This is a genomic window from Neorhizobium tomejilense (assembly GCF_964254135.1).
Taxonomy (GTDB): Bacteria; Pseudomonadota; Alphaproteobacteria; order Rhizobiales; family Rhizobiaceae; genus Neorhizobium; species Neorhizobium tomejilense.
The window spans coordinates 2,608,091-2,716,675 of the sequence record NZ_CAXUSO020000001.1 but is presented as its reverse complement, the minus strand read 5'-3'; the positions used below and the strand labels follow the sequence as shown (position 1 = coordinate 2,716,675).

General features: G+C 62.2%; 114 protein-coding genes (2 of these 114 only partly in view). 64 read left to right on the top strand and 50 right to left on the bottom strand.

All coding sequences use genetic code 11. The annotated features are described in order from the left end of the window. Together ACSQ3G_RS13885 and ACSQ3G_RS13880 are read right to left on the bottom strand one after the other, a co-directional pair. Nucleotides 1-49, bottom strand: partial view of a mandelate racemase/muconate lactonizing enzyme family protein gene (locus ACSQ3G_RS13885; protein WP_436110446.1) — the 5' end (the start) only. Its footprint begins 1,148 nt before the window's first position; the window shows 49 of its 1,197 coding nt (coding positions 1-49); its start codon is at nt 47-49; its stop codon lies off the left edge, out of view. A gap of 30 nt (nt 50-79) precedes the next feature. After that, nucleotides 80-862 (bottom strand): IclR family transcriptional regulator, encoded by a 783-nt coding sequence (locus tag ACSQ3G_RS13880; protein WP_436110445.1) that lies wholly within the window; start codon nt 860-862, stop codon nt 80-82. A gap of 146 nt (nt 863-1,008) precedes the next feature. On the opposite strand from ACSQ3G_RS13880, the gene ACSQ3G_RS13875 reads away from it, so the two are divergent. From ACSQ3G_RS13875 to ACSQ3G_RS13835, 9 genes are all read left to right on the top strand, one after another. Further along, on the top strand, nt 1,009-1,704 hold the full coding sequence (locus ACSQ3G_RS13875; RefSeq protein ID WP_436110444.1) for an RraA family protein: 696 nt from the start codon (nt 1,009-1,011) through the stop codon (nt 1,702-1,704). Nucleotides 1,705-1,718: 14 nt separating this feature from the next. Then, nucleotides 1,719-2,156: a VOC family protein gene (locus tag ACSQ3G_RS13870; RefSeq protein ID WP_436110443.1), complete on the top strand. Its 438-nt coding sequence runs from the start codon at nt 1,719-1,721 to the stop codon at nt 2,154-2,156. Between the two features lie 52 nt (nt 2,157-2,208). Then, on the top strand, nt 2,209-3,387 hold the full coding sequence (locus ACSQ3G_RS13865; protein WP_436110442.1) for a mandelate racemase/muconate lactonizing enzyme family protein: 1,179 nt from the start codon (nt 2,209-2,211) through the stop codon (nt 3,385-3,387). Between the two features lie 112 nt (nt 3,388-3,499). After that, the gene (locus ACSQ3G_RS13860; RefSeq protein ID WP_436110441.1) at nt 3,500-4,633 is read left to right on the top strand and encodes a mannonate dehydratase; all 1,134 of its coding nucleotides are present in this window, start codon (nt 3,500-3,502) and stop codon (nt 4,631-4,633) included. 59 nt (nt 4,634-4,692) lie between these two features. Further along, nucleotides 4,693-5,910, top strand: coding sequence for an ABC transporter substrate-binding protein (locus ACSQ3G_RS13855; RefSeq protein ID WP_436110440.1), 1,218 nt, complete (start codon nt 4,693-4,695; stop codon nt 5,908-5,910). An 83-nt stretch (nt 5,911-5,993) separates the two neighbouring features. Continuing rightward, nucleotides 5,994-6,854, top strand: a complete 861-nt coding sequence (locus ACSQ3G_RS13850) for a carbohydrate ABC transporter permease (protein WP_105400272.1) — start codon at nt 5,994-5,996, stop codon at nt 6,852-6,854. Then, complete coding sequence (locus ACSQ3G_RS13845) at nt 6,851-7,699, top strand: carbohydrate ABC transporter permease (protein WP_436110439.1); 849 nt, start codon at nt 6,851-6,853, stop codon at nt 7,697-7,699. Before ACSQ3G_RS13850 ends, ACSQ3G_RS13845 begins: the two co-directional genes overlap by 4 nt. 2 nt (nt 7,700-7,701) lie before the next feature. Further along, complete coding sequence (locus ACSQ3G_RS13840; RefSeq protein ID WP_436110438.1) at nt 7,702-8,514, top strand: aldo/keto reductase; 813 nt, start codon at nt 7,702-7,704, stop codon at nt 8,512-8,514. A gap of 21 nt (nt 8,515-8,535) precedes the next feature. Next, nucleotides 8,536-9,591, top strand: coding sequence for an ABC transporter ATP-binding protein (locus ACSQ3G_RS13835; RefSeq protein ID WP_436110437.1), 1,056 nt, complete (start codon nt 8,536-8,538; stop codon nt 9,589-9,591). 41 nt (nt 9,592-9,632) lie between these two features. On the opposite strand, the gene ACSQ3G_RS13830 is transcribed toward ACSQ3G_RS13835, so the two are convergent. The 3 genes from ACSQ3G_RS13830 to ACSQ3G_RS13820 form a co-directional block, all read right to left on the bottom strand. Next, nucleotides 9,633-10,703 carry an LLM class flavin-dependent oxidoreductase gene (locus tag ACSQ3G_RS13830; protein ID WP_436110436.1) on the bottom strand — a complete coding sequence of 357 codons (1,071 nt, stop codon included), beginning with the start codon at nt 10,701-10,703 and terminating at the stop codon, nt 9,633-9,635. An 87-nt stretch (nt 10,704-10,790) separates the two neighbouring features. Next, on the bottom strand, nt 10,791-11,567 hold the full coding sequence (locus ACSQ3G_RS13825) for an SDR family NAD(P)-dependent oxidoreductase (protein WP_436110435.1): 777 nt from the start codon (nt 11,565-11,567) through the stop codon (nt 10,791-10,793). Nucleotides 11,568-11,772: 205 nt separating this feature from the next. After that, the gene (locus tag ACSQ3G_RS13820; protein ID WP_436110434.1) at nt 11,773-13,134 is read right to left on the bottom strand and encodes an amidase; all 1,362 of its coding nucleotides are present in this window, start codon (nt 13,132-13,134) and stop codon (nt 11,773-11,775) included. 164 nt (nt 13,135-13,298) lie between these two features. Between ACSQ3G_RS13820 and ACSQ3G_RS13815 the strand changes: the two genes are divergently transcribed. After that, a complete protein-coding gene (locus tag ACSQ3G_RS13815; protein ID WP_436110433.1) occupies nt 13,299-13,601 on the top strand; it encodes a hypothetical protein in 303 nt (100 codons plus the stop codon). A 6-nt stretch (nt 13,602-13,607) separates the two neighbouring features. Here the strand turns inward: ACSQ3G_RS13815 and ACSQ3G_RS13810 are convergent, their stop codons facing one another. Further along, nucleotides 13,608-14,462: a glycerophosphodiester phosphodiesterase gene (locus tag ACSQ3G_RS13810; protein ID WP_436110432.1), complete on the bottom strand. Its 855-nt coding sequence runs from the start codon at nt 14,460-14,462 to the stop codon at nt 13,608-13,610. Between the two features lie 205 nt (nt 14,463-14,667). On the opposite strand from ACSQ3G_RS13810, the gene ACSQ3G_RS13805 reads away from it, so the two are divergent. From ACSQ3G_RS13805 to ACSQ3G_RS13795, 3 genes are all read left to right on the top strand, one after another. Further along, nucleotides 14,668-15,081, top strand: a complete 414-nt coding sequence (locus ACSQ3G_RS13805; RefSeq protein WP_105427168.1) for a DUF983 domain-containing protein — start codon at nt 14,668-14,670, stop codon at nt 15,079-15,081. 87 nt (nt 15,082-15,168) lie between these two features. Next, nucleotides 15,169-15,417 (top strand): hypothetical protein, encoded by a 249-nt coding sequence (locus ACSQ3G_RS13800; protein ID WP_038589101.1) that lies wholly within the window; start codon nt 15,169-15,171, stop codon nt 15,415-15,417. A 121-nt stretch (nt 15,418-15,538) separates the two neighbouring features. Next, the gene (locus tag ACSQ3G_RS13795) at nt 15,539-16,396 is read left to right on the top strand and encodes an SDR family oxidoreductase (protein ID WP_105414688.1); all 858 of its coding nucleotides are present in this window, start codon (nt 15,539-15,541) and stop codon (nt 16,394-16,396) included. A 74-nt stretch (nt 16,397-16,470) separates the two neighbouring features. Here the strand turns inward: ACSQ3G_RS13795 and ACSQ3G_RS13790 are convergent, their stop codons facing one another. From ACSQ3G_RS13790 to treZ, 5 genes are all read right to left on the bottom strand, one after another. After that, nucleotides 16,471-16,755, bottom strand: coding sequence for a hypothetical protein (locus tag ACSQ3G_RS13790; RefSeq protein WP_105427169.1), 285 nt, complete (start codon nt 16,753-16,755; stop codon nt 16,471-16,473). Beyond that, entirely contained in the window at nt 16,752-18,080 is a 1,329-nt protein-coding gene (locus ACSQ3G_RS13785; protein ID WP_436110431.1) for an NAD(P)/FAD-dependent oxidoreductase, read from the bottom strand. Before ACSQ3G_RS13785 ends, ACSQ3G_RS13790 begins: the two co-directional genes overlap by 4 nt. 116 nt (nt 18,081-18,196) lie before the next feature. Next, the gene (locus ACSQ3G_RS13780; RefSeq protein ID WP_172724267.1) at nt 18,197-18,370 is read right to left on the bottom strand and encodes a hypothetical protein; all 174 of its coding nucleotides are present in this window, start codon (nt 18,368-18,370) and stop codon (nt 18,197-18,199) included. Between the two features lie 156 nt (nt 18,371-18,526). Further along, complete coding sequence (gene treY / locus ACSQ3G_RS13775) at nt 18,527-21,070, bottom strand: malto-oligosyltrehalose synthase (protein WP_436110430.1); 2,544 nt, start codon at nt 21,068-21,070, stop codon at nt 18,527-18,529. Further along, nucleotides 21,067-22,878 (bottom strand): malto-oligosyltrehalose trehalohydrolase, encoded by a 1,812-nt coding sequence (gene treZ, locus ACSQ3G_RS13770; RefSeq protein WP_436110429.1) that lies wholly within the window; start codon nt 22,876-22,878, stop codon nt 21,067-21,069. Before treZ ends, treY begins: the two co-directional genes overlap by 4 nt. A gap of 186 nt (nt 22,879-23,064) precedes the next feature. Here treZ and ACSQ3G_RS13765 point away from each other — a divergent pair, with 186 nt between their 5' ends. The 6 genes from ACSQ3G_RS13765 (at nt 23,065) to lpdA (ending at nt 30,188) form a co-directional block, all read left to right on the top strand. After that, nucleotides 23,065-24,195, top strand: a complete 1,131-nt coding sequence (locus tag ACSQ3G_RS13765; RefSeq protein WP_105414694.1) for an acyl-CoA dehydrogenase family protein — start codon at nt 23,065-23,067, stop codon at nt 24,193-24,195. Between the two features lie 10 nt (nt 24,196-24,205). Continuing rightward, nucleotides 24,206-24,973 carry an SDR family NAD(P)-dependent oxidoreductase gene (locus ACSQ3G_RS13760; protein WP_436110428.1) on the top strand — a complete coding sequence of 256 codons (768 nt, stop codon included), beginning with the start codon at nt 24,206-24,208 and terminating at the stop codon, nt 24,971-24,973. 38 nt (nt 24,974-25,011) lie between these two features. Next, nucleotides 25,012-26,244 carry a 3-methyl-2-oxobutanoate dehydrogenase (2-methylpropanoyl-transferring) subunit alpha gene (locus tag ACSQ3G_RS13755; RefSeq protein WP_436110427.1) on the top strand — a complete coding sequence of 411 codons (1,233 nt, stop codon included), beginning with the start codon at nt 25,012-25,014 and terminating at the stop codon, nt 26,242-26,244. Nucleotides 26,245-26,453: 209 nt separating this feature from the next. Beyond that, entirely contained in the window at nt 26,454-27,467 is a 1,014-nt protein-coding gene (locus ACSQ3G_RS13750; RefSeq protein WP_046635010.1) for an alpha-ketoacid dehydrogenase subunit beta, read from the top strand. 3 nt (nt 27,468-27,470) lie between these two features. Then, nucleotides 27,471-28,775, top strand: a complete 1,305-nt coding sequence (locus ACSQ3G_RS13745; RefSeq protein WP_436110426.1) for a dihydrolipoamide acetyltransferase family protein — start codon at nt 27,471-27,473, stop codon at nt 28,773-28,775. Between the two features lie 15 nt (nt 28,776-28,790). Further along, nucleotides 28,791-30,188 (top strand): dihydrolipoyl dehydrogenase, encoded by a 1,398-nt coding sequence (gene lpdA / locus ACSQ3G_RS13740; protein WP_436110425.1) that lies wholly within the window; start codon nt 28,791-28,793, stop codon nt 30,186-30,188. A gap of 200 nt (nt 30,189-30,388) precedes the next feature. On the opposite strand, the gene ACSQ3G_RS13735 is transcribed toward lpdA, so the two are convergent. After that, the gene (locus tag ACSQ3G_RS13735; RefSeq protein WP_105400896.1) at nt 30,389-31,075 is read right to left on the bottom strand and encodes a metallophosphoesterase family protein; all 687 of its coding nucleotides are present in this window, start codon (nt 31,073-31,075) and stop codon (nt 30,389-30,391) included. A 107-nt stretch (nt 31,076-31,182) separates the two neighbouring features. Beyond that, a complete protein-coding gene (locus tag ACSQ3G_RS13730) occupies nt 31,183-31,977 on the bottom strand; it encodes a nucleotidyltransferase family protein (protein ID WP_105400897.1) in 795 nt (264 codons plus the stop codon). 241 nt (nt 31,978-32,218) lie between these two features. On the opposite strand from ACSQ3G_RS13730, the gene ACSQ3G_RS13725 reads away from it, so the two are divergent. Both ACSQ3G_RS13725 and ACSQ3G_RS13720 read left to right on the top strand, forming a co-directional pair. Continuing rightward, complete coding sequence (locus tag ACSQ3G_RS13725) at nt 32,219-32,407, top strand: DUF3008 family protein (protein WP_105400291.1); 189 nt, start codon at nt 32,219-32,221, stop codon at nt 32,405-32,407. Nucleotides 32,408-32,518: 111 nt separating this feature from the next. Then, on the top strand, nt 32,519-32,749 hold the full coding sequence (locus ACSQ3G_RS13720; RefSeq protein WP_037076914.1) for a hypothetical protein: 231 nt from the start codon (nt 32,519-32,521) through the stop codon (nt 32,747-32,749). Between the two features lie 290 nt (nt 32,750-33,039). On the opposite strand, the gene hutX is transcribed toward ACSQ3G_RS13720, so the two are convergent. Next, nucleotides 33,040-33,558 (bottom strand): heme utilization cystosolic carrier protein HutX, encoded by a 519-nt coding sequence (hutX, locus tag ACSQ3G_RS13715; protein WP_436110424.1) that lies wholly within the window; start codon nt 33,556-33,558, stop codon nt 33,040-33,042. Nucleotides 33,559-33,566: 8 nt separating this feature from the next. After that, on the bottom strand, nt 33,567-33,914 hold the full coding sequence (hmuQ, locus tag ACSQ3G_RS13710) for a heme-degrading protein HmuQ (RefSeq protein WP_105437936.1): 348 nt from the start codon (nt 33,912-33,914) through the stop codon (nt 33,567-33,569). 164 nt (nt 33,915-34,078) lie between these two features. Between hmuQ and ACSQ3G_RS13705 the strand changes: the two genes are divergently transcribed. The 3 genes from ACSQ3G_RS13705 to ACSQ3G_RS13695 are packed head-to-tail and all read left to right on the top strand — an operon-like array spanning nt 34,079 to nt 36,830. Continuing rightward, entirely contained in the window at nt 34,079-34,963 is an 885-nt protein-coding gene (locus ACSQ3G_RS13705) for a heme/hemin ABC transporter substrate-binding protein (RefSeq protein ID WP_105437935.1), read from the top strand. Then, nucleotides 34,963-36,051 (top strand): FecCD family ABC transporter permease, encoded by a 1,089-nt coding sequence (locus ACSQ3G_RS13700; protein ID WP_436110423.1) that lies wholly within the window; start codon nt 34,963-34,965, stop codon nt 36,049-36,051. Before ACSQ3G_RS13705 ends, ACSQ3G_RS13700 begins: the two co-directional genes overlap by 1 nt. Next, entirely contained in the window at nt 36,048-36,830 is a 783-nt protein-coding gene (locus ACSQ3G_RS13695) for a heme ABC transporter ATP-binding protein (RefSeq protein ID WP_436110422.1), read from the top strand. Before ACSQ3G_RS13700 ends, ACSQ3G_RS13695 begins: the two co-directional genes overlap by 4 nt. A gap of 11 nt (nt 36,831-36,841) precedes the next feature. Here the strand turns inward: ACSQ3G_RS13695 and ACSQ3G_RS13690 are convergent, their stop codons facing one another. From ACSQ3G_RS13690 to ACSQ3G_RS13680, 3 genes are read right to left on the bottom strand one after another with little or no spacing between them, the layout of a single operon-like run. Continuing rightward, a complete protein-coding gene (locus ACSQ3G_RS13690; protein WP_105414712.1) occupies nt 36,842-37,198 on the bottom strand; it encodes a YbaN family protein in 357 nt (118 codons plus the stop codon). Nucleotides 37,199-37,218: 20 nt separating this feature from the next. Next, nucleotides 37,219-37,542: a helix-turn-helix domain-containing protein gene (locus tag ACSQ3G_RS13685; protein ID WP_436110421.1), complete on the bottom strand. Its 324-nt coding sequence runs from the start codon at nt 37,540-37,542 to the stop codon at nt 37,219-37,221. Beyond that, nucleotides 37,532-37,891 (bottom strand): type II toxin-antitoxin system RelE/ParE family toxin, encoded by a 360-nt coding sequence (locus ACSQ3G_RS13680; RefSeq protein ID WP_436110420.1) that lies wholly within the window; start codon nt 37,889-37,891, stop codon nt 37,532-37,534. The genes ACSQ3G_RS13685 and ACSQ3G_RS13680 overlap by 11 nt, the downstream gene beginning before the upstream one ends. 106 nt (nt 37,892-37,997) lie before the next feature. Between ACSQ3G_RS13680 and galE the strand changes: the two genes are divergently transcribed. The 4 genes from galE (at nt 37,998) to ACSQ3G_RS13660 (ending at nt 41,407) form a co-directional block, all read left to right on the top strand. Continuing rightward, nucleotides 37,998-38,987: a UDP-glucose 4-epimerase GalE gene (gene galE, locus ACSQ3G_RS13675; protein ID WP_105400297.1), complete on the top strand. Its 990-nt coding sequence runs from the start codon at nt 37,998-38,000 to the stop codon at nt 38,985-38,987. A gap of 11 nt (nt 38,988-38,998) precedes the next feature. Continuing rightward, entirely contained in the window at nt 38,999-39,691 is a 693-nt protein-coding gene (gene ung / locus ACSQ3G_RS13670) for a uracil-DNA glycosylase (protein WP_436110419.1), read from the top strand. Nucleotides 39,692-39,833: 142 nt separating this feature from the next. Continuing rightward, entirely contained in the window at nt 39,834-40,766 is a 933-nt protein-coding gene (locus ACSQ3G_RS13665; RefSeq protein ID WP_436110418.1) for a VOC family protein, read from the top strand. A gap of 26 nt (nt 40,767-40,792) precedes the next feature. Then, entirely contained in the window at nt 40,793-41,407 is a 615-nt protein-coding gene (locus ACSQ3G_RS13660) for an alpha/beta hydrolase (protein ID WP_436110417.1), read from the top strand. A gap of 70 nt (nt 41,408-41,477) precedes the next feature. Here the strand turns inward: ACSQ3G_RS13660 and ACSQ3G_RS13655 are convergent, their stop codons facing one another. Then, entirely contained in the window at nt 41,478-42,395 is a 918-nt protein-coding gene (locus ACSQ3G_RS13655) for a DUF4344 domain-containing metallopeptidase (protein WP_436110416.1), read from the bottom strand. A gap of 352 nt (nt 42,396-42,747) precedes the next feature. On the opposite strand from ACSQ3G_RS13655, the gene ACSQ3G_RS13650 reads away from it, so the two are divergent. The 3 genes from ACSQ3G_RS13650 (at nt 42,748) to ACSQ3G_RS13640 (ending at nt 45,192) form a co-directional block, all read left to right on the top strand. Further along, entirely contained in the window at nt 42,748-44,175 is a 1,428-nt protein-coding gene (locus tag ACSQ3G_RS13650; RefSeq protein ID WP_436110415.1) for an aldehyde dehydrogenase family protein, read from the top strand. Then, on the top strand, nt 44,165-44,557 hold the full coding sequence (locus ACSQ3G_RS13645) for a RidA family protein (RefSeq protein WP_436110414.1): 393 nt from the start codon (nt 44,165-44,167) through the stop codon (nt 44,555-44,557). The genes ACSQ3G_RS13650 and ACSQ3G_RS13645 overlap by 11 nt, the downstream gene beginning before the upstream one ends. 206 nt (nt 44,558-44,763) lie before the next feature. Beyond that, nucleotides 44,764-45,192: a L,D-transpeptidase gene (locus ACSQ3G_RS13640; protein WP_046635044.1), complete on the top strand. Its 429-nt coding sequence runs from the start codon at nt 44,764-44,766 to the stop codon at nt 45,190-45,192. 8 nt (nt 45,193-45,200) lie between these two features. Here the strand turns inward: ACSQ3G_RS13640 and ACSQ3G_RS13635 are convergent, their stop codons facing one another. Both ACSQ3G_RS13635 and ACSQ3G_RS13630 read right to left on the bottom strand, forming a co-directional pair. Further along, on the bottom strand, nt 45,201-45,776 hold the full coding sequence (locus tag ACSQ3G_RS13635) for a transglycosylase SLT domain-containing protein (RefSeq protein ID WP_436110413.1): 576 nt from the start codon (nt 45,774-45,776) through the stop codon (nt 45,201-45,203). Between the two features lie 54 nt (nt 45,777-45,830). Then, nucleotides 45,831-47,033, bottom strand: a complete 1,203-nt coding sequence (locus tag ACSQ3G_RS13630) for a low temperature requirement protein A (RefSeq protein WP_436110412.1) — start codon at nt 47,031-47,033, stop codon at nt 45,831-45,833. Between the two features lie 106 nt (nt 47,034-47,139). On the opposite strand from ACSQ3G_RS13630, the gene ACSQ3G_RS13625 reads away from it, so the two are divergent. Further along, the gene (locus ACSQ3G_RS13625; RefSeq protein ID WP_436110411.1) at nt 47,140-47,811 is read left to right on the top strand and encodes a GNAT family N-acetyltransferase; all 672 of its coding nucleotides are present in this window, start codon (nt 47,140-47,142) and stop codon (nt 47,809-47,811) included. 52 nt (nt 47,812-47,863) lie between these two features. Next, nucleotides 47,864-48,433, top strand: a complete 570-nt coding sequence (locus tag ACSQ3G_RS13620; protein ID WP_436110410.1) for a dihydrofolate reductase family protein — start codon at nt 47,864-47,866, stop codon at nt 48,431-48,433. Here the strand turns inward: ACSQ3G_RS13620 and ACSQ3G_RS13615 are convergent. From ACSQ3G_RS13615 to ACSQ3G_RS13590, 6 genes are all read right to left on the bottom strand, one after another. Continuing rightward, a complete protein-coding gene (locus tag ACSQ3G_RS13615) occupies nt 48,430-49,008 on the bottom strand; it encodes an NAD(P)H-dependent oxidoreductase (RefSeq protein WP_436110409.1) in 579 nt (192 codons plus the stop codon). The genes ACSQ3G_RS13620 and ACSQ3G_RS13615 overlap by 4 nt on opposite strands. Next, nucleotides 49,008-50,414 (bottom strand): FAD-binding oxidoreductase, encoded by a 1,407-nt coding sequence (locus ACSQ3G_RS13610; RefSeq protein WP_436110408.1) that lies wholly within the window; start codon nt 50,412-50,414, stop codon nt 49,008-49,010. Before ACSQ3G_RS13610 ends, ACSQ3G_RS13615 begins: the two co-directional genes overlap by 1 nt. A 2-nt stretch (nt 50,415-50,416) precedes the next feature. Next, entirely contained in the window at nt 50,417-51,727 is a 1,311-nt protein-coding gene (locus ACSQ3G_RS13605; RefSeq protein WP_436110407.1) for a cytosine deaminase, read from the bottom strand. Continuing rightward, nucleotides 51,727-52,566, bottom strand: a complete 840-nt coding sequence (locus ACSQ3G_RS13600; RefSeq protein WP_436110406.1) for an ABC transporter permease — start codon at nt 52,564-52,566, stop codon at nt 51,727-51,729. Before ACSQ3G_RS13600 ends, ACSQ3G_RS13605 begins: the two co-directional genes overlap by 1 nt. Next, the gene (locus ACSQ3G_RS13595) at nt 52,566-53,390 is read right to left on the bottom strand and encodes an ABC transporter ATP-binding protein (protein ID WP_436110405.1); all 825 of its coding nucleotides are present in this window, start codon (nt 53,388-53,390) and stop codon (nt 52,566-52,568) included. Before ACSQ3G_RS13595 ends, ACSQ3G_RS13600 begins: the two co-directional genes overlap by 1 nt. Before the next feature lie 95 nt (nt 53,391-53,485). Beyond that, nucleotides 53,486-54,502, bottom strand: a complete 1,017-nt coding sequence (locus ACSQ3G_RS13590) for an ABC transporter substrate-binding protein (RefSeq protein WP_436110404.1) — start codon at nt 54,500-54,502, stop codon at nt 53,486-53,488. Between the two features lie 191 nt (nt 54,503-54,693). Here ACSQ3G_RS13590 and ACSQ3G_RS13585 point away from each other — a divergent pair, with 191 nt between their 5' ends. Next, nucleotides 54,694-55,665, top strand: a complete 972-nt coding sequence (locus tag ACSQ3G_RS13585; protein ID WP_046635069.1) for a LysR family transcriptional regulator — start codon at nt 54,694-54,696, stop codon at nt 55,663-55,665. Here the strand turns inward: ACSQ3G_RS13585 and ACSQ3G_RS13580 are convergent. Then, nucleotides 55,662-56,450 (bottom strand): creatininase family protein, encoded by a 789-nt coding sequence (locus ACSQ3G_RS13580; protein WP_436110403.1) that lies wholly within the window; start codon nt 56,448-56,450, stop codon nt 55,662-55,664. The two genes, ACSQ3G_RS13585 and ACSQ3G_RS13580, sit on opposite strands and share 4 nt — an antisense overlap. A gap of 248 nt (nt 56,451-56,698) precedes the next feature. Here ACSQ3G_RS13580 and ACSQ3G_RS13575 point away from each other — a divergent pair, with 248 nt between their 5' ends. Both ACSQ3G_RS13575 and ACSQ3G_RS13570 read left to right on the top strand, forming a co-directional pair. Further along, nucleotides 56,699-56,914, top strand: a complete 216-nt coding sequence (locus ACSQ3G_RS13575) for a hypothetical protein (RefSeq protein ID WP_436110402.1) — start codon at nt 56,699-56,701, stop codon at nt 56,912-56,914. Between the two features lie 255 nt (nt 56,915-57,169). Beyond that, a complete protein-coding gene (locus tag ACSQ3G_RS13570) occupies nt 57,170-59,428 on the top strand; it encodes a methyl-accepting chemotaxis protein (RefSeq protein ID WP_436110401.1) in 2,259 nt (752 codons plus the stop codon). Between the two features lie 116 nt (nt 59,429-59,544). Here the strand turns inward: ACSQ3G_RS13570 and ACSQ3G_RS13565 are convergent, their stop codons facing one another. After that, nucleotides 59,545-60,435, bottom strand: a complete 891-nt coding sequence (locus ACSQ3G_RS13565; RefSeq protein ID WP_436110400.1) for a DMT family transporter — start codon at nt 60,433-60,435, stop codon at nt 59,545-59,547. 289 nt (nt 60,436-60,724) lie between these two features. On the opposite strand from ACSQ3G_RS13565, the gene ACSQ3G_RS13560 reads away from it, so the two are divergent. From ACSQ3G_RS13560 to ACSQ3G_RS13545, 4 genes are all read left to right on the top strand, one after another. Continuing rightward, nucleotides 60,725-62,023 carry an adenylosuccinate synthase gene (locus ACSQ3G_RS13560; protein ID WP_105400314.1) on the top strand — a complete coding sequence of 433 codons (1,299 nt, stop codon included), beginning with the start codon at nt 60,725-60,727 and terminating at the stop codon, nt 62,021-62,023. A 59-nt stretch (nt 62,024-62,082) separates the two neighbouring features. Further along, nucleotides 62,083-64,704, top strand: coding sequence for a hypothetical protein (locus ACSQ3G_RS13555; protein ID WP_436110399.1), 2,622 nt, complete (start codon nt 62,083-62,085; stop codon nt 64,702-64,704). A 65-nt stretch (nt 64,705-64,769) separates the two neighbouring features. Beyond that, nucleotides 64,770-65,048: a type II toxin-antitoxin system RelE/ParE family toxin gene (locus ACSQ3G_RS13550; RefSeq protein ID WP_436110398.1), complete on the top strand. Its 279-nt coding sequence runs from the start codon at nt 64,770-64,772 to the stop codon at nt 65,046-65,048. Nucleotides 65,049-65,061: 13 nt separating this feature from the next. Then, on the top strand, nt 65,062-65,346 hold the full coding sequence (locus ACSQ3G_RS13545) for a HigA family addiction module antitoxin (protein WP_436110397.1): 285 nt from the start codon (nt 65,062-65,064) through the stop codon (nt 65,344-65,346). A 27-nt stretch (nt 65,347-65,373) separates the two neighbouring features. On the opposite strand, the gene ACSQ3G_RS13540 is transcribed toward ACSQ3G_RS13545, so the two are convergent. The 6 genes from ACSQ3G_RS13540 to ACSQ3G_RS13515 form a co-directional block, all read right to left on the bottom strand. Then, nucleotides 65,374-65,757: an ACT domain-containing protein gene (locus tag ACSQ3G_RS13540; protein ID WP_436110396.1), complete on the bottom strand. Its 384-nt coding sequence runs from the start codon at nt 65,755-65,757 to the stop codon at nt 65,374-65,376. Between the two features lie 91 nt (nt 65,758-65,848). Beyond that, on the bottom strand, nt 65,849-66,751 hold the full coding sequence (gene rpoH, locus ACSQ3G_RS13535) for an RNA polymerase sigma factor RpoH (protein WP_046666717.1): 903 nt from the start codon (nt 66,749-66,751) through the stop codon (nt 65,849-65,851). Between the two features lie 271 nt (nt 66,752-67,022). Further along, nucleotides 67,023-67,328, bottom strand: coding sequence for a YjiS-like domain-containing protein (locus ACSQ3G_RS13530; RefSeq protein WP_436110395.1), 306 nt, complete (start codon nt 67,326-67,328; stop codon nt 67,023-67,025). 99 nt (nt 67,329-67,427) lie between these two features. Beyond that, a complete protein-coding gene (locus tag ACSQ3G_RS13525; RefSeq protein WP_172716939.1) occupies nt 67,428-67,589 on the bottom strand; it encodes a hypothetical protein in 162 nt (53 codons plus the stop codon). 92 nt (nt 67,590-67,681) lie between these two features. Further along, nucleotides 67,682-68,515: a helix-turn-helix domain-containing protein gene (locus ACSQ3G_RS13520; RefSeq protein WP_436110394.1), complete on the bottom strand. Its 834-nt coding sequence runs from the start codon at nt 68,513-68,515 to the stop codon at nt 67,682-67,684. A gap of 70 nt (nt 68,516-68,585) precedes the next feature. Continuing rightward, nucleotides 68,586-69,608, bottom strand: a complete 1,023-nt coding sequence (locus tag ACSQ3G_RS13515; protein ID WP_436110393.1) for an RluA family pseudouridine synthase — start codon at nt 69,606-69,608, stop codon at nt 68,586-68,588. A gap of 45 nt (nt 69,609-69,653) precedes the next feature. Between ACSQ3G_RS13515 and ACSQ3G_RS13510 the strand changes: the two genes are divergently transcribed. Beyond that, the gene (locus ACSQ3G_RS13510; RefSeq protein ID WP_037076826.1) at nt 69,654-70,040 is read left to right on the top strand and encodes a hypothetical protein; all 387 of its coding nucleotides are present in this window, start codon (nt 69,654-69,656) and stop codon (nt 70,038-70,040) included. After that, a complete protein-coding gene (locus ACSQ3G_RS13505; RefSeq protein WP_436110392.1) occupies nt 70,040-70,876 on the top strand; it encodes a TrmH family RNA methyltransferase in 837 nt (278 codons plus the stop codon). Before ACSQ3G_RS13510 ends, ACSQ3G_RS13505 begins: the two co-directional genes overlap by 1 nt. Before the next feature lie 5 nt (nt 70,877-70,881). Here the strand turns inward: ACSQ3G_RS13505 and ACSQ3G_RS13500 are convergent, their stop codons facing one another. Next, nucleotides 70,882-72,087, bottom strand: a complete 1,206-nt coding sequence (locus ACSQ3G_RS13500) for a coiled-coil domain-containing protein (protein WP_436110391.1) — start codon at nt 72,085-72,087, stop codon at nt 70,882-70,884. Nucleotides 72,088-72,246: 159 nt separating this feature from the next. Further along, a complete protein-coding gene (locus tag ACSQ3G_RS13495; protein ID WP_371412573.1) occupies nt 72,247-72,849 on the bottom strand; it encodes a DUF1134 domain-containing protein in 603 nt (200 codons plus the stop codon). A gap of 184 nt (nt 72,850-73,033) precedes the next feature. Between ACSQ3G_RS13495 and chpT the strand changes: the two genes are divergently transcribed. Continuing rightward, nucleotides 73,034-73,681 (top strand): histidine phosphotransferase ChpT, encoded by a 648-nt coding sequence (chpT, locus tag ACSQ3G_RS13490; RefSeq protein ID WP_046603646.1) that lies wholly within the window; start codon nt 73,034-73,036, stop codon nt 73,679-73,681. A gap of 104 nt (nt 73,682-73,785) precedes the next feature. After that, nucleotides 73,786-74,148, top strand: coding sequence for a response regulator (locus ACSQ3G_RS13485; protein ID WP_436110390.1), 363 nt, complete (start codon nt 73,786-73,788; stop codon nt 74,146-74,148). Nucleotides 74,149-74,293: 145 nt separating this feature from the next. Here ACSQ3G_RS13485 and ctrA read toward each other — a convergent pair whose 3' ends face one another. Continuing rightward, nucleotides 74,294-74,992, bottom strand: a complete 699-nt coding sequence (ctrA, locus tag ACSQ3G_RS13480; protein WP_007769464.1) for a response regulator transcription factor CtrA — start codon at nt 74,990-74,992, stop codon at nt 74,294-74,296. A 423-nt stretch (nt 74,993-75,415) separates the two neighbouring features. Here ctrA and ACSQ3G_RS13475 point away from each other — a divergent pair, with 423 nt between their 5' ends. Then, entirely contained in the window at nt 75,416-75,766 is a 351-nt protein-coding gene (locus ACSQ3G_RS13475; RefSeq protein ID WP_046603647.1) for a hypothetical protein, read from the top strand. Nucleotides 75,767-75,886: 120 nt separating this feature from the next. On the opposite strand, the gene ACSQ3G_RS13470 is transcribed toward ACSQ3G_RS13475, so the two are convergent. Next, the gene (locus ACSQ3G_RS13470; protein WP_436110389.1) at nt 75,887-76,165 is read right to left on the bottom strand and encodes a GNAT family N-acetyltransferase; all 279 of its coding nucleotides are present in this window, start codon (nt 76,163-76,165) and stop codon (nt 75,887-75,889) included. A gap of 107 nt (nt 76,166-76,272) precedes the next feature. On the opposite strand from ACSQ3G_RS13470, the gene ACSQ3G_RS13465 reads away from it, so the two are divergent. Then, nucleotides 76,273-76,725: a paraquat-inducible protein A gene (locus tag ACSQ3G_RS13465; protein ID WP_105437905.1), complete on the top strand. Its 453-nt coding sequence runs from the start codon at nt 76,273-76,275 to the stop codon at nt 76,723-76,725. Between the two features lie 91 nt (nt 76,726-76,816). Here the strand turns inward: ACSQ3G_RS13465 and sciP are convergent, their stop codons facing one another. From sciP to ACSQ3G_RS13450, 3 genes are all read right to left on the bottom strand, one after another. After that, nucleotides 76,817-77,092, bottom strand: coding sequence for a CtrA inhibitor SciP (sciP, locus tag ACSQ3G_RS13460; RefSeq protein ID WP_018327815.1), 276 nt, complete (start codon nt 77,090-77,092; stop codon nt 76,817-76,819). Between the two features lie 195 nt (nt 77,093-77,287). After that, complete coding sequence (locus tag ACSQ3G_RS13455; protein ID WP_436110388.1) at nt 77,288-78,010, bottom strand: sugar transferase; 723 nt, start codon at nt 78,008-78,010, stop codon at nt 77,288-77,290. Nucleotides 78,011-78,137: 127 nt separating this feature from the next. Beyond that, nucleotides 78,138-79,169, bottom strand: a complete 1,032-nt coding sequence (locus ACSQ3G_RS13450) for a DUF2793 domain-containing protein (protein ID WP_436110387.1) — start codon at nt 79,167-79,169, stop codon at nt 78,138-78,140. A 237-nt stretch (nt 79,170-79,406) separates the two neighbouring features. Between ACSQ3G_RS13450 and ACSQ3G_RS13445 the strand changes: the two genes are divergently transcribed. The 11 genes from ACSQ3G_RS13445 to ACSQ3G_RS13395 all read left to right on the top strand — a co-directional run bounded on the left by ACSQ3G_RS13445 (nt 79,407) and on the right by ACSQ3G_RS13395 (nt 90,944). Next, nucleotides 79,407-80,657 carry a sarcosine oxidase subunit beta family protein gene (locus ACSQ3G_RS13445; RefSeq protein ID WP_105429154.1) on the top strand — a complete coding sequence of 417 codons (1,251 nt, stop codon included), beginning with the start codon at nt 79,407-79,409 and terminating at the stop codon, nt 80,655-80,657. Nucleotides 80,658-80,669: 12 nt separating this feature from the next. Beyond that, entirely contained in the window at nt 80,670-80,951 is a 282-nt protein-coding gene (locus ACSQ3G_RS13440; protein ID WP_436110386.1) for a sarcosine oxidase subunit delta, read from the top strand. After that, nucleotides 80,948-83,905: a sarcosine oxidase subunit alpha family protein gene (locus ACSQ3G_RS13435; protein ID WP_436110385.1), complete on the top strand. Its 2,958-nt coding sequence runs from the start codon at nt 80,948-80,950 to the stop codon at nt 83,903-83,905. Before ACSQ3G_RS13440 ends, ACSQ3G_RS13435 begins: the two co-directional genes overlap by 4 nt. A gap of 10 nt (nt 83,906-83,915) precedes the next feature. Further along, nucleotides 83,916-84,464: a sarcosine oxidase subunit gamma gene (locus ACSQ3G_RS13430; protein WP_436110384.1), complete on the top strand. Its 549-nt coding sequence runs from the start codon at nt 83,916-83,918 to the stop codon at nt 84,462-84,464. A 297-nt stretch (nt 84,465-84,761) separates the two neighbouring features. Then, entirely contained in the window at nt 84,762-85,664 is a 903-nt protein-coding gene (locus tag ACSQ3G_RS13425) for a branched-chain amino acid ABC transporter permease (protein WP_038544603.1), read from the top strand. Between the two features lies 1 nt (nt 85,665). Beyond that, on the top strand, nt 85,666-87,054 hold the full coding sequence (livM, locus tag ACSQ3G_RS13420) for a high-affinity branched-chain amino acid ABC transporter permease LivM (RefSeq protein WP_105414779.1): 1,389 nt from the start codon (nt 85,666-85,668) through the stop codon (nt 87,052-87,054). Next, nucleotides 87,054-87,920, top strand: coding sequence for an ABC transporter ATP-binding protein (locus tag ACSQ3G_RS13415; RefSeq protein WP_046625208.1), 867 nt, complete (start codon nt 87,054-87,056; stop codon nt 87,918-87,920). Before livM ends, ACSQ3G_RS13415 begins: the two co-directional genes overlap by 1 nt. Then, nucleotides 87,920-88,648: an ABC transporter ATP-binding protein gene (locus tag ACSQ3G_RS13410; protein ID WP_105414781.1), complete on the top strand. Its 729-nt coding sequence runs from the start codon at nt 87,920-87,922 to the stop codon at nt 88,646-88,648. The genes ACSQ3G_RS13415 and ACSQ3G_RS13410 overlap by 1 nt, the downstream gene beginning before the upstream one ends. A 39-nt stretch (nt 88,649-88,687) precedes the next feature. Then, a complete protein-coding gene (locus ACSQ3G_RS13405) occupies nt 88,688-89,041 on the top strand; it encodes a DUF6867 family protein (protein WP_105437898.1) in 354 nt (117 codons plus the stop codon). A 139-nt stretch (nt 89,042-89,180) separates the two neighbouring features. Beyond that, nucleotides 89,181-90,305: a branched-chain amino acid ABC transporter substrate-binding protein gene (locus tag ACSQ3G_RS13400; protein ID WP_105437897.1), complete on the top strand. Its 1,125-nt coding sequence runs from the start codon at nt 89,181-89,183 to the stop codon at nt 90,303-90,305. 345 nt (nt 90,306-90,650) lie between these two features. Continuing rightward, on the top strand, nt 90,651-90,944 hold the full coding sequence (locus ACSQ3G_RS13395) for a hypothetical protein (RefSeq protein WP_436110383.1): 294 nt from the start codon (nt 90,651-90,653) through the stop codon (nt 90,942-90,944). Between the two features lie 89 nt (nt 90,945-91,033). Here the strand turns inward: ACSQ3G_RS13395 and ACSQ3G_RS13390 are convergent, their stop codons facing one another. From ACSQ3G_RS13390 to ACSQ3G_RS13370, 5 genes are all read right to left on the bottom strand, one after another. Then, nucleotides 91,034-91,957, bottom strand: coding sequence for a response regulator (locus ACSQ3G_RS13390; RefSeq protein ID WP_436110382.1), 924 nt, complete (start codon nt 91,955-91,957; stop codon nt 91,034-91,036). After that, entirely contained in the window at nt 91,950-95,336 is a 3,387-nt protein-coding gene (locus ACSQ3G_RS13385) for a hybrid sensor histidine kinase/response regulator (RefSeq protein WP_436110381.1), read from the bottom strand. Before ACSQ3G_RS13385 ends, ACSQ3G_RS13390 begins: the two co-directional genes overlap by 8 nt. A gap of 121 nt (nt 95,337-95,457) precedes the next feature. Next, nucleotides 95,458-96,189, bottom strand: a complete 732-nt coding sequence (locus ACSQ3G_RS13380; protein ID WP_436110380.1) for an SDR family oxidoreductase — start codon at nt 96,187-96,189, stop codon at nt 95,458-95,460. Nucleotides 96,190-96,320: 131 nt separating this feature from the next. Beyond that, complete coding sequence (locus ACSQ3G_RS13375; protein WP_436110379.1) at nt 96,321-96,917, bottom strand: LysE family translocator; 597 nt, start codon at nt 96,915-96,917, stop codon at nt 96,321-96,323. Between the two features lie 87 nt (nt 96,918-97,004). Then, complete coding sequence (locus ACSQ3G_RS13370; RefSeq protein WP_436110378.1) at nt 97,005-97,448, bottom strand: DUF488 domain-containing protein; 444 nt, start codon at nt 97,446-97,448, stop codon at nt 97,005-97,007. A 114-nt stretch (nt 97,449-97,562) separates the two neighbouring features. On the opposite strand from ACSQ3G_RS13370, the gene ACSQ3G_RS13365 reads away from it, so the two are divergent. Beyond that, nucleotides 97,563-98,525 carry a GlxA family transcriptional regulator gene (locus ACSQ3G_RS13365; RefSeq protein WP_436110377.1) on the top strand — a complete coding sequence of 321 codons (963 nt, stop codon included), beginning with the start codon at nt 97,563-97,565 and terminating at the stop codon, nt 98,523-98,525. A 1-nt stretch (nt 98,526) separates the two neighbouring features. On the opposite strand, the gene ACSQ3G_RS13360 is transcribed toward ACSQ3G_RS13365, so the two are convergent. The 3 genes from ACSQ3G_RS13360 to ACSQ3G_RS13350 all read right to left on the bottom strand — a co-directional run bounded on the left by ACSQ3G_RS13360 (nt 98,527) and on the right by ACSQ3G_RS13350 (nt 102,021). Next, a complete protein-coding gene (locus tag ACSQ3G_RS13360; protein WP_436110376.1) occupies nt 98,527-100,188 on the bottom strand; it encodes an alpha-amylase family protein in 1,662 nt (553 codons plus the stop codon). A gap of 92 nt (nt 100,189-100,280) precedes the next feature. Beyond that, complete coding sequence (locus tag ACSQ3G_RS13355; RefSeq protein WP_436110375.1) at nt 100,281-100,589, bottom strand: putative quinol monooxygenase; 309 nt, start codon at nt 100,587-100,589, stop codon at nt 100,281-100,283. Nucleotides 100,590-100,713: 124 nt separating this feature from the next. After that, on the bottom strand, nt 100,714-102,021 hold the full coding sequence (locus tag ACSQ3G_RS13350) for a flagellin N-terminal helical domain-containing protein (protein WP_436110374.1): 1,308 nt from the start codon (nt 102,019-102,021) through the stop codon (nt 100,714-100,716). Nucleotides 102,022-102,303: 282 nt separating this feature from the next. Between ACSQ3G_RS13350 and urtA the strand changes: the two genes are divergently transcribed. The 6 genes from urtA to ACSQ3G_RS13320 form a co-directional block, all read left to right on the top strand. Further along, nucleotides 102,304-103,593 (top strand): urea ABC transporter substrate-binding protein, encoded by a 1,290-nt coding sequence (urtA, locus tag ACSQ3G_RS13345; protein WP_436110373.1) that lies wholly within the window; start codon nt 102,304-102,306, stop codon nt 103,591-103,593. A gap of 132 nt (nt 103,594-103,725) precedes the next feature. Continuing rightward, the gene (gene urtB, locus ACSQ3G_RS13340) at nt 103,726-105,300 is read left to right on the top strand and encodes an urea ABC transporter permease subunit UrtB (RefSeq protein ID WP_436111715.1); all 1,575 of its coding nucleotides are present in this window, start codon (nt 103,726-103,728) and stop codon (nt 105,298-105,300) included. Beyond that, a complete protein-coding gene (gene urtC, locus ACSQ3G_RS13335) occupies nt 105,297-106,466 on the top strand; it encodes an urea ABC transporter permease subunit UrtC (protein ID WP_105400342.1) in 1,170 nt (389 codons plus the stop codon). The genes urtB and urtC overlap by 4 nt, the downstream gene beginning before the upstream one ends. Before the next feature lie 18 nt (nt 106,467-106,484). Beyond that, on the top strand, nt 106,485-107,246 hold the full coding sequence (gene urtD / locus ACSQ3G_RS13330; RefSeq protein WP_436110372.1) for an urea ABC transporter ATP-binding protein UrtD: 762 nt from the start codon (nt 106,485-106,487) through the stop codon (nt 107,244-107,246). 1 nt (nt 107,247) lies between these two features. Beyond that, nucleotides 107,248-107,943 carry an urea ABC transporter ATP-binding subunit UrtE gene (gene urtE, locus ACSQ3G_RS13325; RefSeq protein WP_105414805.1) on the top strand — a complete coding sequence of 232 codons (696 nt, stop codon included), beginning with the start codon at nt 107,248-107,250 and terminating at the stop codon, nt 107,941-107,943. Nucleotides 107,944-108,163: 220 nt separating this feature from the next. Beyond that, nucleotides 108,164-108,585: the start of a CE1 family esterase gene (locus ACSQ3G_RS13320; protein WP_436110371.1), read on the top strand. 736 nt of this gene lie beyond the right edge of the window; only the first 422 of its 1,158 coding nucleotides appear in the window; the start codon lies at nt 108,164-108,166; its stop codon lies beyond the right edge, outside the window.

Here is a 108,585-nt window from a genome sequence, read left to right as displayed (position 1 = left end):
CGATCGGGCTTTTGCCGATGACCGCGCATTTGAGATCGACGATCTTCATCTTTCCTCCCAACCGACATTCCAGCCCTGATCAGGCCGGCATCGCTTCGCTTATCGCCCGCGCGGCATCGATGGCGGCAAGCCGGATCTCCTCCATGCGGCTCGCCTCCGCCCCGGCGAGATAGGGAATGCTGAGCGCCGCGACCACCCGTCCGGTCCTGTCCCGCACCGGCGCGGCAAAGGCCTGGATGCTCGGAGCGTTTTCGCCCCTGTCCTGCGCCCAGCCCAACCGCTTGATGCGGGTCAGTTCCGTCATCAGCCGCTTCGGATCGGTCAACGATTTGGGCGTATAGGCAATCAGCGGCTTTGCGAGCCAGGCAGCCATCTCCTCGGGCGGCAGATGCGCCAGCAGCAGCTTGCTGGCGGCGCCGGCGTGGATGGGCATGCGCTGGCCGGGCGCTACCGTCAAAGCATATTGCCGGCGGCCCTGCGCCGCTGCCAGAACGAGAATGCCGTCCTGGTCGATGACCGACAATTTGCTGCCTTCGCCGATTTCCGCCGACAGCTTGTCGAGGAAAGGTTGTGCCAGTGCCGCGAGGTCGACCTCGCTGACGCCGGCGACCACATGCGAGGCAAGCGACAGCAGGCGCCGCCCCAGATGATAGGCGCCGGTATCGTCCCGCCGAACCATGTCGTGGCCCTGCAACGTGTTGACGATGCGGTAGATGGTGGTGCGGGGCAGCGACAGGAGGGCCGTCAGTTCGCGGATCGTGGCGCCGTTCGGCCGTCGCTCCAGCTGCTCGAGGACATCCATCATCCGGTCGATGACCGGGATCGTGTACTTCGATGCGCCGGCGTCACTGATTTGATCCATGGAATAGGTTCGCCGTTGACAATCGGTTCGGCATCTTCCTATCATGCATTATTGAACTTCGGAAGTTCAAATATGAATTTGTCCGCATTATTTTTCCGAGCGACGGGCAGGTTCGCATCAGGTTTCTGCTGGAGGAGGCGGGCCATATGGAGAGAGATTCCGCAGCGATCGCGGCGAAAGCCGCGCGCTTCAACAAGCTGTACACCGCCGCCGTCTACGACATTCTCGACGAGATGGGGCTTCCGCATCAATGCATGGATCTCGATATCCGGGCGCTGGACCGCGGCATGCGGATCGCCGGGCCGGCCTTCACCGTCGCTTGTGCCGCGGACATGCGCACGGATGACGAATACGACAATGAGGAGGTGAAGACCTTCACCTTCTTCCGGCGGATGTATTCCGGCTGCGTCGTGCTGGTTTCGGCGGCGGGGGAGCGCAAGGCCGGCCACTGGGGCGAGTTGATGAGCACCGGCGCGAAGAGCAAGGGTGCGGTCGGCGTCGTCGTCGATGGCGGCATCCGCGACGGCAACATCCTGATGGGCATGGAAAACTGGCCGGTCTTCACACGTTATCTTTCGCCGATCGAATCCCGCCAGCGGACCCGGATCAGCGGCATCGAGGTGCCGATCGCGGTCACCGGAACCTTGACCACGCAGATCAGGGTCGATCCGGGCGACTGGATCTTCGGAGACATGGATGGCGTGATCGTCATCCCCGTCGACAAGGTGGATGCGGTGCTGGATCGTGCCGAAGAGATCATGGGCATCGAGAACCGCTCGCGCAACGAAATCCGCGCAGGTGCCGACGTCGCCGACGTCTACGCCAAATACGGCCGCCTCTAACCGGAGAAACTCCCATGCTGACCGTTTCGTCGATCGCCCATGTGGCCATTCGCGTCAAGGATATCGATCGTACCCTCGACTTCTACGTCAACAAGCTCGGCTTTTCGGAAATGATGCGCCTCGACCGCGAAGGCCGGCTCTGGCTGGTCTATCTGCGCATTACCGACGACCAGTATCTCGAAATCTTCCCGGAAGGCGAGGGCGACAAGGCGGCCGAACGCGAGGCGGTCGGCTACAATCATGTTTGCCTCGCCGTGCCGGATATCCAGAAAACCGTGGCTGAACTTGACGCGCTCGGCATCGAACGCATCCGCCCGACAATCAAGGCCGCCGACAACAACTGGCAGACCTGGATCGAGGATCCGGACGGGCATCGCATCGAGCTGATGCAGATGGCCGACGACAGCCTGCAGTTCGAAGCGATCAAGCGGCTGAAGGCGCAGGCCAAATAGTCACACGGTGGCAATAACGAGGGGCGGGCGACAACCCGCCGGGAGGAACCTGATGAGGATCGTGCAGCAGAAGATCTTTGTTGCGAATGTGTCCCGTACCAACTTCGTCTTCGTCAAACTCTATACCGATGAAGGCTACGAGGGCGTCGGCGAGGCGACGCTGGAGTGGAAAACGAAGACCATCGTCTCTGCGCTCGAGGAATTGGAGCGCGTGCTGATCGGCCGCAATCCGTTCGAGGTCGATGCGATCATCGAGCAGTTGCACCGGGATTCCTATTGGCGGACGGGTGCCGTGTTCCGTACGGCACTCGGCGCCATCGAGGCCGCACTTCTCGACATCAAGGGCAAAGCGCTCGGCGTGCCCGTCTTCGAACTGCTCGGCGGCAAATACCGGGATCGCGTCGAATGCTACGCCAACCATTGGTTCTTCGGCGCGGTGACGCCGGACCAATATGCCGAGAATGCGCGCAAGGCCGTCGCCATGGGTTATCGCGCCCTCAAATGGGACCCGTTCGACGTCGCCGACCTGGAGATGAGCCGCAAGCAGCGCCGCCAGACGATCGATATCGTCGCCGCCGTGCGAGACGCGGTTGGTCCGGACGTCGACCTGATGCTCGACGTTCACGGCCGGCTCAACGTGCCGACGGCGATCGCCATGTGCCGGGAACTGGCGCCTTATAACCTGCGATGGATCGAGGAGCCGACTCCGCCCGAGAGCATCGATGCCCTGGTGGACGTGCGGGAGAAAAGCCCGGTGCCGATCGCGGCCGGCGAGCGCTGGTACGAGCCCGGCAAGTTCCTTGAGGCGCTCAGCAAGAAGGCAGTCGATATCCTGCAGCCGGACGTCTCGCATGCCGGCGGGCTCGGCGAGACGAAGCGCATTTCGCACATGGCGCATCACCACCTGATCCCGGTCGCGCCGCACAATCCGGTCGGCCCGGTGATGAACGCGATGACGCTGCATATGTCGGTCGCCATTCCGAATTTCTCGATCTTCGAGACGGTTTCGGTGGATGTGCCGTGGCGCAAGGAGCTGGTGCGCGAAACGCTGCAGTTCGAGGACGGGGCGATCCTGGCGCCGACCGCGCCGGGACTCGGGGTGGAACTCGTCGAGGAAGCCTGCAGCCGCTACCCCTATGCGCCCTATAACGTGCCTTTGTTCGACGGCAGCATGAACACCAGCGGCGTTGCCACCGGCGCAGCCACGTTGGAGGACGGCAGGCGCTCATGACGACGGAACAATTGACAATCGGGCCTTCTGGGCGCAAGTTATATTGCGAATTGATGACATTCAAATATGAACTAGCCGGCGGCAAAGCCGGGCGTCAATCGGGGAGGGTAACGTGCGGGTAGGTCTGACCCTGTTCGGCGATCATCTGTCGGAGGATGGCGCGCGTTATGCGAGCCAGCTCGGCGTCGGCGATGTCGTCGTTCACCTGACCCAATATGCCCGCAACGCCGATAACAGCGCCTATCGCAACGGCGGTGTCGGCCCCATCAACGGCGAATGCATCGACATGCCGCTATGGACCTACGAGCATATGGCCGACACGGTCGCGATGCTCGCAAGGCACGGGCTCAAGGTCGCGGCGATGGAGAACCTGTCGCCGAATTTCTGGTCGGACATCCTGCTGGATGGGCCGAAGAAACACGAACAGATGGATGGGCTTAAGCAGCTCGTCCGCGACGCCGGACGCGCAGGCATCCCGGTGATCGGCTACAATTTTTCGATCGCCGGTGTCTGGGGCTGGCAGCGCAAGCGCGTCGCACGCGGCGGGGCGATGACAGCGGTGTTCTTCGGCGACGAATTCGATACCGGCGACCCGATCCCGGACGGAATGCTCTGGAACATGCGATACCGCCATCCTGTCGCCGGGGCTGCGCCGATCAGCGTCAGCGAGCGGGATCTTTGGTCGCGTCTCGAATGGTTCCTCAAGGAACTTGTGCCGGTGGCGGAAAAGGCGAATGTCCGGCTGGCGGCCCATCCCGACGATCCGCCGGTGGAGCGCCTGCGCGGCAATGCTCGTCTCGTCAACGCGCACGCAAAATATCAGCGGCTGCTGGATATCGCACCCAGTCCGGCCAATGCCCTGGAATTCTGCATAGGTTCGCTGCAGGAAATGGTCGATGGCGACGTCTACGAAACGACCCGCCATTTCGCGCGGCTGGGCGCGATTGCCTACGTTCATTTCCGCAACGTCCGCGGCAAGGTCCCCCATTATGTCGAGACCTTCGTCGACGATGGCGATGTCGAGATGGCGGAAATCGTTCGCGTCCTGCGGGACGAGGGCTTCGATGGGGTGATGGTTCCCGATCATGTGCCGGATCTCGATTGCCCGGCCCCGTGGCACGCCGGCAATGCCTATACGATCGGCTTCATGAAGGCTCTGACGATGAATGCCGATGCGCTGGGACCGGCGCGTTCGCAGAATGTCGCGGATTTCGGAAGAGGAAGGCAGGCCGCAGCATCGCGGTGAACCAATCCGGTGGAGGCCGGTAGGGAAAAAGGGCGGCATGGAGCCGCGCGGAGGAGGAGATGATGATGAAACTCAAGAAGCTGGCCGTGATGGCCACGGCAATGACGATGCTGACGAGCGGCGCGGCGCTGGCCGGCGAGGTCGTCTGGTGGACGCCCAATTTCAACGAGGCGCGTGCCCGCGAACTCGCCACCAAATTCGAGCAGGCCAACCAGGGCATCAAGATCAAGCTCGAGATTACCACCACCGACGGCCTGCCGCAGCGCGTGCTGACCGCCCTGCAGTCCGGTGCCGCACCGGACATCATCGATGTTCAGCACGCCTGGGTGAACGGTTACGCCCAGAACGGCCTTGTCGTTGCGGTGGATGATGTGTTGAAGGACCGCGAGGACTATATTCCCGCCTCGCTCGACTATTGCACCTGGAACGGCAAGCTCTGGGCCATCCCGTACCGCATCGAGACCCATGCGGTCATCTACAACAAGGGAGCGTTCAAGGATGCCGGCCTCGATCCGGCCAAGCCGCCGCAGACCTGGGACGAACTGGTCGCTGCAGCAAAGACGCTGTCGAAAGGCAAGCTCTCCGGTTTCGCCATCACCGGCGGCGGTGAGGTCGGCAACACGATCTTCCGGTCGCTTCCCTTCATCTGGATGAACGGCGGTGACATCATCTCGGCGGACGCCAAGAAGGCGGTCGTCAACCAGCCGGCGGCCGTGGCGGCGGTCAAGTTCTATACGGATTTCTACAAGAACAAGCAGTCGCCGGCCTCGACGCTCGAAAACGACGGCACCGCAAACCGGCGGCTGTTCATTGCCGAGACGGTCGCGGCCTATCAGTCCGGCCAGTTCGACGTCGCTTCGATCAAGAAGGAAAACCCGAAGATCGATATCGGCGTGATGCCGATCCCGCATCCGGCCGGCAAGCCGACCGCGGCACTTCTCGGCGGCTGGAGTTTCGTCATCCCGTCCTCGGCCAAGAACCCGACCGAAGCCAAGAAGTTCGTCGCCTTCCTTGCGGAAGCGCCGAACCAGGGCGCGCTGACGGATACGTTCCCGGCCCGCAAATCGGCCATGTCGCTGCCGCGCTTCAGCGATCCGATCCTGACGGTGTTCAAGGAAATGCTGCCCTATGGCCGGGCCGTGCCCAACAACAAGAACTGGGTGCAGATCACCCAGGCCTATTTCGAAGGCATCCAGCGCATCCTTCTCGGTGACGAAGACGTGCAGACGGCGATGGACGGCGCGGCCAAGGACATCCAGGCCCTGCTCGATCAATAGTTCCGGATAAGCCGATCGCTCCGGGGGAACACGCGTTTCCCTGGAGCACGTATTCCACCCGATGTCGTCAAGGGAACCTGCAGATGGACCGCAATTCGACGGGCCTCGTTTTCGTATTGCCGGCGCTGATCGTGCTGGCGATGCTGATCGCCTATCCCGTTGCCTATACCGGGCTGCTCAGCGTGACCGACAGGCAGGGCGCGTTCGTCGGCCTCACCAATTTCAAGGCCGTGCTTTCGGCCCGCGCGACACCGCAGGCATTCTGGAACACCATCTGGTTCGTCGGCGGCTCGATCGTCTTTCAGGTCATCCTCGGAACCGCGACCGCCATCCTGCTCAACCAGAGCTTTTTCGGGCGCGGCATCGTGCGCTCGATCACGCTCATTCCCTGGGTCGTGCCGGGCATCGTCGCCGCCACCACCTGGGCGTGGATGTTCCATACGGAATTCGGCATCATCAACTACATGATGACCGGTTCCGGCATCATTCCGGAGCCGATCGGCTGGCTGACCAACGGCAATACGGTGATGCCGGTGCTGATCGCCATCAATGTCTGGAAACTGTTCCCCTTCGTGGCGATCATGGTGCTTGCGGGGCTGCAGTCGATCCCCAACGACCTCTATGAAGCGGCGCGCGTCGACGGCGCCAATTTCTGGCAGGAGGTCCGCTTCATCATGATCCCGCAGGTGCGGTCGGTCATCGTCGCCGTCACTCTCCTGCTGGTGATCTGGGGCCTCAACTCGATCACCATCATCTATGCGATCACCCGCGGCGGCCCGGCCAACCGGACGCTGATCACGCCGATCCAGATTTTCCGCCTGGCGTTCGAAAGCACGCAGTTCAACCAGGCGGCCGCACTTTCGGTGATCTTCTTCGCCGTCGCGCTGGTCATAGTCATCATCTACATCAGGGCGCTCGCCTCGGCGCCGGGAGAGGCCAAATGAGCGATCCCAGCACCCTCAAGAGAACCGGCCTGCCGCTGCCGATCACCATTGTCGGCGCCGCGCTGGTCGTCCTGATCTGCCTCTTCCCGTTCATGTGGATGGCCGTCTCGTCGATCAAGACGCTGCCGGAGCTTTACACCGTCCCGCCGATCTGGTGGCCGGAGACGCCAACCCTCGGCAACTATTACAAGGTTCTCTTCGAGAGCAATATTCCGCGCTATTTCCTCAACAGCGTCATCATTTCCGTCGGCTCGACGTTCCTGGCACTGACCCTGGCGATCTTTGCGTCCTATGGCTTTGCGCGTTTCGACTTCCGCGGAAAACCGCTGCTGCAGAGCTTCGTGTTGATCGGCCAGCTGCTGCCGACGGCGGCGATCATCGTGCCGCTGTTCATCACTCTGCGGGTGCTCGGCCTCGTCAACACCTATTGGGGCCTGATCCTCGTCTACATGATCATCACCCTGCCGCTCTCCGTCTGGATGCTCACTTCCTATTTCAAGGCGATCCCGGTGGAGCTCGAAGAGGCGGCGATCATCGACGGGTCGTCGCGGCTCGGCATCCTCTTCCGCATCACGCTGCCGCTGTCGACACCCGGCATCGTCGCGGTCGTCGTCTATGCCTTCGTCACCACCTGGAACGAATTCGTCTTCGCATTGTGCTTTGCGACCGACTCCTCGGTGAAGACCCTGCCGATCGGCCTTGCGGAGTTCTCCACCGAGTTCAACACCGACTGGGGCGCGGTCATGGCCGCCTCGGTCGTCATGACGCTGCCGATCGCGCTTCTGTTCTTCTCGATGCAGCGCCTGTTCGTCGGTGGCCTCACCGCCGGCGCCACGAAAGGATAATCATGAGCGACAAGACCATACCCAGATTGGGCCTCGGCACCTATGGCAGAACCGGAAGCGAGGGTGTCGCAGCCCTGAGGAAGGCTATCGAAATCGGCTACCGCCATCTCGATACCGCGCAGAGCTACGATACCGAGCAGCCGGTCGGCGAGGCGGTGCGCCGCTCCGGCGTGCCGCGCGGCGATTTCTTCATCACCACCAAGGTGGCCGATACCCATCTCGACAAGGCGCAGTTCATGCCGTCGGTCCGCCGGAGCCTCGATACGATCGGCGTCGATCAGGTCGACCTGCTGCTGATCCACTGGCCTTCGCACAGGGACGCCGTGCCGTTCGAGGACTACATGACGGCGCTCGTCGAGGCGCAGCGACAAGGTTATGCGCGCCTGATCGGTGTTTCCAACTACCCGATCGCGCTTCTCGAAAAGGCCCGCGCGCTGATCGGCAAGGACGCGCTCGCCACCAATCAGGTCGAGATCCATCCGTATCTGCAGTCACCGAAGCTCGTTGCCCATGCGCGCAAGATTGGCCTGTGGCTGACGGCCTATCAGCCGCTCGCCAAGGGCAAGATCGCTGGCGATCCGGTTCTCGGGCGGATCGCCGAAAAATATGGGACAACGGTTGCGGCCGTGGCACTCGCCTTCCTGATCGGCGAGGGGCATATCGTCATTCCGGCCTCCGGCAGCGAGGCCAATCTTCGCGCCAATTTCGCCGCCCTCGACGTCTCACTGGGTGAGGCTGACATGGCGGAGATCCGCAGGCTCGATCGCGGCTATCGCCGCATCAATCCCGAAAAATCGCCCGGCTGGGATGATTGACATCATGAATGGAGTTGACCCTTGGGTTCGGTGACCATCAGACAGGTGCGCAAGAGCTATGGCGCGCTCGAAGTCCTGCACGGCGTTTCGGTCGATATCGCCAATGGCGAGTTCGTGGTGCTGGTCGGACCATCCGGCTGCGGCAAGTCCACCCTGCTGCGAATGATCGCAGGGCTGGAAGCCATCAGCGGCGGCGAGATCGCCATCGACGGCAAGGTGGTGAATTCGCTCGCTCCGAAAGAGCGCGACATCGCCATGGTGTTCCAGTCCTATGCGCTTTATCCGCACATGACCGTTGAAGCCAATATGGGGTTTTCGCTGCGGCTTGCCGGGGCGCCGAAGCAGGAGATTTCGGCGCGCGTTGCGGAGGCCGCGCGGATATTGGGGCTTGAACCCTATCTGAAACGCTATCCGCGCCACCTCTCGGGCGGCCAGCGCCAGCGCGTCGCCATGGGGCGGGCGATGGTGCGCAAGCCGAAGGTATTCCTGTTCGACGAGCCGCTTTCCAACCTCGATGCCAAGCTGCGCGTGCAGATGCGCTCCGAGATCAAGCAGAACCATCATCGCCTGAAGACAACGACGGTCTATGTCACCCACGACCAGATCGAGGCGATGACCATGGCCGATCGCATCGTCGTCATGAACGGCGGCGTCATCGAGCAGGTCGGCTCGCCGCTCGCTCTCTATGACCGTCCCGCCAACCTCTTCGTTGCCGGCTTCATCGGGTCGCCGAGCATGAACATCCTCTCTGGCAGGCTCGAAAACGGAAGTTTCGTCCTGGCTGACGGGACGGCCATTCCCGTTGCCAACCTCTCGTCATTCGGCAACCGGTCTATTCAGCTGGGTGTTCGTCCAGAACATCTCCGTCTCGATCCGAACGGATTGAACGCCGAGATCGTCACTGTCGAGCCGACCGGCTCCGAAACCCAGGTGGTGATGCGGCTCGGTGGCCATGAGGTAATTGGCGTTTGTCGCGAGCGCATCATGAAAATGCCCGGCGAGGCGCTGTCGATCGGGATCGACATCGGGCATGTCCATATCTTCGATCCAGAGACGGGCAAGCGCCTGGAGGCCTGAGAAGAGGCCGGCTGCTTTTCGCGGTCGACCGCGGTTCCGCCTCAACCGCGCAAAAGCGGAAGCAGCTGGTCGCCCTGCCGCTTGATCTCCTGGAGATAAGGCGTGTCGGAGAGCACGAAATGGGTGATGCCGAGATCCTCGTATTTGCGCAGCGAACGGGCGACGTCTTCCGCTGAGCCGACGAGCCAGGTGGTGCCGGCACCGCCGCCGCCGAATTTTCCAGGCGCCGTGTAAAGGTTGTCGTCGAGGACGTCGCCGCGCTCGTGCAGTTCGAGCAGTCGGCGCTGGCCGACGGCGACCGGCTTTCCGTGGTCGTTCCAGTTGCCGGCCTTGCCCTTGGCCATTTCGGCGACCTTCGCCTCGGCATCAGCCCAGGCCTGTTCGGTCGTGTCGCGGACGAGGGTGGTGATCCGCAGCCCGAATTGAAGCGGAGGAAGGTCGCGGTCGAGCTGCCTGCTCAGCGCCTTTAGCCGTTCGATCCTTTCCCGCACGCCGTCGAGCGGTTCGCCCCAAAAAAGCTGGATATCGGCTTCCGTCGCGGCCACCCGCTCGGCGGCTTCCGAAGCGCCGCCGAAATAGAGTTTCGGGTGCTTGCGGTCACCGCGGGGTTGGAGGCGAGGCTCGATCGTGGAGCCGGTGACCTGGAAATGCTCGCCCTTGAACGTGACGTTCTCCTCGGTCCACAGCCGGCGGACCAGCCGCATGAATTCCCTGGTACGGGCATAACGATGCGCCTGATCGCCCTCGCTGTCGCCATAGGCGGGGAGATTGTCCTGGCCCGAGACGATGTTGACCCGCACCCGGCCGCCGCTCAGGTGATCGAGGGTCGCCGCGGCCGAGGCGAAGTTCGCCGGCCGCCAATAACCCGGGCGGATGGCGATCAGCGGCTCGAAGGTGGTGGTGCAGGCGGCAAGGGCGGTTGCGATGGTGAACGTATCCGGCCGGCCCCAGCCGGTGCCGACGAGCGCGCCCTTCCAGCCGTGCGCCTCCAGCGCCTTGGCATGGCTGGTCAGCGTCTCCAGGCTGTTGTGGTTCTCGGCGGAGGAATCGCCGCGATGGCCGGCTTTGACATCGTTCGGGATATACCAGAGGAACTCGGAATTGCTGCTCATGTTATCGACCTGCATCTCTGATGGCTGAAATAGGGAAATGAGTGGAAGGCAGCGTGGCGCACGCCGGCCGGGGTCCGAGAGGTTCCGTCAGACGACGATCGGGTTGAGGGCACCGTCCATGCCGATCACGACACCGGTGACGTAGCTCGCCTTCGAAGAGCTCAGGAAGGTGACGACGTTGGCGATCTCCTCGGGCGTCGCCATGCGGCCGAGGGGGATGCGCTGGACCATCTTTTCAAGCGCCGCCTGTTCGCTGATGCCGTGGAGAGCCGCCTCTGCCCGAAGGCCCTCGGTTACCCGCTCCGTTTCGGTATTGCCGGGATTGATGCCGACGATGCGCAACCCGCTGGCGGCGTAGGCGTTTGCAAGGCCGACGGTCGCCAGCATCAGCGCCGCGTTGGCGGCCCCGCCCGGGAGGTGGATCGGCGATGCGACCTTGCCGCCGCCGCCGATGACATTGACGATCACACCCGTCCGCCGGGCCGCCATCCGTTTGACCACCGGATCGATGACATTGATGTAGGAGAAATATTTGGCGTCCATCGCGGCACGCCAGTGGGCCGGGCTGAGGTCCTGGGGCGGCGTGCGTCTTGCTGCTCCCGCGCAATTGACGAGAATATCCAGCGCTCCCACGTCGGCTTCGATCTTGTCGATGAGCGTCAGCGCCTCGTTTTCCGATATCAGATCGGCCACAAAGCCGATCGCCCCGGGCAGTTTTGCCAGAGCCGCGTCGATATTCGCCTGAGAACGCGAACAGATGACGACGTGCGCGCCTTCGGACAGGAGAGACTGGGCGCAGGCGAGGCCGATGCCCTTGGAGCCGCCCGTGATCAATGCCGTCTTGCCGTTCAAATCGAGTTGCATGGTGCGCCGCTTTCCTCAAAATCCAGGGGAGAGGCTAGGCTCTCGAGGATATTGGAACAAGCAAAAGGCAACTGCCACGATCCCGGTTACGGGGAAACGGTTCCTTAGTTAGCTGCGCAGGGAGGCAACTCTTCCATGCGGCGCGCCTGGGCGCAATTTGCGGGGGCGCTGATGTCTGCTGGAGCCGATCCGGGCTCCGCCATTCCTATCCTCTGATGATTTCCTCATAAGCCATGGCGGCCTGGAGCAGTGTTTCGTCGCAATTGGCATTGGCCGACAGGAGGAAGCCGACCGGCATATCGGCATCGCCGGTGCCACAGGGGATGGAGACGCCGCACCAGTCGAGGAAGTTGCCGAAGCCGGTATTGCGCAGCGTCTTGCCGTTGGTGGCAAAGAACAGCTCGTCGTCCTTTTCGAGCGGTGCGATCGGCGGCGCCACATGGGCGACCGAAGGCATGGCGACGAAGCGGTCGCCGATCAGTGCCTCGGTTTCGGCGATCATCCGGGCGCGGTTTTCAACGATGGCAATATAGTCGGACAGGCTGGTCTTTTCGCCGAGGCGGGTGCGGGCGACGACACGGTGGTCCATCTCCGCGGCATCCGGCCCCGACAGCTTTTCCCGATGCAGGGCGAAGGCTTCGGCGGTCACCATCGGACCGTATTTCACCATCAGCTTCGGAAGTTCGTCGAAGGTCGGGAAGGCGAGGCGGGTGATCCTGGCTCCGGCCTTTGCCAGCCGCTCGATCGTCGCTTCGAAGGCGGTCACCACGCCCGGCTCGGCGCCATCAAAGATGATATTGGTGGGGATGACGATATCGAGGGGGCGGGCAGGTTGGCGGGCCGTCTGCGGTACTGCAAGCCCGCGCATGGCGGCATCGATCCAGACCGCATCCTGCACCGTGCGGCAGAGCGGGCCGAGCGAATCGAGGCTGGTTGCCAGCGGATAGACGCCGTTCATCGCATAACGGCCGCGGGTCGCCTTGTAACCGACGATGCCGTTGAAGCCAGCCGGGATGCGGATCGAGCCGCCGGTATCGGTGCCCATTGCGACGGGCACGAGGCCGGCCGCGACCGCGACGCCGGAACCGGAGGAGGAGCCACCGGGAATGCGCGGCGCGTCCTTGCCATGCGGGTTCTGCGGCGTGCCGTAATGCGGATTGATGCCGATGCCGGAGAAGGCGAATTCGCTCATGTTGGTGCGGCCGACCGCGACCATGCCGGCCTGTTTCAGCAGGTCGACGATCGCTGCGTCCTTCGCGGCGGGATTCGCTTTCTTCAGGACTTTCGAGCCGGCGGTGGTCGGAAGTCCCTCGATGTCGAAGAGGTCCTTCCAGGCGATCGGGATGCCGTCGAGCAGGCCGAACGAGCGGCCCTCCTTCATGCGCTTCGAGGAGCTTTGCGCTTCCGCCATGGCGCGCTCCTCGAGAAGCGAGATGAACACGGCCTTGTCGGGGTAGGCCTTGAGACCTGAGAGGACCGATTCCGTGACTTCGACGGGGTCGACCTTGCCCATCTGGATGAGCGCGGAAAGCTCGGCGATCGACATCGCTCCAAAGGATTTCGTCACGGCAGTCATTCTCCTCATTCCGTTACTGGCGGGCGACAGATGTATCGGATATTTTGGCAATGGGTAGAGGATTTATCGGCTTGGCTCATGGCATGGAACTTCCCGCATATCCGCGAAGTTCAGTGAGTCCACCGCGTCAGCGGGACATCGGGAAGGATCAGCCCATGAGAAACATCATCGCCACCGCCGGTCTTGTGATCGCGCTTGCCGGCTGCAGCACGGACGGCGGCGGAACCACCGGAGCAATCGACATCGGTCCGGGCATCCGGCCGATCCCCGGCAGCATCACCTATGGCGGCCAGCCGCGCACCAAGCTCACCAAGGCGCCGATCGGCAGCGTCGTGCCGCACGAGTTCCGCAACGAACTCGGCCAGCGGGTCGAGGAAAATTACATCATCCAGCCGGACCGCAGTCTCAAGCTGGTCAACCGGCGGGTGTTTCGCGATCCGTTCGGGCTGGACGATTGATGAATCTCAAGCGGATATGGCCGCCCAGGCACGTTCGGTAGCCACCGGTTCGTCGGTGGTGATCTGATCCGGCTTCAGCGCCATCAGGGCGGAGAAGCTGCGGGCTTCGGTCTCGTCGAAACCGGCGTCCGGGTTCTTGAGGTTGAAGGTCCAGGCATCGACGAGCGTGCCGGCATCGTGGCAGAGGCCGATCAGGTCGAGCCCATCCTTGGCGGCCTGCAGCACCAGCTGCCAGGCGAGATAGATGGTGTCCGGCTCGGTCGGGCCGGCGATATCGGCGCGAAGATCCGCCTCGATGGCCTTGAGGCCCTGGTGGCGATAGATCTCCATAAGCTTGCCGGTCGGGTCGATGCCGCGCTTGAGGCCGGGCAGTCTCTTTTTCACGGCGACGACGAGATCGAGATCGGCGCCGCTGACAATGATCGAGGAGCCGGCATTACCGAAATGATCGGCGAGATGATCCATACCGCGTCGGCCGATCGCCTCAAACCCGTCCTTCATGTCGAACTGCAGCAGGGCGTCCGGATGCGCCGTTTGAAGCTTCGTCGCGAGATCCTCGCTGAGGATCGGCGGATGGCCGCCCTGCAGAAGCGTCAGGCCGCGGATGGTTTCGGGCAAAGCCTCACGGATGAGGCCGTGGCCGGTGGTTTCACCTTCGAGTTCCTCGTCGTGCAGCACGACAAAACCGCCATCGGCGCGGACGCGCAGATCGAGTTCGCTCGATGCCCCCAGGCGAAAACCCTCTGCCATGACGCCGGCGGAAAACAGCGGGTCCTTGAAGCTGCGGCGCAGGCGATGCCACTTCAGCCGGGTGAAACGACCCTGATGGGCGATGCCGAGGCCTGAAAATTCTGAAGCCATGAAATACCGTCTAAGGTGAAGGGCAGCGATTCGATCGACGCCAGACTATTGTTTTGAAGCTGCCTGCCATAGATCGATGACAGAAGTTTCGTGCCGAACCTCAAAAGCCGAGATTGCGCCCGGCAGGGAACGGCTTGTTATAGAGGTCTGCCGGATAAATATCCGGAAAACACATTTTGTCTCCTGTCACGAAAGGCAGATTTCCATGTCCCATGACGCGAATTGGGCGCCGCTTCCTCCCTATAGCACCGGCCCGCGCGGCCGTTGCCCGCGTTGCGGCCAGGGACATCTGTTCAACGGGTTCCTGTCGATGCGGCCGGCCTGCGAGGTCTGCGGCCTCGATTATTCCTTCGCCGATCCCGGAGACGGTCCCGCCTTTTTTGTTATGTGCTTCGGCTGCATTCCGAGCATCGCGCTTGCGGTCTGGATCGAGACCAGTTTCCAGCCGCCGTTCTGGGTGCATCTGCTGATCTCGCTGCCTTTCCTGCTCCTCACCTGCCTTGCGCCGATGCGGCCGTTGAAGGGCTGGCTGGTCGCGAGCCAGTATTTTTACAAGGCAGGCCCCGGCAAGGTCGACAAAAGCCCGTCACCGCCAAATGACTCACAGAACGGCGGCTGACTTGGCGATAGGATAAGACCGGGCAGGATGATGAGGAACAATCTTCTCCCCAAACCATTCGGCAGGTGACAGTTCAAGGAGCCTGCAATGTCCGATGCCGATGAAATCGAAATGGAAACGCGCCGACGATCGCTCGCGGTCGAGGGGGCGATGCTCATGCTGATCGACGGTCTGGCCGCCCGGGGCACCATCTCTGCGGACGAGGCGGAGGACATGTTGCGGATACTGTCGAAGAGCTCGGATTCCTCTGCGGCACGGGCCGCAAGCTCGCTCCGGATCGTCAATCAGCTGAAGCGCCTGCGGCGCGGCGACGGAGCAATCACCCCGGGGGCGTGACCGGAAAGCGTGTTGCGTCGCGATTTCTTCTTTTTCTGATTGTGCATTTTGATTGGGAACATCTCCAGACGAGGCCAGTTGGGGCGATCAGTTCGCGACCTCGACAACAAGGAAGATTTTGATGGCCCAGTATCCCACTCCGCCGTTTCCCGAACAGCAGCAGCCGATGCCGGGCTTTACCGGGCGCATGGATCCGGTGCCCGATCACGGCGAGCTTTCCTACCGCGGTTCCGGCCGGCTGGCCGGCAAGAAGGCGGTGATCACAGGCGGCGACAGCGGCATCGGCCGGGCGGTGGCGATCGCCTATGCGCGCGAGGGCGCCGATCTGTTGATTTCCTATCTGGATGAAGACGAGGATGCCGAGGATACCAAACGCCTGGTAGAGGAGGCCGGCCGCAAGGCGGTGCTGGTGCCGGGCGACATCAAGACCGCGGCGCATTGCCGGGCAATCATCGACAAGGCGGTCCAGGAGTTCGGCGGGATCGATATCCTCGTCAACAACGCCGCTCATCAGGCGACGTTTTCCGACATCGGCGACATCAGCGACGAAGAATGGGAACTGACCTTCCAGGTCAACATCCATGCGATGTTCTATCTCACCAAGGCGGCAGTTCCCCACATGAAGCCGGGTAGCGCCATCATCAACACGGCGTCGATCAATTCCGACAGTCCGAGCCCGACGCTGCTTGCCTATGCGACCACCAAGGGCGCGATCCAGAATTTCACGGCAGGTCTCGCACAGCTGCTGGCCGAAAAGGGCATACGCGCCAATGCGGTCGCACCCGGGCCGATCTGGACGCCGCTCATCCCCTCCACCATGCCGGAAGACCGGGTGAAGGAATTCGGCAAGCAGGTGCCGATGAAACGTCCCGGCCAGCCGGCCGAGCTGGCGACGGCCTATGTGATGCTCGCCGATCCGCTCTCCAGCTACGTTTCCGGCACGACGATCGCCGTCACCGGCGGCAAGCCCATCCTGTAGTTAAGCTCTCCTCCCACGAAAACAGCGGCGGCGTGGGCTCCACGCCGCCGTTCATGTTTGGCGGGTACATTTTCTCAGGTGCGGCGGCCGACTTCCCGGGCCAGGTCCTCGAAACAGATTTTGGTGCCTTGCTCGCTCGCCTCGTTTGCCAGAAGCAGGAGCCGGATCGGAAAGGCGATTGCCTTCTGATGGGACGTCGACACCGCGAGCGGCTTGTCGTCGTCAAGCACGGTGCGTTCGGCCGCCTGCAGGGCGCTCTGAATGTCGGCATGGGAGACGACACCCTTTTCGACCAGAAGCCGGTTGATTGCGGCAACGGCGAGATAGAGGCCTTCGAGCTGCGGATTGGCGGTGTTCATGTCTCTGTCCTTTGCGTGGAAGACGGAACCGACGTGGCGGCGTTTTCATCGATCAGCCGCGCTCCGCGCTGCTGGGTCAGGTAACGCCAGATCCATTGTACGCTAACCAGCAGGCGTTTTTCAAAATTGACGAGCAGGTAGACGTGGACGAGCGCCCAGAGGAACCAGGCGACCCGACCCTTCAGCGTCCATTTGCCAAAATCGAAGATCGCAGCATCGCGGCCGATGACGGCGGTATTGCCACGATTGTGGAACCGGAAAGGCTGGGGCGCCTTGCCTTCCATCAGTCTCGCCCGCAGCGCCTTGCCGAGATATTGCCCCTGCTGCTTGGCGACCTGGGCTAGGGCGGGCAGCGGCTTGCCGTCCTCCGCAAGCCCCAGTGCCGTGTCGCCAATCGCAAAGATATCCGGAAAGCTGGTGATCGAGAGGTCCGGTTCGACCGGAATGCGCCCTCCCACCTTGCCTTCGATGCCGAGCCATCTGGCTGCGGGCGAGGCTTTGACGCCCGCACCCCAGATGACGCAGCTGGTGCGGAAACGCTGCGAGCCGGCAATGACCTCGTCCCTGGTGACGGATTCGACGGCCAGATTGGTCATCACCTCGACGCCTGCCTTTTCGAGAGCCTTCAGGGCGTATTGGGTGAGGTTGTCGGGAAAGGTGGCGAGGATCTTCGGGCCGGCCTCGATGAGGATGACCCGCATGTGATCCGGCTCGAGCTTGCGGAAATCGCGGGTGATCATGAAGTGGCCGAGCTCGGCGATCGCGCCGGCCATTTCGACGCCAGTCGGACCGCCGCCGATGATAACGCTGGTGAGCAGCGCCTTTTTTTCTTCCGGATCATGGGACAGCTCTGCCTTCTCGAAGGCGAGCAGCAGGCGCTGGCGGATCAGCCTTGCTTCGTGGATGGTCTTCAAGCCCGGCGCCCAGGCGCGCCAGTCGTCATGGCCGAAATAGTTGTAGTCCGAGCCGGTGGCGATGACGAGACGGTCGTAAGGGACCGAGGTGCCGTTATCGAGCATCACGGTCTTGGCAGCCGCATCGACGCCGGTAACTTCCGCCAGCATGACGTTGATGTTCTTGAAGCGCCCCAGCGTGCGGCGGATCGGTTCCGATATGTCGGCGGGAGACAGTGCGGCGGTCGCGACCTGATAGAGCAGCGGCTGGAAAAGGTTGTGGTTGCGCCGGTCGATGACGGTCACATCAATGGGGCTGTTGCCGAGCGCTCCGGCGGTCGCCAGCCCGCCGAAACCGGCGCCGACGATGACGACGCGTGGTGGTTTTGTTTCTCCGCCCGTCATGTCGTTCTTCAAAGTTTCGTCGGCCATATTGCCCCACCCTTTTGGCGGGGCAAGGCCCCGCTTGACGCTCGTTCAACCCACGCCAGGCGCGTTTGTTCCAGCCATGTTTCACCGGAACCTTTTACGCCTGTCGCCGTTCAATTTCACGACATCAAAAGGAGAAAGTCATGAACAGCATCGTTTGGTTGGTCGGCGCGGTCGTCATCGTCATCGCCGTTCTGAATCTCGTTGGGTTTGCTTGATTTATTGAATGGAATCAAACGGAAGCCTTGCTTCCACCTGTAGGGAACTGAAAAGGAGACAGTCATGAACAGCATCGTATGGCTCGTTGGGGCCGTCGTTATCGTTCTCGCCGTCCTGTCCTTCATCGGCATAGGCTGATCGGTGAGAAGCAAGGCTGAAGGATATCGAAAAGGCGCCGTCCGTTTTAGGATCGGCGCCTTTTCCTTGTGAGGCTCTTTGACGTAGCGGCACTATTCCGCCAGCAGAAGCGCGAAGGGATGATCGCCGAACGCCCAGTTGACCGCGATGCGATCTTTGGGATCGACGACCTTGCCGGTGCAGACATCGCGATAGCGGCGGTGCCCCAGCCTTTCGGGGAGAATTATTTCCGTTTCCGCCCAACGTTCGGACCGAGACGGAGCAAGGCTCGCATGCAGCGCGCTGAACACCAGCCGCGGGGCGATGACGATGAAGGCGTCGTCCATGTCGGCGCGGGCGAAGGCGATGACGTTGTCGGCCCGCTTGCCCGATGCTCCGAGAGGCAGATATTCCCCCCGGCGAAACAGGGTCGGCGCCTCCTGGCGAACGCGCAGCAGGGTGGCAATGACGTGCTGCTTCAGCCGGCCGGTCTGCCATTCGTCCTCCTCGGTGGAGGCAAGTTTTTCCTTCTCCGTCAACCGTCGCTGCAGCCTGTCGAAATCCGGCTCGCGGCGATTGTCAGGATCGACGAGGCTGAGGTCGAGGCCTTCGCTGCCCTGATAGATGTCCGGTACGCCCGGCGCCGTCAGCTTGATGATCGTCTGGGTGACGCTGTTCACCAGGCCCGCACGGATGAAGGGGCGCAAGGTATCGGTAAAGTCTGTCAGAAAGGCCTGGCTGCTGGGCGACAGAAGCGTGCGGGCGTACTCCAGGACCGCCTTCTCGTAGGTCTCATTGGGAGCGCCCCAATTGGTGCGCAGCTTCGCCTCGCGCAGTGCCTTTTCGACATAGCCGAGGAAACGTGTCTCCAGCGCCTTGAGGCCTGCCGCGTCTTCCGTGTGGAGATCGTTCGGCCAGGCGCCGGCGAGCGCCTGGTAAAGCATCCATTCGACCGCAGGTTCCGGCGCGGGGCCGTCATCCAGCGTGCGGACGGCTTGGCTGTTGATCCTGCGCCAGCGATCGACGCCATCGGCCCAGAGGTCAGGGGCTTCGGTGATTGCATAAAGCCGGGCGCGGGCATCCTCGCCGCGCTTGGTGTCGTGGGTCGAGGTGCCAGACAGCGCGTCGGGCTGTCTTTCCAGCCGCACCTGCATTTCCGCGTGGAAGCGATCGAGCGAGAAGCTGCGGGGCAGCGGTTCGGCTCCGACCTCGTTCAGAGCCAGCGCCATGTGCTGCCGGAAGAACAGGGTGTCCTCCACGGATTTCGCCATCAGCGGGCCGGTGAGCTGCTGGAACCGGGTACGGAAGATCGATGCCTGGCTGGCTGCCGGCTGCTCGACATCGCCGACCAGGATCCGTTCGAGGAAGGCGAGCGCCGCATGCTCCGGCGGGTTTGGGCCGTTGCGCACCTTGTCAAGAACTTTTGCCAGCATCTCCCGGCTCTCGGGCGGAATGCCCTCCCGCGTGCCATAGGTGCGGTAGACCGGGAAGGCGACGAGCAGTTCCCGCAACGCAGATTTTACCGCCGCCTCCGATGGCGCGGATCCGCGGTCCTCGGTGGGCTGGATCTGCATGGCGATATTCAGCAGGGCCGAGACCTCGCCGGCGAAATTGTTGTCGGCCATCAGGAGCTTTGCGGCCCGCAGTTCGGCTTCCATGTCGACCGGTTGGCCGGCGATCCTTTCGTAGGCGCCGCGCAGTTCGTCCAGCTTGCGGCCGTCGACCAGGGCGTCGCTGAGGGCTGCGATGAACTCGTAACCGGTCGTGCCGGAGATCGGCCAGTCTGCCGGGATCTGTTCGCCTTCTCCGAGGATCTTTTCGACGGTGATGTAACAATCCGGCCCGGCCTCCTGCCGCAGTCGTTCGAGATACCCTTTCGGGTCGGCGAGGCCGTCGACGTGATCGACGCGCAAGCCGTCCACCTTGCCGTCATGGACGAGTTCGAGGATCAGCCGGTGGGTATCGTCAAATACGGCGCCATCCTCGACCCGCACGCCGGCAAGCCCGGTAATCTCGAAGAAGCGGCGATAGGAGAGTTCGCGCGGTGCATCCCGCCAAGACATCAGCCGGTAGGGCTGCTGGCGGTGCAGTCTGGCAATCGCGGCGCGATCGGTGATCTTCAGCACTTCCGTCTCGCGGCCGGCGTAACTCGCCGGGGCCAGCGGATAAGACGTGTCGTAATAGGCGAAGGCCGGTTTGCCGGTTTTGGGATCGGCTTTGAGGGAAATTTCCCCGGCTTCCAGCACCTTCTCGAATGTGTTGCCGAGGAAGGGCAATGTGAGACGTCTGGTCCAGTCGATATCGAGATGGCGGGCATATCGGCTGTTCTGGCCGTTTTCGACGACATCGCGCCACCAGGGGTTTTCAAGCGACGCGGCCATGTGGTTCGGGACGATGTCGAGGATCAGGCCGAGACCCTCGGCCTTCAACGCCTTCACCATGCGTTCGAAACCGTCGCGGCCGCCGATCGCGGGGTCGATCTCATTGGCGTCGGTCACGTCGTAGCCGTGGGTGGAGCCGGTCGTGGCGGTGAAGATGGGGGAGGCGTAGAGGTGGCTGATGCCGAGCCGCTTCAGATAGGGCACCAGTTCGCTGGCGCGATCGAAGGTCATGCCGTTGCGGAACTGGATGCGGTAGGTGGCGGTCGGGATCATCATGCGGCGTCTCCGACCGCTTCGAAACGGACGAGTACGGAGTTGGGGGGCAGGTCCTTCGCCTGTTCTGGCCACGCAAAGATCACCCTGCCGGGCATGTCCGGCAGTGCCTGCACCTTTTCACCGAGGTTGAGCGCCATCGAGAGCGTGCCTTTTGGAAAAGTCCACGATACGGCAAGGAAACCCTTGTCCGTTTTCACCACCTTGCCGGAGCGACCGCCTGCGGAGCCCAGCAGGGGCATCACGATCTCCCGCCGCAGCTTCAGCAACGTCCTGGTAAACTCCAGCCAGTCCTTGCCGTCCGCCGATTCCAGCTTCTTCCAATCGAGCCTGCAGGCATCGACGGTCTTTTTGGCATTGGGGTCGGGGACCGTTTCGCCCTCGTGGCCGGCATGGCCTTCGAACTCCTTGCTGCGTCCGTCCCGCACGGCCTTGGCAAGATCGCCATGGAAATCGGTGAAGAACAGGAAGGGGTTGGTCTCGCCATATTCCTCACCCATGAAGAGAAGCGGGATATGCGGCGAGAGAAGCAGCATGGCGAGCAGTGCCTTCACCTTGTCGGGACCGCCAAGCTCGATCAACCTCTCGCCCTGGGCGCGGTTGCCGACCTGATCGTGGTTCTGGATGAAATCCACGAAGGCCACCGGCGGCTGATCGAGGCTGGACACGCCGCGCTTTTTACCGGTCTGCGGCGAGACTTCGCCCTGATACGCGAAACCTTCCGCCAGCACCCGCGCCACCCGCTTTTCCGGCTCCTTGGCGAAATCCTTGTAATAGGCATGCGTCTCGCCGGTCACCAGGACATGAGCGGCGTTGTGGAGGTCGTCGTTCCATTCCGCGGTGAAGAGCGGCGCCTTGCCCTGCTCGTCGCGGGGATGCAGGAAGGTGACGTTGCGGCTGTCCTCGGTGGTCAGGTGGATGGCGCGCTCGGGGATTTCGGCGCGGATACGTTCGGCGATCTCGATCATCACGTGTTTGTCGGACGGATCGTTGATCTGGTCGATGGCGTCGAAACGCAATCCGTCGAGATGGAATTCTTCCAGCCAGTAGAGCGCGCATTCCATGATGTAGCGCCGCACCGGCTCGACGTCATAGGCGATCGCGGCGCCCCAGGGCGTCATCTTTTGCCTGTGGAAGAAGGCGGGCGCCAGAAGCGGCAGGTAATTGCCCTCCGGGCCGAAATGGTTGAGCACGATATCGAGAACCACCGTCAGCCCGTGCCCGTGGGCGGCATCGATGAAGGCCTTGAAATCCTCAGGCGGACCATAGGCGGCATGAGGCGCATAGAGGAGCACGCCGTCATAACCCCAGCCGCGGTTTCCGCCGAAATGGGCGACCGGCATGACCTCGATCATGGTGATGCCGAGGTCTGCCAGATAAGGGAGCTTATCGATCGCGGCGCGGAACGTGCCTTCTTCCGTAAATGTGCCGATATGGATTTCGTAAACGACCGTTTCTTCCCAGGGCCGGCCCTGCCATTCTGGATGCTGCCAGGTGTAGCTGGTCGGGTCGATCACCAGCGACGGGCCGTTGACGCTGTCCTTCTGGCCGCGCGAGGCGGGGTCGGGCACGACCATGCCATCGGCAAGGACATAGGCATATTCGGCGCCGGGGGTGATGCCGGTGGCGAGCAGCTCGAACCAGCCGTCCTCGCTGCGGCTCATCTCGGTATCTTCGCCGTTCAGCCTTAGCGTCACGGTCTCCTGGCCGGGTGCCCAGAGCCGGAACCGCACCTCGCCGGCGGCGACATATTCGGCTCCCCATGTCTTTGGAAACGCGCGAAACTCGGTGGCGGCATTCAAGTCCGGCATGCTGACCAGCCCCTGGTTGAGAGAGACCGGCAAACGGTCGAAGAGGCTTCGAGTTCCATTGTGAGGCATAGGCGCAATAAAATTGCGCGCCAGGGTAACAAATAACAAGTTCAAAGGAGTAGTCGCCGGCCCGGTTCGGTCCTAATTTAGCACTCATGCAAGCGGTTTCGGGGAGGAGATCAGTGCATGCTGACTGAGGAAGAAGAGCTTATCCGCTCGACTGCCGCGGAGTTTTCCCGGGAGGTGCTGAAACCCGGAGCTGCTGCGCGCGACAAGTCGCATGCGATCGAGCCGGACGTTCTGAAACAACTCGGCGAGCTCGGGTTTCTCGGCATGCGGACGGCGGAGGAATGGGGCGGCGTCGGCTGTTCCTATGTCGCCTACGCCAGCGCGCTGATGGAGATCGCCGCCGGCGACGGCGCGGTCTCGACGCTGGTCAGCGTCCACAATTCGCCAGTCTGCTCCCTCCTCGATATGCATGCTTCCAACGAGCAGAAGGAACGGTTTCTCAGACCGCTCGCCGAAGGCCGCCATATCGGCGCCTTCGCACTGACCGAGGCCGATACCGGTTCGGACGCCGCGGCAATCCGCACCCGCGCCGTGAGGGACGGCAGCGACTATGTCGTCAACGGCTCGAAGATGTTCATCACGTCCGGCAAGATCGCCGGCACGGTGATCATCTTTGCTGTCACCGATCCCGCCGCCGGAAAACGCGGCATCTCCGCCTTCGTCACCTCGACGGATGTGCCCGGATTTTCGATCTCCAAGATCGAGGACAAGCTCGGCCAGAAGGCATCGGATACCGCGGCGTTGATGTTCGACAACCTGCGCATTCCGGAAAGCCAGCGGATCGGGGCGGAAGGCGCCGGTTTGAAGATCGCGCTGTCGGGGCTGGAGGCGGGCCGGATCGGCATCGCCGCCCAATGCGTCGGCATGGCGCAGGCAGCGTTCGACGTGGCGCTCACCTATGCCAAGGAGCGCAAGACCTTCGGGAAGCTGCTGCTCGACCACCAGGCGGTCGCTTTCCGGCTGGCGGATGCGAAGACCCAGATCGAGGCAGCCCGGCAGCTCGTGCTGCATGCGGCGCGGCTGAAGGATCGCGGCGAACCCTGCCTGGACGAGGCCTGCATGGCGAAGCTGTTCGCCTCCGAGATGGCTGAGAAGGTCTGCTCGGCGGCGATCCAGACGCTCGGGGGCTACGGCTACATTTCCGATTTTCCTGTCGAGCGCATCTATCGCGATGTCCGCGTCTGCCAGATCTACGAGGGCACGTCCGACATCCAGAAGATCATTATCGCCCGCGGCCTGGCGAACTGAGGAGGACGGGATGCGGATCGAAAGCGGAAATTTTCTGGTGACCGGCGCCGCTTCCGGCCTTGGGCTCGCGACAGCTAAAATGCTTGTCGAAGCCGGCGGTTGCGTGGCTTTGCTCGACCTCGACGAGACGAGCGGTCGGGCAAAAGCCGAGGAACTCGGCAAGGGCACGATCTTCGTGAAGACGGATGTGCGAAGCGGTGAGGCGGTCGAAAATGCGGTTGCCAAGGCGGAGGCCGCCAACGGACCGATCCGTGGCGCCGTCTGTTGTGCCGGCATCGCGCCGTCGGAAAAGGTGCTCGGCAGAGAAGGCATCCATGCGCTCGAAAGTTTTGCCCGCGCGCTGGAGATCAACACGATCGGCACGTTCAACGTGATCCGGCTGGCGGCGCAGGCGATCGCCCGGGTCGAGCCGAACGAGGAGGGCGAGCGCGGCGTGCTGGTCGCCACCGCCTCGGTTGCCGCCTATGACGGGCAGATCGGCCAGGCGGCCTATTCCGCCTCCAAGGCGGCGGTGGCCGGCATGACGCTGCCGATCGCCCGCGAGCTGGCCCGCGACGGCATCCGCATGATGACGATCGCGCCCGGCATTTTCGAAACGCCGATGATGGCCGGGTTTTCCGACGAGGTGCGTGCCTCGCTGGGCAAATCGGTGCCGTTTCCGCCGCGGCTCGGACGGCCGGCGGAATTTGCCCGGCTGGTGCGCGACATTATCGAAAACCCGATGCTGAACGGCGAAGTGATCCGCCTCGACGGAGCGCTCAGGATGGCGCCGCGTTGAACGACTGATTTTGACCGGTTCTTTGGGAGGAGAAACGAATGACGGATGGACAGAGACTGAGCCTGCATGTGCCGGAGCCTGAAGTGCGGCCGGGCGGCAAGCCGGATTTCTCCAATGTGCCGATCCCGAAGGCCGGTTCGGTGCGGCGGCCGGAGGTGGATGTCGATCCGAAGGAGATTCGCGATCTCGCCTATTCGATCATTCGCGTGCTCGACCGTGAGGGCGAGGCGGTCGGTCCCTGGGCCGGATCGCTGACGTCAGAGGAGCTGATGGAAGGCCTCAAGCACATGATGCTGCTGCGGGTCTTCGACAGCCGCATGCTGATGGCGCAGCGGCAGGGCAAGACGTCCTTCTACATGCAGCATCTCGGCGAGGAGGCGGTCTCCTGCGCCTTCCGCAAGGCGCTGCTGCCGGGCGACATGAACTTTCCGACCTACCGCCAGGCCGGCCTGCTGATCGCCGGCGGTTATCCGATGGTCGAGATGATGAACCAGATCTACTCCAACGATGCCGATCCCCTGAAGGGGCGGCAGTTGCCGATCATGTATTCGGCAAGGGACTACGGCTTCTTCACCATCTCGGGCAATCTCGCCACGCAATATGTGCAGGCCGTCGGCTGGGCCATGGCATCGGCAATCAAGAACGACACCAAGATCGCCGCTGCCTGGATCGGCGACGGATCGACGGCGGAGTCGGATTTTCATTCGGCGCTGGTCTTTGCCTCCACCTACCGGGCGCCTGTCGTTCTCAACGTCGTCAACAACCAGTGGGCCATCTCGACCTTCCAGGGTGTCGCCCGCGGCGGGTCCGGCACCTTTGCCGCCCGTGGCCTCGGTTACGGATTGCCGTCGCTGCGCGTCGACGGCAATGATTACCTCGCCGTGCACGCGGTCGCCAAATGGGCCGCGGATCGGGCCCGGCGCAATATCGGCCCGACGCTGGTCGAATATGTCACCTATCGCGTCGGCGCGCATTCCACTTCAGACGATCCTTCCGCCTATCGCCCGAAGGAGGAGTCCGAGGCCTGGCCGCTCGGCGACCCGGTGATCCGGCTGAAGAACCACCTGATCCGCATCGGCACATGGAGCGAGGAGCGCCATCGCCAGATGGAAGCGGAAATCCGCGACACGGTCGTCGCTGCCCAGAAGGAGGCGGAGCGCCACGGCACCCTGCATTCAGGCGGACGGCCGTCGATGCGGGATATGTTCGAAGGCGTTTATGCGGAAATGCCGCCGCATTTGAAACGGCAGCGGCAGCAGGCAGGGGTGTGAGGGATGAAAGTGCTAAGTCTGCGATTGGGGCTCCCCCTCATCCGCCTGCCGGCACCTTCTCCCCGGGGGGAGAAGAGAGATGCCGCGGCGTCGCCATTCCCCCTCTCCCCTTGGGGTGAGGGTGGCCGAGCGAAGCGGAGGCCGGGTGAGGGGGCGTCTTGCTCCCATCTTGAGATTGCTTGCTCCAGCATCATATCGGAGGCCCGCCCATGCCGCGCATGACGATGATCGAGGCGATCCGCAGCGCCATGGATGTCTCCATGGAGCGCGACGACGATGTGGTCGTTTTCGGTGAGGATGTCGGTTATTTCGGCGGTGTCTTCCGCGGCACCCAGGGCCTGCAGCAGAAATACGGCAAGACGCGCTGTTTCGATGCTCCGATCAACGAATCCGGCATCGTCGGTGTGGCGATCGGCATGGCGGCCTACGGGCTGAAACCCTGTGTCGAGATCCAGTTTGCCGATTACATGTATCCGGCCTACGACCAGCTGACCCAGGAGGCTGCGCGGCTGCGCTATCGTTCCAACGGCGACTTCACCTGTGGCATCACCGTGCGGATGCCGACCGGCGGCGGCATCTTTGGGGGCCAGACGCACAGCCAGAGCCCGGAGGCGCTGTTCACTCATGTCTGCGGCCTGCAGGTGGTGGTGCCGTCCAACCCTTATGACGCCAAGGGCCTGCTGATCGCCTCGATCGAGAACCCGGACCCGGTGATCTTCCTCGAACCGAAGCGGCTCTATAACGGCCCGTTCGACGGCCATCACGATCGGCCGGTGACGTCCTGGGCCGGTCATCCGCTGGGGGAGGTGCCCGCCGAGCATTATGTCGTGCCGCTCGGCAAGGCGGTGGTGCGGCGGCCGGGTTCGGCGGTGACCGTGCTCGCCTATGGCACGATGGTGCATGTGGCCGAGGCGACGGCCGAGGAGACCGGCATCGATGCCGAGGTGATCGACCTGCGCACCCTGATGCCGCTCGACCTCGATACGATCGTCACGTCGGTGAAGAAAACCGGTCGCTGCATGGTGGTGCACGAGGCGACGCTCACCTCCGGCTTTGGCGCGGAACTGGCGGCGCTGGTGCAGGAGCATTGCTTCTACAACCTCGAAGCCCCGGTCACCCGGGTCGCTGGCTGGGATACGCCTTACCCGCATGCGCAGGAATGGGATTATTTTCCGGGCCCGGCCCGCGTTGGCCGGGCGCTGCGCGACATGATGGAGGCCTGAGACATGGCGGAAAAACTCATCAAGCTGCCGGACGTCGGCGAAGGCGTCGCGGAAGCTGAACTGGTCGAATGGCACGTCGACGTCGGCGACCTGGTCCGTGAGGACATGGTGCTCGCGGCCGTGATGACCGGCAAGGCGACGGTCGAGATCCCATCGCCCGTGGAAGGCGAGGTGACCTTTCGGCACGGCGAGATCGGCGACATCATTGCAACCGGCACCGTCATCCTCAAAATCAGGATCGTGAGCGAAGGCGCCGATGGTGAGGAGGAGCCGGAGATCGAACTTCCGCTATCCCAGCCCGAAGCTTTGTCCGTCGAACCGCAGAAGCAGTCCGAGCCGGTGGTGGAAAGGCCGAAGCCTGCTCCGGAGGCTATTCCTCAGAGGCCGGCGGCTTCATCTGCTCCGAGGAATGTCGGAGCCCCCCGTGCCGAGGGAGAAAAGCCGCTGGCGCCGCCGGCCGTCCGTCTTCGGGCGAAGGAGGCAGGCGTCGATCTTCGGCAGGTGCCGGGCACCGGTCTGGCCGGCCGCATTACCCATGAGGATCTGGATCTGTTCCTCGACAGCCAGGGCGGCGGCGGGGGTGTTGCTGCCGGGCTGCAGCCGAACAAAGCGGTTCAGGAGGTCAAGGTCGTCGGCCTGCGCCGCCGCATCGCTGAAAAGATGGCGTTGTCGAAATCCCGCATTCCCCACATCACCTATGTGGAGGAGGTCGACATGACCGCGCTGGAGGAGCTGCGGACCCGCATGAACGGCACCCAGAAGCCCGGCCGACCGAAACTCACCATCCTGCCCTTCCTGATGCGGGCGATGGTGAAGGCGATCGGCGAACAGCCGGGCATCAACGCGCTTTACGACGACGAGGCCGGTGTCATCCGCCAATATGGCGGCGTGCATATCGGCATCGCGGCGCAGACGCCGTCGGGCCTCGTCGTGCCGGTGGTCAAACATGCGGAAGCGCGCGACATTTTCGACTGCGCCCGGGAAGTGGCCCGTCTAAGCGATGCCGCCAAGAACGGCACGGCCTTGCGCGAGGAACTGTCCGGCTCGACGATTACCATCAGTTCGCTCGGCGCGATGGGCGGCATCGTTTCGACGCCGGTCATCAACCATCCGGAAGTGGCGATCATCGGCGTCAACAAGCTTGCCGTCCGGCCGCATTGGGACGGGGCGCAGTTCGTGCCGCGCAAGATGATGAACCTGTCCTCCAGCTTCGATCATCGGGTGATCGACGGCTGGGATGCCGCGACATTCGTGCAGCGCCTGAAGGCGCTGATGGAAACGCCGGCGCTAATCTTCGTCGAGGAGTGAGGTGAAAGAAGAATAATGAAAGAGATCACCTGCAAGCTCCTCGTCATCGGGGCCGGTCCGGGAGGCTATGTCTGCGCCATCCGGGCCGGCCAGTTGGGGATCGATACGGTCATCGTCGAAATGGCGAAACCGGGCGGCACCTGCCTCAACATCGGCTGCATTCCCTCCAAGGCGATCATCCATGCAGCCGACGATTTCACGAAGACCGTCGCAATGGCGGCCGGCAAAAATGCGATGGGCATCAAGGCCGACAATCCCGTTATTGACCTTGCCAAAACCATGTCCTGGAAGGACGGCATTACCGGCCGGCTGACGCTGGGCGTTGCCGGTCTCCTGAAGAAGGCCGGCGTCAAGATCGTGGTCGGCCGGGCAAAATTCCGGGACGGCAAGACGGTCGCGGTGGAAACCGAAACCGGCGAGCAGGTCATCCGTGCCGAAAACATCGTCATCGCCACCGGTTCGGCGCCGGTCGAACTGCCGATGCTGCCGTTCGGGGGCAAGGTCATTTCCTCGACCGGTGCACTGTCCCTGGCCGAGGTGCCGGAGAGGCTGGCGGTGGTCGGGGCCGGGTATATAGGCCTCGAACTTGGGCTCGCGTTTGCGAAGCTCGGAGCGAAGGTGACGATCGTCGAAGCGCTCGACCGCATCCTGCCGCTCTACGATACGCAGCTTACCCAGCCGGTCGCCAAGCGGCTCGCGGCTTTGGGCGTCGAGGTTCTGCTCGGCACCAAGGTCAAGGGCCTGTCTTCGAACGGCGAGGCGCTGCTGGCAGAGACCGGCTCCGGCGAGGAGAAACGCATCGCTGCCGACAAGATCCTCGTCACGGTCGGACGAAAGCCGGTGACCGAAGGCTGGGGCCGCGAGGAGCTGGAGCTCGATATGGACGGCCGGTTCCTGAAGGTCGACGAGCAGTGCCGCACCTCGATGCGCGGCATCTATGCGGTGGGCGACGTGACCGGCGAGCCTATGCTGGCGCACCGGGCAATGGCGCAGGGCGAGATGGTGGCCGAGATCGTCTCCGGCAAGCGCCGTTCCTGGGACAAGCGGGCCATCCCCGCCGTCTGCTTCACCGACCCGGAAATCGTTTCCGTGGGCCTGTCGCCGGACGAGGCGAAGGCGCAGGGCCGCGAGATCAAAGTCGGGCAGTTTCCGTTCGCCGCCAACGGAAGGGCGATGACGCTATCGGCGGAGGAAGGGTTCGTGCGGGTGGTGGCGCGCGCCGACAATCACCTTGTGCTCGGCATTCAGGCGGTCGGGGCTGGCATCTCCGAACTCTCGGCTGCCTTCGGGCTGGCTGTCGAAATGGGGGCGAGGCTGGAGGATGTCGCCGGGACAATCCATGCGCATCCGACGCAGTCCGAAGCGTTTGCCGAGGCGGCGCTGAAGGCGCTGGGACATGCGCTGCATATGTGAAGGGGAAGGGTTTGCCCCTCATCCGCCCTGTCGGGCACCTTCTCCCCGCTCGCGGGGAGAAGGAAATCCGAGCGCCGTTTTCCCTCTATCTCCGGTATTGCCCGTGCCCACGTTGATTGGCGCGTCATATCCCTTCTCCCCGTCAGACGGGGAGAAAGTGGCGGCAGCCGGATGAGGGGCTATCTCAACAAAGATGGTCCTTACAACTCCAGCAGCGCATACGGTTTGCCCGTAGGCTTTTCGATATGCGAGGCGACATTGTAGACCGGAGCGCCGCCGGGGGTCTTTCCATGATAGGTGCCGCGATGGGCATGGCCGTGGACCACGGCGGAGACTGGAAAACGGTCGATGGTTTCGGCAAGACGCGACGAGCCGAGAAACGGGTAGATTTCCTCCGGCTCGCCGATCACGGTCTCGCGGATCGGTGCGTAGTGCAGAATGACCATGGCCCGCTCCGAGCGAACCTGGCGCAGCGCGTTTTCGAGCCGCATGGTTTCCTCGACGCTTTCGGTGACCATCGCCTTGATGGCCGGCTCGCCGAAGGACCCGAGCATGTGGCGGCCGAAACCGCCTGCGAAACCTTTGGCACCTGCAAAGCCTACGCCATTGATCTCGACGGCCTCGCCTTCCAGCAGGTGGATGCCGGCATCTTTCAGGATATGGGTGACCTCCTCGACGCAGCCGCATTCGTAATCGTGATTGCCGAGCACGCCGACGATCGGGATCGAGCAGGAGCGCAGGTCGGCGGCCAGTATTTCCGCCTCCTTCGGTTTGCCGAGATCAGTCAGATCGCCGGTCAGGACCAGGATATCGGCGGCTTGCGAGATCTCGCTGAAGAGCTCCCTGTAGGACGCCGAGCCGTGCTCCTTGATGTGCAGGTCGCCCATGGCGGCGATCCGCTGCTTGCCGTTCGCCTTCTTCGTGGATGCCTTGGTCGTGTCGGCCTTTCTTGTTTCCGTCTGGGCGGTGTCGCTCTTCGCGTCTGTCGCTTTGCTCACGCTAAGCCTCCTTGGGCCATTTCCTCTTCGACGCCGTCGCGAAGGTCACCTTCGCCGCCGACATCGGCGAAACCCCATTCCTTGACGTCGATCTCGAAATCCACGCGGCTGAACATGCGGCCGCGGCAGATCTTCATCTGCGGCAGCGGCAGTTCGCGCTGCGCCTTCAGGCGGTCGAGCAACTCGTCCAGGAGCCAGTCGGGGACCTTGTCGCGCTCGGTCGGGTAGATCCAGCGAAAATTCAGGAGGTGGATCAGCAGCACTTCCCAATGCACTTCCATATGGCTCAGCAGCCGCTCCCAATCGATCTGGTCATGGGCGCGCAGGATCATGTGGACGATATCTCCGCCGTCGTAGCGGTGGCGGAGCTGGACGAAACATTTCGACCAGATGAGTTCAGTCGGCGCGATGATGCGCACCTTGTGGCCGTTCATCTCGATCTGGCGGGCGTTTTCGAACCACGCATCGCTGATCGGCATGGTGCCGTTCGACGCGGCGAAGATGACGTCGAAGAAGTGCCGGCCCTTCTTCACCTTGCCGAGCCAGCGGTCGTCCTCCACCTCGATATGATAACCCTTGTCCTTGAAGTGGGCGAGGATGCGGGCGTAGTCGCCGGCCTTGCAGAAAATGTCGAGATCCTTCGTCTGACGGGTGATGCCCGTATAGGCACTGATGGCAAACGTGCCGGCCAGCAGGAACGGGATATGGCAGTTGGCGAGATCCTCGACCGCTTCGGCGACAAAGGCTTCGGAATCCGCGTCGGCAAGCGTCGGCGCAGCCTTCACCTCCATCCCCGGCATGGTATCGACCGGATGGGTGGCCTTCTCCCTCGGCAGGTTCTGCGCGGCATTCGCTTCAGCATTCATTACGGGATCTCCGAATTTTGCTTCGCGCAGAGGAACACCCGGGCATGCCCGGAGGTTCCGCTTTGCGTCGTTTTCGAGATATGGGCTGTGCCAGCGCCCGGGATTGTCGGGGAACCAAAGCCGCGGTTGGCTGTTGGATTTGGTGTGCAAACTCGAGGAGGCAGATATGCCAGCGAAATCCAAAGCACAGCAGAAGGCGGCCGGTGCCGCACTTGCTGCGAAACGCGGCGACATGAAGAAGAGCGAACTCAAGGGTGCTTCGAAGGGCATGGAGAAATCCATGAGCGAAAAGCAGCTCGAGGATTTCGCCTCGACCAAGCGCAAGGGCAAGCCGGATCACACCGCCCACCACTGACGGGATGCCGATTTGCCTCGACGCCCCGATCGGGCTGCCGGTCCGAGACCGGAACTTCCCGGAAAGACGGACGTTCTTCGGAGCGCCCGCCTTTTCGTGGAGGAAGAAACCATGCCGCCTGAAGAACTCGATGCAACGCTGACCGCCCTGCCGCTGAGGATAGGTGTCTATATTCCGGATGACCTGATGGAAGACTGGTTTGCGCCGGGAACGGGCATGAAGCCGGTGAGTGAGGCGGCTTTGAAGGCGGCCGAGGCCTATGGCCGCCGCTTCGAGTGCGAATTCAAATATTATCCGGAGCGGATGGAAGGCGTTTTCTGGAAATGGGTGCCGGCCCTCTAGGCAGCTTTTAGGCCCGATGAGACCTGAAAATCGTTGAAGCGCGCCGCGCCGCTAAAAGATCGCTTGCCTCTCACAAGCGATCGGTCCGCCTATGGGCGCGGCGGCGCCTCTTTCTCATGACAACCACCTTCAAGGGCGGCACTTGGCTAAACGATCATCACGCAGCCAACCCACTCCGCAAGCCCTGCCACGGCCCTCCAATGCAGGGGAAAACGAAAGGTTCCGCCCGGCAAGTGATTCGGACGGTTATTTTTCGCCCGAATCACCAAAACTCACAGAATCGCTGAGGCTCAGGCGAAACTGTCGCGCAGTGTTTCGAACTTCTGAAGCTGCTCGGCGATCAGTTCGCGCGCGGCATCCCGCTTGACGAAGACCTTGAACATCGCCGAACCCTTGGCATTCATGAACCAGACCGAGCAGGAGCGACGGCCGTGGAAGGCGCGGTCGACGAAGGTCACGGAGGCGCAGTTCTCCTTCTTGATGTGACCGCCGATCGGGCTGTCGCCGTGGATGTTGAACCAGCCATGGCCTTCCGAACCCATCGGCAGGCTGCCTTCGGCTTCCAGCACGATGTCTTCGGTATGAACGATGAACAGGACTTCGCCCCAGGTGGTCATCTCGGCCCAGATATCCGCGAACCTCTCCTTGTCGGCGATGACCGCCGCACCCTTCGGCAGGATTTCGAGGATTTCGGCGGGCGTCACGTCAGCCTTGGCGGCGATCGCCTCGACGACGCCGTCGGGCTTCTCCGCCAACGCGGCGAGTGCCCGTTCGCGACGGTCCGGCTTGATTTCGGAAACGGCGTTCATCAGGAGCCTCAGGCTGCTATGTCGGCGCGCACGCCGTTCTTGTCTTCGTGAATGATCACTTCGAAACCTTCGAAATGCGGGCCCGATAGATATTCCACCTTGCCGCGGTTCTCGCCGGCCTTGGCATGGGCGGCGCGGAACTGTTCCGATTTCGTCCAGGCCTGAAAGTCCTCGAAGGTTTCCCAGAGGGTATGGGATGCGTAGAGGGTGTGATCTTCAGCCTTGGGGCCTTTGAGCATGTGGAATTCGACATAACCGGGCAGCTCCGCGAGGCGGCCCTGGCGACCGCGCCAGATGGCCTCGAACGCTTCTTCATAGCCCGGCACGACGCGGAATCGGTTCATCGCGATATACATGGATAGTCCCTCACTTAAAGTTTCACTTTCGGCTCAAGATATCTGCGGCCGGTCCCCTTGAAAAGCCTAAAAAACTTGCGTAGTCAACTCAAGTTATCGCCGCCGGCCAGGCGGACCTGAGGCCCTGTTGCGCCTCGGTTTGGGCAGACAAGGAGCAGAGTATCATGGGGTCTTCCTTCACCTTGAGGGGGCTTTTCGCAGCCGTCCTCCTGGGCACCGGTCTCGTCGCGGGCGTTGCCGCTGCATCCGACAAAGGCAATCCGGAAGCCAAGCGGATCGTCTCCATCGGCGGCACGATTACCGAGATCCTCTATGCGCTCGGCGCCGAGGACCGGATCGTAGCACGGGACTCGACGAGCTTCTATCCGGATGCGGCCAATTCCAAGCCCGATGTCGGTTACATGCGCGCCCTGTCTGCGGAGGGCATTCTCGGCCAGAAGCCTGACCTGATCCTGATGGAGGAGGGTTCCGGCCCGCCGCCGGTGATCGAAATCCTGAAAGCCAGCGAAGTGCCGATGGTCGTCATCCCGACGCCGCCGAAGGTGGATGCGATCGGCAGGAAGATCCGCGACGTGGGTGCGGCGGTCGGGCTTTCCGACAAGGCTGACGCCCTTGCCGTAAAGACGGAAGACGGACTGAAGAAGCTCGCCGCCGACGTTGCCAGGATCCCCGGCCCGAAAAAGAAGGTTCTGTTCGTGCTGTCGCTCGCCAATAACCGCGTCATGGCCGGCGGTGCCGACACGGAAGCGGGCGCCGTGATCGAAATGGCCGGCGGTATCAATGCCGCGCCGACGATCAACGGCTACAAGCCGCTTGCCGACGAAGCCGTCATCGCCACCAAGCCGGATGTAGTGCTCTCCATGTCGCGCGGCGACCACACGATCACGCCGGAACAGGTTTTCGCGATACCGTCGATGCAGACGACGCCGGCTGCCGCCAACAAGGCGCTGGTCACCATGGATGGCCTGCTGCTGCTCGGCTTTGGCCCGCGCACGCCGGACGCTGCCCGCACGCTCGCGGCCCGGATCTATCCGGGGGCGATCAACTGATGATGAAGGCGCTGGCGATGCCCTTCCGCGTTGCTGCCGATGGAGACCGGACGCGCCAGGGCGTCATCGTGCTTCTTCTGCTGGCGGTGATGCTGTTTGTCGCGTGCCTGCTTTCGCTCGGCATCGGCCCGACGGGCGTCGGCCTGCGTGATCTCTGGACCTACGCGACCGGTAACAGCGCCAGCCTTTCGACCCAGGACCGCGTGATCCTCGAGGCGGTCCGCCTGCCGCGCACCGCGCTCGGCCTTCTGGTCGGCGCCGGGCTTGCCGTCTCCGGCGCGATGATGCAGGGCCTGTTCCGCAATCCGCTTGCCGATCCCGGCATCGTCGGGGTCACTTCCGGCGCGGGACTTGCCGCCGTTGCGGCGATCGTGCTCGGCAACGGCATCCTGGCGCCGGTCGCCATGGTGCTCGGCAACCAGTTCCTGCCGCTGATGGCCTTCTTCGGCGGTCTCTTCAACACCTGGGCGCTCTACATCATCGCCACCCGCGACGGGCGGACCTCGACGACGACTCTAATCCTGTCGGGCATCGCGATCGGTGCGCTTTCGGCCGCGCTCATGGGCCTGCTGATCGTCATGGCCGACGACCGGCAGCTGCGCGACATTACCTTCTGGAACCTCGGCTCGCTCGGGGGGGCCACGTTCGGCCGGGTATTGTCCATCCTGCCTTTCGTCGGCACGGTGATGGTGATCATGCCCTTCGTGGCGCGCGGGCTCGATGCGCTGGTGCTTGGCGATGCGGCCGCGTTCCATATGGGGATACCGGTGCAGCGGCTGAAGAAGATCGTCATCGTCGCTGTCGCCGCCGCCTGCGGCTCGACCGTCGCTGTCGCCGGCTCGATCGGTTTCGTCGGCATCGTCGTGCCGCATCTGCTGCGCCTCGTCATGGGGCCGTCGCACCGGTTCCTGCTGCCGGGTTCGGCGCTCGGCGGTGGTGCGCTGCTGCTGGTTGCCGACAGCGTCGCGCGCACCGTCGCTGCTCCGGCGGAACTGCCGATCGGCGTCATCACCGCGTTGTTCGGCGCTCCGGTCTTCCTCTTCCTGCTGCTGGGTAAAAACGGCATCACCACGCGGGACATGCCATGATTTCCGCCGAACATGTCACCGTCACCCGCTCGGGCCGAAAGCTGCTCGACAATGTCGGCCTCGATCTCCAAGCGGGGCGTTTCACCGTGGTCATCGGCCCGAACGGCGCGGGCAAATCGACGCTGATGAAGGTGATCTCCGGGGAGATGAACCCCGATGCCGGTTTCGTCAGCTATCACGGCACCAGCGTCGATCTCTGCCAGCCGGTCGAACTTGCCAGGCGCCGGGCGGTGTTGCCTCAGGCGACGCAACTCGCCTTTCCGTTCACCGCGCTTGAAATCGTCCGGATGGGCGCTGTCGCGCAAGGGGGCCTCAATCCGACCGAGCAGGCACGCCAAGCCTTGTCACGCGTGGGCCTGCGCGGCTTCGAAAGCCGGCCCTATCCATCGCTGTCGGGCGGCGAGCAGCAGCGGGTGCAGTTCGCACGCGCACTCGCGCAGGTGCCGCAGCCGGTCGCGGACGGCGTGCCGCGGGCGCTGTTCCTCGATGAGCCGACTGCCAGCCTCGACCTCGGACACCAGATCTCGGTGCTGGAAATCGCCCGCGACTTCGCCAATGCCGGCGGGATCGTGCTCGCCATCCTGCACGACCTCAACCTGGCTGCCGAATTCGCCGACCATCTCGTGGTACTGAACCACGGCCGGGTGGTGGCGGAAGGCGCCTGCACGGAAACGGTGAACGATGAAATCATCGCCAGCGTCTATGGAATAACCGGTGCCGTCGGCCGCCTGCCGGCAGCCCACATCCCCTACGTATTGCCGCAATCGCGACACCGCTGACGATTGGATGATCAGGTGTCCGGGCGGGTGACGATGAAGGTCGCCGAGCCGAGCATGACCGCGGCGACCAGCGCCGCCCGCCACAATGGCGGCGAGGTGCCGAACCAGAACACCGCATAACTCACCGCCATCAGCGAAATGGCGGCGATCTTCGCCTTCCGCGCGATCGCACCCTTTTCCCGCCAGCTGCGCAGCGAAGGCCCGAATTTCGGATGCTCGAGCAACCATGCCTCCAGCCGTGGCGAGGAGCGGGCGAAACAGGCCACCGCCAGCAGCAGAAACGGCGTAGTGGGCAGGACAGGCAGGAAAGCGCCGACAATGCCGATTGCGACGAACAGCCATCCGAGGGCGAGAAAGAGAAGACGCATGAAAGCTCTTAAATGAAAAGTTAGGCCAGCATCTGAAGACCATGTTTGCGCACGATGTCCAGAAGTTTCAGCGCGGGTCCACTCGGGCGCTTGGCGCCGGTCTCCCACTTCTGCACGGTCGATTCGCTGGTGTTGAGGTATCGGGCAAAGACCGGCTGGCTGACGTGATTGCCCTCCCGCAAGGCCTTGATCTCCTCAGGTCCAAGTTCCACCGGTACCGAAAGGCAGGTCTCGTCAAAGGTCCGCATCGTTTCCTTGTCGATCGTGCCGGCTTGGTACATGCCTTCCACGGCGCTATGGATCGCCTCGAAAGCATCGCTCTTGAATTTCCGGTTAGTTGCCATTGCAAATCTCCACCAGTGCGCCGCTCTTCAGTTCCGCATCCAAAGCGCCGGGTGTCTTCCGGCGGTAAAGCTCGGCCAGTTTGCGGAAAGCCGCCAGCTCGTCATCATCGATATTGGCCCGATCCTGTTTGGCGAACAGATAGGCATAGACCCAGAACTCGCCCGCCTTTGCCAGAATGATCGACCGGTGCCGGTTGTCGTTGAGGCGTTTCTTGAACACGCCGCCGCCGAGGTCGTCCGCCTGGCCCAGGGCAACCTGAGCAATGGCGTTGCAAAGCTCGCGATCCGATATCCGGGCTTTCTTTGCCGCTTTGGCAAACCACGCAGTTTTGAACACCCGGCCGCTCATGATTTTATATAGCACCAGGTGCTATGCTTTTCAATGTGGCTTGGTGCTGGCTTTTCGGCCGCCGCCGGTTATAGTGCCGCCGGCTTCAATAACCGCAGGGGAAATGATGTCAGTGAAGAAAGTACTCGTGGTCGGCGGGGCCGGCTATATCGGTTCCCATACGTGCCTGGTGCTCGCCGAGCGAGGTTATCAGCCGATCGTCTTCGACAATCTCTCCAACGGGCATGCGGAATTCGTGCGCTGGGGTGAGCTGGAAGAGGGCGATATCCGCGATCGTGCCCGGCTCGATGAGGTGTTTGCCAAACACAAGCCGGACGCGGTGCTGCATTTCGCAGCGCTGATCGAGGTGGGTGAATCGGTCAAGAACCCGGTGGCCTTCTACGACAACAACGTGATCGGTGCACTGACGCTGCTGTCGGCGGCGATCGATGCGGGCGTAAAAGCCTTCGTGTTTTCCTCGACCTGCGCTACCTACGGTCTGCCGGATCGCGTGCCGATGGACGAGACCCATAAACAGGCGCCGATCAACCCGTACGGGCGTACCAAATTCATCGTCGAGCAGGCGCTGAAGGATTACGGCACCTACAGGGACCTGAAATCGGTCATGCTGCGCTATTTCAATGCGGCCGGCGCCGATTTCGAGGGCCGGGTCGGCGAGTGGCATACGCCTGAGACCCACGCAATCCCGCTCGCGATCGAGGCGGCGCTCGGCCGTCGTCAGGGTTTCAAGGTGTTCGGTGACGATTACGACACCCGCGACGGCACCTGCGTGCGCGACTATATCCACGTGCTCGATCTGGCCGACGCGCATGTGCGGGCGGTCGATTATCTTCTCGCAGGCGGGGAGACGGTGGAGCTCAACCTCGGCACCGGCACCGGCACGACGGTGAAGGAACTGCTCGCGGCGATCTCGGCGGTTTCCGGAAAACCGTTCCCGGTGGAATATACCGGCCGGCGCGAAGGCGATTCCACCTCGCTGGTCGCCAATAACGACAAGGCGCGGGCGGTGCTCGGCTGGGAGCCGAAATACAGCCTGAACGATATCATCCGTTCGGCCTGGGATTGGCATTCCCGCTCCAACCATCATGTGATCTGAAGGGCCAAGACATGGCGGAAGGCGAGGTCAAGCTCGAGGAAAGCTGGAAACATGCGCTCGGGCCTGAGTTTTCCAATCCCTATATGAGCGAATTGCGCCGCTTCCTGGTTGCCGAAAAGGAAGCGGGCAAACGCATTTTTCCAAAAGGCTCGGAATATTTCCGCGCGCTCGATCTGACGCCGCTCGACGAGGTGAAGGTGGTGATCCTCGGCCAGGATCCCTATCACGGCTTCGGCCAGGCGCATGGGCTTTGCTTCAGCGTTCGTCCGGGTGTGCGCGTCCCGCCGTCGCTCGTCAACATCTACAAGGAGATGGAGACGGATCTCGGCATTCCGCCGGCCAGGCACGGATGCCTCGAACATTGGGCGGAACAGGGTGTCCTGCTCCTGAACAGCGTGCTGACGGTCGAGGAGGCGAGGGCCGCCTCGCATCAGGGCAAGGGCTGGGAACGGTTCACCGATGCGGTGATCCGGGCCGTCAACGACGAGTGCGACGGCGTCGTCTTCATCCTCTGGGGCTCCTACGCCCAGAAGAAGGCGGCGTTTGTCGATCAGCAGCGCCATCTGGTGCTGCGCTCGGCGCATCCGTCGCCGCTGTCGGCCCATAACGGTTTTCTCGGATCTCGACCTTTCTCCAAGGCGAATGCCTATCTGCAGTCGATCGGCAAGGATCCGGTCGACTGGCGCTTGCCGGAACAAGTCTAATTCTGTGAACGATTAACCAATGGTCGTCTACGCAGAGTGAACAATGCGTTCGGATGGTCGCGTCTATCCAATTGCCGGTCGTTCCACCATCTTTACCTCAGAAAGCGGGCCGCACAGGCGGCTCCGAGACAAGGGGTTTAAAATGCTCGACCAGATCAAAGGCCTGCACCACGTCACATCGATGGCTGCCAGCGCCAGCACCAACAACAAGTTCTTCACCGACACGCTCGGCCTTCGCCGGGTCAAGAAGACCGTCAACTTCGACGCGCCGGATGTCTACCACCTCTATTACGGCGACGAAGTCGGTTCTCCCGGTTCGGTGATGACCTATTTCCCGTTCCCGCATATCGCCCGTGGCCGTCAGGGCACCGGCGAAGTGGGCACGACGCTCTTCTCGGTTCCGGAAGGCTCGTTCGGCTTCTGGACCGATCGCCTGACCAAGGCCGGGGCGGAAGGCATCAAGGCCGATACGGCCTTCGGTGAAAACCGCCTGCATTTCGCCGGTCCGGATGGCGACGGGTTCGCGCTCGTTGAAGTCAAGGACGATGCCCGCAAGCAATTCGTCGGCAACGGCATTTCCGAAGATCACGCGATCCGCGGCTTCCACTCCGCTTCGCTTCGTCTTCGCGATGAAGGTGCTACCGCCGAACTCCTGAAGTTCATGGGCTACAGCCAGGTCGACAACAAGGACGGCGTGCTCAGGCTTGCCATGCCGGGCGGCAACGGTGCCGATGTCATCGACATCGAAACCATGCCGAACATTGCCCGCGCCAATCTCGGTGCCGGCTCGGTCCACCACATTGCCTTTGCGGTCGAGAACCGCGCAAAGCAGCTCGAAGTCCGCAAGGCGCTGATGGACACCGGTTACCAGGTCACTCCGGTCATCGACCGCGATTACTTCTGGGCGATCTATTTCCGCACGCCGGGCGGCGTGCTGTTCGAAATCGCCACCAACGAACCCGGCTTCGATCGGGACGAGGATACCGCCCATCTCGGCGAGGCCCTGAAGCTGCCCGCACAGCACGCACATCTGCGGGCAACGCTCGAACAACATCTCGAACCGCTGGACGCCTAGTCAGCGCAGCGTCCAAGGAGACCATCATGAGCTACGACAGTTATGTGCACCGGGCGCGCCCCGGTGCACCCGGAGCGCCCATCCTGTTCGTCTTTCACGGCACCGGCGGCGATGAAAACCAGTTCTTCGATTTCGGCGGCCGGCTGTTGCCGGGCGCCACGGTGATCTCGCCGCGCGGCGACATTTCCGAACATGGTGCGGCACGCTTCTTCCGGCGCAAGGCCGAAGGTGTCTACGATTGCGAGGATCTAGCCCGGGCGACCGAGCGGATGAGCGAATTCGTCGCCGCCAACCGGGAACGCTACGGTTCCTCGACCGTGCTTGGCCTCGGTTTTTCCAACGGTGCGAACATTCTCGCCAATATCATGATCGAGAAGCCCGGCCTGTTCGAGGCGGGCGTGCTGATGCATCCGCTGATCCCGTTCAAGCCTGAGGACCGCAAGGCCGAAGCCAAGGCCCATGTTCTGATCACGGCCGGCCAGCACGACCCGATCAGTTCCGTCCAGCAGACCGACGAACTCGCCGACTATTTCAGGCGACAGGGAGACGCGGTGACGTTGGAATGGCATGGCGGCGGGCACGAGATCCGTCCCAACGAGATCGAAGCCGCCAAGACGTTCTTTGCGCCCTATGGCGCTTGAACGCGACAATGAAAACGCCCGGCATCAGGCTTGTGAAGGCTGATGCCGGGCGTATTTTTGCGGGCGCTCTCTACCAGCGGGCGGTTGCCTTGCCGAACAGGTTCTGGAGGGTGGGCTTTTTCTCGTCGTCGACCGCCTCTTCGCTGTCGCCCGTTTTGCCCTCTTCCTCTTTGAAATACTTGGCGACGGTCTGCATGTGCCACTGCATCAGCTCATAGCAATATATCACTTCCCGCTCGCCCGACGACCAATAGGCATTCGGTTCGCCGCACTCGGCGGCCGTCAGCTTGATGCCGTCCTCCAGCTTGTAGAGCCCCGAGAGAAGCTCGGCGAGGATATCCAGAACCTTCGCCGTCTTCGTCAGGTCCGCATAGTCCTCGAGTTCCTTGTTTTCCGGCTTCTTGTAGGTGATCGTAAACTTGTTGTTCTGCCCGTCGGTCCGCAGGTGCGGTTTCAGGAGGCCGAACCAGCTGTCATGGGCTTTCAGATATTCGCCGACGCACTGCCTGCGGCGTTCCGCCGGAAATTCGAGGTTGTCGGCCGATTCCTTGAATTTCTCCGCATCCTTGCCGACCATCATGCAGACCATGCTGAAGGCGCGCTGGCGGTCGAGCGCGTGGACGTCCCACATGGCCAGTTCCTGTTCGGCCGCCTCGCTGGCCTCTGCGGAAAACGTCCAGCCATCGACGGAATCGGTCAGCGCCGTGTCGAAAACTTCATCGTCGGCCTCCAGCAGGAGCAGTGTGGAAAGCGTGTCCACCGCATCCTCCTCACGGCCAAGAACCGGCAGGTTGAATTCCGAAACCAGCATGTGTCCGGCTTCATGAAACAGGAAAAACAGCGCATTGCCGAATGCGAACTCGACGCTGTCCTCGACCTGCTTCTTTGAAAGACCCTGAAGATCGTCGGTGAGGGCCGTCGCTTGTGCGTCGGGCATGGGCAGCGCAAAAAGCCCGAGAAGGGCGAGAGGGAGAAGGCTGCGTCGCATCGGGCCTGCCTGCTTTCTGAAAGCCGTGTTGATCTGTCGCGTCCATGGCCCAGCGCTGCGGAAAGTCGCTTGGTCGTCGCAAGGTCGATCTATTCCGTAACATCGAGCTTTTAAGTTCGGATGAAGCGGTATTGTTGCTGATATGTTTCGATGAGTTTCACGAACATTTAAGATTTGTTGAAATCGCCCGGCTTTCCCTGGCCTGCAAGAGCAAAGACGTCGGCTGCCGCGCGCTGCGTGGCGATGGAACAAGCCTCCGCACTTCCTCTTTTCGAGGCATCCGGCGGGCTTGCGAGGGCGATGGCGATGGCCGATAGTGGCTCACCATTTCCTCGACGCGCGGAGGTTTCCCATGAGCAACCACTTGAAATTCTTCATCGACGGTGTCTGGGTCGAGCCGGTCATTCCGGTCGCGCTCGACGTCATCGACCCGTCCACTGAGGAGGCCTATACGCGGATCGCGCTCGGTTCCAAGGCGGATGTGGACAAGGCCGTCGCAGCCGCCAAGGCCGCTTTCGCGTCTTTCTCTCAGTGGTCGAAGGAGGAGCGGCTGGCGCTGCTCCGCCGCATCCTTGCCGAATACGAAAAGCGTTACGAGGATATCGCGCAAGCCGTTTCCCAGGAAATGGGCGCGCCGATCGGCTTTGCCCGGGACGCGCAGGCCGCCGCCGGGCAGGGGCATCTCAAGGCGACCATCGAGGCGTTCGAAGCCTACGAATTCACCGAGACGCGCGGCACGACGACCATCGTGAAAGAGCCGATCGGCGTCTGCGCTCTGATCACGCCGTGGAACTGGCCGCTCAACCAGATCGTCTGCAAGGTGGCACCGGCGATTGCCGCCGGCTGCACCATGGTGCTCAAACCCTCCGAGATCGCGCCGATCAGCGGCATCATCTTTGCGGAAGTGATGGAGGCTGCCGGTACGCCGAAAGGCGTCTTCAACCTCGTCAACGGCACCGGTCCGGACGTCGGGCAGGTGATGGCCGGCCATCCGGATGTCGACATGGTGTCCTTCACCGGCTCGACCCGCGCCGGCGTGATCGTCGCCAAGACCGCCGCCGATACGGTGAAGCGCGTGGCGCAGGAGCTCGGCGGCAAGTCGCCCAACATCATCCTGGCGGATGCAGAATTCGAAAAGGCGGTGGCGGACGGCGTGACCGCCTGCTTTGGCAATTCCGGCCAATCCTGCGACGCGCCGACCCGCATGCTGGTGCCGGCCAGGCGTCACGACGAGGCACTTCAGGTTGCCAAGGTTGCGGCTGAAAAGCTCAAGACCGGCGATCCGCGCGCCGACGGCATAGATCTCGGCCCGGTGGTCAGCCAGATCCAGTTCGACAAGATCCAGCGGCTGATCGAGGCGGGCATCACCGAAGGTGCGACGCTGGTCACCGGAGGCCCCGGCCGGCCGGAAAATCTCAACCGCGGTTATTATATCCGCCCGACCGTGTTCGGAAACGTCACCAACGACATGACCATCGCCCGCGAGGAGATTTTCGGGCCGGTCTTGTCGATCCTCCCTTATGAGACAGAGGAACAGGCAATCGAGATCGCCAACGACACGCCCTACGGGCTTGCCGCCTATGTCCAGTCCGGCGACCTTACCCATGCCCGCAAGGTGGCGGCGCGGCTGCGGGCCGGTTCGGTGTTCATCAACTATCCCGAATGGGATCTCTTCGCGCCCTTCGGCGGCTTCAAGCAATCCGGCAACGGCCGCGAATACGCCGACTGGGCCATTCACGACTTCCTCGAAATCAAGGGTATCGTCGGTTATGGCATTTAAGACCTTCAATCCTCCCTCCGTCCGCAAGCCGTTCGGCGGCTATAATCATGGTTTGCTCGTCCCACCGGGCGCAAGCCTGCTGGTGACCTCCGGCCAGCTCGGCATTTCGCCGGAAGACAGGATCCCGCCGGACGTGGCAGGGCAGGCAGAACTCTGCTTCAAGGCAATCGGCGCGATCCTCGAAGAGGCGGGCATGACCTATTCGGACGTCATCCGCATTTCCGGCTTCGTCACCAGCCGCGAGGATTTTCCGGCCTATATGGCGGCGCGCGACCGCTATACGCTCGATCCGAAACCGGCCTCGACCCTGATCATCGTCGGTGGCTTCACCCGCGCCGAATTCCTGGTCGAAGTGGAGGTGACGGCGGCGAAGGTGTTTTGAAGCAACGCCGAATAGAGAAACCTCTCCCGGGTCATCCGCATCGCGGGCAGGCCGCATATATTCAGTCTTTGTTGATCACGTATTGTCTTGTTGTGGCGATGGCGGATGCATTTGCGATTTTACGCCGAATACCGTCCTCGATTTTAAATATTCCTTGAGCTGAACCAGGTATCTCTTGCTCCAGGGTTTTTTATTGGGGGTTTTCTATGCGTCGTATCGTAATGGGAGCCATGGCGCTCTTCTGTGCGCAATTTCTCGCACCCGCTGCTTTTTCTGCAAGTCTTGTTGCCAGCGTCAGCCTCTCGTCCCAGACCATGACCGTCGAGCAGGATGGCGTTGTGGTTTATGAATGGAAGGTCTCGACCGCGCGTTCGGGTTATTCGACGCCGACGGGGAACTGGGGTGCCAAGTGGCTGTCCAGGGATCATCGTTCGCGCAAATACGACAACGCACCGATGCCGTTTGCGGTGTTCTACAACGGCGGTTATGCCGTCCATGCGACCTTCGAGACGAAGCGGCTGGGCCGGCCTGCCTCGCATGGCTGCATCCGCCTGCATCCTGAAAACGCAGCGACATTCTTCTCGCTCGCCAGCCGGCACGGAGTGTCGAACACACGCATCGTCGTCAGCCGCTAGATTTCGCTTCAATAACCGCAGCTTCTGAGCTGCGCTTCGTATTTGGCGGCCATGCCGGCGGATTTCTGGGCGGTCTGCTTGACGCCGTTGCCGAACTGGCCGCGTGCGTAGCCGGCCTGGCCGGTGTAGTAGGCGAGGTAGAGGTTGTAGCTGTCGGCGAGCGGGATGCCGTTCTTGAGATGGCTCTGGTTGTGATACCAGCCGACGAAATGGACGGCATCGCCGAAATCGGTGCGGCTGGCGCTCCAGCGGCCGGTATCCTTCTTGTAGCTCAGCCACGTGCCGTCGAGAGCCTGGGCGTAACCATAGGCCGTCGAGGCGCGCGTCCAGGGGATGAAGCCGAGCAGCTTTGTGCGCGGCGGCCGGGCATAGGGCTGGAAACCGGATTCCACATAGATCGTCGCCATCAGGATCGGCACCGGTACGCCGAATTCCCGCTCCGCCTTCTTGGCGTCTCGCGCCCAGTTGTTGAACAGCCCGTCGCGCTGCTCGAAGATCGCGCAGGCATTGGTGACCCGGCTTGGCGCAGACGCGCAGGCAGACAGGGACACGGTCAGGAGGGCGATGAAAAACGCAGTACGCATCGCTTAATCTCTCGGTTTCCAGAGATTAATAACCGGTAAAATTTAAGGAAAAGTTTAATGGTCGGGATGAGATGTCGGTGGCGCTAAATAAGCGCGGCCGGCAAAGAGATTTCTGACGATGACGCCGAGCGCAGTCGTGGCCGCGATGCCTTCCAGACCAAGCCCGATTGCCGGCGCGACCAGCGTCAGGACGGCAAATACCGCGAGCGTGAAGCGTGCCGGGCCGATGCAGACATACCGATCGCGCACGAACCACAGGCTCGCCAGATAGATCGCAACGGGGATCGCCACCGCATAGTCGCCGACGAGGATGGAGACCTCGGAATGGTGGGTGATGATGTCGACGAGCACGGCAAAACCGGCGCCGACCGCGGCGCCTGAGGTGAAGATGAAGAAATGGCCGTAGCCCCAGAGAAGCGAACGTCTCAGGTGATGGCTGTCGAGTTGTTCCTCGCGGGCAAAATAGACCCACCAGAGCGAAAAGACGATGACCAGGGCCGATAGTGCCGTATGCACCAGCATGAGGTTGAATTCGCCGGCGAACTGGCGCAACGCGATGGAGCCGGCAAGCAGCGTCTCGCCGAGCACGATGATGTTGAGCAGGCCGTAACGTTCGACGATGTGGTGGCGATGCCAGGGTGTGTTGGCGGTCAGCCGTTCCGCGACGGCCGGCACGGCCAGTTCCAGAACCACGGCGAACGCCCAGAGGATATAGGATACGCCGAAGGTAAGGGGCTGCAGGAAGAGGAAGCTCAGCCAGAGAAGCTGGACGAGGAAGATCCCGATCGCATAACCGAGCGCGGTGGGGCGGCAGCGAGGGTCGTGATAGGCCGCTCGTAGCCACAGGATGATCATGGCGATGCGCATGACGGCGTACCCATAGATCACCAGCGTGAAATCCGGCGCCTCTGTAAAGAGTGCCGGAATGCCGGCGGCAATCGTCAGCGAGCCGCCCATCAACACCATGGTCAGCAGCCGATAGACGACGTCGTCATTGTCATAGGCAGACGAGAACCAGGTGAAATTCATCCAGGCCCACCAGATGGCGAAGAAGGCCATGATGAAGGTCATCACGCCCTGTGCCGCATGGTTTTCGGCAATCGCGTGATGCAGCCCGGCCGCGGCGGAAGCGATCGCGATCACCGACACGAGGTCGAACAGAAGCTCGAGCGGAGTTGCGACCCGGTGGTGCTCGTCGGGATCCCGGGGATGCAGGGGACGCAGGATAGTGGCGAGTGGTGAAGCTTGCTTCGTCATCGTTTGCCTGCCCCCGAGCATCAAGATTCGCGATCGAGGGAAATAGCGCAAAAAAGCGTGTTCAAGTAAAGAGTGGCAGGCGATATCGCGATGATCGAGGCTTGGGATGCGCGACGTTCTTGAGACGGAAAGGCTGATATTGCGGGAAATCGGAAAAGCCGACCTGCCGATCTTGTTTCGCATCTTCGGTGATGCCGAGAGCATGCGCTTCTACCCGCGCGCCAAGAGTTTCAAAGAGACCGAGGCATGGTTCGAAAAGCTCGCCTTCCGGAGTTATGAGGAACACGGTTTCGGTCTCTGGGGTGTCGTCGAGAAGGTGACCGGCGAGCTGATCGGTGATTGCGGCATTACACTTCAACCGACGCACCATGGCTTGGAGCCGGAGATCGGCTATCATCTCCGGCGCGAGTGGCTCGGTTGCGGTTATGCCTTCGAGGCGGCCGCTGCCTGCCGTGATTTCGGTATGGGCGGCCTCGGTTTCGAGCGGATCGTCTCGATCGTCAGCCCGGAAAATATTCCGTCGCTCCGCGTTGCGGCGAGGGTCCATCAGCGGTGGGAAATCTACCGGACGGTGACAGCGGCCGGGGCGGAGGTGGACCGGTTTCTGTTCATCTCGGAGCGGGATGCATCGGACGCAGACGACCCGGATGCGGCCACGCGGGTTGCAATGGTCGAGGCGGAAACCTCGCGTCTCGGTGAGGCCCGCGGGATTGAAGATAAGAATGAATTTTATTGGGGATCAGGTGTTGTCGGCCGCCGCGAGGCAGGTGCGTCCTAGGAGCGGAAGGACGTGATGACGCGTCCCGTCAACCGAACCATAGGACACGACAATGACTTCCAAGATCATCGTTTCACAATACATCTCGCTCGACGGCGTCATCCAGGATCCGGTCGGCATGGAGAATTCCGGCCTTGGCGACTGGACGGGTCCCTTTACCCGCGGTCCGCACGGCGACCGGTTCAAGCATGCCGAGTTGTTCTCCGTATCCGCAGTGTTACTCGGCCGCACGACCTACGACGGGTTCGCCGCCGTGTGGCCGCGGGTGAAGGACGAGGAGGGGTTTGCCGACCGGATCAACGCAATGCCGAAATTCGTCGCATCCAACAGCCTTTCGGACGCCGCCTGGAACAATACGACGGTGCTGTCCGGCGATGTCGTCGCAAAAGTGCGGGCGCTGAAGGAGACGCTCGACGGAGACATCCTGATCTACGGCAGCGCCGGGTTGGTGCATTCGCTGATGCCAGCGGGGTTGATCGACCATTATAACCTGATGGTCTATCCGACCGTGCTCGGGCGCGGCACCCGGCTTTTCCCGCAGGGGTATTCCCTCGGCCAGCTGGTGTTCATCGATGCGCTGCCGTTCAACGACGGCATCGTGCATCTGCGCTACGCGGTCTAGAACCGCTCCATCTCGCGCCGCACCTTGTCGAGGAAGGCGGCGCGTGTCTCCGGCGTGCAGTTGTTCATGTCGTAGTGGGCCAGAAACGTCACTGGCCGGGCAGGGTTGGTCTGTACCCGCAGAACGCGTTTCGACAGCTTTCGCGGCGGGTCGCCGGCGAGGAAGGCGCGCCAGCGGGTGGCGCCGTAGGTGGTGACCACCGCCACCTTGTCGATATGCAGTTTTCGCGTCAGCTTGCCGTCCTTCAGCTCGAAGGTGATGCCCGGCAGCCAGACGCGGTCGAAATAGCCTTTCAGCATGGCCGGCCAGCCGAAATTCCAGACCGGCGTGACGATCACCAGTCCTTCGGCCGCCTGCAGTCGGTCGACATAGGGTTTCACCAGCGACAGGTTGTTCGGGTAGTCGTGATAAATCATCCGGTCATGGCGAGACATGACCGGATCGAAACCTTCGGCATAGAGGTTGCAGTCGTCCACCTCGTGGCCGGCTTTCAGAAGGCTTTCACGCGCCTGCCTGTGCAGGGCGGCGCCATAACTTTCTTCGACCGGATGGGAATGGACGAGCAGGACACGCATCAGCCACCTGCTGCGGCAAGGCCCGGGAAGAGGTAGTTCTTGCCGGCGGAAAAATCGAAGTCGGGATTGTCCCAGGCGATCATCTTGCCGGGGTTGAGCAGCCCCTTCGGATCGGTCTCCTTCTTGAATGCGAGCTGGACGGTGTCCGTCTGCTTCATGCCGCCTTCTTCCAGCGTGTAGCGGTGCGGGTTGAAGATCGGGCAGCCGTTGTCGCGGTGGATCTGCATGATCTCCTCCAGCCGCTCCCTGGTCGTGTAACGGACGAGAGGCAGGCCGGAGCACTGCATGCGACCGTCGAACTTGATGAATTCCAGATGGCCCGGCACCTCGTCGCCAAACAGTTTCGTCATCTTCTCGACCTTGGCGACGTGGTCCGGCCCCGGATACTGGACCTGGAGATAGGTGAAGCCGGGATCGACTTTCAGGGCGCGCAGCGTCGTGTGGTTCCAGGCGAGTTCATAGGCATGCGGAATGCCCTTCATGCTTTCCACCTTGTCGGAGCGGAATAGGATCTCGCCCTTCTGGCGCTCGGCAAAGGCGGTGAAGGCATCCATCGAATGCGGCGCGATCATCAGCACGACGATCGACTGGTTGCGGTCGCGCAGGAACGGCTTGTGGCGGGGAAAATAGTCGTAGGGGATCGGGGCTGCGATCGGGGCGATCTCCTTGATCAGCAGGCCGTTCTTGTGGGCCAGCGCATCGCCGAAGCGCACCGCATCCATGAAGTCGTCGTAACCGACCAGCACGTCCACCCAGCCATAGGCGGGTGCCAGCGGCATCTCGACCTCGACGATGATGCCGTTGGTGCCATAGGCGTGGGTCACCTTCTGCAGGTCCCAGGCGGTCAGGTCGAGCACGCGCGGTTCAGCCTCCATGGTGACGACGCGCAGGCGCAGGATATTGCCGAGGTCGCGCAGGCCGCCCCAATGGATCGAACCGACGCCGCCGGAACCGCCGGCGACAAAGCCGCCGATCGTCGCCGTCTGGGCGGTGGAGGGGTGGAAGCGCAGTTCCTGGCCGGAATGGGCCTTTGTCTGGCGGTCGAGTTCAGCGATCACGATGCCTGGCTCGGCGATGACGCGGCCCGGATGGATTTCCTTGACCTTGTTCATGTTGATGAGGTTGAGCACGATGCCGCCGGAAAGCGGCATCGCCTGGCCATAATTGCCGGTGCCGGCACCGCGCGGGGTCACCGGCACGCCGTGGGCATAGGCGACCTTCAGCACTCGGATCACTTCTTCCTCGCTTTTAGGTGAGACGACGAGATCGGCGGTGACGCTCTCGAGTTCTTCCTTGAGGATCGGCGAATACCAGTAGAAATCGCGGCTCTTCTGGCGCACCAGCGCCGGATTGTCCTCGACCGCGAGGCCTTCGAGTTCTTTCTTGATCTGTGCGTAATCCGGCATGTTCACTTGTCCAAAATCGGGTCCAGGTCACGGTAATCCGGCAGGCGACGGTCGATGCCCATGCCATTCCGCATCACGATGCGGTCGGCCTGCGGACGGGAAAGGAATTCGCTCCAGCGGCGCGCGCTGAACAGCACGAGGTCGGCGGGGCCACCTTCGGCTATGACGCCGATATCCGGCCGGCCGAGGATTTCGGCGGGCGTCGAGGTGACGACGCGGGCGGAGGTATTGAGCGGGTGGTCGAGATGCAGGATGCGGACCGCCTCGCGGAAAACCTCGACCGGATCCATGTCGCCATAGGCATAGAACGGATCGCGGGTATTATCGGAGGAAACAGCGGTTTTTACACCGGCGGCCGTCAATTCATGGAACAGCGTGACGCCGCGCCAGCGCGGGGTGCGGCCGGCATGGCGGTCCTGCAGGTACATGTTGCACATCGGCAGTGACACGACCGAGATGTTGGCCTTGGCCACCTTGTCGATGACACGGCCTGCGGCCTCGTCGTCCTGCCGTGCCAGCGAGCAGCAATGGCCGACGGTCACCGAGCCTTCGAAACGGTTGCGGAGTTTTGCCTCGGCAATGGCTTCCAGGGTCAGGACCTGCTTGTCTTCCGTCTCGTCCACATGCAGGTCGATGTCGAGGCCATTGTCGGCGGCAGCCTTGAAGAGCGTATCGAGGATCCGCTCGAAATCCGGCAGGATGCGGGTGGCGCCGCCGAGCAGCCCGCCATAACGCTTCGTCGTCGCGACGATGCCGCCGAAGACGCTTTCGTCGAGCACGTTTTCCAGCGGCAGCAGGGCGACAGCCTGCAGCGCGATCCGATCTTTCCATTCAGCGCGAATCTCGTCGAACAACGGAAAGGAGATATCCGGCTGCGGCGGGATGCTGTCGAGATGGGTGCGGATCAGCTTCGTGCCGTGAGCATAGGCGCTTTTCAGCGAAAATTCGAAGCGGGCGCGGATATCCTCGGCCGTCCAGTTGGCGATCCGGTCCTCGCGCACATTCATCAATGCGCCTTCGAACGTGCCGTCCGGGTTGGGGCGGCGGTCCCAGAAATGTCCCTTGTCGAGATGGGTATGCATGTCGGCGAAACAGGGCCAGACCATGCCGCCGCGCATATCGGCGGAGACCAGATCGGCGGGCGCCGAGCCCTTTGGCAGGATCGCTTCGATCTTCCCGTCCGCGATGACGAGATCGGCCTCCATGAGGCCGTCCTTTACGACAGCCGGCAGGCCCTTGACGAGGACGGCCGGCAGCGTCGCATTGGTGAGCGCGAAACGGCGGGCGTCGGGAAGCGTCACGAACGCAGTCATCAGTTTTCTCTTTTCAGGCTGCTTTCATGCCAGCGATGCAGGAAAAACCAGGAGATGAAGGAGGTGATCGCAAAAATCACCACGCCGAGCAAGGAGAGCAGGATCAGTGCCGCAAACAGGCGCGGAATGTTGAGGCGATACTGGGATTCGAGCAGCCGGAAGGCAAGGCCGGAGCCTGCGCCCGCCGAGCCCGCCGCGAACTCCGCAACGACCGCCGCGATCAGCGCCAGGCCTCCGCCGATCCGAAGCCCCGTCATGAAATAGGGGAGCGAGGAGGGGAGTTTCAGGTAGAGCAGCGTCTGCCAGCGCGAGGCACCGTAGAGATCGAAGAGGTTGAGCAGGTTGTGGTCGACGCTCTTCAGACCCTGGACCATGTTCGACAGGATCGGGAAGAAGGCGACGAGGAAGGCGCAGATCAAAAGCGCCACCTGGGTCGTCGGCGCATAGATGAGGATCAGCGGCGCGATCGCCACGATCGGCGTCACCTGCAGGATGACCGTAATCGGATAGAAGGCCGTCTCGATCCATTTCGACTGGATGAGGAAGACGGCGATGCCGACGCCGCCGATCAGCGCCAGCGCCAGCGCCTGCATGGTGATCTGCGTCGTCACCCAGAGAGCGGGCGAGAGCGTGCCCCAATCGTTGTAGAGCGAGTTCGCGACCGCCAGCGGCCCCGGCAGGATGTATTGCGGAATGCTGTTGACGGTGATGATGAACTGCCAGAGGAGGACGAGGCAGACCACCACGCAGATCGGGACGAGGGTGCGCAGCAGCGTATCGCGGTTGCGGCTGAGGAAGCCCGGCTGCGGCGGCACGAGGGCGGTATCGGTGTCGGCCATCAATGTTCCTCCCCGCCGATTGCTTCGATGAGCATGGTCGAGACCTTTTCGCAGGCCTGGCGGTATTCTTCCGAGGTGCGGTAGCGGGCATCGCGCTCGAGGCTCGTGACCAGCGGGAAATCCGCATGCACCCGGCCGGGCCGCGCCTTCATCACTACGATGCGGTTGGAGAGGTAAGCGGATTCGAACACGGAATGGGTGACGAAGATCACCGTGATGCCGGTCTCGCGCCACAGACGCAGCACGTCGTCGTTGAGTTTCTGGCGGGTGATTTCGTCGAGCGCCGCGAAGGGCTCGTCCATCAAGAGCAGCTTCGGCTTGGTGACCAGCGCACGAGCGATCGAGACGCGCATCTTCATGCCGCCAGAAAGTTCGCGCGGATAGGCGTCGGCAAAGTCCTGGAGGCCGACGGTCGCCAGCGTGTCCATGATTTCGTCGCGGGCGGCGGACTTGGAGACGCCGCGCAGTTTCAGCGGCAGGTAGACGTTGCCGAACACCGTCTGCCACGGCATCAGCGTCGGCTCCTGGAAGACGAAGGAAATATCGCCTTCGGGCAGGCCTTTGGAGTTGATGCGCGAACTCGGCCAGTCGATCGTGCCAGTCGAGACGTCGCCGAGCCCGGCAATGATGCGCAGTGCCGTCGATTTGCCGCAGCCGGAAGGGCCGAGCAGACTGACGAATTCGCCCCCCTCGACCGTCAGCGACATGTCGGAGAGCGCCAGCGTGCCGCTGGAGAATGTTTTCGAGACGGAGCGCATGACGACCAGCGGGCGTCTGCGTGTCTCCCCGGGGGCGGGGATCAGCGGGGCTTGGGACATGCTCATTGCGGGCCTTGAACTTAGTCGGGACAGGGCGGCAATTCCCTCTTTCCCGTGACAGGCACAGCAAAGAGGGAATGAACCGTTGCGCTCTTCCGAGACTACTTTTTCAGCGCCATGCCGACGCCCTTGCAGACGAACTTGGTGGAATAGGCCTTCTTGTAATCGAGGTCGGCCGGCTGGACACCGATCGCTACCATGGACTCGAAGAACTTCTTGTAGCGCTCGTCGGTGATGCAGCCGATGCCCTTGGTCTCGGCGTCGCCCGATACGACGATCCCGTATTCCTTCATCTTGGCGATGGAATAGGCGAGCTGGCCATCCGTCATTTCCGGATTGTCCTTCTTGATCAAGTCGTTGGCGGCTTTATTGTCACCATAGAGATAAGTGTACCAGCCTTCGAGCGAGGCATCGACGAAACGCTGCACGACATCCGACTTCTTGTCGATCATCGTCTGCGTGGTGGTGATCATCGTCGAATAGGGGCCGTAACCGGCATCGGCGATCAGGAAGACTTTTGGTGTCCAGCCGGCTTGCTTGCCGATCTCGTAGGGTTCGGAGGTCAGGTAACCCTGCTGTGCGGAAGCCTTGTCGGCGATGAAGGGGGCTGGGTTGAACGTGTAGGGCTTGAACTGCTCGTCCTTGAAGCCTTTGAAGTTCTTCTTCATCCACTCGAAATAGGTGGTGTAGCCTTCCTTGGCCATGAAGATGGTCTTCATCTTGGCAAGGTCCGCGAATGTCTCGACGCCCGCGTCGGGATGGGCGAGCAGGACCTGCGGGTCCTTCTGGAAGATCGAGGCGACGCTGACCAGCGGGATGCCCTGCTTGACGGCATCCATGTCGCCGAGCGGGCCGCCCATGTAGAAATCGACCTTGCCGGCGATCAGGAGTGAGCGGTTGGCGGCATTCGGGCCGCCCTGCACGATCTTCACCTTCAGGCCGCGCTTTTCATAGGTGCCGTCGGCGACGGCCTGGTAGAAGCCGCCATGCTCGGCCTGGGCAAGCCAGTTGGTGCCATAGGAGACTTCATCGAGAGCCGCGGCCGGCTGAGCGCCCAAGGCCACCGCCGAAAGGCCGACGGCAGCAAAAAAACTCTTCATCATCAAAGATTTGGACATGTTGCTTTGTTCCCCTGTTAAACCGTGCGGCATCGTGAGAGCAGCTTATGGTGAGCATTTGTACGGTTGCGTTGCTCTTTGAAAAGCATCAAAATTCGTTCACATTGATGCCTTTAGGGCAGCGCTCGAATTTTAATCTGCCAAATTGTGGTGCATGATCAAAAAACATGCAACGAGGGGCTTCGAAGAAAATGCTGCACTCGCGAAAACTTCAATATATCGACGAAATCGCCCGATGCGGATCGATCCGCAAGGCGGCGGCCCGGCTGAACGTCGCGTCGTCGGCGATCAACCGGCAGATTCTGGCCCTGGAGGAAGAGTTCGGGGCGCCGCTTTTCGAGCGGATGCCGCGCGGGCTGAAGCTGACGGCAGCCGGGGAACTCTGCATCGAGCATATTCGGGAGGTGCTGAAGACCTATGAGCGGATGGAAGCGCGCATCCGCGGCCTCAAGATGCCGCAGGCCGGCAAGGTGACGCTGGTTTCGACGGTCGGGCTTGCGGCAGGGCCGCTTCCCGAGATCATAGCCCGCTTCGTCGCGCAGCATCCCCGCGTGCGGGTTCTCCTGCGCAACGACGGGCCGTCGAACACGATGCAGCCGGTGATCACGGGGGAGGTGGATTTCGGGCTCGGCTTCAACATCCCCGCGACGCCCGGCATCCGCACGCTCGCCAACTTCGACATACCGATCGGCGTCGTGATGCCGCCGGGGCATCGGCTGGCGGCGGAAGAAGGGCCGGTCGACCTTGCGGATGTCGTGCAGGAACCGCTGGTGCTTGCACAGTCGGGCACCAGCCTGCGCAACATCATCAATCTGGCGCTATCGCCGCTGTCGATCGCGGTGGAGCCGCTGGTGGAAAGCAACGCCTCGGAAATGCTGAAGAAGCTGGTCAAGGCGGGCACGGGCCTGACGCTGCTCAATCCCCTCGACGTGCTGTCGGAATGCCGCCGCGGCGAGCTGATCTTCCGGCCGATCGCCAACCCGCACGCGCGCCACCAGCCGATGAAGCTTTTCGCCCGCGCTCGCACGACGCTCGATACGGCGACCAGCCTGTTCGTGGAATTCCTGCTGTCGGAACTGGCGGCCATGGTGGCCGAATTGCAAGCCAAGGGCCACCTGCCGCCCCAGCCGCATGGCCGGGACGCGCAACGCGACGAGGGCTAGCGGGAATAGAGCTCGTCGAGCGGGAAGGTTTCGAATTCCCGCAGCATCTCGATGAAGCCCGCGACCTGATGGCGGCAGATAGCGGCGCCCTTTTCGGCGGTGCCCTTCGAGGCGTCGCCGACGACGCCGTTGGGGTTCAGGTCGTGCGCCACCCAGGACAGCACGTGCGGCGGGGCCGGCTGCATGTATTTCGAGCGGCTTTCCGCCTTGGAGACGAAGTTCTGCGCGTTCTCCATCCGCACCAGTTCGGGGCGGAAATGCAGCATCAGCGAGGTTTCGACTTCGCCGCCATGGATACCGTATTTCTGCTCGTGTTCACTGATCAGGCCCGGCGGGTTGCCGAAGCGTCCCCATTGCGTGCCGATCACCGCCATCTTGTAGCGGACACGCAACTCGCGGCCGACAATGCTCATGATATCGACATTGCCGCCATGCGAGTTGACGAAGACGAGCTTCCTCACTCCGGCTTCCGCCACCTTGGCGCCGATCGCGGTCCAGGCGGGGATCAGGATTTCCGGGCCGAAGGAGAGCGAGCCGGGCCCATAGACGTGTTCGTTCGCCTTGCCGATCTCCTGGGTGGGAAGCACCAGGAAATCGAGGTTGTCGGGGCGTTGCGCCTTCAATTCCGCCAGCATGCCGTTGGCGATCGCCACGTCGGTTGCGATCGGCAGGTGGGGGCCGTGCTGTTCGGTCGAGGCGATCGGCAGGATGGCGATGGTCTTGTCGGGCGAAAGGCCGGCGAAATCGAGTGAATTGAGTTCGTTCCAGTAAAATGGCTTGCCCATGCTGTCCTGCCTTTCTGCATCTCGTTTTTGAGGGTTAGGAGATCGGGCACATCTCGAAAAGCATCAATTTCCGCCTACTCCGCTGCCTTTTTGAGCACGCTGTTTCGAGCCTTCTGTATCAAGTCGGGAAAAAAAGCCGATTTCACTAAAATTGCAGCTATCCGTTTAAGCGCCCCGAAAAACCCGAGCGCTAGGGTGAACTCATCCAAGAAACGGCATCCAAGCCGCCTGAAGAAAAGGGTGCAGCCATGATCAAGAAGCTCATCATTTCCGCCGTGGTCCTGACGGCGCTGATTGTCGGCAAGGAATCACGTGCAGCGGGTGTTGGCGGTTTCGCTCGCGTGCTGTCCGAAAATGTGGCGTCCGAACGCCATGACGGCGCGATCATCGACATGCCGGTCGATCCGGCGCCGAGCCAGATCCGCGAGCGCCGCCCCATCATTCCGGCCTATCACCACATCTGATCCGGAGCGTCTCTCCTGCGCTCCCGTCCGTTGCAGCACGACGGACCGGCCCGTCTCCCTCTTCGGGGAGGCGGGTTTTCGCGATTCGGCAATCGGGCTGCTTCAAGCTTCCAAAATGATTCCGCAGGCCTCCGGAACGCGTTGTATTTAATTGAATATTTAACGTTCTACGCGAAGTTGGGGCCTCTTTCCCGTGCAAGTCCGGAAAGCCGCCGAACCAGCCAACCCCGCGGCGGTTGTTTGAAATAAGGAGTGATGCAGGTGCGGATTTCGATCAAGCATACTTTGATACTGGCTTTTGTTGTCTTGAGCCTGGGCATTTTGGGTCTCATGGGCAAGATGCTGTCTGAGGAGATAGGCCGCTACCGAAACTCCACCCAGCTCTCCGAACTGGCACAGCTTGACGAAGCCCTTTTCAATGCATTGCTCGGGCTGCGCGGCGAGCGCGGTGCCATCTCATCCGCCATCAAGCTGGAACCTGCAGAGGTCGCGTCCAGCCGCAAGAACATGGATACCGGCCGCGAATCGATGGACAAGGCCTTTTCGGCGGTGAAGACCCTGACCGCCGACGTCGAGCAGGCAAGCCTGCGCGGTGCGATCTCTCCCGTCCTCAGCGCCTATACGCAATGGGCCGGTTACCGTGCAAATGTGGATACGGCGCTCACACAGGCGGTCAAGGATCGCGATCCGGCGCTCGGCAAAGCCGTGCTCGGACTTGCCGATACGATGCTGACCGATCTCGAAAAGGCCGCCAATCAGGTCGAGGCCACCATCAATGCGCGCGGGCCGGGGATGATCATGTTCACCCAGATCCGCTCCCTTGCCTGGACGGCGCGCACCCAGCTCGGCACCGCCAACTCCACCTTTGTCAGTGCCCTAATCGCCAAACAGCCGCTTGCGGCAGAGAAACTGACCGAAATTGCGGTTCAGGATGCGCGCGTGGCAACCGCATGGGATGTCATTACCCAGCTCTCCAACGCGGACACGACCCCGGAGAAGATCAAGACGCTCCACCGGACTGCACAAACGACCTATTTCGGCGGGCCGTATGCCGAGCAGCGCAATGCTGCCCTCAAGGCATTCCAGGCCGGCAAACCCTTCGACATGGCGGTCGACGACTGGCGTAAGCCTGCCGCGCCAGCACAGTCTTCGATCGCCGATATGGCCTCTGCCTCGCTCAACGAGATGACGAGGCTGACGGCAGAAGAGGCTGCTTCCGCAAAGCAATCCATCATCGTCTACAGTGTTGCGACCGTTATCGCTTTTGCGCTTTCGCTTCTCGGCATCTACACCGTCATCGTGCGGATCGCCAACCCGATCAGCCGGTTGACGGGTGTGATGCGGACGCTCGCCGGCGGCGACCTTTCCGTCGAAATCCCGGGTGCTGCCCGCACCGACGAGATCGGCGACATGGCGCGCGCCGTGGAAATCTTCCGCGAGGCTGCGCAGCAGAACCGCCAGCTCGAGGCGGATGCCGAACACTCCCGCAAGGCGGCCGAGGCCGAACGCATCGAATTCCAGCGCCGCGCAGAGTCCGAAGCCGAGGAGCGGCTGACCCAGGCCACCTCGGAACTCGCCTCCGGTCTGCAGCGCCTTGCTGCCGGCGATCTGCTGTGTGAGATCGACAAGGAATTTTCCGCGCAGTTCGAAACCTTGCGCCATGACTTCAACAGCTCGGTCCGCCAGTTGCGCACCGCGCTCGAAGGCGTGAACCGGACCGCCCAAAGCGTTCGCAGCGGCAGCGACGAAATCTCGACCGCGTCCGACCAGCTTTCGAAGCGTACGGAGCAGCAGGCTGCATCGCTGGAAGAGACGGCGGCGGCGCTGGAAGAAGTTACCACCAACGTGAAGCAGACCTCCGAAAGGGCGAGCGAGGCACGGGAAATCGTCCGCGATGCGAGCTCGCGCGCGCAAAACTCCAGCACGGTCGTATCCAACGCGGTCAACGCGATGCAGAAGATCGAGATGGCGTCGAACCAGATCAGCCAGATCATCGGCGTCATCGACGAGATCGCGTTCCAGACCAACCTGCTTGCCCTCAATGCAGGCGTGGAAGCTGCCCGCGCAGGCGAGGCGGGCAAGGGATTTGCTGTCGTTGCCCAGGAAGTCCGCGAACTGGCGCAGCGCTCGGCCAAGGCCGCCAAGGAGATCAAGACGCTGATCGGCAATTCCGAAGCCGCCGTCAACCAGGGCGTGGTTCTCGTCAATGATACCGGCGACGGTCTCAAGGAGATCGCCAAGCTTGTCGCGGCGGTCAACCAGCATATGGAGGCGATCGCCATCGCCGCAAACGAGCAGGCGTTAGGTCTCTCGGAAATCAACACGTCCGTGAATCACATGGACCAGATGACCCAGCAGAACGCCGCCATGGTCGAGGAAATGAATGCGGCCGGCGCTTCGCTGGCGCAGGAAAGCAGCCGCCTTTCCGAACTGCTTGCGCGCTTCGAAGTAAGCCGAAACAACGTACGCGACCAGCGCTCGTTCGCCCCCGGACGACTGGCGATGGCCAGCTGAGGTGCAGCTCCGAACAGCCGGCTCCCCAGTGCCTTTGCAGGCGGCGGGATATCACCGGTCGAGGTTGAAACCGCCGGCTCCCTTGCAGGGGCCGGCGGTTTTCGTTTCCAGCAGGACTACCGGTCCATATGGGATTTTCCCCATTCGGCGATAGCGATGCCGCCGAGCGCCAGCGCCAGCGCGACGACATGGAAGAGCTGCAGGCTCTCGCCGATGATGGCGACCGAGAGCAGCGTGCCGAACACCGGCACGAGATTGATGAACAGCCCGGCCCGGTTGGCGCCGATCTCCTCGACGCCCTTGATGTAGAGCACCTGCGCGATCAGCGAGGCGAAGATGCCCGTATAGAGAACCACGACCCAGCCTTCCGCATCCGGCCAGATCAGGCGACCGGCCGAATATTCCCAGAATACCAGCGGCAGCGAAAAGACCATCGCGAAAAAGGCGGGGACCGCCATCAGCGTCCGCCAGTCGATCTTCGGGCGCCATCTGAGCGCCACCGTGTAGATCGCATAGGCGACGACCGCGATCATCATGATCGCATCGCCGAAGTTGACGGTCAGCGTCACCAGGGCGCTCAAGTCGCCGTGGATGGCGGTGATGATGCCGCCGAGAAGCGTCAGGGTGAAGCCGAGGATCTGCGCCCAGGAGACCTTCATCCGGAACAGGGCGAAGTTGATGACGAAGATCAGCATCGGGATGACCGCCTGTTCGACCGTCACGTTGATGGCTGTCGTGTAATTGACGGCGGTATAGAGCGCAGCATTGAAGACGACATAACCGACGACGCCGAGGAAGAGGAGAATCGGTAGGTTCTTCCTGACGACCGGCCAGTCCTTGATGAACTGCGGCACGGAGATGGCGAAGATGATGGCGACGGCGAAAAACCAGCGCCAGAAGGTCAGCATCATCGGGCTCACATGGCCGACGGCGAGCTTGCCCGCTACCGCATTGCCGCCCCAGGCCAGAGTTGCAATGACGAGCGAGAGATAGGCCTTTTTATGCAAGATGGTCTCCGGCGCCGGAAAATGACGGTGATTTCAGGAAATAACGGGCGGGAATAGCGTGTAGTCCACGGTTTTGTCACGTAAAAACCACGCCCGAGTGACAAACAGGTCGCTTTCCGTTGGCCGAGGCTTTATAGATGCGGCCGTTTGCAATGCCTCTGAACGGTTTCCATCCGCCAAAGGCGGTGCATGTAAAATCAAACTGGCGCATCGACCGTATATCAATATTGATCTACGGAAGGTGTGCGTGTGGTCGCGTGGGGCTTTGCCCGCAATACAGGAAGCACAGATGACGAATGTAGTCGTGGTTGGTTCGCAATGGGGTGACGAAGGCAAGGGCAAGATTGTCGACTGGCTTTCCGAACGTGCCGATATCGTGGTGCGTTTCCAGGGCGGTCACAATGCGGGCCATACGCTCGTCATCGATGGCGTCAGCTACAAGCTGTCGCTGCTGCCCTCCGGCATCGTCCGCCCGGGCAAGATCGCGGTGATCGGCAATGGCGTCGTTCTCGATCCGCATGCGCTGCTGGCGGAAATCGAAAAGCTGGGCGCACAGGGCGTGAAGGTCACGCCCGAGAACCTGCGCGTCGCCGACAACGCCACGCTGATTCTCTCGCTGCACCGCGAGCTCGACGGCATGCGCGAGGACGCCGCCTCCAACAGCGGCACCAAGATCGGCACCACCCGCCGCGGCATCGGCCCGGCCTATGAGGACAAGGTCGGCCGCCGCGCGATCCGCGTCATGGATCTTGCCGATATGGAGACGCTGCCGGGCAAGGTCGACCGTATCCTCACCCATCACAACGCGCTGCGCCGTGGCCTTGGAGAGAAGGAAGTCTCGCACGAGGCGATCATGCAGGAACTGACCTCGGTCGCCGACCGTGTGCTGCCCTTCCGTGAAACCGTCTGGGAACTGCTCGACAAGCAGCGCCGCAAGGGCGCGCGCATCCTTTTCGAAGGTGCTCAAGGGTCGCTGCTCGATATCGACCACGGCACCTATCCGTTCGTCACCTCGTCCAACACGGTCGCGGGCCAGGCGTCCGCCGGCTCCGGCATGGGGCCGGGCGCGCTCGGCTATATTCTCGGAATCACCAAGGCCTACACGACTCGCGTCGGCGAAGGCCCGTTTCCGACCGAGCTGAAGGACGAGATCGGCCAGTTCCTCGGCGAGAAGGGCCATGAATTCGGTACGGTCACGGGCCGCAAGCGCCGCTGCGGCTGGTTCGACGCAGCGCTGGTACGCCAGTCGGTCGCCACCAACGGCATTACCGGCATCGCGCTCACCAAGCTCGACGTTCTCGACGGCCTCGACGAATTGAAGATCTGCGTCGGCTACATGCTCGACGGCGAGCAGATCGATCATCTTCCTGCAAGCCAGGGCGCCCAGGCTCGTGTAGAGCCGGTCTATGTCACCCTCGAAGGCTGGAAGGAATCGACGGTCGGGGCTCGCTCCTGGGCGGATTTACCGGCCCAGGCGATCAAATATGTCCGCCAGGTCGAGGAATTGATCGGTGCCCCGGTTGCCCTACTTTCCACCAGCCCGGAGCGGGACGACACCATACTTGTGACCGACCCGTTTGAAGATTAAAGTCAAGAATTGATTACCATTCGGCCGGCCTTCGGGCCGGCTTACATGAGAAAGTGCTGATGGCTGATTTTGTAGCGGTGATCCGCCGCGCCGTTGACGGTCTGGCGAACAATACGCCGGAGATGCGTGCGAAGGTTTATGAAAAGGCTCGTGGCGCCGTGCAGCGGCAACTCGAGAACATGAAGCCGCGTCCGCCTGAAGACATGCTGCGGCGGCAGCTCGACAAGCTCGAAGCCGCCATCGTCGACGTCGAGAGCGAACATGCCGAAGCACTGGAACCGATAACCGACGGCGCAAGTGCCGCAGATGCCGAGACGGCCGGTGAGGCTGCTCCGGCCGAGCGGGTCTCGGAATACCAGGACGACCAGCTGCACGCTGCCGAACCGGCTCAGGCGCCGGAAGAGACGCAGGCCGCATCCGAATCAACTCCCTCCGCTCGCGCAGAACGGCCCGTCTTTTACGAAGACGGTTATGAAGAGCCGGTACCGGCCGTCGCCCATGCCGAACCCGCCGAGCCGGAGCCGGTCGCGCAGGAACCTGCCGACGTGGAGCCTCCGGTCTCCGAGCCGGCCGTCCTCCACGAGGAGGAAGAGGCAACGGCGGTTTCCGATCAGCAGGAACCCGCCCAGCAATATGGCGACTGGCGGGACGACGTGCCGTCGGAAGAGGCGCCAGTCGAGGCGGCGCGCTACGATCATTCCGAACAGGCGCCCGAACCGTCGCAGGCTTTCGACGAGAGCACGATCGAATTCCCGACGGCCGCACCCCTGACTGCCTCGGAGCCGGTTGTGCCGGAACCGGTCGATGTCGCCGAGCCGGCCGATTCGGCTGTGAGCGAATCGACCGACGACGATTTCCCCTATCCGACACGCGGCGAGCAGACTGCCCAGCAGGACGCTCCCGAGTTCGTGGAGGCATGGCACAGCGAACCGCATCCGTTTGAAGATCAGCATCCGGTCGAGGACCGGATGGAGGTCGAACAGCCTGTCGAGGCTCACCATGCGCCGGAACCGGCCAAGCCGGCAGACGAGGATTGGGGCTGGGAGGTGCCGGCCCCGGCCGAGCCTCCGCAGCCGAGCCAGGAGACGGTCGCCGCCGCTGCATGGAACGATGTGCCGGAACTGATCACGGCCGGTCCTGTCGTGCCGATCGATCATGCGCACGGCACTGCAACTCCGGCCGACGCTCATTTCGATCCGGAGACTCATGTGTCGGCCGATTCGGTCCGCATGCCGCCGGTCGCGGATCTCCCGGAGCTCGCGGAGCAATCCACTGCGGCGGCAGGAGTGGCATCGGCTGCCGGCATTGATCCCTTCGCCGAATATCTCGATGAGCAACAGTCCAAGAAGGCCACTGCCGCGCCGGCGAAACCGGCCGACAGCGATCCGTGGGGTGATCTCGAGGAGCTGATCGGCTTCAACAAGGATGCTCCGTCCTCTTCGGGCGGTGGCGCGCGCAGCACGCTCCACACCGATGCCGATGCGGACGATCTGATGCATGCGCCGGCCAGGCCCTATCGGGTCACTCCGGTGCGCAAGCGCAACTATGCCGGCATCGTGCTGGCGATCGTCGGTCTGGCACTTGTCGGCGGCGGTGGTTATGCGATCTGGCTGAACCGCGACTCTCTGAACGACATGGTCGACGGCCTGATCCAGTCGAGCCTGCCCGGAAGCCAGACGGCGCAGCAGACACCGGCGCCCGCACCCGCGACACCGCAGCCCAACCGCGCCCCTTCGACGCCTTCTAATCCTTCGACACCGCCACAGAACGGTGCGGCCAATACGCCTGCCGCGCCGCGAACGGCGGACGGATCGACAGCCGGGACCAAATTCACGCAGCGGCTGATGGCTGACGGCCGCGAGGTTGACGAGGGACCGGGCGTCACCGCCGGCCTGGCGCAGAATGCGGAAGGCCAGTCGGTAGCGCAGCTCAATGCTCCGCCCGCCAATCCTCCGGCGCAACCGGCGCCGGCTCCGGGCGCACCGGCTGCAGCCCCGCGCGCGCCGAACGGCAGCGCCAATGCGGTACCGCCTCAGACGCCACCGGCGGTGCCGGCTCCGAATGCAGCCACGCCGCCCGCCAGCCCGCCCTCGGCGGCTCCGGCGAATACTCCGGCGGTCGCAGGCGAAAAGATGTTCCTTTATGAGGAGCGGATTGGCCAGACGGCGCCGACGGCCATCGAGGGCTCGGTCTCTTGGTCGCTGCAGCGTGAGGCAGGCGCCAACGGCCGGCAGGAACCGGTCGTCCAGGGACGTATCAACGTGCCGGGCAGGGGCCTGACGGCGCTGATGACCTTCAAGCGCAATACCGACCCGTCGCTGCCGGCAAGCCACCTGGTCGAGATCGTCTTCGCTGTGCCGCCGGATTTCGAAGGCGGTGCGATCGAAAGCGTGCAGCGCATCGCCATGAAGGCGAGCGAGCAGGATCGCGGCAACGCATTGATCGCGGTGCCTGCCAAGATCACCGACGACTTCCACATGATCGCGCTCAACGATTTCCCGGATGCACGCTCGACCAATCTGGAGCTCCTGCGCAGCCGCAACTGGATCGACATCCCGATCGCCTATCGCAACGGCCGCCGCGCGCTGCTGACCCTCCAGAAGGGGCCGGAAGGGGAGCGCGCCTTCAACGACGCGATCCGCGAATGGGGCACGCTCGGAGCGACCGCTAGCGGGCAGTGACCAAGCAGGCCCTGCTTGGGTGCGGACGAGATTGACGTACTACGCTGAGCGTAGTACGTTCATCCATGATCAAGTCGTGGGCGAATAGTTCTACCCGCCGCTTTGCCGAGGACGGCAAAGCCAAGTTTTCGGGGATGGACGAAGAGGCCGCGATCGAGTTGCTGGCGGCGCTCCACGCGGCATCGTCCCTCAACGATCTCAGCCCATTAAGGTCCGTCGGCCTTCACAAACTTTCCGGAAATCGCTCAGGGCAGTGGGCAATGACGATCAACGGGCCGTGGCGAATCTGCTTCACGTTCAGGGATGGAGATGCCTGGGATGTGGAGATCGTCGATTATTATTAGGAAGGATATGCAGATGATGGCAATTCATCCTGGTCGCATTTTGAAACGCGAATTGACCGCGCGCAGTCTGTCGGCCAACCAGCTCGCTCTTTCACTCCGCCTGCCTTCAGGGCGGATCACCGACATCCTCAACGGAAAGCGCGGCATTTCTCCCGATACGGCCCTGAGACTGGCGCGGTATTTTGGAAACACCGCTCGTTTCTGGCTCGATCTGCAGACGGCCTATGAGCTTGCTCTTGCCGAACGAGAAAATGGCGCCCGGATCGCGGAAGAGGTAAAGCCGTCCGAAGCCGCCTGACGTTCCAGACAGTGTAGTCACCGGCTTCTAGAGAAGCGTATGGCCGGCGGCCTGCAGCAGTTCGCGGCCCTGCGGTTCGTCGGCCGTTTTGATCAGCAGGTGGTCGCCGTCGAATGTGGAGACCACGAAAATGCCGATGCCGTTTTCCGAGAGCGGCCGGATCACCGAGAGCACGATGCCGGTTTCTCCGAACTCGAACGGCCCCTGGAACTTGTAGCAGGTCCAGCCACTGTCCTGTTTGATGCCGGAAGGCACGCGCTCCTGGCGGCAGACGATAGAGAGTTCATCCTCGGTGCGGCTGATGCTGACGAAACCGTCGCCATCCGCCCATGCGGGGATGCGGTCGGCGGGTTCAAGCCTGGCGATGGCATAACTGCCGGCAAGTTTCCTGAGCGTGATCTGCGCTGCCATGCCTGCTTCTCCATTTCCGGTCCACGGATGCCGGATAAAGAAAAGGGGCCGCCGAAGCAGCCCCTATTTTGATTGTCAGCGTCGCGCGTGATTACGCGTCGACGACGCGCAGGGCGTTCGCCTGGGCGAGCGCTTCCTTCTGAACGGCTTCCTGCACCTTTTCGAAGGCACGGACTTCGATCTGCCGGACGCGTTCGCGGCTGATATCGAACTCGGACGACAATTCCTCGAGAGTTACCGGATCGTCTGCAAGACGACGGGCTTCGAAGATGCGGCGTTCGCGGTCGTTCAGGACGCTCAGGGCCTTGGCCAGCATGCGGCGGCGCGTATCGAGCTCGTCCTGCTCGATCAGCACGGCCTCCTGGCTTTCGTGGTCGTCCACCAGCCAATCCTGCCACTGGCCGGATTCACCTTCGGTGGCGCGGATCGGCGCATTCAGCGAAGCGTCGCCCGAAAGGCGGCGGTTCATGGAAACCACTTCCTCCTCGGAGACGTTCAGCTTGGTGGCGATTTCAGCCACCTGGTCGGGCTTCAGGTCACCTTCGTCGATCGCCTGGATCTTGCCCTTCAACCGGCGCAGGTTGAAGAACAGCCGTTTCTGGTTGGCGGTGGTGCCCATCTTCACGAGCGACCACGAGCGCAGGATGTATTCCTGGATCGAGGCCTTGATCCACCACATCGCATACGTGGCCAAACGGAAGCCGCGTTCCGGATCGAACTTCTTGACGGCCTGCATCAGGCCGACGTTACCTTCGGAGACGACTTCGCCGATCGGCAGGCCGTAACCGCGATAACCCATGGCGATCTTTGCCACGAGACGCAGGTGGCTGGTGACCAGCTTGTGGGCCGCATCCCGGTCGGCATGTTCGGCATATCGTTTCGCCAGCATGTATTCCTGCTGTGGTTCCAGCATGGGAAACTTGCGGATTTCGTCGAGATAGCGGTTGAGGCCGGCTTCACCGGCAGTAATGGAAGGCAGAGTATTGCGGGCCATAAAGCACCCCTTTCCGATCTATATATCGGCTCCCTTTTTGATCTTGCTGTACATGCTGAAGGCGAGCCAAGCGGCGCAGGTCATTTTCGACCCCACACCGACCCAAATGACAGATAAGTACGGCATAACAGTGATTCAAGTCATCACAGAAGCGTTATATCATTACAATATCGTAATATACAGCGCCTTGGTTTGACGCGCTGGGAAGCAAGACGACCGTGATCGCCCAGAATCCCAGTAGCGTATCTTTGTCTCACCCATCTCCGCCGGGTCAGAGACATTTGCGTTCCAGTCCATGCGCGTTGGAGCGGCGGTAGCGGCTGACATCGCCATAAGCCTGGCTGCGCGAGACGCCGATATCCTTCAACTGGTCGTCGGTCAACTCCAGCAGCGCCACACGGTTGCGGCGTTGGCGAATTCTTCTCACGATGGCTGCGACCACCCGGTGCAAGGGCGATGGCTCGGCCGATGCATCGTCGGCGGCGAGCGGCTGGCACGGCGCTGCGGGCGGGAGTTCCATGACAAGGTGATAGCGTTCCGATGCGCGGTCAAAGACCGCCCGGTTCTCGTTCTTCATGATCTTTCTCCTGAAGGGGGGCCGGCCAAATGCGCGCGGCTGGTGTCCAGGAGGCGGGCGGCTGGCGCCCGCCTCGATGTCGGTTACCGGTGCTGATTTTTACTTGCTGGCTGCCTGGGCCGTGCGGGTCGCGACTTCCGCTTCCCGCAGCGCTTCGGCGCATTCCTCGCAGCAGACTTCGACCGTTTTGCCGCCGATCTTCACGGCGATCCGGGTCGAATCGAGTTCGCAGTCGCAGGCGGCGCAGGTGTTCTCTTTCATGGTGGCATCTCCCGATGTTGATCTTACGGGAAGAAGAAAAGCATTTTGGCAGGGGCTTCCGCTGTCAAAATCTTTAGCGACTTTTGTGGCTGCTATCTCAAGCCCGCAAAGCGCTGGAACTCCGCCGGCGTCCGCCCATAAGCGTGGCGAAAGGCCGACGAGAAGTGGCTATGGCTGGAAAAGCCGAGTTCCAACCCAAGCTCGGTCAGGTCGTCATAGGTGCCGAGCAGATCGAGCGCCCGGGCCAGCCTCAGGCGAAGCTGGTAGCGGTAGAGCGGCGTGCCCTCCACCTGCTGGAAGACCTGGGTGAGGTAGACCGGTGAGACGCCGGTTTCACCGGCAATCTCGGCGAGCGTCCAGCGGCGGGCGAGATCGGAGGAGAGGGCGAGTTTGGCACGGTCCACCAGCTTCTGACGCCCGGCGCTGGCGGTGGCGGCGCGCGCGGTCCTGACGCCGACGGCGCGGCGCACCAGCGTCATGGCCAGCGTTTCGGCTTCCAGCGTCTCGGCGGCGCCGCGCATCAGGCTGTGGCGCAGCAGCGCTACCAGCGCCTGGGCTCGCTCGTCGATCCTTAGTCGCTGCTTGTTGAAGACGAAGCGCGATCCCTTCCGATTGCGGTGCTCGACCGGCACCAGTTCCTCCAGCATCGCCTCCGGCACGTCCATGCTCAGGCAGGAATCGCCGCCTTCGACCGGGTGGCTGATCTGGTAAGCCTCGTCGCAGTTGAAGAACAGGACCTGATTGGCTTCCGCCACCGTGTCGTCGCTGCCGACATGACGCATGAAGACACCGCGATAGGGGAAGACAAGGCTCGTCGCATGGGAGCATTCCTCGTCGCTCCGGTGCCGGCATTCGCCGCTGCAAACGACGTCGCGGACCTTGATCAGATCCGTGTCGAGGAGCTTTCTGACGGCGAGATGGCTCATGGAGGACCTTGGGACGCCTCGTGAATGTCGAGAGTTATATACTCTTCGACGGTGCCTCAGGCCACCCGTTTCATGCCTTCAGCGCTTCGATCAACTCCGCCATGTCGTCGGGCATCGGTGCTTCGAATTCCATCACCTTGCCGGTGCGGGGATGCTCGAAGGCGAGCAGGAAGGCGTGCAGCGCCTGGCGCGGAAAGCGGTTGACGACGCTCTTGGCAAAATCCGGCAGCAGGTTCGCCTTGGTCTTGAAGCCGGCGGAATAGTCCTGGTCGCCGATCAGCGGATGGCCGATATGGGCCATGTGGACGCGGATTTGGTGGGTACGGCCGGTCTCCAGCCGGCATTCGATCAGCGCAGCGAGTGCCGTTGCATCCGGCTTTTCGTGGAAACGTTCGATCACCTGGTAATGGGTGATGGCCTCGCGGGCGTCGCTGCTGTCTTCCTTCTGCACGGCGCGCTTGGTGCGGTCTCCGGCACGGCCGAGCGGCGCGTCGATCGTGCCCTTCAGGCCGCGTGGACGGCCCCAGACGACCGCCTGATAGGCGCGCTCCAGCGGACCCGAGCGCCCGTGGTCGGCGAACTGGTCGGCAAGGTGGCGGTGGGCGATGTCGTTCTTGGCGGCGACCATTACGCCGCTCGTATCCTTGTCGAGCCGGTGGACGATGCCGGGACGCTTGACGCCGCCGATGCCCGAAAGGCTCGCGCCGCAATGATAGATCAGCGCGTTGACCAGCGTGCCGGTCCAGTTGCCGGCGCCCGGATGCACGACGAGGCCGGCGGGCTTGGCGATGACGATCAGGTCGGCATCCTCGTAGAGAACCTGGAGCGGGATATCCTCGCCCTTGGGCTCCGGATCCTCGGGTTCCGGAAGATCGATCTCGACGGTGTCGCCGGCATTGATCTTCTTCTTCGGCTCGGTGACCGGCTTGCCGTTGAGGCTGACAGCGCCCTGTTCGATCAGCGCCTTGATCCGGTTTCGCGAAAACTCACCGTCCAGCACGGAGGTCAGCCAGGCGTCCAGCCGTCCTTCGGCCTCGTCGGAGGCGGTGAGGACTTTCCTTGCACGCTCGGCTTCTTTAAAGGGATCGTTCATTCAATCATTCCGATAGCATTCGACAAGAACAAGGACGCCGCCCTCATGCCCCAACCCGAGATCGAGGAACAGGAAGAGCCGCTTGATCCGGCAATGGAGAAAATCCGCCGGAAGATGGTGCTTCTGATACTCGTTTCGGGCGGGATCTTGTTCGTCTGCTTTATGGCGGTCCTTGGCGCCATTGTCTACAAGGTCACGCAGCGGCCTGCCACGCCCGGGACGATCGCTTCGACAGGCGGGTTCTCGGTGCCCGCCGGCCAGCCGCTTGCGGCAACTGCGGAACTGCCTGCCGGCTTCGTCGTGCAGGGCGTATCCCTCTCCGGCAGCCAAATCCTGTTCTACGGACTGCTGACCGGCGACCAGAAGGTCCTGATCTACGATATCGCTGCCGGCCGCATCGTCGCCGATGTGACGGTGGCGATACCGCAATAATGGCACCGATCCGCATCGATGACGCGGACGATCCGCGGATCGCCGAATTCCGGTCGATCCGCGAGCGGGACCTTACCGGGCGGGAAGGGCGGTTCATCGCGGAAGGGACCGTGGTGCTCAGGATGCTCGCCGCCGCGCACAGGTCCGGCGGCGATTTTCTGACCGAGAAGATCCTGCTGCTCGAAAACCGGGTTGCGGGGCTTTCCGAGATCCTCGCAGGTTTTCCGGCAGACATTCCGGTCTACGTGGCCTCGACCGCGGTGCTGGATCAGATCGCCGGTTTCCACCTGCATCGCGGCGTGCTGGCGCTTGGACGCCGCCGGCAGGAGAGGACAGCCTCCGAGCTGATTGCCGTGTTGCCCGAGAAGGCGCTGGTGGTCGCGGCCTTCGGCATTTCCAATCACGACAATATCGGTTCCATCTTCCGCAATGCCGCAGCCTTTGGCGCCGATGCGGTGCTGCTCGATCAGGGCTGCTGCGACCCGATCTACCGCAAGTCGCTGCGCGTCTCTGTTGGAGCGGTTTTGTCGGTGCCTTACGCCCGGCACGGCACGATGACAGATATCTTGGCTGTGCTGATGGAGAAGGGTTTTGCCGTCTGGGGGCTTTCGCCCACGGGTTCGGTGGAAATCCGGGATGTACCGTCTTCCGAGCGTATGGTGCTGATCACCGGAACGGAGGGCGAGGGGCTGCCGGCGCACGTCCTCAGCCGTATCCGATCGGCCAGGATCGCCCAGGCGCCGGGTCTCGACAGCCTCAATGCGGCGACGGCGACCGGCATCGCGCTCTATGAGATCGCCATGGCTCAAGGTCGCCTATCTCAGGGCGGGTTATAGACGTCTCAGTTGTTTGCGTCCTGGCTGGTCGCGAGCGTCTTCTTCGATCTCGCGGCCAAGCTTTCCCGGTTGCTGTTTCCGGATTTGCCCGACAGGATCTTGAAGATCGGTGAGCCGGAACCTTCGGACGCTGCCGTCATGGCCACCATGCTGGCGGCTATGGAGGCCAACTCCTGGCGAATAGCGTCGTCGCTGCCGCTGCCCTTCTGCAGGCGTTCGGAGAGCGCCGCTGCCCGGTTGCGGGCGTCCTCAGCCATTCCGGCGACGACGGGATCGACATCCGGCTGCCCGGAAACCCGGGCTTGTCTCGGAGGCGGGGCGTGCGGAATTTCGCGCAGGTTGATGTCCTCCGGAGTGATCTTCTTTCTCGGTGTCGATTTTATCACTGGGCGGACAGCCGTCGAATCGCGAAGGGCACGACTGGAATCGCGCGCTTCGGCGCTGGCGCCTTTCAGCTTGTCCCGCAGTCGGCCGATTTCGGCAAGCCGGCGTTCCAGCGCCGTCTCCCTGTCAGCACGGTCGGCGATTTCCTTGGCAAGCTTGTCCTCGAGCCGCTGGACGCGATGCTCTTCCTGGGCGAGCCGTGCCTCGGCGTCCTTGGCGCGGGCAGTCTGCTGCCGGACGTCGTTGCGCAGCGTATCCCGTTCGTCGCGCAAGGCGGTGACGCGGAATTTGAGGTTCTCGACCTCCGTGTCGCGGGTGGAAAGATCGATCCGGAAATTGTCGGCGTCGGCGATCATCAGGAGCTGGCGCTGCTGCAGCTTCTCGATCTCCAGATCCTTGGCGGCGACGGTTTGCTCGGCGGTTTCGAGCGCCGCCTTCAACTGCTGGATATAGCTGTCTTCCTGACGCAGGCGCGAACGGGCGTCGGCAGCTTCGACATCCATGGTGTCGATCTGGGCACGCAGGTCGGTGATTTCGGACAGCAACTGCGTAGCTTCCTCGGCCAGCCTGTCGCTCTTGATCTGCAGCGCGACCGCCTTGTCCCTTTCCTGGACGAGTTCCTGCTTGGTGCGGGCATTCTCGGCCGCATAGACGGCGCGGGCCATGTCCCGCTGGGCGCGGACTTCCTGCGGACTGATCGGCAGCGTCGCCTTGATGCGGTTTTCTGTGTAGCGCACGATGCGATTGTGGACCGCCGGTGCAACCAGCATCACCGCAAGCGCGGCGCTCAGGAAACCCAAGCCGAACAGAAGAGCAAACTGGATCACGATGAGGCCGTTTCGCGGTCTGGATGGGAAAACGCAGGCTGTTTAAGCATGGTCACATTCAACCGGCAAGCGCCCTTCAGGCGGAAGGCCGGATTACCGGCCGCTGTGGCGCAAAACATCAAATTCCCCTCCGTTGTCCGGAGAGGACAATGGCGAATTTCAGAAAGGGTTCCAGGTCGGCGACTGGGTGAGCTTCAGATAACCGACGTTGATGCCGAGGCGAGCACCGAGGCCGGTGCGAATCGGCACGAGAATCATGTTGTTGTTGCGCAGCACCGTCATGCCGACGCCGGCGACCACGAAGGCGGAGCCCGACACGCCGCCGAAGCGGGCATAGAGGCTGTTCACCGAGGGAAGGTCGTAGACCAGCATCATCGCGCGGGTGCCTTGGCCGCCGTAGTCGATGCCGAGCGAGGGACCCTGCCAGAAGACCGGGTGCTGGCCGGCGTTCTTCGTATAAAGCTCACCCTCGCCATAGGTCAGGCCGGCGATGAATGCGCCCGAGCCTTCCTGGCCAAGGATATAGCCGTTCGGCAGGCCGTATTGCGAAAAGGCGTTCTCCACAACCTTGGCAAGGCCGCCGCTGGTGGAGCCGAAGAAGCCGTGGCCGGCATCGACGATTTCCTGGGCGGAATATTGGTTGGAGCGCTGCTGGGCGGCTGCCGGGCCTGCGAAGACCGCCACGGCTGCGATCACGGCAAACACCGTCGCGGCGAAACGGGCGAGGGCGGAAGGGGTGTGGATGCGCATTGTCAGATCCATGATTGTATCATCCAGGGGCACGCCTTTTGCATCATGCTTAAGGCCCGGCCATTTTGAAGCCATGATCTTAATAATCGGTTTACCAAATATGGTGTCATTATGGCCAGGAACATTGCTACATCCTCGCGCAACCTTCAGATGGCAAGGCGAATACGGGGGGAGCATTCGCAAACAGGAGACCTACATGCCGAAGAATCCGAATCTTACCCTTGCCGGGCCAGATCTCGCGGCACTTCTGTGCAGCCGTGTCTGCCATGACGTGATCTCCCCGGTCGGCGCGATCAACAACGGCCTTGAGCTTCTCGACGAGGGCGCGGCCGACGGCGACGCGCTCGACCTCATCCGCACCTCGGCCCTGAACGCCTCGGTACGTCTCAAGTTCGCGCGGCTCGCGTTCGGTGCTTCCGGCTCGGTCGGCGCCTCGATCGATACGGGCGAGGCCGAGAAGGCCGCCAAGGATTTCGCCATTGCCGAAAAGAAGACCGAGGTTACCTGGAACGGCCCGCGGGCGATCATCGCCAAGAATCGCGTCAAGCTGCTCCTCAACCTCTTCCTGGTCGCCTATGCGGGCATTCCCCGCGGCGGCTCGATGGACGTGACGCTGGAAAATCCGGAATACGACGCGAAATTCATCCTCACCATCAAGGGACGGATGATGCGCGTGCCGGCCAAGTTCGTCGAGATCGCCAGCGGTACTCTCGAAGAGCCGATCGATGCTCATTCGATCCAGCCCTATTACACGGTGCTGCTCGCGGAAGAGTCCGGCATGGAACTGAGCCATGTGGTTTCTGAAGACAAGATCGTTTTCATCGCCGAGACCGTGGCGGCTTGAGACGATCTGCGGTTGTTTGGCGTCCAAGGGTAACCATTCATTAGTGCCATCCCCTTAATGATGGATGCTCGGAACCAGAGAAGGTTCAGCGTCAGGGGGATACGATGCAGCGTTTAATGATTGCCGACGGATCGGACATCGTACGCACGGTCGGAAAGCGAATCCTGTCGGAACTGGGCTTCCTCGTGATCGAGGCCGACACTGCGCGCGAGGCGGCGACGCGCTGCAATGCCGAGCTTCCCAATTTCCTGATCGTCGATGCCGCGCTGGAAGGCGCGCTTGAACTGATCGGCACCATCCGTGCGATGCCGAACGGCAAGAGCATCCGCATCTTCTATTGCGTCATCGAAGCGGACCTGAAGAAGATGATGGCCGGCAAGCGCGCCGGTGCGGACGATTTCCTGCTGAAGCCGTTCGATCGCAAGATCCTGACTGCGGTCTTCTCGGCCCTGGCGCAGGCCGCCTGATTCTCAAAGCCGATACATCCACTCGACTGGCGGCAGCCTGCATGATTGCCGACTTGCGTCTCGTTTTAGGTCCGCGGGCGGATCAAAACAAAACGTCCGCCTGGCAGCCAGGCGGACGTTTTCGATAAGGGGATTTTCAGGCAGCTCAGGCGGTTTCGGCGTATTCCGCCTCCGGTTCGCGCAGCACGTAGCCGCGGCCCCAGACGGTTTCGATATAGTTTGCGCCGCCGGCGGCATTGGCGAGCTTCTTGCGCAGCTTGCAGATGAAGACGTCGATGATCTTCAGTTCCGGCTCGTCCATACCGCCGTAAAGGTGGTTCAGGAACATTTCCTTGGTGAGCGTGGTACCCTTGCGGAGCGAGAGCAGCTCCAGCATCTGGTATTCCTTGCCCGTCAGGTGAACGCGCTGGCCGCCAACTTCGACGGTCTTGGCGTCGAGATTGACGATCAGTTCGCCGGTGACGATGATCGACTGAGCGTGACCCTTGGAACGGCGGACGATCGCATGGATGCGAGCGACCAGTTCATCCTTGTGGAAGGGCTTGGTCATGTAGTCGTCGGCGCCGAAACCGAGACCACGGACCTTGTCTTCGATGCCGGCCATGCCGGACAGGATGAGGATCGGTGTTTTGACCTTCGAAAGCCTCAGAGTGCGAAGCACTTCATAGCCCGACATGTCGGGCAGGTTAAGGTCGAGGAGAATGATATCATAATCGTAGAGCTTGCCGAGGTCGACGCCTTCCTCACCGAGGTCGGTCGTATAGACGTTGAAGCTTTCCGATTTCAGCATTAGCTCGATGCTCTGGGCAGTCGCGCTGTCATCTTCGATGAGTAGAACCCGCATATTTTTCCCCTTTACCGCCGCGTAAGGTATCTTTGCCCCCTTACTCGATACGGATCCAGACTGAGCCTGATTTGGAAGCTGCCACTAAATGGTTAACAAATTATGATTCAACCTGGCAAGGTTCATGATTTCGTTAAGCAAGATTAGTAGCAACCTGTTTTCCCTTCAAGTTTGGTCATCACCAGGATTGAATCCGCGGATGAGGAAATTCCGCTAAGTGATTCATTCGACTCATACATTGTCGCGGCCAATTTAGGCCCTGGCATTTACCGACCCTTAAACGATCCGGTTTATCATTAATGATGCCCGTAAACGAAAGGTTAACGCGAGCCTTAATTTATTAACGCCGCGAGAATTTTTTGATCCTGAGTGTACCAATCCGGATACACGGGCCTGGGTCTCGCTATCCACGGAGTATTGCGTATGAAGTCGCGTGACAGCATGGTTCGCCTGAAAAGCTTTCAGGTCACCGAAAAGCGCCGTCAACTGCAGCAATTGCAGATGATGATGGCCGAATTCGAGAGAATGTCTAAAGAACTCGAGCACCAGATCACTCTGGAAGAGAAGAAATCCGGTATTACCGACCGGAATCACTTCGCTTATCCAACCTTCGCAAAGGCTGCCCGCCAGCGCGCGGACAATCTTCAGGTCTCGATTCGCGAGCTGAAGGTCCAGGAGGAAAGCGCCGAATTGGCGCTCGAGGAAGCGGAAGCGGAATTCGCCAAGGCTTCGGCGCTCGAAGAGCGCGATGGCGGAATGCGCGCCCGGGCTTAACAAGTCGGGCGGCATTATCGACGGAAATGTCATAATCTGGGGCGGTGCCGCGGTGCCGGGCCCCATTTCCGTATTTTTGGCTCTCGTTAACGTTTGTGATTCGGGTTCGGCATCCCCGTGTTAACGAAGGATATCCCGCCAGTCGGAATGGCGTTCCGCCTGCGCCTTGAAGAACGGGCAGAGCGGGATGATCTTCCAGCCGCCCTTGCGGGCTTCTTCGACCGCATGCAGCGCGAGCGCCTGGCCGACGCCCTTGCCGCGAAGCGCATCCGGAACCCCGGTATGATCAACGATGACAAGTTCCGGAGATGCGCGCGAATACGTCATTTCGGCAAAATGACCTTCGACCTCGGCGACATAACGACCGCCCGACCGTGTCTCTTCCAAAGTAATATTCATGATGGTCCCGCTTTTGTCCGTTCGCCGATGGTGTAATACGGGGAGGGCCGAAGGGAAATAGCCCGGGCTGCCCCACCAGGGGTGACACATCGTCAACGGAGAAAGCGATGAACTGGCTGCGGCCGCTTCTTCTCGCGCTGGCCGCGATCTTTCTGGCGCTCGGGCTCTTTTTGCCGATCATCCGTTTCGAGCGGCTCTATTTCTTCAGCGAAACGCCGTCTCTGCTGGAACTCGTCGCGGCGCTTTTCCAGGAGGGAGACCTGGCGCTGTCGCTGGTGGTCGGGCTGTTTTCGATCGTTTTTCCGATCGTCAAGCTGGCTGGGCTGGCGGCGCAGCTTTCCGGACGGGCGGCGGAGGCAGGATTTTTCCGCCGCGCGATGCCGCATCTTTCGAAATGGTCGATGATGGACGTGATGCTGGTGGCGATCGTGGTGTTTGCGGCAAAGAGCAGCGGCCTGGCTGTTGCGGTCTCGCAGCCGGGCCTCTGGTTCTATGCCGCTTCAGCCGTCATCGCCGGGCTTCTGCCGTCGCTGTCCCGGATCGGATCCGGGCAGAATTGAGCCGTCTTTCAGAAACCGAAAGGTGCCGTTGCGTTCGTTGCAGCGGCACCTTTTGGTTTCCGGTGCGGGCTTGACGCCCGCGAATTCGGCGTCAGTGGCGATATTGCTGGATGCGTGTGGTGCGCAGACCGGCCAGGCCATGATCGTTGATGGAGGACTGCCAGGACAGGAATTCCTCGACGGTAAGCGTGTAACGCTCGCAGGCTTCTTCCAAGCTCAACAGGCCGCCGCGAACCGCGGCTACCACCTCTGCCTTGCGCCGGATGACCCAGCGGCGCGTATTGGCCGGCGGCAGGTCGGCGATCGTCAAGGGGCTGCCATCGGGGCCGATGACATATTTTACTCGGGGACGTATCATTTCGGTCATTGGACTCTCTACACAACGCAAGACCACGTCGGTGAGCCTAGCTGCCCAGTTTTAATATTTGACTAAACAGGCCGCAGCATTTGTTCCCACTACGGCAACAATCGCGCTGCGTGTCCTAAGGCAGGACGAAAAACGCTCATTTGTGCAGGAAAAGAAGGGGTTTCGGCGACTGGGCCGTCGCTCGAAAGCGGCCGGTCAGAAGCCTTTGCCGCCCCGAAATTCGGCGAGCAGCGTGCCGAGCATGATGCGCAGATCGAGGAAAATGGAGAAATTGTCGATGTAATAGAGGTCGCATGCGATACGGGCACGCGCCTTGCCGGGGCGGTCCGTCGGTCCGCGAAGACCGCGCATCTGGGCCAGGCCGGTCATGCCCGGCCGCATCGAATGGCGGCGATGATAATCCGCAACCAGGCTCTCGTAAGGGATGCCGGCGGCTAGCATGTCGATCGCGTGACAGCGCGGGCCGACCAGCGACATGTCGCCTTTCAGGACATTCAGAAGCTGCGGCAGTTCGTCGACATTGGCCTTGCGGATGAGGGCGCCGACGCGGGTGATGCGCGGATCGTCCCTGACCGTCTGGGCTATCCCCCGCGCATCGCCGAGATTGGTGCGCATCGAACGGAACTTGTAGACCAGGAACCTGCGACCGTCCTTGCCCCAGCGCGTCTGGGTGAAGAGCGCCGGCCCGTCGCTGTCGATGCGGATCGCCAGCGCCACGAGCAGCATCAGAGGCAGGAGCAGGATCAGTGCGGAAAGCGAGACGCCGATGTCGATCGCCCGCTTTGCCGCGAGCTGCGTTCGAAGGCTGCCGCTGGATTTACGGGGTAAACCCGAATGCCGGAGGAGGATTGGCGGCGGCTCGATGCGCCAACCGCTCGACCCGTCGGTGGTGTCGTCATGCAGATCAGGAACACTCAAAACCGGCCACCCCACCCCACGCCCGACGCCCTGAGGGCGGCGGCAACTTTTAGTAGAACACCTCCAGTCCGGAGTCATCAGCCAAGTTAACCAACCGTTAAGGATGAATATAATTTAGAGATTGCTGTTATTGCAGCATCGCCAAAGATAACTCGGTTTTTCCGACGCCCAATTCCAGTTGTGCCGTACCGGCATGCCCGAGCGTCAGGTAATCCCCGGCGGAAAAGGAAAAAATTCCCGTTGCGGACTGCATTTGTGCTCCACCGGCGGCGCCATTCATCAGAATAAGTGCCTGTGTTGCATTGAGCATCAGGCTGGTCGCATGGCCGGACGACGAGAGCACCGCGAGATTGAGGGCGACGAGGTACACCCCGTCGGCCGGCACCACGAGCCGGTTGCCGCCGCCGCCGACCGCAACGCCCAGCGAAAAGCCGCCGCGATCGAGGGCAAGCGTGGTGAAGCCGCTCTGCTGGCCGGCGGTCGGGGTGAAACTCGTGCCGGCGCGGTAAACGCGGGCGGCCGGCTGATTGGGTTGCGAGACATGGCCGCTGGGCGAGATCGACAGCCCGGTCTTCCATGTCGTCCCGTCGCTGACCTTGACCGAGAACTCGGTGTTTCCGGCCAGGCCCATTTCCGCATGGCCCGTCCAGTTCGACTGGAAGAGCAGCGAGGCGGTGTCGGTGGATGCGGCCTTGTTGATCTTGATCTGGTGGCCGTTGCCGGCGTGGTTGAACAGGCTTGCCGGGGAGGCGAGCGTGAGCCGGTTTGTGCTGTCGGGCGTTGCATTGATGCCGAGTTCGTCGACGCGGCCGATGGCGGGCAGGGGGATGTCCAGCCAGAGCGTGCCCGAGAACACTTTGAGTTTTTCGGAAGCGGCGAACCAGGCCCGCCAGCCGACGCGCGGGATCAGGAATGCCCAGTAGCCGTCCTGCCAGGAAGCGACACGTCCCGTCTTGCCGGCCCAAGCGCCGGTCGCCCCAGTCGCCACCAGATAGCAGGCGCCTTCTTCGGATGTGCCCGGCGGGTTCTCGAGTTCCGCGACGATCGTCAGATGCACCAGCGCGTCGAGCCGCAGCAGCGCCTCGTTGTGGGTCACGTGTTTCTGCGCCTGCGAAGGCAGGATGAAGGGCATGTTCAGTTTTGCGGTCGTATCGGCCATGGCTATCTCCGTTCGGTCGCCCGGAGTCTAAGGCCGATGGCGGAGACGGGGAGGCGGAAGCGGCCAAGCCTTTGAAAAGCCTGAAGCGGCTCTTGAGAAACATGCTCGCTTCGACGCGCCGTGCCTTTGGCGCAACGCCTGCGCGTTTCGTCGCATACGGGCTTTTCGATGTCCTGATTGCGCTTGTCCTTTGTCTCGCATATGCGAATGTGAGCGCGGCGAGAGACAGGGAAAAGCATGCGTTATTCGGCCTATTCGATCTTCAAGGAAGCGCTGTCCGGCAACCGGATGTGGAAGCCGGCCTGGCGCGAACCGCAGCCGAAGCCGCATTACGACGTGATCATCGTCGGCGGCGGCGGGCATGGGCTGGCGACGGCCTATTACCTGGCCAAGGAATTCGGCATCACCAATGTCGCTGTGCTCGAAAAGGGCTATCTCGGCTCGGGCAATGTCGGGCGCAACACGACGATCATCCGCTCCAACTACCTGCTTGAAGGCAACAACCCGTTCTACGAATTTTCGCTGAAGCTGTGGGAAGGGCTGGAGCGGGATTTCAACTACAATGCGATGGTCTCCCAGCGCGGCATGCTCAACCTCTTTCATTCCGACGGCCAGCGGGACGCCTATGCCCGCCGAGGCAACGGCATGCGTATCCACGGCATCGACGCCGAACTGCTCGACCGCGAGCAGGTGCGCAGAAAAGCGCCCTATCTCAATTTCGACCACGCCCGTTTCCCGATCATGGGGGCGCTCTACCAGAAGCGCGCCGGTACGGTGCGGCACGATGCGGTCGCCTGGGGTTACGGCCGTGGGGCGGACGCCCGCGGCGTCGATCTGCTCCAGCATTGCGAGGTGACCGGCATCCGCCGCGAAAATGGTCTCGTCACCGGCGTCGAGACGACCAGGGGTTTCATCGGCTGCAACAAGCTGGCGCTCGCGGCTGCCGGTAATACCACCACAGTCGGGCGGATGGCCGATCTCGAACTGCCGATCGAATCGCACGTGCTGCAGGCCTTCGTTTCGGAAGGGCTGAAGCCGGTGGTCGACCATGTGATCACCTATGGCGCCGGCCATTTCTACATATCGCAGTCGGACAAGGGCGGATTGGTGTTCGGGGCCGAGATCGACTTCTATTCCTCCTATGCGCAGCGCGGGAATCTGGCGACCGTCGAGCACACGATGGAGGAGGGGGTGTCGCTGATCCCCGGCCTCTCGCGTGCCAAGGTGCTCAGAAGCTGGGGCGGCGTCATGGACATGTCGATGGACGGATCGCCGATCATCGACCGCACGCCGATCGACAATCTCTATCTGAATTGCGGCTGGTGTTACGGCGGCTTCAAGGCGACGCCGGCCTCCGGTTTCTGTTTCGCCCACCTGATCGCCAAGAACGAGACGCATCACGTCACCCGCTTCATGCGGCTCGACCGGTTCGAGCGCGGTTACACGATCGACGAAGCGGGCCGCGGCCCCCAGCCGAACCTTCACTGAGCAAGATCCCCCATGGCAAGCCTCATCACCTGTCCGCATTGCGGTACCAGACCCAAGGAAGAGTTTTCGATCCGCGGCGCCGCCGCGCCGGAACGCCCTTCGCCGACCGCCAGGGACGAGGCCTGGCACCGTTACGTCTATATCCGGGACAATCCGAAAGGGCGCTATCAGGAGTATTGGCATCACGTCGCCGGCTGCCGCCGTTTTCTGGTGGTCGAGCGGGACAACCTTACCCACGAGGTTTTCGGCGTGGCCGATGCCGCGGAGTTTGAGCGCGCGGGAGCTGACGAATGACCTCCTATCGTCTCGGGTCCGGCGGCGCGATCAATCGCGGCCAGTCGCTCACCTTCACCTTCGACGGCCGCAGCTACAAGGGGTTCGACGGCGATACGCTCGCCTCGGCGCTGCTTGCCAACGATCAGATGCTGATGGCCCGCAGCTTCAAGTACCACCGCCCGCGCGGTGTGGTGACGGCAGGGTCCGCCGAGCCCAACGCGCTGATGACGATCGGGTGGGGCGCGAGGGCCGAGCCGAACGCCCGTGCGACGGTGGTCGAGCTTTACAATGGCCTCGCTGCCGCCAGCCAGAACCGCTGGCCGTCGCTGAGGCATGATTTCGGCGCGGTGAACGATCTCTTCTCGCCGTTTCTCGGTGCCGGTTTCTACTACAAGACCTTCATGTGGCCGGGCGTGCTCTGGGAAAAACTCTACGAGCCGCTGATCCGCCGTGCCGCCGGGCTCGGCAAGGCCACGATGCAGGCCGATCCGGATCGTTACGAAAAATCCTGGGCGCATTGCGACCTGCTGGTGATCGGCGCGGGGCCGACCGGTCTCATGGCGGCGCTCGCCGCCGGCAGGGCTGGGGCGCGGGTCATCCTGGCGGACGAAGGCTTCAGGTTCGGAGGTTCGCTGCTGTCGGAAAGCGCCACGGTCGGCGGCCAGCCGGCTGCGGAATTCACGGCTGACGTCGTCGAGGAACTGGCGTCGTTGCCGAACGTGACGCTGATGCCGCGCACGACCGTGTTCGGCTGGTATGACGACATGGTGTTCGGCGCAGTCGAGCGGGTGCAGAAACACGTGGCCTCGCCGTCGCCGGACCTGCCGATGGAGCGGCTGTGGCGCATCGTGGCTAAGCAGGCGATCCTTGCCACCGGTGCCGAAGAGAGGCCGCTCGTCTTCGGCGGCAACGACAAGCCGGGCGTGATGACAGCCGGGGCTGCGCGCACCTATCTCAACCGCTACGGCGTCGCGGTCGGCGGCAGGGTCGCTGTCTTCACCAATGGCGGCTCCGGGTACCGCACGGCCGCCGACCTCCTCGCTCAGGGTATCGACGTCACCGCGATCATCGACGCGCGGCCGCAATCGGCCGACCCGGTGCCGGAGAGTGTCCGCGTCATCCGCAGCGGCTCGGTGATCGCGACCAGGGGACGCCAGCGGATCGAGGGGCTGATCGTCGAGCGCTCCGGGTTCGAGGAGGTGATCGGCTGCGATGCGCTGGCGATGTCCGGCGGCTGGTCGCCGATCGTGCATCTGATGTGCCAGCGCGGCGCCAAGCCCGTGTGGTCCGACGAGAAACAGGCCTTTCTGGCGCCCGACGTCGGCGGAGCTTTTGCGGCTGCCGGCTCGGCTGCCGGCCAGGTGTCGCTCGGGGCTTGCCTGAAGGATGGTTCGGCCAAGGCCCATGCCGCACTCGACGCGCTGGGCAGGCTGGTCGGCCCACTCGAAACGCCCGAGGTCGAGGGCGAATACGATCCGTCCTTCGCGCCGCTCTGGTACGTGCCGGGCGCCCGGGACAAGGCTTTCGTCGATTTCCAGAACGACGTGCATGTCGGCGACCTCGGTCTCGCCCAGCGGGAAGGTTTCCGCCATATCGAGCACACAAAACGTTATACCACCGCCGGCATGGCGACCGACCAGGGCAAGCTCGGCAATGTCAACACGGCCGGCATCGTCGCGGGCATGCGTGGGGTATCGCCGGCCGAGATCGGCACCACCACATTCCGGCCGTTCTACACGCCGGTCTCGTTCGGCGCGCTGGCAGGCGCTGCGCGGGCCGAGCATGCGGCGCCTGTGCGGACCTCCCCACTGCATGGCTGGGCGAGAAAGAACGGCGCGACCTTCGTCGAATCAGGTCTCTGGTACCGCTCCGCCTGGTTCCCGCAGGAGGGCGAAAAGACCTGGCGGGAAAGCGTCGACCGCGAGGTCCTGAACGTCCGCGCCCATGCCGGGCTCTGTGACGTCTCCACGCTCGGCAAGATCGAGATATTCGGGTCGGGCGCGGCGGAATTCCTCGATCGCATCTATTCCAACAGCTTTCTCAAGCTGCCGGTCGGAAGAGCACGTTACGGGCTGATGCTGCGCGAGGACGGTATCGTCTTCGACGACGGCACAGTGAGCAGGTTTTCCGAAAAACACTATGTCATGACCACAACGACGGCTTTTGCCGTGGACGTGCTCGCGCATCTGGAATTCTCGGCGCAGACCTTTTGGCCGGAACTCGACGTGCGCTTGGTCTCCTCGACGGATCAGTGGGCGCAGATGTCGCTCGCCGGTCCGAAGGCGCGAATCATCATGAGCCGCGTTGTGCAGGACGATATTTCCGATGCTGCCTTCCCCTTCCTCGCCGCCAGGGAGGTGATGCTGCGCGACGGGCTGAAGGCGCGGTTGTTCCGCATCTCCTTCTCGGGCGAGCTCGCCTACGAGCTTGCCGTTCCGGCCGGTTACGGCGAGGCGGTCGCCGACGCGATCATGAATGCGGGCCGCGAGGAGGGCATCTGCGCCTATGGTGTCGAGGCCCTGAACGTGCTGCGCGTCGAGAAGGGGCATGTCACCCATAGCGAGCTCGACGGCCGCACTACCGCGGACGATGTCGGGCTCGGCCGGATGATGGCGATGCAGAAGCCGGATTTCATCGGCAAGCGGCTCTCGACCCGATTCGGATTGACGGCCGCCGACCGGCTGCAGCTCGTCGGATTGAAGCCGATCGAGGCCGACAAGGAGATCAAGGCCGGCGCGCATCTTCTGAAGGAGGGTGCAAAGCCGTCGACGGCGAACGATCAGGGTTTCGTCTCATCGGCCTGCTTTTCGCCAACACTCGGGCATTTCATCGCGCTCGGCATGCTGAAATCCGGGCGCGAGCGGATCGGCGAACGGGTGATGGTCTGGGACGGGCTGCGCGGCTCGGAAGTGCTCGCGCAAGTCTGCCCGCCGGTCTTCGTCGATCCCGAAAACAGCAAACTGTATCTCTGAGGGCTGCCTGATGTCGATCAATCTTCTTCACCGGCATGTCCTAGACGATCATATCTCGGGCTTCGAGACGGACCCCAATCCGAACCACCTGTCCATCATTCGCCGGCCGGTGATCTTCTCGGTTCTCGCCCACGAGGGCCAGGAGACGGCCGTCGCCGAAGCCCTGTGGAATGCCGAGGATGTGGCGCCGCGCTTCTGCAGCCCGTCCGAATGGTTGGCCGTATCGCGGACGGTCGGCGCCGAGACGGTCGCCGGCATGCTGTCCGGGATCACCGGAGCGTTCTTCGCTGACCAGAGCGGCGGCCGCGTGCTCATGGAAATATCCGGTCCGAGCGTGCGAGCGATTCTCGCCAAATGCGTGGCGATCGACCTGCATCCGGAGGTGTTCGAGGAGGGGCATTCGGCCGCGATGTTGTGCTGCCACGCGGAGGCAAATGTCGCGCGCACCGGTGCCGACAGGTTCGAGATCATCGTGCCGCGCTCGCTTGCCGGATCGGTTTTCGAGGAGCTGATGGAGATGGGCCGCGAGCATGCGCTGACCCGCGGCTTCGTGGACTGAGCGCTGAGCCTGCAGGGCGAGGGTCGAATCTGAATTTAACGTTAACGCAAGGACGATCTTTAATTTCGCAAACCGGGTGCCCCGGCTAATTTTTCGACAGAAGCTGCCGGTTTTTTGGAATTTCTGATCTTTGTGTTGCCAGATTGTTGAGAAGTGCTGCGATTTTGTCGGTCTCGCGGCTTTTTGTCTTCCCATTCCTTACGAAAACGTTATGGAATGCGCCAAAGAACGTAAGAACCCGCAAGGGGCAAATAAACGAGATGCGACCCTCCCGGGATCGCATCCAGGGGAAAATATATGGAGTATTTTATCCAGCAGCTCATCAACGGGCTGACTCTTGGATCCATCTATGGCCTTGTGGCAATCGGCTATACGATGGTTTACGGCATCATCGGCATGATCAACTTCGCCCATGGCGATATCTTCATGCTTGGCGGTTTCGCCGCTCTCATCGTCTTCCTGATCGCAACCTCCTTCTTCGCCGGCATTCCGGTGGCGTTGCTTCTGCTGCTGATGTTGCTCGTCGGCATGCTGATGACGGGGTTGTGGAACTGGACGATCGAGCGGGTCGCCTACCGGCCGTTGCGCGGTTCGTTCCGGCTTGCGCCACTGATCACCGCGATCGGCATGTCGATCGTGCTGTCCAACTTCATCCAGGTGACGCAGGGGCCGCGCAACAAGCCGATCCCGCCGATGGTAACCGACGTCTTTCATATCGGCGGCATCACCATCTCGCTGAAGCAGGTGCTCATCGTCATCATCACGGCGGTGCTGCTGTTCGCCTTCTGGTACATCGTCAACAAGACGCCGCTCGGCCGCGCCCAGCGGGCAACCGAGCAGGACCGCAAGATGGCGGCGCTGCTGGGCGTCGACGTCGACCGGACGATCTCGATCACCTTCATCATGGGTGCAGCGCTCGCGGCGGTCGCCGGTGGCATGTATCTGATGTATTACGGCGTCGCCTCTTTCAACGATGGCTTCATCCCGGGCGTCAAGGCCTTCACCGCAGCGGTTCTCGGCGGTATCGGGTCATTGCCGGGCGCCGTTCTCGGCGGGCTGCTGATCGGCCTCATCGAGTCGCTGTGGTCGGCCTATTTCTCCATCGCCTACAAGGACGTCGCCACGTTTGCGATCCTCGCTTTCGTGCTGATCTTCAAGCCGACCGGCATTCTCGGCCGGCCGGAAGTGGAGAAGGTGTAACATGACAGCTGCAACCGAAACCGGTCATCCGAACGTGCTTGCCAAGGCGGTGCGGGAAGGTATTTTCGCCGGCGTCATCTCCTTCTTCATGTTCCTGCTGTTCGTCGGCGTCGAGACCTATCAGGACATCAACAACGCGCTCGTCTGGCGCACCCGCTGGGGTCTTCTGGCGATCTTTGTCCTGGTTGCGGCGGTCAGCCGCTTCCTCACAGTCGGGTTCATCAAGCCACATATCGACCGTCGCAAGCTCGCCAAGGCAAAGAGCGGCGTGCTGGAAATTTCCGAGCAGAAGAACTTCTTCCACCGGCATTTCCTCAAGATCGCACTGATCTTCCTGCTGGTCTATCCCTTCCTGTCGCTGCTCATCGTCGGCAAGCAGGGTTCGCTGAAATATGTCGACAATTTCGGCATCCAGATCCTCATCTACGTGATGCTCGCCTGGGGCCTGAACATCGTCGTCGGCCTCGCCGGACTGCTCGACCTCGGTTATGTCGCCTTCTATGCGGTCGGCGCCTATTCCTATGCGCTGCTGTCCTCCTATTTCGGCCTGTCCTTCTGGCTGCTCCTGCCGATGTCGGGCGTTCTCGCCGCACTCTGGGGGATCATCCTCGGCTTCCCGGTTCTGAGGCTGAGGGGCGACTATCTCGCTATCGTGACGCTCGCCTTCGGGGAAATCATCCGCCTGGTGCTGATCAACTGGACCGATGTGACCAAGGGAACATTCGGGATTTCGGGTATCGCAAAGGCCTCGTTCTTCGGCATCTGGTCCTTCGATACCGGCAGCGCGAACAGCTTCGTCAAGGCCTGGGGCCTGTCGGCTTCCTCGGTCTATTACAAGATCTTCCTGTTCTACATCATCCTGGCGCTCTGCATGCTCACCGCCTACGTCACCATCCGGCTTCGGCGCATGCCGATCGGCCGGGCCTGGGAAGCGCTGCGCGAGGATGAGATCGCCTGCCGTTCGCTCGGCATCAATACCGTCACCACCAAGCTGACCGCTTTTGCGACCGGCGCGATGTTCGGGGGAATCGCGGGTTCCTTCTTCGCCACCCGCCAGGGCTTCGTCTCGCCGGAAAGCTTCGTCTTCCTGGAATCGGCCGTGATCCTGGCAATCGTCGTTCTCGGCGGCATGGGGTCGCTGACCGGCATCGCGATCGCCGCGGTGGTGATGGTCGGCGGTACCGAGGTGCTGCGCGAAATGTCCTTCCTCAAGGTCGTGTTCGGACCGGACTTCACGCCTGAACTCTACCGCATGCTGCTCTTCGGCCTGGCGATGATCATCGTCATGCTGTTCAAGCCGCGGGGCTTTGTCGGATCGCGAGAACCGACGGCCTTCCTCAAGGAGCGCAGGGCGGTCTCTGGAAGCTTTACCAAGGAGGGCCACGGCTGATGGCTCTCGGAACGACGACGATGACGAACGATACGATCCTCAAGGTCGAGCACCTGTCGATGAAGTTCGGCGGCCTGATGGCCATCAACGATCTTTCGCTGGAGGTACGGCGCGGCGAGATCACCGCGCTGATCGGGCCGAACGGTGCCGGCAAGACGACGGTGTTCAACTGCATCACCGGCTTCTACAAGCCGACCATGGGCATGCTCACCCTGCAGCGCAGGGACGGCAAGGAATTCCTGCTGGAACGTCTGCGCGACTTCGAGATCCCCAAGCTGGCCGGCGTCGCCCGCACCTTTCAGAACATCCGCCTGTTCTCGGGCCTGACGGTTCTCGAAAACCTGCTGGTCGCGCAGCACAATGCCCTGATGAAGGCATCGGGCTACACGATCCTCGGCCTCCTCGGTCTGCCGGCCTATAACAGGGCCGTCGATGCCTCGATCGAAAAGGCGAAATACTGGCTCGACAAGGCGGATCTGACCGATCGTGCCGACGACCCTGCCGGCGACCTTCCCTACGGTGCCCAGCGGCGGCTCGAAATCGCCCGCGCGATGTGCACCAACCCGGAACTGCTGTGCCTCGACGAACCGGCTGCCGGCCTCAACCCGCGAGAATCTGCGGCGCTCAACGCGCTCTTGCACCTGATCCGCGACGAGGGCGCTTCGATCCTGCTGATCGAGCACGACATGTCGGTGGTCATGGAGATTTCCGACCATGTCGTGGTGCTGGAATACGGCCAGAAGATATCCGACGGCTCGCCGGACCATGTGAAGAACGACCCACGAGTGATCGCCGCATATCTCGGCGTCGAGGATGACGAGGTGGAAGAGGTGATTGCGGTAGAACTCGAGGGGGGCAATCACTGATGGCGGCCGAGAACCTTCTGAAAGTCGAGGCTGTCGAGACCTACTACGGTAATATCCGTGCACTCGCAGGCGTCGATGTCGAAGTCAACAAGGGCGAGATCGTCAGCCTGATCGGCGCCAACGGCGCCGGCAAGTCGACGCTGATGATGACCATCTGCGGCAGCCCGCAGGCTCGAACCGGCGCGATCATCTTCGACGGCGAGGACATCACCAAGCTGCCGACGCACCTGATCGCACGGCGCCGCATCGCCCAGTCTCCCGAAGGCCGGCGCATCTTCCCGCGCATGACCGTCTACGAGAACCTGCAGATGGGGGCCGGCCTCGACAACCTCAAATATTTCAACGAGGACGTCGAGAAGATCTTCACGCTCTTCCCGCGCCTCAAGGAGCGCCAGAGCCAGCGCGGCGGCACGCTTTCGGGCGGCGAGCAGCAGATGCTGTCGATCGGACGCGCGCTGATGGCGCGGCCGAAGCTGCTCTTGCTCGACGAACCTTCGCTGGGCTTGGCGCCGCTGATCGTCAAGGGCATTTTCGAGGCGATCAAGAAGCTGAACAAGGAAGAAGGGTTGACCGTCTTCCTCGTCGAGCAGAATGCGTTCGCGGCACTGAAACTCTCCGACCGTGGCTATGTGATGGTCAACGGCAAGGTGACGATGAGCGGTTCCGGAAAAGAGCTTCTCGCCAATCCGGAAGTGCGCGCCGCTTACCTTGAAGGTGGACGGCATTGATCGTTAAGGTTGTACTAATGGCAGCCGGAGGAATTTAGGATGCAGGGACTGTTTTTCGAAAGCGACAGCGGCGTGCGGTACCTCTTGCGTTTCCTCGTGCTGATCATCGGCTTCTGGACTGCCTGGCGCTCGGGCAAGGCCGCCGCCGAAGGCTGGAACGGCTATACGACGGTGGTGGTCTATACGCTGCTACTCGGCGTGGCGATGCGTTTTCTGCACTATGCACTGTTCCAGGGGCCATTCATCAGTCCGTTCTACTACATCATCGATGTGGCCATCCTGCTCGTCTTTTCGAGCGCCGGATTCCGCATCCGGCGGACGCGCCAGATGGTGCAGAATTACTATTGGCTCTACGAGCCGACTTCCGCTTTCTCCTTCAAGAAGAAAGATTGACAGCCGCACTTTTCTGTCCTCAGATTAGCTCGGGTTGAAATCATAAGTAACCTAGAGTGGAACATTTCCGGCGCAGTGACGGTGGGTATTGCGCCCGGTTTCGAAAAATCAGCTCACCTAAAAAATTGGGAGTAACTCGATGAAGAAGTCTCTTCTTTCCGCGGTTGCGCTGACGGCCATGGTCGCCTTCAGCGGTAGCGCATGGGCCGACATCGTTATTGGCGTCGGCGGTCCGCTCACGGGTCCGAACGCCGCCTTCGGTGCGCAGCTCCAGAAGGGTGCCGAACAGGCCGCAGCCGATATCAATGCCGCCGGCGGCATCAACGGCGAAAAGATCAAGATCGTCCTCGGCGACGACGTATCCGATCCCAAGCAGGGCATCTCGGTTGCCAACAAGTTTGCATCCGACGGCGTCAAGTACGTGGTCGGCCACTTCAACTCCGGCGTTTCGATTCCGGCTTCCAAGGAAGTCTATGCCGAAAACGGCATGCTCGAAATCACCCCGGCTGCGACCAACCCGGTCTTTACCGAGCGTGGCCTGTGGAACGTCTTCCGTACCTGCGGTCGTGACGACCAGCAGGGCGGCGTTGCCGGCGCTTACCTCGCCGACAAGTTCAAGACCGCCAAGATCGCCATCATCGACGACAAGACGCCTTACGGTCAGGGCCTTGCCGAAGAAACCAAGAAGGCAATGAACGCCAAGGGCCTCAAGGAAGTCATCCGCGAAGGCGTCAACGTCGGCGACAAGGACTTCTCGGCGCTCATCTCCAAGATGAAGGAAGCCGGCGTCACGATCATCTACTGGGGCGGTCTCCACACCGAAGCCGGCCTGATCATCCGCCAGGCCAAGGACCAGGGCCTCAAGGCTACGCTCGTTTCGGGTGACGGTATCGTCTCCAACGAACTGGCCTCGATCGCCGGCGACGCCGTCGCAGGCACGCTCAACACCTTCGGCCCGGACCCGACGCTGAACCCGGCCAACAAGGACCTGGTTGCCAAGTTCAAGGCAGCCGGCTTCAACCCGGAAGCCTACACGCTGTATTCCTACGCAGCCGTGCAGGTCATCGCTGCCGGCATCAAGGCAACCGGCAAGGCCGACGACGCCGAAGCCGTTGCCAAGACGCTGCATGCAAAGGGTCCGTTCAAGACCGTTCTCGGTGACATTGCCTTCGACGCCAAGGGCGATCCGAAGATTCCGGGCTACATCATGTACGAATGGAAGAAGGGTCCGGACGGCAAGTACAGCTACTTCCCGCAGGGCTGAGCCGTTATCGGCAACCGTATCTTAGAAGGGAGCCCGGTCAAAAGCCGGGCTTCTTTGCGTTTTGGAGCACCTATAGGCGGCACGCCGGAGTTCCACTAAACTGGCAGCTGAATTCCGGACTTGGAAATCTCCATTATCTGGCATATCAAGGGTCAGGGCCTGTTAAATTCAGCCGAACCCGAAGGACGAGACGGGTTTCGCACCTGGACTGCGTCGGGAAGATTTGAAAATGTGCGAACATTTCCTGCCTCTTCCCTCCTAGCCAGGCACGAAATCCGTCACTTAGATTGGATGAATTCAACAGCTCCTGAGCCTGGATAGTCCAATTTGAGGAGAGGTAATGTTATGGATCTGAGTGCCATTATTGCCCAGGTCATCGGCGGTGCCCTCGGCGGGACCGCGGGTGGGAAAATCCTGAAGGACGCCGACCTCGGTCAGATCGGAAATATCATAGCCGGCGCGGTCGGAGGAATTGGCGGTGGTTCAATCCTCGGCTCGCTTCTTGGAGTCGGCGGTGCTGCGGCTGGAGGCGTCGATTTAGCAGCGCTCGCTGGTCAGCTCGTCGGGGGCGGTATTTCCGGGCTTGTCGTCCAGATCGTCGTTGGTTTGGTCGTCAACAAGTTTTTCAAGAAAGCCTGACTGTAGCGAAGCGTCTGTCGTCGCCACGCAGAGGAGCTTGTTCGTCGCTCGAAACGGTTCGCCGGATCGTTCTCGGGCTACGCTGACCGTTACTCGCTATGCAGCACATGTGCCGCCTTGACGGCCGCCGATGCGCGGTTTTCGACGCCGAGCTTCACATAGATCTGTTCCAGATGCTTGTTCACCGTGCGGGCCGAAAGGCCGAGGATGTCGGCGATGTCGCGGTTCGACTTGCCCTTGGCGATCCACAGCAGCACTTCGGATTCCCGTTGGGTCAGGGGGAAATGCTGGCGCAGCACCTCGTCGTCCGGGCGTTTGTTGGCGGCCGTCAGGCGGAAGAGATGTTCGTCCGCGCCGATCGCGCCGAGGAAGGAGAATTGCAGGCTCGCCTGGCCGTTCTGGACGAGGGCGAAGGCGGCGTCGCGGGCAAAGCCCGGCTTGTCGCGCTCGTCCATCCAAGTGGAAATCCGGCGGGAAACGATGTCGAGCCCATCGTCGCTGTTGGTGGCCGCATTGATCAGCCGTGTCGCCTGAGGGGTCGACCAGTGGATGGCGCCACTCGCCTTGACCGCCAGCAGGTGGCGGCCCGCGGCGTCGAGCGCCACACGGGCGCTCTGGGCCGAACGGGCATTGGAAAGGTGCACCCGGATGCGGGCGCGCAGTTCGTCGATGTTGATCGGTTTGGTCAGATAGTCGACGCCGCCGGAATCGAGCGCGTTGACCACATGTTCGGTCTCGGTGAGGCCCGTCATGAAGATGACCGGTACTTGCGCAACGGCGCCATTGGTCTTCAGCTTGCGGCAGGTCTCGAAACCGTCCATGCCGGGCATCACCGCGTCGAGCAGGATGAGGTCCGGGGTAATGCGCTCGACGATATTGAGCGCCGACTGGCCGGCGGTGGCGATCAGCACCGAAAAGCCGGATTTTTCGAGCGCTTCGGTGAGGAAGCCCAGCGTTTCGGGGCTGTCGTCCACGAGAAGGACGATATCGCGCGGCAGAGCAGTTTCAGCCATCACTCGTCCTTTCTGCCTCCAGGCGGCTCAGGAATTTCATATAACCGGCAAGGTCGAAGGCCTGCACGTAGGCGCCGAGTTCTTCCGTGAAGGGGCGGTGTTCCTCCTCCCGGGCGAGATCGGCGAGTTTCGCTTCGATACCGCGGACGTAGCCGATTTCACCGAGCCGCAAAAGGTCCTGGACATGGTTCGTCCCCGGACTTTTGATCGGCTTTTTCGGGCCAACGACCGCCGGGATAACCGTTTCGTTCTCATAGACCCAAACGAGGCCGAGATGGGCGGCGAGCTTGTCGGCGAGCCTGCGGATATCGACCGGTTTGGCGATCGCGTCGTTATGGCCCTCGTCGCCGGAATGCGTGGCGATGCCGTCGCCGATATTGGCCGAAAGCATGACGATCGGTGCCACCTGGCCGATCTCGCGCAGCCGGGAGACGAGCTGCCAGCCGCTCATGCCGGGCATGGAGATGTCGACCAGAAACAGGTCCGGCGTGACGCCCTCGATCAGGGTCAGGCAGTCCGGCCCGCTATTGGCGGTCAGCACGACGAAATCCATCGGTACCAGCACTTCGCGCATCAGGTCGCGGTGGTCTTCGTTGTCGTCGACGAGGACGATGGTGCGGCGCGGGCCGGTATAGGAGACGATCTTCTTTTCCGCCGCCGGCGCGGTGTTCGGCCGCTCGATGGCGGACAGCATCAGTCTCACCTTGAAGATCGAACCTTCGCCCTTGGTGCTGGCGACCGCGATCTCGCCACCGAGCGTGTTGGTGAGGAGCTGGGTGATGGTGAGGCCGAGACCGAGTCCGGGCATCGGCCTGATGCTTTCCGCCTCGCCGCGCTGGAAGGGCTCGTAGATGCGGCCGAGATCCTTTTCGGCAATGCCCCGGCCTGTATCGGAAACGGTGAAGGTGGCGACCTGGCTGCGATAGGCGACGTCGAATTTCACCGTGCCCTCGTCGGTGAACTTGATGGCGTTGGAGAGCAGGTTGACGAGGATCTGGCGCAGCCGCTTTTCGTCGGTGCGGACATATTGGGGCAGGGAGCGGGCGCGCTCGTGCTCGAATGTCAGCCCCTTGGCCTGCGCCTGCAGGCCGAACATCTCGACGATCTGGTCCAGGAAATCCTGGATGTTGATCTCGTTGGAATAGACCTGCAGCCGGCCGGCCTCGATCTTGGAAATGTCGAGCAGGCCGTCGATCAGGCCCGAGAGATGGTCGGCAGAACGCTTGATGACCTTGATCGCCGATTGGCGCGGCGCGGGGATGGTCTCGTCGCGCTCGAGGATCTGGGCGTAACCGAGCACGGCGTTGAGCGGGGTGCGCAGCTCATGGGAAAGGCCGACGACGTAACGGCTCTTGGCGCGGTTGGCGGATTCGGCCGTCTCCTTGGCCTCCTGGAGCGCCGCGTCGGTCTTCTTGTGGGCGGCGATTTCCTTCAGCAGCAGCGTGTTCTGGCGGGAGGATTCCTCTTCCGCCACAACCCGGCTGTCATGGGCGAGCACATAGAACCACGAGACGATGCCGGCGATGATCGCAAAGACGAAGAAGACGATCAGCACGGTTCCGACGATCACCTCGGAATTGACGGGCGTTGCCTGGCTGACCTGGTAGGCGATCATGCCGAGGATCGCGCCGATCACCGAGATCGACAGGACCGCCGTCGTCGCGTAGCGCCCGAGGCGGGTCATCAGGCGGGTGATGACGCTGTCCGGCAGGAAGGAGCGGGCGACGGCCCCAACCTGCGTGTTGAGCCGTGCATGCGGCTTGCACATGTCGTGGCAGCGGCTGTCGAGCGAACAGCAGAGCGAGCAGATCGGCGCGGCATAAGCGGGGCACCAGGCCATATCCTCGTGCTCGAACGGGTGCTCGCAGATGGAGCAGGTGATCGAGCCGACGTGTCTCCAGCTCTGGCGCGGTTTTCGGGCGAGGTAGAATTTGCCCCTGGTGGCAAAGGCGAGCGCCGGCGAGATCAGGAAGGCGACCAATGTCAGGTAGGTGGCGAGCGAGGCCATCAACGGGCCGAACAGGCCGAAATGGGCGGCGAGCGCGATCGCCGCTGAACCGAACATCGAGCCTAAGCCCACCGGATTGATATCGTAGAGATGGGCACGCTTGAACTCGATGCCTTCGGGCGACAGGCCCAGCGGCTTGTTGATCATCAGATCGGCCGAGATGGTGCAGAGCCAGGACATGGCGATGATCGAGAAGATGCCGAGCGTCGCTTCGAGCAGCCGGTAGATGCCGAGCTCCATCAACAGCAGTGCGATCACTACGTTGAACACCAGCCAGACGACGCGGCCAGGATGGCTGTGGGTGAGCCGCGAGAAGAAGTTCGACCAGGCGAGAGAGCCCGCATAGGCGTTCATCACGTTGATCTTCAGCTGCGAAACGACCACGAAGGCCGCCATCAGCAGCAGGGCGGCCATATCGTTCGGGATCATGTAGCCGAAGGCCGCGAAATACATGTGTGCCGGGTCTGCCGCCTCGCGAATCGGCACTGCGGTCGAGAGCGTCAGCACCGCCAGGAAAGAGCCGGCCAGGAGCTTCGGCACGCCGACCACCACCCAGCCGGGGCCGGCGAGAAAGACGGCGAACCGGTGCCGCCACTTGTCGAGGCCCTCCGGCGGCAGGAAGCGCAGGAAGTCGACCTGCTCGCCGATCTGCGGCATCAGGGCGAGGATGACGGCGGAGGCCGCGCCGAACTCGACCAGATTGAAGGGTGCCGGACCGGCCACCTCGGCGTTCGAGTGGCCGATCCCGGCAAAGGCGCGCCAGAGATCGAACTTCTCCCAATCCATGAAGGCGATGAACACAAAGGGGAGGATGTTGAGGATGATCCAGAATGGCTGTGTGATCAGCTGAAAGCGGGAGATCAGCTGTACGCCGTAGATGACCAGCGGGATCACCACCACGGCGCTGATGATATAGCCGATCCACGGCGGAATGCCGAAGGCGAGATCCAGCGCGCCGGTCATGATCGAGGCCTCGATCGCAAACAGCATGAAGGTGAAGCTCGCATAGATCAGCGAGGTGATGGTCGAGCCGATGTAACCGAAGCTCGCGCCGCGGGTCAGAAGATCGATATCGACGCCGTGGCGGATCGCGTAACGGCTGATCGGCCAGCCGATCGCCAGCATGGCGATGGCGGCCGCGACGATCGCGAAAATTGCGTTGGTGGTGCCGTAGGAAAGGGTGATCGTGCCGCCGATGGCCTCCAGCGCCAGGAAGGAGATGGCGCCGATGGCGGTCTGGGAAATACGGCTGGAGGAAAACCGGCGGGCACTCTTGGCGGTGAAACGGAGGGCGTAGTCCTCCAGCGTCTGGTTGGCGACCCAACGATTGTATTCACGCCGAACGGGAATGATGCGTTGCCGCGCTGCCATGCCTAATTTCTAGCACCTTCTGAGGGAAGACCGTCAATTGTGCACTTTCGGCTGAGGCGCGGCGTTTTGCAAGCAAAGTATGATGCGGTGCGGTAAATCCCCACCGCATCCTGGAAGCCGGTTATATGGTGCGGGTTGGGCGCACCACAATCTCGTTTGTATCCACGTCTTCAGGCTGGTCGATAACATGGAGAACAGCGCGGCCGATCGCATCGGGCGTCAGGGCCACGCTGCGATAGGTCTTCATCGCGTCCGCCGCGACCGGATCGGTGATCGTGCCGGCAAGCTCGGACTCCACTACGCCGGGATAGACGCAGGTGACGCGGATCTTGTCGTTCTCCTGGCGCAGTCCGTCGGAGATTGCCCGTACCGCGTATTTGGTGGCGCAATAGACCGCTGCTGTCGGCACCACGCCGAGGCCGCCGATCGACGAGATGTTGATGATCTGGCCGTACCCCTGGCCGTTCATGATCGGCAGAACCGAAGCGACGCCGTAGAGCACGCCGCGGATGTTCACGTCGATCATCCGGTCCCATTCCTCGACCTTGAGCGACGACATCAGCGACAGCGGCATCAGGCCGGCATTGTTGACGATGACGTCGATGCGGCCGAATTCGGCAAGTGCGAATTCCGCGAACGCCTGAAAGTCCTGCCGGTCGGTCACGTCGAGCCGGCGAATTCGCACGGTGCCGCCGGCCGCGGTGATCTCTTCCGCCAGGACTTCCAGCCGGTCGGTGCGGCGGGCACCGAGCACGATCTTGGCACCGGCCGCGGCGAGAATGCGCGCCGTGCCTTCGCCGATACCGCTGCTGGCGCCGCTGATAAGAACCACCTTTTCAGTGATGTGAGTCATGTTGCTGATCCTCTGTGGCAGGCAGCGGCGGCATGCCGCTGCGGGCAGGGGATTTATGCCGCGGATGTGCGGCCGACCGGTATCAAGGTCCTCCGCAGTTCTTGCACGATCGTCCGAGCCTGCATCTGCTGCTATTTCAAGAGCGGCCAGAGCGTTACGACCAGCAGTAGCGCCATGACGATGTTGAACCATTTGAGCCGCGCCGGATCGGACAGGAACCGCCGAAGCGCCACGCCGAAGCCGGCCCAGACGGCGACGCTCGGCAGGTTGACGATGGCGACGACGAGCGTGATCAGCACCACCGACACGAAGGGGTTTTCGGCGCTGGCATAGGCGGCCATGGCGGTCAGCGCTGCGACCCAGGCTTTCGGGTTCACCCACTGGAAGGCTGCGGATTCCAGAAAGGTGAGGGGACGGGTGGCGCTGGCCTCACCGTTGGGGACGGAGCGAGAGGTGGCGATCCGCCAGGCAAGATAGAGCAGGTAGGCGCCGCCGGTGATCTTCAATGCCAATGCGAGCGGCGGATAGGCCGTCAGCAGCGCGCCGAGGCCGAAGCCGACCGCCAGCAGCACCGATGAAAGGCCGATGGTGATGCCGAGGATCTGCGGCACGGTGCGCCGGAAGCCGAAATTGGTGCCCGAGGCAAGCAGCATCAAATTGCTCGGTCCCGGCGAAACCGAGCCGACAAGCGAGAAAAGGGCGATTGCAAGAATGGTTTCAAAGGCCATGGCAAAGGGTCTCCCACGCAGGGAGGCTGCTCCCGGCGGCGTTAGGGCGTCTGATTGTTCAATCGAGAGTCTGGCGGTGGCGAGATTCTAGAGGTGGCGGATGCCGAGCTTGCCGCCCCATTTGCCGTTCAGGTAGTCGCAAACGAGCCGGCGATGGCAATGGTGCGGCTTGTCTTCCGAGCACAGCAGGCAGGAGCCATCGAACTCTTCCGCCTTGAAGTGATCTTCCACCTTGCGTTCAGCCATCAAGCCAAGGAAATCGTTCTGGAAAACATTCCAGTCGCCTTTCTCCTTCTTGAAGGCGGTCATGATCTCCTCGGTCGGCGCCAGCAGCGGTTCGTGCACATAGCCGGCGCCGCAGATCGTCTTCAGGAAGAAGGCGAGGTCCTCGGATTTGGCAAACCCCGCGAGTTGCGAGGTGTTGTGGAGGCGCACGTCCAGGACCCGCTTGACGCCGGCTGCCCTGATGCGACCGAAGAAATCCTCGGCGCTCGTCTTGGTGAAGCCGATCGTGGTGACATCCATGCTCATGCGTCTCTTCTTATCGCAGCGGGCTCGGTCAGGCGACGTTTTTCAGGCTGATATTCCGCCACGCCGGCTCGGTTGCCTATTGTCAATATTGACATTGTTGATAGTGTTTTTGCCATGAAGCTACAGATCCTTGCGCTCGATCCCGTCTTCGATACCGGCCTGTCGACCATACTCGACGTGTTCACCATGGCGAACGAGCTTGCGGCGATGCTATCGCTCGATGTGCCGGCCTTCGACGTGTCGGTGATCGGCGTGCGCAGACAAGTGAAGACGGCGCACGGGCTTGCCGTGCCGATCTCCGGAAGTTTCGATCCGAAGGCCGGCGGCTGGCTGATGGTGCCGGCGATTGCCTGCAAGATGCCGGACGTGCTGGTGCCCGCCCTTGGCCGTCCCGACATCCGCGATGCGGGGGTGGTGCTGCGCGAGGCCAAAGCGGCGGGCATGAACATCGCCGCTGCCTGTATCGGCACGTTCGTTCTGGCCGAATCCGGCCTTCTCGACGGGGAGAAATCAACGACCAGCTGGTGGCTCGCACCGCTCTTCCGCCAGCGTTATCCTTCCGTGCAGCTGGAAGACGGCCACATGCTGGTGAAATCCGGCTCGCTGGTGACGGCGGGCGCGGCACTCGGCCATATGGACATGGCGCTCTGGCTGGTGCGGCAGGTGAGCCCGGAGCTTGCCGGCCTTGTGGCGCGCTACCTCATCGTCGACAATCGGCCGTCGCAGTCGGCTTACGTGATTACCGACCATCTTTCTCATGCCGATCCGCTGGTGCAGCGTTTCGAGCGCTGGGCACGCGGTCGTCTCGGCGACGGGTTTTCGCTGGACGACGCGGCCGATGCGGTCGGCGCCAGCAAGCGGACGCTGGCGCGGCGCATGCAGCAGGTACTCGGCAAGACGCCGCTCTCCTATTTCCAGGATCTCCGTGTCGAGCGCGCCGTGCATCTCCTGAAGACCAGCGACAAGAGCCCCAACGAAATCGCCTCGCTCGTCGGTTATGCGGATGGCGTCACGCTGCGGGCATTGCTGCGGCAAAAGACAGGCCGCGGTGTGCGCGAGGTGAGGGCGGGCGGTTAAGCTAGACTTCCCTGCGCCGCAGCAGGTAATCGAGACCGCCGACCCGGAACCAGCGATAGGCATAGGCATCGAGCAGAAGCCGGTGCCGGCCGTTGGCATCCGCCTCGCTGTTGCCGCCGTCCGCGATATCGATGAGCAGATCGCCGTGTTCGCCGATACCGACCACGAACGTGACCTCGACCGGCCTCGAATGCAGGTTGTGGACGATCAGCACGGAATTGTCGCGCCAATCATAGCGGAGCGCCAGCACTCCGTTGTCTCCGGTGTTGAGGGCGGTGCAAGCGCCCCAGCCGATCTCGGGCACTTCCTTGCGCATGCGGATCAGGCGTTCCGTCCAGTTCAGCATCGAGTCGGGATCGCGTCGCTGCTCCGCGACGTTCAGATATCTGAAGCCGAGCGGCCCTGCGCTGATGACCGGCAGGACCGGCTTGTCGTTCTTGGTGAACCCGCCATGCGGCTCGGCCGACCATTGCATCGGCGTGCGGGCGCAGTTGCGCTCCGGCAGCGACAGGTCGTCGCCCATGCCGATCTCGTCGCCGTAACGCACGACCGGCGTGCCGGGCAGCGAAAACAGCAGGCTGTAGGCGAGTTCCAGGCGCCTCCGGTCGTTCTCCAGCATCGGCGCCAGCCGCCGTCGGATGCCGCGGTCATAGAGCTGCATGTTCTTGTCAGGCCCGAATACCGAAAACACCTTCTGGCGCTGTTTTTCGGTCAGGCGACCAAGATCGAGTTCATCGTGATTGCGCAGGAACATGCCCCATTGTCCCGTTTCAGGCCGATCGCTGGTATTGACGATCGCTTTCGCCAGCGGCCGGGCGTCTCCCGAGGCAAGCGCATAAAATAGGGCCTGGTTGACGTGAAAATTGAACATCATCTGCATGCGGTCGCCATCATCGCCGAAATAGGCGAGGTTCTCCTTCGGCACGACATTGGCTTCGGCAAGGATGATCGAATCTCCGAGCCGCCATTGCAGGAATTCGCGAAAAACCCGGAGCATGTCGAACTGCGCCCTCGGCTTTTTCACGTCGGCGCCCTTTTCGGCGATCACGAATGGCACGGCATCCATGCGAAAACCGGAAACACCGAGCTGGATCCAGAAACCCATGATCTTGAGGATTTCCGCCTGTACATGCGGGTTGGAGGTGTTGAGGTCCGGCTGGAACTCGTAGAAGCGGTGAAAGTAATATTGCCTGGCCTTTTCGTCATAGGTCCAGGTCGTCTTCTGCACGCCCGGAAACACCATTCCCTCGTTGGCGTTCGCCGGCTTCTTGTCGGACCAGATATACCAGTCGCGATAGTACGATTCCGGATTGCTTCGGGCGTCCTGGAACCAGGGGTGTTCATTGGACGTATGGTTGACCACGAGGTCTATCAGCACCCTTATGCCGCGCTGCCGGGCGCCGTGGGTGAATTCGACGAAATCGCCGAGCGTGCCGTAGCGCGGGTCGACATTATAGTAGTCGGAGACGTCGTAACCGTCGTCCCGGCCGGGCGAGGTCTGGAACGGCATCAGCCATACGGCGCTGACGCCGAGACCGGAGATATAGTCCAGCCGCCGTTGCAAGCCCTGGAAATCCCCGATCCCGTCGCCATTGGAATCCATGAAGGTCTCGACGGAGAGGCAATAGACGACGGCGTTCTTATACCAGAGGTCGTTGATCACGGGTTCGAGCTCCTCGGGTGGTTGGCGGATCCGGGGAGGCAAGCGCGTGAGGCGCAGAAATGTTCCCGAGAGGGAACGGCCTGGCCGAAGATTTACGCGGCGCGGTCTCCCCGCAGCGGGTGCCAGACTGAAATGTCGCGCGGGCTGGCGAGCAGATCCGGCAGGGCCGCGTGCCAGGCCTCGCGATAGGGGCGCTGCAACTGGACCTCCAGCACGTCCTGATGATCCTCCCAGGTCTCATAGAGCATCACGTGGTTCTCGTTGTCGGGATCGGCATGCAGAACGGCATTGTGGAACATCGGTTCGTGCCGCATGGCATCGAGCACGCCGTTCAGAAGGGCCATGAAGCGATCGCGCTGGGCCGGGAGGATATCGAAACGGATGACATAGGTGACGGGCATGGGGCTGATCCTTTCACGCTGCAAAGCTGGATCCTGGGATAAATGCCATCGGTCGCCGGGTCGATTACCTCGGAGGTCATATATCGCACGCGCAATGCCGCCTGCCGCCGAGGATGAGGGTCTTTTACCGGAAGAGAGACAGGATGTTTTGCGCGTCCGAATTGGCGATGGAAAGCGACTGGGTCGCGAGTTGCTGCTGGACTTGCAGTGCCTTAAGCCTGCTCGATGCCTCGCTCATATTCGCATCGACGAGGCGCCCGATGCCTCTGTCGAGACTGTCCGCGAGACTGTTTCCAAATGCTTCCTGCATCGCGATCCTCGACCTGAGCGAACCAAGGTAGGCGCCGGCCGATATGACCTTCTGCTGCATCTCGTCGAGAACCAAGGTGATTGTCGGAAAATCGATGTCGGGATCGGTGACGTCGATATCGAGAATATCGATACCCTCCGGCGGCAGCGTCCGGGTGTGGACGGGCGGCTGGACGGTGATCAGCTCTGCGGCGAGAGGAATGATGGCGCGAAAGAAGATATTCGGCGTCCCGCCCTGAGCCGTCAACAAGGCGTCGGAGGGCGCCTTGTTGAGAAACGTTGCCTGCTGGAGGACTTTCGCCCAATCGGCAGCGCTTTCAATATCTCCGTCGAAGCCGTATCCTACTTCGCCTCCGAGCGCCTGGTCGACGACACTTTTGGTGATGACGAACGTATCGTTGGACGTACCCACCGAAAAGGCGACCGTGACGACGTCGAATTTCGTGATCGTGAAGGGCTGGTCGAATACCGGCCCTGGTACGTCGCCATAACCCGATGTCGAAAATCCGAGCAATCCACCGATCGTGCCGAGACCATGACCCAGATCCGGATCAGGTTCTTTCTGCAGAATTCCGCCGCCGCCATTCTTGAACAGTGCGATTTTCGACAGATCGACGTCGATGGTCCCGACGGAGACGGTTCCATCCTCGCTGCGATTGAACGATGATACGACAGGCGTCTTCGCGCCTGCTTCGCTAACCTCGCCCTGCATGTCCGACCGCAGCCAGTTTTGGCCGGCGAAGCTTGCGGAGTTGGATATCGAGACGATCTGCTGCTTCAACTGCTCCAGTTCTTCCTGGATCTTGTTCTTGTCTATTCCGTCCTGCTGGGCGGAAACGATCTTGGCCATGAACGCCGCCAGGATCTCGGTGGTCGCGGCAATGCCCTCATAGGCCGTCTCGACCTTTGCGGCGCCGAGGCCAAGGGCGTCCTGCACGGCCGAGAGGGCACCATTGTCCGATCGCATGGTGGTGGCGATCGACCAGTAGGCGGCGTTATCGGAGGCGTGTTCGATGCGCAAGCCGGTTGCGACCTGCCGCTCTACCCCGAACATCCGGCTGTCAAGGGAGCGAAGCATTTGGAGCGCAGAAGCAGCTCCAGCATTCGTGAGGATGCTACTCATGGGATCTACACCGAAACAACTCCCCGCCCTACATGTGCGTCGGGTCATACAATCCAAATATGGTTAATATATCAATAAATACGCTCGATACTGACCGTGCCGGCGCTGTTTGCTGAAGATGCCAGCTGGGCGTAGGACTTCTACCCCCGGCATCCCTCTTCCCCCTTCTCCCCCTCCGGTACGTCATTCGACGTATACGGTTTTGCGATGCAGCAACGGATAGTCGCTTAAGCAACGGTTAAGTTCTTCGTTGCGGACGAACGAGAAGAGGGGTTCGAACCAATGACATTCAAATCCAAACTGGGTGGCGCGCTGCTCGCTGCCGTAATGTCGACGACGGCGCTGCAGGGTGCTTTCGCCGCTGACGACACCATCAAGATCGGTGTTCTGCACTCGCTTTCGGGCACCATGGCCATCTCTGAGACCACCCTCAAGGATGTCATGCTGATGCTCATCGCCGAGCAGAACAAGAAGGGCGGCGTGCTCGGCAAGAAGCTCGAAGCCGTCGTCGTCGACCCGGCCTCCGACTGGCCGCTGTTCGCCGAAAAGGCCCGTCAGCTGATTTCCAAGGACAAGGTTGCCGCCGTTTTCGGTTGCTGGACCTCGTCTTCGCGCAAGTCGGTCCTGCCGGTCTTCGAAGAGCTGAACTCGATCCTGTTCTACCCGGTCCAGTACGAGGGTGAAGAATCCTCGCGCAACATCTTCTACACGGGTGCCGCTCCGAACCAGCAGGCGATCCCTGCCGTCGACTATCTGGCCAAGGAAGAGGGCGTCAAGCGCTGGGTTCTGGCCGGTACCGACTACGTCTACCCGCAGACGACCAACAAGATCCTCAAGGCCTATCTGATGTCGAAGGGCGTTGCCGAGTCCGACATCATGATCAACTACACGCCGTTCGGTCACTCCGACTGGCAGACGATCGTCTCCGACATCAAGAAGTTCGGTTCGGCCGGCAAGAAGACCGCCGTCGTCTCGACCATCAACGGCGACGCCAACGTTCCGTTCTACAAGGAACTCGGCAACCAGGGCATCAAGGCTGAAGACATTCCGGTCGTCGCCTTCTCGGTCGGCGAAGAAGAACTCGCCGGTCTCGACACCAAGCCGCTCGTCGGCCACCTGGCCGCCTGGAACTACTTCCAGTCCGTCGATGCCGATGTGAATGCCGAATTCATCAAGGAATGGAAGGCTTTCACCAAGAACGACAAGCGCGTCACCAACGATCCGATGGAAGCCGCGTATATCGGCTTCAACGCCTGGGTAAAGGCCGTCGAAGCTGCCGGCACCACCAGCACCGATGCCGTGCTGGACAGCATCATCGGCGTCTCCGTTCCGAACCTGTCGGGTGGCACGTCCACCGTCATGCCGAACCACCACATCACCAAGCCGGTGCTGATCGGTGAAATCCAGGCTGACGGCCAGTTCGACATCGTTCAGGAAACCGCACCTGTGGTCGGCGACGAGTGGTCCGATTACCTGCCGGACAGCAAGAACCTGATCTCCGATTGGCGCAAGCCGATGTCCTGCGGCAACTTCAACGTTGCTTCCGGCAAGTGCGGCGGCAAGGGCAGCTGATCCGATTGCCTCTCGATGTTCATCGACATCATCGCGGGCGGCCTTCGTCGCCCGCGATCTCGCAAGGGGGTTCCAATGACGAGCAAAGTTCCTTTCCGCGTTCTGCAGAGCCTTGGTCTTCTGCTCTGCCTGATGTTTTCCTTCGCCGCGCCGTCGTTCGCGCAGCAGACCGATCCCAAGCCGCTGATCGACGCGCTCTCCAAGGCGGATTTCGGCGAAGCTGAAAAACTGATCGGCCAGCTCGCTGCCACCGGTGATGCGCGGCTCGTGCCGGCGCTGAATGCCTTTTCCGAGGGTGACCTCTATTTCCGCAAGTCCGATAACCTGGTGTTCATCGGCAAGGCAGCCGGCTCCAATTACGAACTGATCGATCCGGTCACCGGCGTTTCCGCCGGACAGGCCGCCAAGAATGCGGTCACCAAGATCAAGATCAACAACGGCCTGCGCCGGGTCATCCGCTCCGCCATGGGTGGCCTGACGCTGATGAGCCCGGATCGCGGCGTACGGCTGCAGGCGGCCGATGCCGTGCTCCGCTCGCCGAGCCCCGAAAACCTCGAACTGATCGAAACCGCAATCTCCAAGGAAACGGACGGCGAAGTTAAAGCCCGCATGGTAGAGGCGCGCGCCGTGTCGCTGCTCTCCTCCGATCGTTCCATCGATGAAAAGCGGGCCGCGATCCAGACGATCAAGAATTATGGCGGCCGCAACGCGATCGGCATTCTGATGGGCGCATCCGCCTCGCTCGATCCGAGCCTCAAGGGCGACGTCGATGCGGCGATCGCCAGCATCGAAAGCGGCCAGAGGCTCTGGGATGTCGGCCAGAACGTCTGGTACGGCGTTTCGCTCGGCTCGGTCCTGCTTCTGGCGGCGATCGGGCTCGCGATCACCTTCGGCGTCATGGGCATCATCAACATGGCGCATGGCGAAATGGTCATGCTCGGCGCCTATTCCACCTTCGTGGTGCAGCAGGTCATCCGCGACCATGCGCCCGGCCTGTTCGACTGGTCGCTGGCGATCGCGCTTCCGGTTGCCTTCCTCGTCACCGGCGCGGTCGGCTTCGTCATCGAGCGCGGCGTCATCCGCTTCCTCTACGGCCGGCCGCTCGAAACGCTGCTCGCCACCTGGGGCGTCTCGCTGATCCTGCAGCAGACGATCCGCTCGATCTTCGGCCCCACCAACCAGGAAGTCGGCAATCCGTCCTGGATGTCCGGCTCGTTCCCGGTCGGCGGCATGACGATCACCTGGAACCGCATGTGGATCATCGCCTTCTCGCTGTCGATCTTCGTGGCGCTGCTGGTGGTGATGAAAAAATCCTCCTTCGGCCTCAACATGCGCGCCGTCACTCAGAACCGCCGCATGGCGTCGTCGATGGGCATCAAGACGCCCTGGGTCGACGCTTTCACCTTCGCCCTCGGCTCCGGCATTGCCGGCATTGCGGGTGTTGCGCTCTCCCAGATCGACAACGTCTCGCCGAACCTCGGCCAGAGCTACATCATCGACAGTTTCATGGTCGTGGTGTTCGGCGGCGTCGGCAATCTGTGGGGCACGCTTGTCGGCGCGCTGTCGCTCGGGGTACTCAACAAGTTCCTCGAACCCTCGGTCGGCGCCGTGCTCGGTAAGATCCTGGTCCTGGTGCTGATCATCCTGTTCATCCAGAAACGTCCGCGCGGTCTGTTCGCGCTCAAGGGAAGGGCGGTGGAAGCATGATTTCCGGCTTTGTCTTCCGCGCCCTCGAGGGCCGTATCGTCGTCGCCGTCGGCATTCTTCTCGGCATCGGCATCCTGGTGCCGGCGCTCAACCTTTTGACACCGGCCGACAGCGCCCTGCACATCCCGACCTATGCCATGTCGCTGTTCGGCAAGTATCTCTGCTATGCGCTGCTGGCGCTGGCGCTCGATCTCGTCTGGGGTTACTGCGGCATCCTCTCGCTCGGCCACGGCGCCTTCTTCGCGCTCGGCGGTTATGCGATGGGCATGTACCTGATGCGCCAGATCGGCCCGCGCGGCGTCTACGGCAATCCGATCCTGCCGGACTTCATGGTGTTCCTGAACTATAAGGAACTGCCGTGGTTCTGGCATGGCTTCGACTGGTTCGTCTTTGCCATGGCGATGGTGATCGTGGTGCCCGGCCTGCTTGCCTTCATCTTCGGCTGGTTCGCCTTCCGCTCCCGCGTCAACGGCGTCTACCTGTCGATCATCACCCAGGCGATGACCTACGCCCTGCTGCTTGCCTTCTTCCGCAACGACATGGGGTTCGGCGGCAACAACGGCCTCACCGACTTCAAGGACATCCTCGGCTTTTCCGTCCAGGCGGACGGCACGCGTGCGGTTCTGTTCTTCATGTCAGCGCTGATGCTGTCGCTCTGCCTGATCCTTGCCTCGGCTATCGTCCGTTCGAAGTTCGGCAAGGTGCTGGTCGGCGTGCGCGATGCGGAAAGCCGGGTGCGCTTCCTCGGCTTCCGGGTCGAGAACATCAAGCTCTTCACCTTCGTCGTCTCTGCCATGATGGCCGGGATTGCAGGCGCGCTCTTCGTGCCGCAGGTCGGCATCATCAATCCCGGCGAATTCGCGCCGGCCAACTCGATCGAAGTGGTCGTCTGGACGGCCGTCGGCGGCCGCGGCACGCTGATCGGCCCGATCATCGGCGCAATCCTCGTCAACGGCGGCAAGAGCTTCTTCACTGGCGCCTTCCCGGAAGTCTGGCTGTTTGCGCTCGGCGGCCTGTTCATCGCCGTGACGCTCTTCCTGCCGAAGGGCATCGTCGGGACGATCCAGCACGGCTTCAAAGCCCGCAAGGCGATGAAGGCTGCGGCGGATGCCGAAAAGGGCAGGGGCGGTACTGAGACGGTCGCCCAGGCCCAGGCGGCGGAATAGAGGCGGGGACACGAAACCATGAACACGATTTCCGAAACACGACAGAAAAGCCTGCTCTATCTCGAAAACGTCTCGGTCTCCTTCGACGGCTTCAAGGCGCTGAACTCGCTGTCCTTCGTGGTCGAACCCGGGGAACTGAGGGCGATCATCGGCCCGAACGGCGCCGGCAAGACGACGATGATGGATATCATCACCGGCAAGACGAGGCCCGATACCGGCACCGTGCTGTTCGAGGACACGATCGACCTGACGAGACAAGACGAGGCGGATATCGCCCAGCTCGGCATCGGCCGCAAATTCCAGAAGCCGACAGTGTTCGAAAGCCATACGGTCTGGGACAACCTGGAACTGGCGCTCAACCGGTCGCGTGGCGTGTTCGCCACCTTGTTCTACACGCTGTCGCCGGAGGACAAGGCTCGCATCGAGGAGATCCTCGAAACGATCCGCATGACGCATCGCAAAAACGAGTATGCCGCCAATCTCAGCCACGGCCAGAAACAGTGGCTGGAGATCGGCATGCTGCTCGCCCAGGAACCGAAGCTGCTTCTGGTCGACGAACCCGTCGCCGGGATGACGGATGCGGAGACGGCGGAGACGGCGGTGCTGCTGAAGGAAATCGCCAAGACCCGTTCGGTCGTGGTCGTCGAACATGACATGGGCTTCATCCGCGAACTCGGCGTCAAGGTGACCTGCCTTGCGGAAGGTTCGGTACTTGCCGAAGGCTCGATCGATTTCGTCTCGAGCGATCCGAAGGTGATCGAGAATTATCTGGGGCGCTAAGATGCTGACAGTCAACAACGTCAATCTTCACTACGGCGCGGCGCAGGCGCTGCGCGGTGTCTCCATTCACGCGGATATGGGCAAGATCACTTGCGTGCTGGGGCGGAACGGCGTGGGGAAGAGTTCTCTTCTCCGCGCCGTCACCGGCCAGCATCCGGTCAGCGCCGGTACGATCAGCTTTCAGGGGGAGATCCTGAACGGTCTCGCGCCCTATAACCGCGCCAAGCACGGCATCGGCTACGTGCCGCAGGGCCGGGAAATCTTTCCGCTCCTCACCGTCCAGGAAAACCTCGAAAGCGGTTACGCCCCGCTCGCGCGCAAGGACAAGTTCATCCCGGACGAGATCTTCTCGCTGTTTCCGGTGCTGAAATCGATGCTCGGCCGGCGAGGCGGGGACCTGTCAGGCGGCCAGCAGCAGCAGCTTGCGATCGGCCGCGCCATGGTCACCCGTCCGAAGATCCTCGTGCTCGACGAGCCGACCGAAGGCATCCAGCCGTCGATCATCAAGGATATCGGCAGGGCGATCCGCTACCTGCGCGATTCAACCGGAATGGCCATTCTTCTGGTCGAACAGTATCTGGACTTCTGCCGGGAGCTGGCCGACCAGGTCTACATCATGGATCGTGGCGAGATTGTGCACGAAGGAGCGGCCGAGACTCTGGATACGGCAGAAGCAAGGCGGCATCTCACCGTCTGAGGCCAGTATTTTTACTGGTGAATGTTTGTATCGCGTTGCAGCACTTCGTGCGTTTCAAGGGCCGCTAATATATGTTAACAACACTGCGTTTTCAGGGCATTCCGCATATTTGTTGACAACCCCCGCACCCCATGATGAGGCGTTGATGGTCTTTGCACGCGTTGCCGGTTTCTTCTCTCGTTCCGCTCTTACACGCATGGTTGCTGTAGGAGCGGTTTTTTTGGGCGCCACGACCTTTCTCGGGTCGATGACCGGCAGCGCCCTTGCCGCAGGCTGCGGCCAGCCGATGGAAGCCGGCCGCCACAGGATCATCATCGAGGCCGACGGTGTTGCCCGGTCGGCCATCTATTTCATTCCCTCATCCTATACCGGCAGGGACAAGGTTCCGCTGGTTTTCGATCTCCATGGTAGCCACAGCAACCCTGAAGGGCAGCTGAACAGAAGCTCCTGGGACAAGGTCGCGGAGAAAAACGGCTTCATCGTTCTGGCGCTGCAGGGCAGCCTGCCCGGAAGCTCGGCCGGCACCTACGCCTGGAACGTACCTTTCGTCACCGTACAGCAGGGCGGCCTCGACGAGATCGCCTATATCAAGCAGGCCCTGAACACCGCAAAGCAGCAATTCTGCGTCGATCCGGCCCGCAT

Excerpts from the sequence above, each read along its gene's own strand:
- ACSQ3G_RS13880 (WP_436110445.1), bottom strand. The coding sequence starts at position 862 with ATGGATCAAATCAGTGACGCCGGCGCATCGAAGTACACGATCCCGGTC.
- ACSQ3G_RS13875 (WP_436110444.1), top strand. The coding sequence starts at position 1,009 with ATGGAGAGAGATTCCGCAGCGATCGCGGCGAAAGCCGCGCGCTTCAAC.
- ACSQ3G_RS13870 (WP_436110443.1), top strand. The coding sequence starts at position 1,719 with ATGCTGACCGTTTCGTCGATCGCCCATGTGGCCATTCGCGTCAAGGAT.
- ACSQ3G_RS13865 (WP_436110442.1), top strand. The coding sequence starts at position 2,209 with ATGAGGATCGTGCAGCAGAAGATCTTTGTTGCGAATGTGTCCCGTACC.
- ACSQ3G_RS13855 (WP_436110440.1), top strand. The coding sequence starts at position 4,693 with ATGATGATGAAACTCAAGAAGCTGGCCGTGATGGCCACGGCAATGACG.
- ACSQ3G_RS13850 (WP_105400272.1), top strand. The coding sequence starts at position 5,994 with ATGGACCGCAATTCGACGGGCCTCGTTTTCGTATTGCCGGCGCTGATC.
- ACSQ3G_RS13845 (WP_436110439.1), top strand. The coding sequence starts at position 6,851 with ATGAGCGATCCCAGCACCCTCAAGAGAACCGGCCTGCCGCTGCCGATC.
- ACSQ3G_RS13840 (WP_436110438.1), top strand. The coding sequence starts at position 7,702 with ATGAGCGACAAGACCATACCCAGATTGGGCCTCGGCACCTATGGCAGA.
- ACSQ3G_RS13830 (WP_436110436.1), bottom strand. The coding sequence starts at position 10,703 with ATGAGCAGCAATTCCGAGTTCCTCTGGTATATCCCGAACGATGTCAAA.
- ACSQ3G_RS13825 (WP_436110435.1), bottom strand. The coding sequence starts at position 11,567 with ATGCAACTCGATTTGAACGGCAAGACGGCATTGATCACGGGCGGCTCC.
- ACSQ3G_RS13815 (WP_436110433.1), top strand. The coding sequence starts at position 13,299 with ATGAGAAACATCATCGCCACCGCCGGTCTTGTGATCGCGCTTGCCGGC.
- ACSQ3G_RS13810 (WP_436110432.1), bottom strand. The coding sequence starts at position 14,462 with ATGGCTTCAGAATTTTCAGGCCTCGGCATCGCCCATCAGGGTCGTTTC.
- ACSQ3G_RS13805 (WP_105427168.1), top strand. The coding sequence starts at position 14,668 with ATGTCCCATGACGCGAATTGGGCGCCGCTTCCTCCCTATAGCACCGGC.
- ACSQ3G_RS13800 (WP_038589101.1), top strand. The coding sequence starts at position 15,169 with ATGTCCGATGCCGATGAAATCGAAATGGAAACGCGCCGACGATCGCTC.
- ACSQ3G_RS13795 (WP_105414688.1), top strand. The coding sequence starts at position 15,539 with ATGGCCCAGTATCCCACTCCGCCGTTTCCCGAACAGCAGCAGCCGATG.
- ACSQ3G_RS13790 (WP_105427169.1), bottom strand. The coding sequence starts at position 16,755 with ATGAACACCGCCAATCCGCAGCTCGAAGGCCTCTATCTCGCCGTTGCC.
- ACSQ3G_RS13785 (WP_436110431.1), bottom strand. The coding sequence starts at position 18,080 with ATGGCCGACGAAACTTTGAAGAACGACATGACGGGCGGAGAAACAAAA.
- ACSQ3G_RS13780 (WP_172724267.1), bottom strand. The coding sequence starts at position 18,370 with ATGCTGTTCATGACTGTCTCCTTTTCAGTTCCCTACAGGTGGAAGCAA.
- treY (WP_436110430.1), bottom strand. The coding sequence starts at position 21,070 with ATGATGATCCCGACCGCCACCTACCGCATCCAGTTCCGCAACGGCATG.
- treZ (WP_436110429.1), bottom strand. The coding sequence starts at position 22,878 with ATGCCGGACTTGAATGCCGCCACCGAGTTTCGCGCGTTTCCAAAGACA.
- ACSQ3G_RS13765 (WP_105414694.1), top strand. The coding sequence starts at position 23,065 with ATGCTGACTGAGGAAGAAGAGCTTATCCGCTCGACTGCCGCGGAGTTT.
- ACSQ3G_RS13760 (WP_436110428.1), top strand. The coding sequence starts at position 24,206 with ATGCGGATCGAAAGCGGAAATTTTCTGGTGACCGGCGCCGCTTCCGGC.
- ACSQ3G_RS13755 (WP_436110427.1), top strand. The coding sequence starts at position 25,012 with ATGACGGATGGACAGAGACTGAGCCTGCATGTGCCGGAGCCTGAAGTG.
- ACSQ3G_RS13750 (WP_046635010.1), top strand. The coding sequence starts at position 26,454 with ATGCCGCGCATGACGATGATCGAGGCGATCCGCAGCGCCATGGATGTC.
- ACSQ3G_RS13745 (WP_436110426.1), top strand. The coding sequence starts at position 27,471 with ATGGCGGAAAAACTCATCAAGCTGCCGGACGTCGGCGAAGGCGTCGCG.
- lpdA (WP_436110425.1), top strand. The coding sequence starts at position 28,791 with ATGAAAGAGATCACCTGCAAGCTCCTCGTCATCGGGGCCGGTCCGGGA.
- ACSQ3G_RS13735 (WP_105400896.1), bottom strand. The coding sequence starts at position 31,075 with ATGGGCGACCTGCACATCAAGGAGCACGGCTCGGCGTCCTACAGGGAG.
- ACSQ3G_RS13730 (WP_105400897.1), bottom strand. The coding sequence starts at position 31,977 with ATGGAGGTGAAGGCTGCGCCGACGCTTGCCGACGCGGATTCCGAAGCC.
- ACSQ3G_RS13725 (WP_105400291.1), top strand. The coding sequence starts at position 32,219 with ATGCCAGCGAAATCCAAAGCACAGCAGAAGGCGGCCGGTGCCGCACTT.
- ACSQ3G_RS13720 (WP_037076914.1), top strand. The coding sequence starts at position 32,519 with ATGCCGCCTGAAGAACTCGATGCAACGCTGACCGCCCTGCCGCTGAGG.
- hutX (WP_436110424.1), bottom strand. The coding sequence starts at position 33,558 with ATGAACGCCGTTTCCGAAATCAAGCCGGACCGTCGCGAACGGGCACTC.
- hmuQ (WP_105437936.1), bottom strand. The coding sequence starts at position 33,914 with ATGTATATCGCGATGAACCGATTCCGCGTCGTGCCGGGCTATGAAGAA.
- ACSQ3G_RS13705 (WP_105437935.1), top strand. The coding sequence starts at position 34,079 with ATGGGGTCTTCCTTCACCTTGAGGGGGCTTTTCGCAGCCGTCCTCCTG.
- ACSQ3G_RS13700 (WP_436110423.1), top strand. The coding sequence starts at position 34,963 with ATGATGAAGGCGCTGGCGATGCCCTTCCGCGTTGCTGCCGATGGAGAC.
- ACSQ3G_RS13695 (WP_436110422.1), top strand. The coding sequence starts at position 36,048 with ATGATTTCCGCCGAACATGTCACCGTCACCCGCTCGGGCCGAAAGCTG.
- ACSQ3G_RS13690 (WP_105414712.1), bottom strand. The coding sequence starts at position 37,198 with ATGCGTCTTCTCTTTCTCGCCCTCGGATGGCTGTTCGTCGCAATCGGC.
- ACSQ3G_RS13685 (WP_436110421.1), bottom strand. The coding sequence starts at position 37,542 with ATGGCAACTAACCGGAAATTCAAGAGCGATGCTTTCGAGGCGATCCAT.
- ACSQ3G_RS13680 (WP_436110420.1), bottom strand. The coding sequence starts at position 37,891 with ATGAGCGGCCGGGTGTTCAAAACTGCGTGGTTTGCCAAAGCGGCAAAG.
- galE (WP_105400297.1), top strand. The coding sequence starts at position 37,998 with ATGTCAGTGAAGAAAGTACTCGTGGTCGGCGGGGCCGGCTATATCGGT.
- ung (WP_436110419.1), top strand. The coding sequence starts at position 38,999 with ATGGCGGAAGGCGAGGTCAAGCTCGAGGAAAGCTGGAAACATGCGCTC.
- ACSQ3G_RS13665 (WP_436110418.1), top strand. The coding sequence starts at position 39,834 with ATGCTCGACCAGATCAAAGGCCTGCACCACGTCACATCGATGGCTGCC.
- ACSQ3G_RS13660 (WP_436110417.1), top strand. The coding sequence starts at position 40,793 with ATGAGCTACGACAGTTATGTGCACCGGGCGCGCCCCGGTGCACCCGGA.
- ACSQ3G_RS13655 (WP_436110416.1), bottom strand. The coding sequence starts at position 42,395 with ATGCGACGCAGCCTTCTCCCTCTCGCCCTTCTCGGGCTTTTTGCGCTG.
- ACSQ3G_RS13650 (WP_436110415.1), top strand. The coding sequence starts at position 42,748 with ATGAGCAACCACTTGAAATTCTTCATCGACGGTGTCTGGGTCGAGCCG.
- ACSQ3G_RS13645 (WP_436110414.1), top strand. The coding sequence starts at position 44,165 with ATGGCATTTAAGACCTTCAATCCTCCCTCCGTCCGCAAGCCGTTCGGC.
- ACSQ3G_RS13640 (WP_046635044.1), top strand. The coding sequence starts at position 44,764 with ATGCGTCGTATCGTAATGGGAGCCATGGCGCTCTTCTGTGCGCAATTT.
- ACSQ3G_RS13635 (WP_436110413.1), bottom strand. The coding sequence starts at position 45,776 with ATGCGTACTGCGTTTTTCATCGCCCTCCTGACCGTGTCCCTGTCTGCC.
- ACSQ3G_RS13630 (WP_436110412.1), bottom strand. The coding sequence starts at position 47,033 with ATGACGAAGCAAGCTTCACCACTCGCCACTATCCTGCGTCCCCTGCAT.
- ACSQ3G_RS13625 (WP_436110411.1), top strand. The coding sequence starts at position 47,140 with ATGCGCGACGTTCTTGAGACGGAAAGGCTGATATTGCGGGAAATCGGA.
- ACSQ3G_RS13620 (WP_436110410.1), top strand. The coding sequence starts at position 47,864 with ATGACTTCCAAGATCATCGTTTCACAATACATCTCGCTCGACGGCGTC.
- ACSQ3G_RS13615 (WP_436110409.1), bottom strand. The coding sequence starts at position 49,008 with ATGCGTGTCCTGCTCGTCCATTCCCATCCGGTCGAAGAAAGTTATGGC.
- ACSQ3G_RS13610 (WP_436110408.1), bottom strand. The coding sequence starts at position 50,414 with ATGCCGGATTACGCACAGATCAAGAAAGAACTCGAAGGCCTCGCGGTC.
- ACSQ3G_RS13605 (WP_436110407.1), bottom strand. The coding sequence starts at position 51,727 with ATGACTGCGTTCGTGACGCTTCCCGACGCCCGCCGTTTCGCGCTCACC.
- ACSQ3G_RS13600 (WP_436110406.1), bottom strand. The coding sequence starts at position 52,566 with ATGGCCGACACCGATACCGCCCTCGTGCCGCCGCAGCCGGGCTTCCTC.
- ACSQ3G_RS13595 (WP_436110405.1), bottom strand. The coding sequence starts at position 53,390 with ATGAGCATGTCCCAAGCCCCGCTGATCCCCGCCCCCGGGGAGACACGC.
- ACSQ3G_RS13590 (WP_436110404.1), bottom strand. The coding sequence starts at position 54,502 with ATGTCCAAATCTTTGATGATGAAGAGTTTTTTTGCTGCCGTCGGCCTT.
- ACSQ3G_RS13585 (WP_046635069.1), top strand. The coding sequence starts at position 54,694 with ATGCTGCACTCGCGAAAACTTCAATATATCGACGAAATCGCCCGATGC.
- ACSQ3G_RS13580 (WP_436110403.1), bottom strand. The coding sequence starts at position 56,450 with ATGGGCAAGCCATTTTACTGGAACGAACTCAATTCACTCGATTTCGCC.
- ACSQ3G_RS13575 (WP_436110402.1), top strand. The coding sequence starts at position 56,699 with ATGATCAAGAAGCTCATCATTTCCGCCGTGGTCCTGACGGCGCTGATT.
- ACSQ3G_RS13570 (WP_436110401.1), top strand. The coding sequence starts at position 57,170 with ATGCAGGTGCGGATTTCGATCAAGCATACTTTGATACTGGCTTTTGTT.
- ACSQ3G_RS13560 (WP_105400314.1), top strand. The coding sequence starts at position 60,725 with ATGACGAATGTAGTCGTGGTTGGTTCGCAATGGGGTGACGAAGGCAAG.
- ACSQ3G_RS13555 (WP_436110399.1), top strand. The coding sequence starts at position 62,083 with ATGGCTGATTTTGTAGCGGTGATCCGCCGCGCCGTTGACGGTCTGGCG.
- ACSQ3G_RS13550 (WP_436110398.1), top strand. The coding sequence starts at position 64,770 with ATGATCAAGTCGTGGGCGAATAGTTCTACCCGCCGCTTTGCCGAGGAC.
- ACSQ3G_RS13545 (WP_436110397.1), top strand. The coding sequence starts at position 65,062 with ATGATGGCAATTCATCCTGGTCGCATTTTGAAACGCGAATTGACCGCG.
- ACSQ3G_RS13540 (WP_436110396.1), bottom strand. The coding sequence starts at position 65,757 with ATGGCAGCGCAGATCACGCTCAGGAAACTTGCCGGCAGTTATGCCATC.
- rpoH (WP_046666717.1), bottom strand. The coding sequence starts at position 66,751 with ATGGCCCGCAATACTCTGCCTTCCATTACTGCCGGTGAAGCCGGCCTC.
- ACSQ3G_RS13530 (WP_436110395.1), bottom strand. The coding sequence starts at position 67,328 with ATGAAGAACGAGAACCGGGCGGTCTTTGACCGCGCATCGGAACGCTAT.
- ACSQ3G_RS13525 (WP_172716939.1), bottom strand. The coding sequence starts at position 67,589 with ATGAAAGAGAACACCTGCGCCGCCTGCGACTGCGAACTCGATTCGACC.
- ACSQ3G_RS13520 (WP_436110394.1), bottom strand. The coding sequence starts at position 68,515 with ATGAGCCATCTCGCCGTCAGAAAGCTCCTCGACACGGATCTGATCAAG.
- ACSQ3G_RS13515 (WP_436110393.1), bottom strand. The coding sequence starts at position 69,608 with ATGAACGATCCCTTTAAAGAAGCCGAGCGTGCAAGGAAAGTCCTCACC.
- ACSQ3G_RS13510 (WP_037076826.1), top strand. The coding sequence starts at position 69,654 with ATGCCCCAACCCGAGATCGAGGAACAGGAAGAGCCGCTTGATCCGGCA.
- ACSQ3G_RS13505 (WP_436110392.1), top strand. The coding sequence starts at position 70,040 with ATGGCACCGATCCGCATCGATGACGCGGACGATCCGCGGATCGCCGAA.
- ACSQ3G_RS13495 (WP_371412573.1), bottom strand. The coding sequence starts at position 72,849 with ATGGATCTGACAATGCGCATCCACACCCCTTCCGCCCTCGCCCGTTTC.
- chpT (WP_046603646.1), top strand. The coding sequence starts at position 73,034 with ATGCCGAAGAATCCGAATCTTACCCTTGCCGGGCCAGATCTCGCGGCA.
- ACSQ3G_RS13485 (WP_436110390.1), top strand. The coding sequence starts at position 73,786 with ATGCAGCGTTTAATGATTGCCGACGGATCGGACATCGTACGCACGGTC.
- ctrA (WP_007769464.1), bottom strand. The coding sequence starts at position 74,992 with ATGCGGGTTCTACTCATCGAAGATGACAGCGCGACTGCCCAGAGCATC.
- ACSQ3G_RS13475 (WP_046603647.1), top strand. The coding sequence starts at position 75,416 with ATGAAGTCGCGTGACAGCATGGTTCGCCTGAAAAGCTTTCAGGTCACC.
- ACSQ3G_RS13470 (WP_436110389.1), bottom strand. The coding sequence starts at position 76,165 with ATGAATATTACTTTGGAAGAGACACGGTCGGGCGGTCGTTATGTCGCC.
- ACSQ3G_RS13465 (WP_105437905.1), top strand. The coding sequence starts at position 76,273 with ATGAACTGGCTGCGGCCGCTTCTTCTCGCGCTGGCCGCGATCTTTCTG.
- sciP (WP_018327815.1), bottom strand. The coding sequence starts at position 77,092 with ATGACCGAAATGATACGTCCCCGAGTAAAATATGTCATCGGCCCCGAT.
- ACSQ3G_RS13450 (WP_436110387.1), bottom strand. The coding sequence starts at position 79,169 with ATGGCCGATACGACCGCAAAACTGAACATGCCCTTCATCCTGCCTTCG.
- ACSQ3G_RS13445 (WP_105429154.1), top strand. The coding sequence starts at position 79,407 with ATGCGTTATTCGGCCTATTCGATCTTCAAGGAAGCGCTGTCCGGCAAC.
- ACSQ3G_RS13440 (WP_436110386.1), top strand. The coding sequence starts at position 80,670 with ATGGCAAGCCTCATCACCTGTCCGCATTGCGGTACCAGACCCAAGGAA.
- ACSQ3G_RS13435 (WP_436110385.1), top strand. The coding sequence starts at position 80,948 with ATGACCTCCTATCGTCTCGGGTCCGGCGGCGCGATCAATCGCGGCCAG.
- ACSQ3G_RS13430 (WP_436110384.1), top strand. The coding sequence starts at position 83,916 with ATGTCGATCAATCTTCTTCACCGGCATGTCCTAGACGATCATATCTCG.
- ACSQ3G_RS13425 (WP_038544603.1), top strand. The coding sequence starts at position 84,762 with ATGGAGTATTTTATCCAGCAGCTCATCAACGGGCTGACTCTTGGATCC.
- livM (WP_105414779.1), top strand. The coding sequence starts at position 85,666 with ATGACAGCTGCAACCGAAACCGGTCATCCGAACGTGCTTGCCAAGGCG.
- ACSQ3G_RS13415 (WP_046625208.1), top strand. The coding sequence starts at position 87,054 with ATGGCTCTCGGAACGACGACGATGACGAACGATACGATCCTCAAGGTC.
- ACSQ3G_RS13410 (WP_105414781.1), top strand. The coding sequence starts at position 87,920 with ATGGCGGCCGAGAACCTTCTGAAAGTCGAGGCTGTCGAGACCTACTAC.
- ACSQ3G_RS13405 (WP_105437898.1), top strand. The coding sequence starts at position 88,688 with ATGCAGGGACTGTTTTTCGAAAGCGACAGCGGCGTGCGGTACCTCTTG.
- ACSQ3G_RS13400 (WP_105437897.1), top strand. The coding sequence starts at position 89,181 with ATGAAGAAGTCTCTTCTTTCCGCGGTTGCGCTGACGGCCATGGTCGCC.
- ACSQ3G_RS13395 (WP_436110383.1), top strand. The coding sequence starts at position 90,651 with ATGGATCTGAGTGCCATTATTGCCCAGGTCATCGGCGGTGCCCTCGGC.
- ACSQ3G_RS13390 (WP_436110382.1), bottom strand. The coding sequence starts at position 91,957 with ATGGCTGAAACTGCTCTGCCGCGCGATATCGTCCTTCTCGTGGACGAC.
- ACSQ3G_RS13385 (WP_436110381.1), bottom strand. The coding sequence starts at position 95,336 with ATGGCAGCGCGGCAACGCATCATTCCCGTTCGGCGTGAATACAATCGT.
- ACSQ3G_RS13380 (WP_436110380.1), bottom strand. The coding sequence starts at position 96,189 with ATGACTCACATCACTGAAAAGGTGGTTCTTATCAGCGGCGCCAGCAGC.
- ACSQ3G_RS13375 (WP_436110379.1), bottom strand. The coding sequence starts at position 96,917 with ATGGCCTTTGAAACCATTCTTGCAATCGCCCTTTTCTCGCTTGTCGGC.
- ACSQ3G_RS13370 (WP_436110378.1), bottom strand. The coding sequence starts at position 97,448 with ATGAGCATGGATGTCACCACGATCGGCTTCACCAAGACGAGCGCCGAG.
- ACSQ3G_RS13365 (WP_436110377.1), top strand. The coding sequence starts at position 97,563 with ATGAAGCTACAGATCCTTGCGCTCGATCCCGTCTTCGATACCGGCCTG.
- ACSQ3G_RS13355 (WP_436110375.1), bottom strand. The coding sequence starts at position 100,589 with ATGCCCGTCACCTATGTCATCCGTTTCGATATCCTCCCGGCCCAGCGC.
- ACSQ3G_RS13350 (WP_436110374.1), bottom strand. The coding sequence starts at position 102,021 with ATGAGTAGCATCCTCACGAATGCTGGAGCTGCTTCTGCGCTCCAAATG.
- urtA (WP_436110373.1), top strand. The coding sequence starts at position 102,304 with ATGACATTCAAATCCAAACTGGGTGGCGCGCTGCTCGCTGCCGTAATG.
- urtB (WP_436111715.1), top strand. The coding sequence starts at position 103,726 with ATGTTTTCCTTCGCCGCGCCGTCGTTCGCGCAGCAGACCGATCCCAAG.
- urtC (WP_105400342.1), top strand. The coding sequence starts at position 105,297 with ATGATTTCCGGCTTTGTCTTCCGCGCCCTCGAGGGCCGTATCGTCGTC.
- urtD (WP_436110372.1), top strand. The coding sequence starts at position 106,485 with ATGAACACGATTTCCGAAACACGACAGAAAAGCCTGCTCTATCTCGAA.
- urtE (WP_105414805.1), top strand. The coding sequence starts at position 107,248 with ATGCTGACAGTCAACAACGTCAATCTTCACTACGGCGCGGCGCAGGCG.